Origin of the sequence: Bacillus infantis (assembly GCF_008180445.1) — a bacterium.
In the GTDB taxonomy this organism is placed as follows: domain Bacteria; phylum Bacillota; class Bacilli; order Bacillales; family Cytobacillaceae; genus Bacillus_AB; species Bacillus_AB infantis_B.
In genome coordinates, this window is record NZ_VTER01000009.1 from 111,683 (window position 1) to 195,572 (window position 83,890).

Below are 83,890 nucleotides of genomic sequence, written 5' to 3' on the forward strand. Positions count from 1 at the left end.
ACTGATGCAGTGTCAGCAAATCCAGCAGTTTATATCCGGTAAACTGATCGTCAGTACCTACAGAAAGATAACTCAACAGATTCCCATAAACCTGATAATCACCAAATAACTCACCTGGAATTTCTTCAATCTCATGAGTCTGCCGGTTCAAAGCATAACCTTTGACCTGGGTGTCCCACACTAGCCAATCTCCATTCACCGCAAATTCATACAAACCTGCCCCCTCTTCCGGCTTGACCAGCGTCTCGGTTGTTTTCGTTTCCTTATTGAAGGAATAGAACCCTTTTCCGTCTGTGTAGACCAGTTCTTTCGTTTCCTCTACATATTGGGAGTTGACTAAAGAAGGATAGTTTGCATCTGGAACCGTCACTTTTTCTAAAGTGTCGTCAAGCTGCTGCCGGACTTCACTTTCTTTCATCTCTTCCTGGACATAGGGAGCGGCAAGTATGCCCGACAGCCCAAGGATAGCGGCAGCACTGACAAGGGGCAGAATGAGTCTGCTGCTGTGGCGGGGCTTGCGCTCGAGGCGTTTTGCTGCCTCTGTTAAAATTTTCTGCTTCTGCCTGCCTGACATGGTGATATGGTCTGGGATACTGTCCTCAAGCTCCTGCTTAATATTCTTTGGCATCTTCAATCTCCTCCTCTCCCATTGTCAGCCGAGCCATTTTCCTTCCCCTGGCCAGCCTGGTTTTCACCGTATTGGCCGGGCACTTCAAAATATCCCCGATCTCCTTTACAGAAAGCTCTGCATAATAATGGAGCCAAAGGACTTCCTTATATTTGACCGGCAGCCTGTCAATCAGCCGGAAAGTCCAGCTTTCCTCCTCCCGCCTCAGCACTTCCTCTTCAGGGGTAAAATGGGATGAAGGCATCACACTTTTTCTATTAAAAAAATCTATTTTTCGGAAGGACCAGCTTTTCAGGTAGTTTTTGCATTCATTCACGGTCATTCTGTATAAATAGGTTTTAACGCTGGACCGGCCTTCGAATTGTTCCAGTTTCAGATAATAGCGGATATAGACCTCCTGGATGATATCCTCGGTTTTCGCTTCGTCTTTTACAAAAGCATAAGCGAGCCGGGTCAGGTAATGCCCATATTCATCCATGGCTTCTGTCAGCAATTGGTCTCTTTCTCTTTTCTCCAATTCCTTCCCCCCTTCTTCCTGGCAGTTAGACAATTCCAAACATGTTCTGGTTTCAAAAATAGTCTCTCTTATTTCATTTTTATCCTCTGAATGCAGCAAAAAACCGCCTATCCAGGACAGGCGGCTTGCTGATTAGTATACTTTATCTCCATTAAAGATGGAGTTCTTGACAATCACATAGTCCACATTCTTGATGGCGGACAGCTTGTTTCCTCCCGCATAGGAGATGGAGGACTGAAGATCCTGCTCCATTTCGACCAGCGTATCCTCTAAAGCACCTTTGTATTCAACGTGCATTTTCTTGCCTTCCACGTTCTTCTTTTCGCCTTTTTGGAACTCGGAAGCAGATCCGAAGTATTCTTTGTACAGCTTCCCGTTAACTTCGACTGTTTCTCCAGGAGATTCTTCATGACCCGCAAAAAGGGAACCGATCATGACCATGGAAGCGCCGAAACGGACTGATTTGGCGATATCGCCATGTGTGCGGATGCCCCCATCCGCAATGATCGGCTTGCTTGCTGCCTTGGCGCACCATCTTAATGCCGCCAGCTGCCAGCCGCCGGTTCCAAAGCCGGTTTTGATTTTCGTAATGCAGACCTTCCCTGGCCCGATTCCAACTTTCGTTGCATCAGCACCCGCATTCTCCAGCTCACGGACTGCTTCAGGCGTGCCGACATTTCCTGCGATGACAAAGCTTCCCGGAAGGAGCTGCTTGATATGCTGAATCATTTTGATCACTGCATTGGAATGGCCATGGGCGATGTCGATTGTAATATATTCAGGAACCAGATTTTCCTCAGCCAGCTGCTGAACGAAAGTGTATTCTTCCTCTTTAACACCGACGCTGATTGACGCATATAATCCGCGTGATTTCATATCCCTTACAAATGCAAGGCGCTTCTCAGGCTGGAAGCGGTGCATGATGTAAAAATAATTCTTTTCTGCTAATTGAATGGAAATGCGCTCATCAATAATGGTCTGCATATTGGCAGGCACAACCGGCAGCTTAAAGGTGCGTCCTCCAAACTCAACCGTTGTATCACACTCAGTCCTGCTGTTCACAATTGATTTTGCCGGAATTAATTGAATATCCTCGTAATCAAATACATTATCCATGAGTAACACTCCTTATATGTGTATAAAATCAAGTCCTGCTTCCTCGGAAGCATCCAGAGTCAACTATTATTATTATTCGGCGGGCATTTACTGTCCCAGCCCATTAAAGAGTTTAATACACGAACGATAAAAAGTCAACTTATATTAATGTTCGTATTTTACAAGTAAAAGATCTTTTGAAAACAGATACATTCCATTATTCGTGTTAAACAGGCTGCAAAATAGAAATCTCCCTCTTATCCGCAAAATTAAATGAATCTTTATGATAACCTTCGACGTAAGTAACATTAGGACTTAATGTTTCTATTAAATTGTTTTCAGGAGTGGTATTTTTGGAATCGCGGATTGCACCGCCTCAAAACAGATTATCAAAAAACGCGGTAAAAGTTTGGATTACGGCCGATATGATCGGCGACATTATTGCCTTCGCCGTTCTCGGCCTGTTATTTTATCTGGACCATTATTTTGCATGGAAAGAGTGGATCGGCTGGATTCTGATGGGATTAGTGGTGATTACAGTTCTCTCTATTCCCTGGTCTATCATCAGGCCGATGCTGCTTTATAAAAATTGGCGGTATGGAGTGGACGAGGAATTCCTGAAGCTGAAATTCGGGGCGATCACTGAGAAGCACCAGCTGGTCCCTATGACAAAAATCCAATCTGTATCTGCCAGCCAGGGACCATTGATGAGGAGATATGGCCTCTATTCCATCTCGATTGAAACGATGGGCTCTTCCCACACTATTCCTGCATTGCCTGAGGAAGTGGCTATGCAACTGCGGGATACGATTGCCCGTTTCGCCAAAATAAAGGAAGTGGAACAATGATTGAGGAAAAACGCCATCACCCGCTCATCATGCTGATGAATCTCTATCAGCTGGTGAAGGGTTCCATATTCATCGTTTTCTTTCTGTTTGTCATCAAATTTGGCTCTGATGCTGCGTATGTTAAATACGGAAGGCTGGCATTCTTCCTTTTCATGCTAGTTTCCGCTGTTTCAATTGTCCTGAAGTGGCTGACAAGCACCTATAAGCTTGATGGCACTTCCTTTCATTTAAAAGAAGGGATTTTTACCAAATCGAATCAGACCATCCCTTTTTCAAAGGTACAGAATGTGAATTACCGCACCTCCCTTTTTCACCGGATATTCGGTCTGACTTCAATCCGGTTTGAAACAGGAATGACAGGCGCAGATTCAGCGATTGAATTCAAGGTCATCCGAAAGGAAGAAGCTGAAAAGCTGGAAGAATATGTTTCCCGTCCGCAGGAGGAAGGCATTTCACTTGTGGATCCGGCGGACGCTCCTCCGGCTGGCCACGAAGCCGGAAATGAGCAAAATGCACAGCCTGTGCTTCCTGCCGGGAGGATCGTCCATTTTACCCCTGGAAAAAAGGACATCCTCAAAGCATCATTCACTTCCTTCAGCTTCCTTGTCCTGTTTTCCGCCATTGTGTCCATTTATTTTAAAATCGATGAAGTATTTGACCTGGATGAGCAGGCCCAGGGTCTTTTTGCCGCATTGATGGGTTCAAGTCTTCTTCTTGCAGGCATCCTAATCCTTCTGCTCCTCGTTTCGACCGGGATCGGTGTGGCAAGGACTTATCTTAAATACGGGAAATATGAAATTTCCTCAGATCAGGAACGGATCTATATTGTCCAGGGAGTGCTTGATGAATCCAGATTCTCCATTTTAAAAGAGAGGGTGCAGGCTATTGAGGTAAAACAGCCTCCCATCAAAAGGCTGCTGGGACTTGCAGAAGTAAAGCTGACAAGCGCCGGCGGTGTAAGCCTCGGTGAGGATTCTCCTGAAATCAGCACTTTGTATCCTTTCCTTCCTGTTAAAAGGGCCTATGAAATGATTTCTGAAATCCTGCCGCAATACGAGGTCACCAGGGAAATGAAGCGGCTGCCAGGGAAGTCTTTCTGGATCCGCCTGTTAAAGCCAAGCTGGGTGTGGATTCTGGCCACTGCAGGACTGGCATGGTTCAAGCCTGAAATCCTTGATACAGAGAGAGCCTGGCTGTTCGTTTCCGCTGGCCTCCTAATCATCATAGGCCTGTTGAGAATCCTGGATTACTGGAATACAAGATACACCCTGAACAGCCAGTTCATCCAGATGAAATCCGGAAGCCTGTCCACTTCACTGTTCATTTCTAAGCGGGAAAAGGTGATCGAGATCAGCGTAACAAGCAATCTTTTTCAAAAGTGGCTCGGCCTTGCTTCAATTGAAACCGTCAACAGAGCCAAGCCGGTCCTCCATTCCAGCCTTGATGATGTACCGAAAGAAATGGCTGCAGATTTCTATGAATGGTATGTGGGAAGAGGAACGGAAATACGGTATCAAGAATACTAAAAAAGGCAGGCGCCCAAATCAGGGTACCTGCCTTTATCTCTATTATTTAATCATCTGCTGGACAATTTTGCGGTTGCGCTGCTTGAACACATCATTATGGGACGAGACCATCGCGGCCCTGCCGGCGTCCGGCTGGATGAATTGCTTTGCTTTGTTCACCGCATTGGCAGCATCCTGGAACGCGCCTGCAATCAGATTGAGCTTGCCTTCATGCTGAAGGATGTCTCCTGCTGCATAGAGCCCCTCAATAGAAGATTCGCTGCAGCTGTTCCCGGAAATATAGAAATCCTGGGCAATATCAATCTTCAATCCGCTATTCTTCAATAATGAAGCATCCTGTTCATAGCCATGGTTGATGATGACTTCGTCCACATCCAGATATGAAACTTCTCCTGTTTCACAATTGGTCAGCTCGACCTTTTCAATCATCTCATGGCTTTCACCTGCAATCAGCTTTGTGATTGACGTGCAGCCAAGGCAGATGGCCGAGCTCCCAAGAAGCTGGGACACCTGCGCCTCATGCCCGGAAAGGTTCTCTTTCCGGAAAGCGATATACACCTGGCGTGCGACCGGCTCCAGCTCATTCGCCCAATCAATCGCAGAATTGCCGCCGCCTGAAATGATGACCGTTTTATCCTTGAAATGCTGCAGAGATTTTACCGTATAATTCAGATTGGAAACCTCAAACCGTTCAGCGCCCTCTATGTTCAGCTTCTGGGGATTCAGAATTCCGCTGCCTACAGCGACAATGATTGTCCTTGAATAATGCAGCCTGCCCGAAGACCCGGAAAGGACAAAAATCCCATCCTCCCCGCGGGAGATCGCTTCTACCTTCTCATTAAGCACAACCTCCGGATCAAAGGTCAGCCCCTGCTCTACCAGCTGTGTAATCAGCTTTGCACCGGGAGTTGGCGTCAGGCCGCCGACGTCCCAAATCATCTTTTCAGGATAAACATGTATCTTTCCGCCAAGCTGCGGCTGAAATTCAATCAGTTTTGTTTTCATTTCCCTGAGGCCGCTGTAAAAGGCTGAATAAAGGCCTGCTGGCCCCCCGCCAATAATGGTGACATCAAAAATCTCCTGCTGATTCATTCCGCTCACTCCTCATAACCAATAGAATTGATTATCATTCTCATTTAAATATACTCCTTTTTATCCATCAGCACAACAATAAACTTATCCGAAATGTCATTGTTTCTCTTTTTTCTGTCTCACCAGGCTGGTGCATAATTGATAGGGCTGTTAAAGTTCAATGTTGAGATAAAAAAAATGGAACTTCCTGATTTGTGGAAGTTCCATTTTGTAATAATTGCTTGGTGGACTAAAGCACCCTATAGTTTAAGTGTAATGTTTCACAATCTTGATTTAAGAAGAAAGAATGGTTACCTTCAACGTACAATCGCCTGTTAATTAAAGAATTAGAAGCTATATCATAATTTTTTAGCTGAGACCTTCTTATTAAATTCTTTTGAACCTTCCTTTGGAATGCTTAAAATAGTCCAATCTTTATCCTTAATCTGTTTTCCAATATATAGGATTTGACCTAGGTGATAACTAATATGTGCCACTTCAGTTTGAATTGCTTGAAGAACACTTAAAGGTTGCTGTCTCAGAGTAACAGTTCTATTTAAGTCTTCTGCTTTAAGATTTTCAATCGTATTAAAAAGTAGCTTCCATCCTTCTTCCCAAATTTGCATAAGATGTTCCTTGGATTCATTATTATCAACAAATTCCAAATCTCTATCTCTATATGATTTTTCCCCATCAGCAGTCAAAAAATCTACCCATCGAGAGTGCATATTCCCACTTAAATGCTGGAGTATAATTGCAATGTTATTGGAATCTTCACTTGGCTTCCAATGTAATTCGTCTTCTGACAATTGTTGTATACCCTTTTCAGCACGTTCTTTAAAGTGCTTAAATTGCTCATTTACAATTGTAAGGTATTCTTGTTCAAAACTCTTCAAAGTATCCCCCCTAATTGATTACTAAATATATTGAACCTTTATTTAAACAACCAATACGGCTAAATAAAAATGCTAAACACTCTTTTTAATATAATAAGCGAGTACAAAAGGAATTAGGGGGAAAAGAACCAACAGTCTGACCCAATTCTCTCCACCAACAAAATAAAGCGATGGTAAAATAAGTGATATTCCACTATATATTAAAAATCTCCAAGATTTTTTCAGCAAACCTAATATTAATAACAAGAACGAGGCAATTATTAAAGTCCAAAAGATAAGACCCATCCAATAGAAATCCATTTGTACCCCCCCTTTATATCTCTAAATATGTATATTCTGGGACCAAGTACCAAATCCCTTCTTTAACTAACCTGCCCCTACTCTACAAGAAAGGCTCTAAAGAATATGGCATAATTCCTCAAGACCAATATACAGATTTACGCACCAGAATTTATAAAAATTGAAGTCAGCCTTATAGCCCAGTTTGACTAAAAAGTGCTTCACCAAATGTTACTTATTAAGCGAATTATTAATCTCGGTATAAACATTAAGAAGTTCCAAACGACTTCACCAATTAGTTCAATTAGGGTATCCTTAAAAAAGCCGCCTCTATTCCTTTTTTTATTTTTCATCTTCCAGCTCCCTATTACATCAATCTTAACTTAACTATAATCATTAAAGATAACAAAATTCCCCTTCTTTTAAATATTACCTATTTATTCAATTTATTTTTTCGCTAACCTGCCCCGTTCATACCATAAGTGATTCCATAACAAAGGACATTAGTCCTTCTAGAATCAAAGCCCCCTTTTCTTTAAATACATTTGTTCACAAACTAAAAATACTAAGGCGAAAAATGAGTTATTTTTCTATATACAAATTTATATATTGTAATTAGTCTGGTATTGAGGTGAATATTTTGCACAAGACATTTCAGTTAGTCAAAAAAGTCATAGGCTTGGTTTTATTAATACTAGTTACAATTTCGCTAATGATGGGAAAGTCTAATATTGCTTTAATCTGTTGTTATATAATTATCTCTATATACAATGGGATACTTGGTTATGAATACTTTAGAGCTAACTCTTACAAAAAGGCATCTTTACACTCAGTACTCTCAGCAGGTTTTCTTTATATTTTCTTTTCTAATCTTTCATTGGTTTAAATACCCGGCTTAATATTTATTTAACGTTCAAGTCCTTATTACGCTAACCTATCCCGCTGTCCATTAAGCTAATTGTTGAGTCACCCAAAAAATCCTTTTACGAGCAAATTTTTACCCTGCCCAGCCAGCGAACCTTCCCTTCCCTGACCTGAATGAGGGAATCAGTGACCGGCTGAAAAATAAGCGGAGAAATTCCCCCTAATTTCAAAAAACCTCTAAAATCAGCTCAAATAGACGGAGAAATTCCGCCTATCAACTTAAAAAACAGGAAAATGGGCAACTTTGTTCCGCTTACCCGGAAATTCTCCGCTTATTTACACCCACTCATGCCATATTTAGAAAGCTTAACCGGAAAATTTCCGCTTATTTTAAAGCTTGCTGGCCACTTAAATAAGGACACGATTTACAGTTTTTATTTTTCCATTTAATCACACTATGTACTACAGACTTTAACAGTGCCTCAAAAAAAGAAAAACACCCGGCAGCCCAGGCGCTATGTATTAGTCTTCATCCTTTATATCCCAATCTTCCGGAATTGGTTCATTCAGTACTTCCTCGACCAGCCTTTTATACTTCTCCATCTGTTCCAAATGAGTCTTGAATTGCTCTTTATAGATGAGATACTGTTCTCCGTCAAAAATGGCGCGGATTTTTTTCTGCTGCACAAGCTTTTCGACAGCATCAGCTGGCAATGACAGATATTCTGCCGTTTCTTCAATGGTTAAATACATGGACTCAGCCCTTCTGTTCTTATGATCTTATTTACAGAATAGCATGTTTTGTTGGAAATGAGGAGGCTACCGCGCCTTCTCCAGAGCAAGCTTGACACCAAATCCGATGAGAATGGTCCCGGTCAATCCCTCGATTGCCTTCTGAGTCTTCGGTTTCTTCATAAAAGAACTGATCTGCTGGATTAAGAGAACATATAAGAAAAACCACGCTGCAGTCAAAACAGTATATACCGCTCCCATAATGAGGAAAGGAACAAATGGTGCGATCCCCTCTTCAACAAACTGTGGCAGAAAGGTCAGGAAAAATACAGCGACCTTTGGATTCAGCAGGTTCGTCAAGAAGCCCTGCCTGAAGAACGTTTTCCCTTTTATCAATTGCCCGCTGCTATTATCATTTTCCTGTTTGCCATTTCTGATTGTCAGCAGGCTTTTGACTCCCAGATAGACCAGGTAGAGGGCACCGGCATATTTCAATACAGAAAAAAGCATAGCCGACTTGACAATGAGGGCGGAAATTCCGGCAACCGCCGCAAGTGTGTGGATGGCCAGGGCAGAGCAGGTGCCTGCAATTGTCTTGAGCCCGCCCACCCTGCCAGCAGAGAGCGTATTTCTTGTAGCAACCGCTGTATCAGGACCTGGCAGGATGATCAGAAAAATGCACATCAAAGCAAATAAATAGAAGTTCGTCATACGCTTTCCCGCTTTCTTTTATATACCAATTTATACCACCTGCATGTATTTGTAAATATAATTATGAACAGAAAAAACAGCCAGCATAGGGCTGGCTGTTTAGTCGTTATTCGGATTAGAAGCGGCCGCGATCGTCCATACGGTCTGCCAGGCTGTCGTCCTGATCCCTGCCCAGATAGGCTGTGCCGGAATCACGGTCATCTTCATCGTAATCATCCGCCCCATCCACGTGGGCTTCTTCACGCTTGACTGTATCCCGCACAGTTTCGGTATCCTCAACCTTCCGCTTGCCGACAACAAGCTCCTCAGTCACGACAGGTTTCTTCGTAACTTCCAGGCGTTCTTCAGTAATTGGGATCCTTATATCGTCATTGTCATCGACAATCGGTCCTGTATCTCCGTCAACGGCCTGCCCATCGACTTTGCGCCGTTCTACGTATACTTCATCATGGCTGACATTGACATCGACTGAACGCTCTTCTTCTACAACGTCTTTTTCAACATGAACCTCACCGGTCTGTACACGTTCTTTGTCAACCTGCAGACGTTCCTCACGCAGGCGCAGGCGCTGTTGGTCTGTCAAGTCATCTTCATCATCAGCAAAGCCGTTCACTTTATCTGCCTTGACACCCTCTACATCAGCAGATCTGGTCACTTCATCTGCCTTCACACCCTCTACATAGCCGTCCGGCTCGTCCGTCAGTCTGCCTGTACGCATTCCTGCAGTGTTTGCCATGCCGGCTGTACCTGCTGTACTATTCGGCCCGGTTACTGCACCGTAGCCTGTAGCATCAAGGGTCGGAGCAGCAGGGCTGGTAGGGTTAGCTTCATTAGCAAGTGTCCGGTCACCATAGAATTGATCATAATCCTTATCAACGTACAGCAGGATTTTCCCTGCCTGAATATCACTGTAATAGCGGTCAGACTCTTCATCCGTCAAGCCCATATTCTGCATTCCTCCGCGGACTTCATCCTCTCCCGTCAGGAATGACATGAACTTGTCCAGCCATGTACTGCTGTCCGCATCAGTTCCTTCCACTTCTGCCCCGGTGCGGCCTCTTACCATAGAGATATCATCGGCATCCTTTGCAACGGCATAAATATCCGATTCTCCGTAGCCCTGGAGCTTCAAGTCGTCAATCTTCTTAATTGCTTCTTCCTGCGTATCAAATACTCCAATGAACTTTTTGTTGTCATTCATCATGATTACCTCCTGTATTTTTTAAATTTCAGCTTCGTTTTTCAATTACCCGATAGAGTCTGCTGGAAACATATAAAAAGTTCTCCGTGATCCAGCTTTTTTTCCAAGATGTTCTACCATTGGTGTCTAGTTATTATCTACCCGCACGGCCTGCCCAATAATTTATGGAAATAGAGGAGTATTAAACAGAATTTTCCATCTCCGGTTCCCGCCGAGCCGATTTCATGAATTAAAAAATGGATTATGGTAATTTTAATGAGAGAAAAATAGAAGGAGTTGACGAGATGAGCAATAAAGAAGAATTAAAGCAGGAGATTCTGGACGCTTACCATTTCCGCCACGCAACAAAGGAATTTGATCCAGATAAAAAAATCCCGGAGGATGACTTCCGCTTCATCATGGAAACCGGCCGCCTCTCTCCAAGCTCATTCGGATTTGAGCCTTGGCGCTTTGCTGTCATTGAAAGCCCGGAGCTTCGGGAAAAAATTAAAAACGCTTCCTGGGGTGCTTACAGCAAGCTTCCTGATGCGAGCCATTTCGTCGTCATTCTAGCACGGACCAAAATGGATACGAAGTATGATTCTGATTATTTAAAAGACCAATTTACCAATGTTCTTAATATGCCTTCTGATATACTCGAAAAGTACCTTGGCCGGGTTGAGGAATTCCAGAAAGATGATTTCAAGCTTCTGGAAGGAGATCGTCCGCTGTATGACTGGGCTTCCAAGCAGACCTACATCGCCCTTGCTAATATGATGACCGCTGCTGCCCAGATTGGCATCGACTCCTGTCCGATCGAAGGCTTTAATATTGAAAAAATGAATGAACTGCTCCAGGAGGAAGGCATCCTTGAAGACGGCCGCTTCGGCATATCCGTCATGGCTGCATTCGGCTACCGCACAAAAGATCCGCGTCCGAAATCAAGAAGGGCTTTCGATGATGTGGTAAAAACATATTAAAAGGGAAAAGGAAGATTCTGCTCTTCCTTTTTTTAATGTAAAAAGGAGAATGCCCCTTGGACATTCTCCTTTTCTCTATTAGTTTTCAGCCAGCTTTGGTGCAGTCTTTTCCTGTGCAGATTTTGCTTCAGCTGGTTCTTCGGCCGGCCTGGCACGCTTGATGAAGAAGGCAAGCACAAGGGCAACACCAGCAATGAAGGTTGCCACAAGGAAAGCATCATTGATGCCTTCAAGCATGGCCTGCATGCCGATCTGCTGCTCCATTTGGGCAAGCGCAGCTTCTGTCGGCTGGACGCCGGCATTTGACCCTGCCGACTGCTGCAATGCATCAGCAGCAATTTCTTCAGCATGGGTTTTGGTCCGCGTTGACATGATTGTCACAAGCAATGCCGTGCCAATCGCGCCAGATACCTGGTTCAATGTGTTATTCATCGCTGTACCATGCGGGTAATACTGGGCTGGCAGCTGATTAAGGCCATTAGTTGATACCGGCATCATAACCATGGACATCCCAAGCATACGGACAGAGTAAAGAATGATCAGATTTGTATAAGTTGTATCAAGAGTAAGCTTTGAGAACAAGTAAGTCGTTACTACAGTGATCGCAAGTCCGATGATCGCAAGCACGCGTCCTCCGAATTTATCGAACAAACGGCCGGTAATAGGCGACATGAATGCCATGATGATGGCTCCAGGCAGAAGCAGAAGACCTGCATCCATAGGCGAGATCCCGCGAAGCGTCTGCACATAAATCGGCAGAAGGATCATCCCGGAGAACAGCGCCATATTAACTACCATCGTAATGGCTGATGATAAAGCAAACATCGGATATTTATAAACCCCAAAGTTCAGCATCGGGCGCTCCTGCTTTGTCTGGCGCAGGATGAAAATAATCAGCGAGATAACACCCACTGTAATCGTTACATACACATGCGGGCTGTCCCAGCCCTTGTCCCCCGCGGAGCTGAACCCGTAAAGGATTCCGCCGAAACCGATGCTGGACAGGATAAGAGACAGCATATCCAGGCGGATATTCACTTTTTCCTTCTTATCCTTCAGCAGGAAGAAACCGATTAGCAGAACTACAGCCGCAATTGGAGTAATGAAGTGGAACAGCATTCTCCAGTCGTAATGCTCAATGATCCATCCTGACAGCGTAGGGCCGATTGCAGGTGCAAACATGAGGATCAGTCCGAATACACCCATCGCCGTTCCCCTTTTTTCAACAGGGAAGCTGATAAGCATAACATTCATCAAGAGCGGCATGAGAATAGCCGACCCTGATGCCTGAAGCATCCTTCCAGCCAGCAATACTGCGAAGATATCCGCAGTTCCTGCCAGTACAGTACCGGCTGTAAATAAAAGCATGGCTGCAAGGAACAGCCTGCGTACAGAATATTTTTGAATAAGGAAAGCAGTTGTCGGGATTAGAATTCCGTTTACGAGCATGAAGCCGGTAGTCAGCCATTGAACGGTTGATGCACCGATTTCAAGCTCCTTCATGATGGAAGGCAGCGCGATATTCAAGAGCGTATTATTCAAGAAAGCAATAAAGGCCCCAATCATCAGAACCGCGATCATACCGTACGGCGGCCTGCCTGTATTATTTATTTTTTGTTCCATTTTTTCCTCCTATACTTTAAGTCCAATATATTGGACTCCTGTTTCACAAAACATATCATATACCATCGGTACAAAGATTGCAATCCCAAAGTATCGTTGAAATAACTGGATTTGTTTTGGCATAATAAATGGTGTACTATAAAATATATACAGGCAGTATACTACTTAAAAAAGGTGATTTTATGAATGACAGGAAACAGCATGTGATCAAAATGGCACACCAGCTGTTTATCGATAAAGGCTTTCAGGCCACCAGCATTCAGGATATCCTGGAGTACAGCGGCATCTCCAAAGGAACCTTCTATAATTATTTTCCATCTAAGAATGAACTCCTGATTGAAATGGTCAGAAGCATCTATTCCCAGCTGGAAAAAGAACGCAATGAACTGCTCATCGGCCAGGATCCTGCCGATATAGATATATTCATCCAGCAGATCGAGCTTCAGCTGATAACGAACCGAGCGAATAAGCTGATCGCCCTTTTCGAAGAAGTCTACATCTTAAATGATGAAGACCTGAAGGAATTCATCAAACGCGGACAGCTCCGCATGCTGCGCTGGCTGTACCAGCGGTTCATCGATCTGTTCGGCGAAAGCAAGAAATACTATCTTCTTGACTGCTCGATCATATTTCTCGGGATCCTTAACCAGAACCTGAAATATCACACAATTGCGAATGAAGTGAATGCCAGCATCCACCAGGTGGTACAGTACAGTGTAAAGAGAATTGTGAAAATGGTTGAAGAGGTATCCAGTACAGAAGACCAGCTGTTTCAGCCTGAGCTTCTGGATAAATGGGCGCCAGACTGCAGACACCCAAATCCCGGCTTCCAAAAGGATCTCCACCACACGGTCCTCACGCTGAAAAAAGCAATCAACAAAGAAGAGCCTAAATATGTGGAGCTTCTTGATTTTATACAGGAAGAACTTCTAAGATCCAAGAATCCGAGAAGGTTTTTGATTGAGAGCACAATGGTCTCTGTTAAAACAAGCGGTCTGTTCAATGCAGAAGATATTGAAAAACTTGAAGAGCTGATCTCATCCTTTTTTGACCAGATCATGGAACCCGCATAAGCCAGAAACCCGCTGAGTTACAGCGGGTTTTTTATTATTGAATTAAAACATGCTTAAACTGTAATTCTTCGACAGCAGTTCCAAAAGCCGGATCCCTGCAATGCTGTTTCCCCTCTCATCAAGGGCCGGCCCGAAGATGCCAATGCCAAAACGGCCAGGAACCGCACCCATGATCCCTCCTGAAACACCGCTTTTCGCCGGGATCCCGATTTTGATCGCAAATTCGCCTGAGGCATTGTACATGCCGCAGGTTACCATAAAGGTTTTGCAGATCCGCGCGATATCCCTTGGCATGATTTCCACGCCTGTCCGCGGATCTTTCCCATCCAGCGCAAAAACGAGGCCGATCCTCGCCAGGTTCAGGCAGTTCATTTCAATTGCACACTGCCTCGTATATAAGTCGAGCAGATCTTCTACATCTTCCTGGATGACATCATGCTGCTTCAGGAAATAGCAAAGCGCCCTGTTCAGATCGGCTGTCCTCAATTCCGACTCTGCCACTTCCCGGCAATAGCCGATCGTTTCATCATCTGCGAGCCGCCGCACAAAACCAAGCAGCCTTTCAAAACGCTCATCCGGAGAACTTCCTTCCACCATATGTGTAACGACGAGCGCCCCTGCATTGATCATTGGATTCAGCGGTTTGGCAGGCGCCATAGTCTCAAGCTTGGCAATCGAGTTGAACGGATCGCCCGTCGGCTCCATCCCGACACGGTCGAACACATAATCAGGGCCCCTTTCCATTAAAACATAGGCCAGGCTGATTACTTTTGACACACTTTGAAGCGTAATCTTTTCCTCAACATCACCGGCAGAGACGCATTCGCCGCCAGGATATTGAATCGCAATGGATAAATCCCCCGGATCCGCCTTACCAAGCGCCGGGATATAATCGGCCACCTTTCCGTGCACCGTCTCCTTACGCGCTTCCTCAACCAGTTTTTTCAATTCATCACTAGAACGGCATGCCATTTTCATCACCCGTTTTAGTATTGGTCAGAGCGTTTGGAAGTATGTGAAAAGGCAGCCTGGTTAGGGCTGCCTTGGTTGTATGGGTTATTGGTCTTTTAGGGTGATTTTGCTACGCTTCACAATGTGTTTAGTGGTTGCGGCAACACATGAGTGCTGGTGAGGTTACTAAATTACATCAACTTTTAAAAGGTTCTCAAGCTGATCACTCAAGGAAACTTCTATAGGTCTTTGTTTAATAAATTTAATATATCCTTGTCCTTCCAATGTCTTTAATTCTTTACGTATGACGTAATCGGTTATCTCCAAACCCATCTCTAATTCCTTTTTAGACATTCCAGTCCCTTCAATCCCAAAGATAATATGCTGGCCCAGGATGTACACTATATTTCTTCCTAGATCACTAACGTCTTCAATATTGTGTATTAGTTCCTGTAACTGCTCCATTTTCTCTTTCTTCTCAGACAAATCTTTCAAGATATCATTTTGGGCGTTGTGGATTATTTGAAAGAAAACTTCACAAAAATAAGTTAATTCTCCTTTGTTTTTTGGATCATTGCATTCGGAGAAAGCATCATAATAAAATTGTTTTGATTTATTTGTTGAGTATGAAAGTGTGAGTGCAGTCAACTTATCCAATTCATCAATTAGATACATACTGCTAATATATCTGGACGTACGTCCATTACCATCATAAAAAGGATGTACGTATCCAAAGTAATAATGAGATATAGCAATTTTGTATAGCATAGGAATAGGTACATTATTAAGGAAATTTATCATAATTAACAGATGTTTTTTTATTGATTCTTCCGGATAATTTCCTCTGTGCACTGTCTTTCCAGTAGAAGTGACAACATCTACTATTTCCTTTCTAAAAAGTACACCATCCAATTTATCTTCAGATTTTACTTCCTCTTTTACTAAGCGATCGTATATGTCTCTAATTTGTTCGACTGATTCAATAACAGTTTTAACTTCGGAGAATAAGTTAAAATAAGTTTTCATTAAACTTAAATGCCTTACTTTTTTCTTAGGATTATCCTTCTTTACTACAATTTCAATTACCGTCTCCATTTCAGCTTTAGTACTATGAACACCTTCAATTTCATTAGTACTTAGCAGTTCATCAACTAACTTTGCCTTAATATATTGATTTATAGCAATTCTAGGCAAGTCATCCATTATAGACTGAATTAATTTACTTTGTTTAAAAATTTGCTCATGTAACAGATCAAGCGCAGGATGGTTTACATAAAAACACGAATACTCTTCTTGAAAGTTATATGGTTTTATTTGAAAAGGTAAATCAATGGTTCCATAACTGTTAATCCTCTTTTGATACTCATTTCTGTATTTTTCTAAATCCTTATAATATAGTTTCGATAATAGTTCGTACATAACTCACCTCTATTTATTAAATTATAGGTTTTTTTGAATTTGTTTTATGTATTATATGTTATAACCAAAAAATATTGCAAATATTAATATCTACAATTAAATTTCACTTTTCTAATTAATAAATTCCTCACCTTTTTCATTTACCTTCCTTAACGCATTGCGATATACAAAAATTCGCAATTAATTATCCATAAAAACCCAACCTTTCTAATAAATGATAGGTCTGGTGAGCTGAGCAGATACAGAAAATTAGGTAGCAATCATTAGGCAAGATCTTTTTTGCTGTTTACGACCGGCTCCTTGCAGTAACTAAGCCCGCATGCTTCATGGAAAGAATCACTGGCCTTTATCAGTCGAAAATTTAGCGAACAACTGTATGCGCGTTTTGAAATCTAAAGACAAGGTGAACAGATTCAGGTAATATACAGCAGCGTCATCAAAGTTTGCAGCTTTATAATAAAGTATGTACGTAATATAACCTCCTCTGTATTTGAATCTTATGATGATTCAAATACAGAGGAGGTACAATTTTCATTTTAGAAGTCAATATATTGTCCTTAAGGATACGCTTAGTGACCTGCTTACCTTACATTTGACACTTCAAATACTAAAATTAATAGTTGAAAATTAACCTGCCATTTAGATGAACAATTCACATCAAATACCTCTTTGTTAATCCATTGTAGGAAACATTAAAAGGCAACACCCATAGGGTTAGTTGCCTTCATTTAATATTAATTTTGCCACGGCTTCACAATGCATCGTCTGCGGGAACATATCAACCGGCTGGACTTCCTCTGTTTTATAACCGCCGTCTTCAAGGATCCGCAAATCGCGGGCAAGTGTGGCCGGGTTGCAGGAAACATAGACCACTTTTTTCGGCTTCATGCTCAGAATCGTCTGCAGCAAGGCTTCATCACAGCCTTTGCGCGGCGGGTCGACAACCAGGACATCCGCCTGGTTTCCTTCCTTATACCAATCAGGAATGACTATTTCCGCTTCTCCTACTGCAAATTCCGCATTTGTTATCCCGTTAAGAGCCGCATTGCGTTTGGCATCCTCAATTGCCTCAGGCACGATTTCCACTCCAAAGACCTTCTTTGCCTTTTGAGCGAGAAAAAGAGAAATAGTGCCGATTCCGCAATAAGCATCTATGACACTTTCTTCGCCTGAAAGGTCCGCATATTCGAGTGCCTTCTCGTAAAGTACCTTCGTCTGCTCCGGATTGACCTGGTAAAAAGAGCGGGCTGAGATGGCGAACTTGATATCGCCAATATAATCGTATATCACTTCTTCACCCCAGATCACGCGGGTGACGTCCCCAAAGATCACATTCGTTTTCTTCGGGTTCACATTATGGACGATCGACTTGATCCCTTTTATGCTCGCTGCAATTTCCTCGGTGATTTTTTTCCGGTTTGGAAGCTCATTGGTCCTTGTAATCAGCACGACCATCACTTCTCCGGTCACAAGCCCATGCCTCGCCATAATGTGGCGGAGCTCACCTTTATGGCGCCCTTCATCATAAGCCCTGACTCCAAACTTGGCGCAGATTTCTTTGACTGCTTGGACAACTTCATCATTCTTTTCCTGCTGGATCAGGCACTCTTTCATATCAATAATCTGGTGAGAGCGCTGCTGATAAAAGCCGCCGATCAGGCCTCCTTCATGCTCGCCGATCGGCACTTGTGCTTTATTCCGGTATCTCCACGGCTCACTCATCCCGAGAACTGGATGAACCTTCACATCCTCAAGCTTCCCGATTCTTGTAAGCACATCACGAACCTGCTTTTCCTTTGCCAGCATCTGGCCCTGATAGCTGAGATGCTGCAGCTGGCAGCCGCCGCACTCCTTATAAATCGGACAGGGAGCAACGACACGGTGCGGGCTCTCTTCATAAATCTCCATCAGGCGTCCAAACCCGTACCCTTTATTCACCTTCGTCACCTTCACCTGGGCCCTCTCGCCAGGCAGTGCGTTCGGCACAAACAGCGGATAGCCGTCCACCTTCGCGACACCAGCCCCGTCATGCGTCAAATCTTCAAACATTACATCTATATAATCATTCTTCTGAACTGGAACAGTACCCTTCATCACGTTCGTCCTTTGCTGTGTTAATTTCCGTGGCTCTATTGACTAGCAAGATTGTACCACAAAGGCTGTGGGAAAGCGAAGGCAGGGAGATTTTTGGGGATGAGGGGTTGGCTGGGGAGCTGGGTTTGGAGGTTGGGCGGAGTGAAGTTGCTAATATATTGAAGAAGTTGCTAATAAAATCGGAAAGTTGCTAGTATATGGGAAAAGTTGCTAATAAAACAGGAAAGTTGCTAATAAACTTGAAAAGTTGCTAATAACCAGAATGTGCGGCCTGCTTGCAGAGTCCCCCGGTCTGAGAACAGTCGCAAATATATGCCGAATGCCGCAAATAAAACTGGAAACTCGCAAATATACCCAAATAGTCGCAAATAAAATTCAAATCCCGCAAATATATCCCAAATCCCGCAAATAACCGCCTCCCCACTCACATTCTCCTCCAGTAGAAACCAAACGCAAGCACATGAAAAACAAACAAAATTTCCCCGCACTTGATACAGCAGTAAAGTAAACCTTTTCATCCCCAAATCGCATCAAAACTGGGGATTTTGTCAAAACTTTTTTGTTTTAAAACATGAACAAAGGCGATATGATGGTAATATTCTATTTGGCGAAGGGGTGTGAGAAGATGAGAAAGGCGAGAGCTGTTTCAGCACTGCTTCTAATGACAATCATGTCATTTTTGTTCGTTCATTATCAGCCAATCCATCAGGATCACCAGCCCGTCCATGAAAGCAAGGCAGCCCTTCTCGGAGAAACCGGGGAATCATTCCAGCTGACTGCGGATGAAAAGCACGAACCTTCCGCATTACCCGGCAGTTCCGCTGTTATCCTGCTGGCAGCTATCATGGTATTCCTGGCTGTCCGCCATCTTGCTTTCGCACTTCATCATTTTTTCCTGAAAAGCGTCTTTTATCAGTCCAACTATGTGGACCGTTCTCCTGCATTGTTCAGCTAAAGCTAAACAAACAATAAGGAGGACAATATTATGTGGATTCGATTCTTAATGATCGGCGCTTTTTCATTAACAGCGTCTACTCTGTTTCTTTACCAGGGAATGGAGATTTACCACGCAATTACTGATTTGATTAAGCATAAAGCATAAATAAATGAGACAAGGCGCGGGGGCTTTTCCGCGCCTTTTATAAAACTAAAACAAAAAAAACAGGGAAGAGACACCAAGTCTCTTCCCTGTTTCTTATTCCTCTGCCGTTTCGTACGGCCGGTCTTCCTTGCGGATTTTATCGATCGGCACAAATACTTCAAGGTGGCGGTAAAGATTGACGAATTCAGCTGGAAGCAATCCGCCGAATTCTCCGTCCAGGTTCAGCTGGACTTTTTCTTTTGAGGTTACTTTTATCCGGTTGGCCTGTGTATAGATGACATGGGGATCATGGATATGCTCTCCTCTTACTGCCATGGATGCAATCCGGATGAAATCGGCGAGGTTCGTCTTTTTCAGGATCAGCAGGGAAAACAGCCCGTCATTGATCGACGCATCCGGGGCCAGGCGTTCAAAGCCCCCCACCGAGTTGGTGAGCCCGACCAAAAAGAGCATGGCTTCACCTTCATACAGTTTTCCATCGTATTCAATGCTGACTTCCGTGGATTTGATCGACGGCAGCATTTCAATGCCCTTCAAATAATAGGCCAGCTGCCCCAGCATGGTTTTCAGCTTGCTCGGCACTTCATACGTAAGCTCGGTCAGCCTTCCGCCGCCGGCTATATTAATGAAATATTTATCATTGAACCGGCCGATATCTACAGGGATCGTATCGCCCTGTATGATGATATCAACTGCAGCCTGTACATCGCGGGGAATATGGACCGCACGGGCAAAGTCATTGGTCGTGCCGCACGGAATGATGCCCAGCTTCGGCCGGTACTCCTGCTCGGCCATCCCATTGACCACTTCATTGATCGTTCCGTCTCCCCCGGCTGCTATGACCAAATCATATTTCCTTTCCACAGCAACACGTGCAGCCTTAGTGGCATCACCCTCGCAGGTTGTAGCATGGCATGAGGTTTCGTAGCCTGCTTCCTCCAGCTTCTGCAGCACCTCAGGCAGATTCTTCTTGAAAATTTCCCGTCCAGAGGTTGGATTATAAATGATTCTTGCTCTTTTCATACCCATCATCCTATTAATAAAATTAACGCTCAATTCAAAACTGTCCATCACTTTTTCCTTAATATAGGAAATAAGCTTCCTTCACAATTTTAACACCATACAGTTTGAAAAGCATAATTTTACCCTTAATTTTTTCGTTTATGCACCTTGGCATTATACCCCTTTTGGCGATAATTATCCTTTCTCTGCACCTGCTGCTGAAAAAATAAAAAACCTGCCGGCGGCAGATTTTCGGGAATATTCCGATGAGGTATTTTTCAGCCTCATCCACTCTTAATATATGACATCATAAACTGCTTAAAGGTCTGAAAAACTTCTTCTGAAGGAAAATCATCAAAGAGGATGCGCTGGATATTCGTTCCGTCAACCACCACCCAGAACATATTGGCGATAAGGCGGGAATCTGTTTCAGCTGCAAACTCTCCCGACTCCTTGCCTTCTTCTACAATCTTGAGGATAAGGTCAATAAAGAATTGATTGCCTCGCTGTTTCAGCACTCTGCTGATCTCCTCATTCCGCGAAGAATGAAGTGTAAATTCATAGTGGACGACGATGTAATCTTTCATGTCTTTATCAGGCCTTGAGCGGCTGTAGCGGTCAAAAAGATAAGAAAGCCTGGCACCGGCGGAATCAAGTGCCTCGATTTCCTTCAGGAGGCGGTCATTGGCTTCCTCCGTCTGCTCCATCATAAGGGTGATATAAATATCATCCTTGCTTTTAAAATAGTTGTAGATGGCACCCTTGCTGATGCCCGATTCTGCAACGATGTCGTCGATGGATGCCGCCTGGAAGCCTTTCCTGGCGAAGCATCTCAGCGCACTGGCCAAAATCTCCTTCTTCTTATTCCGTTTATACTCCTCTGATACAATCGGAGGCACTCAATTCCCCTCCCTGTTTGTGCTCATAGGACGGAACTCATGCCTGAGAATGCCCATGATCAGATTGTCGTAGTAGACTCCATTCCAAAGCAGTTCTCCCCTGAAAGCCCCTTCCTTTACAAATCCCAGTTTTTCATAAGCCCTGATGGCGCGGCTGTTATACTCATACACATTGAGATACACGCGGTAAAGGCTGAGCACTTCAAAGGCATAGTGAAGCAGAAGCGAAATGGCTTCAGTTCCAAGCCCCTTTCCGTAATGCTCTTTTTTATAAAGGGCGATCCGGAGGCTGGCATTTTTGTTGATATAATCAATTTCCGTCAGAGCCAGATCCCCTATAGCAGCTCCTGTCTCTTTGTCTGTTATCACAAGATCGATCCTTGATTTGTCTCCAGCAAAATTCTTATAGGCTTTTTCAAGGCTGTCTTCTGTAAAAAAGGTCTGTGTCCCCGTAAGCTTCCTGAACTCAGGATCCAGGAGGGCCTGATAAATATGGGTGCTGTCTCCTTCTCTAAAAGGCCGCAGACTGACCCGGGTTCCTGTGAAATAGTTTTCCATCATGCAAATTCCTTTCTATCCGCAGCTTTTTGCACGCTTTTCCATCAGCACGGCAAAAAGTTCCCCATGCTCTTTGGTAATAGCAGCATCTTCATCTATCAGCCCCTCTTTTACCAGTTCTGTTCTGATTCTATCTAAGAACAGCTCCTTAATCGCTCCTGACCGGCAAGGCTGGATATGCCCGGAAAGCTCCCATATCCATTCTTCCATATGGATGCTCTTGCTTGTTTTCTTCATCTCACTTGAGATTGTTCTTCTGCTCATCCTTCTCACCCGCTTTTCTAAAAAACCTTATAAGTTACCAAAAATCAATGTGAATTTAAAAATAAACTACTTAGTTTATTTAATTATAAGTAGATATTTTTAAAAATTCAAACATTTTATCTTGGTATCTATTTAGAAGCTTGCAGCGGGAACATCCTGCACACTTGTCTGCTTTTGATTACCCACAGTTTCCAGGACGAAACTTAACTCTCTTTTTAACGTATATAAAGATATACATCAAGGCCGGATGGAGGTTTGTTTATGAAGAAAAAGAAACTGAATCTCAAAAAAAAGATCATACATAAACCACAGTCTGCCTCCGAATGGCTGACCGCCATTTCAGGGGCAGGATGTCTTCTGCTTTTAATAGGTTCGTTCATCCTATGGGGTGCTTCTGAATTAATGGAGGATTTCATATGGTCCCAGGTTCTTGGTTCAATAACAGCTGTATCAATGTGCCTGTGCTTCGGCCTGGCACTTTTGGCGGGCGTTTTGGCTGCAGACAGCTGGCCGTTCAAAATTTTCTTGCTTATTTTTACTGTGGTCTTCCTTTCGACCGGCGTGTACTTTGTAAATGAGGCCCATTTGCTCTACAAGGACAGGGACGCCTACGAAAATAAAGAATTCGAAATTGTGGAAGGCATTCCTGCCGGGGTGGAATACGATGACCCTGAAACTGGAACTGAGTTTGTAATGGAGCTTATTTTTGACGACTTAATTGTGGACGTCTATGCCATGGATATCAGCAGGAGCTATTATGAAGAACGGCTGGAGGGCAGGAAGCTGAAAATCGCCTACCTCCCAAACAGCCATTATGCGGTAAGATGGTGGAATTTAGATGAGTAGGGAGCCTTATTCTCCATACAGCTCTTTGAATCGGCGAACAGCTTCTTCCTGCTCCCTTCTGTTTGAATCGGGGGCGTATTCCCAGCCCTTTTCCTTAATCAGTTCACTGTATCTTTCCTGCATCCCTGTCTGCTGAAGCGCCATCTGTATGTGAATGCGGCGGACATTCGGGGTTTTCATATCAAGTGCCGAGCTGAAATTGGTGCCGGCCATCGACTTAGCCGTGTTTCTCGCTTCCAGGGCCATTTCCTGATCGCTCAACCTGCCCTCCGTATCAGTACATACCATTTCTAATGGTTTCAGTTCCTGAAGGGCGGCTGCAGTCACTCCTTCATTTGTCTCTGGATCTATCAGCCTGATCATCACATTTACATGGTTCTTCATCACCACAGCCTGTTCATACAGTATTTGTTTCAGCTTCTCATCCTCCGCAAGGCAAAAATACATCTCCAGCTTTCCAAGGACACCTTTATGCACCATTAAATGCTCTGACATCAGCCCAAGATCTATCGCTTTTATAATCATTTCAATCCCCCCAATTGTATATATAGTTATATATTGAAAAGATATCCCATTCATGAACAAAAAAGGCAGCCCGCTTTCGAAGCAGGCTGCTGTATGTTATCCAATTATGATTTTTTCCTTCGGATAATGATATCTTTCCTTGTTCGGGGTTCCCCTGATCAGGAACAGGAAAGACAGGATGCCGATCCGCCCAATGAACATCAGCAGGATGATGATGATTTTCCCTGCATCCGTCAGATCCGCTGTAATCCCCATGGAGAGGCCGGTTGTCCCGAATGCAGAAGCCACCTCGAATGCAATCTGCAGAAAGGTGAACTTCGGATCAGTGAAGGTAAGCAGGATGACTGCCGAGCTGCAAATCAGGATGGCGGTTGCGAACACAATGTAAGATTTGATTACATCCTCCTGCAGGATTTCCTTTCTAAACACTTTAATATGCGTATTGCCCTTGGCATATGTGTAGATGCTCAGCACCATGATGGCGAAGGTGGTTGTCCTGATTCCTCCGCCGACACTGCTGGGAGAAGCGCCGATAAACATCAGGATAGAGATAAAGAACAAAGTCGGCTCTGAAAAATCGCTGATATTCATGGTTGCTAGCCCCCCATTCCGGGTTGATACAGATTGGAACAGCGCGTAGAAGAAGGATTCATGCCACGATTTATCAGCAAAGAAATGATTATACTCAAAAAGGCAGATAAACGCAGTACCCAGTACAACCAGCAGAAAGAAGGTCACGGTCGTCACTTTGGTAAAAAGGGTGAACTTATACGGAATTGTACCGCGATGCCGTATAAATTCTCGTATCTCAATCAAAACAGGAAAACCGATGGCCCCGACAATCAGCAGGATGATGTTAATGAGCTGCACAAAATAATCATCAGCAAACGGGATCAGGGATTGCCCTGTAATATCGAAACCCGCATTGGTTGTTGCACTGACAGAGGCAAAGAATCCCTGAAGGAAAGCCTCCTGCCAGGTAGGAAAATACCTCAGGAAATGAAAGCCAAGAATGATGGCGCCAATTAATTCAATGGTGATAAAGATAACAAGAATACGCCTGATGAGCATCACCAGTCCAGCAAGATTATACTGATTCTGATCAGTCATGATCAGCTTCCTTTTTCTTAACCCGATTTTCTTTCCGACAAGCAGCCAGAAAAAAGTGCCAAGCGTCATAATCCCGATTCCGCCGAACTGCAGGATGAAAGCAAAGATAAAAGTGCCTGGCACACTGAGGATCTCGCTGACATTCACAGTGGAGAGGCCCGTGACGCTGATGGCGCTGACTGAAGTAAAAAAAGCATCTATAAAGGACAGTTCAACGCCTTCCTTCAGGGTGATCGGCAGCTCCAGCAGTACAGCAGAAAGAACAACAGCAAATAAGTAGAACAGAACGATCAGCTGCGCGGAAGATAATCGCTCCAGGACTTTTTCAATAAATGTCTTCATATTTCACCAACGTTATGTAAGAGTATTAGTCTCTTCAGTATACCCAATTTTCACCCTGCTGTTAATTCCTGCCTTGTTAAGGTTCCCGTAAGGTTCTGTTCACAGCGCTGAAATTTCCGGCCTGTATACTTGTGAAAAAGACATTATGGGAGGAAATAAGATCATGCACCATTTATTGCTTGCAGCACTCATTATTCTGGCGGCTGCATCCAGCTATATTTTCCGAGATGGGCTGACAGACCGCTCTCTAATGGTTTCCAGCATGCTTGTCATCCTGAATATTGGCATGTACATGCGGGCGAGGGCTAAAAAAGAAGCGATCAAAGGCAGTTCCGCCCCAGAAGTATAAGGACAATAAAAAAGATGCAGGGCCCAATCGGCCTTGCATCTTATTCTGCAGCTGTATTCAAACTCACACTATAGCTGCTGGAAATGCTGATCCGGTGCTCTCCGCTGCCAGACTGGTAGGTTGCATCCTTTCCGCCGCTGCTGGAATCTGCATATCCTTCTTCACCAGAGGGCTTTTCTTCTTTTGTCACCTTCCAGTCTCCCTCACTGCCCTGAAAATCCTTTATATCAAAGGCATTTACCTTCAGGCTGCTTTCTTCCTGGATATACAGGGAGACATGGGATACCTGTTCAACACTCCAGTCGCTCATCAGCTGCCTCGGCTTCATGGTCACTGTGTTGCCGCTTCCTGTGACTTCAAGCTTTACGCCCATAGGAATAAGGAGCGTGGCATCCATGGAGGCATAGCGTTCAAACGGTCCCGCTGTTTCATTCGGAAGCTCTTTGACCGTGATATAGAGCGAGTCGCCATTCCGGTGGGAGCTGACATAATCTGAGGGCTTTGAAACCAGGTTTTCATTTTTGCCAGTCATCGCTCTGTATGTGCCGAACATGGAAACATCTTTTCCGGAAGCACCTTCAATAGTGATCGGGGAATTTCCGGTCTGGACAATGATCCTCTTGATGCTTCCATCCAGCTTTTCGGTGAACTCTGGCAGATCCATCGTCCGCTCTTCCCTGCTCACCACATCATCTAATTTATCCAGTATCCCCGTTGAACTGACTGCCGCAAATCCGATGCCGGCTGTGCCGAGAATGCCGACAAAGAGAATGCTGAGAAAATCATATTTCAAATAAGGCTTTTCCTGTTTGGAAAAAAGCAGGAACAGCAGGATTTCCGCTCCCAGAATCACGAGGATGATCGGCCACCATGACATCATGGCATAGCCGAAATCCATATCAAGCATCCGCGAAAGCAGCAGGAAAACCCCAAGGAAAAGCAGTGCCGCCCCCATGGAAAATGTGCCAACACGCCATGTCCTCATTCCTTCATTCCGCCCTTCGTTTTTCTCATCCGTGCCCAAATTAATCAACCGCCTTTTCTTTTACAGATTTGCTGCCAAGAAGGAGGCGCAGCCCGCCGCCGATCAGCAGGATGCATACAATGCCTGTCTGGAAGTAGCGGTCAAACCAATAGCGGATATCTATATCGATCATGTCGTACAGCATCGGCGAAACCGCAGGAAGGACGATGCTTGTTGTCAGATAGTACAATCCCACAAGGACCAGTCCGATCCCCACCCATTTCTGATGATTGATGAAATATGAAATGATGGGTGTATCCTCCAAAGGCTCATTCCCGTATCTGGAAGACTTCTGCAGTCCGTCGAAGAAGCTGTAGAACCAGATGATCGGGATCAGGAACAAGAAAATCCCCAGCCTGAGCACATCCAGGATATAAATGGAGAACAGGAAGGCAGCCATCAGCTGAATGCCCCGCCGCTGCAGACCGAGATACAGATGGCCTGCTCCCGGAAAGATGGACAGGAAGGTAGCAATAGATTTGCTTTTCTTGCCTTCATCCCGCTTCGACTCGAAATCCTCCATAATCGTACGGTCCACCAGCTCTTCTCCCCGATGCTTCCGGTTCAGCTGCTGCAATGCATCAAAGAAGCCGTAAACCCAAATGACCGGCAGGATCGCCCAGAATACAAGGAATTCACTGCGATGGGTCAGCACTGACACAAACAGCACCATCACCCCCAAACCAAGAAAAGCGGTCAGGAGCGTAAGCCCCCGGTTCATCAGGCCAAGCTGAAAGTGCCCAAGACCTGGCACAAAGGACAGGATGATGGTAAAAAAGCGCTCCGACTCCTGGCTGGCTGCCGGCTTAGCTGATCCAGCAGCCCCGCTGCCATCCGTAAAGGCTGTGCCGCCCTGCTGGTAGAGCTTTGATGCAGTGATGGCTGTATCAACAAAGTTCACAAAATAGATCAGCAGGCCGAACAGCGCAAAAACCAATGGCCCATCCCCGTAAACGTACATGCTGATCAGAGCAACCGTTAGAATCATCAGCCCGAACACAGCCGCTGTATAAAATAAACCTCTAAGGGTCTTTCCCAGATAAAGCAGGCCTCCCCCAGGGAAAAAAGCTAAAAGAAAAGCGATAATCGGATTTTTCTTCATTATTTATTTGCCTCCTTATTCTTCTTCTCGATCGTATCCATCCAGGCAAAGGTTTTATCCACAAGCCCTTCTGTCACAGATGTTTTCTTTTCCTGGAAATCCGGGTCCTGAACAGCTCCAGCATACTGGGTGATCGACTGGAAAACACCGGTCGTCATGAGCAGGATGGTCATTGCCGCTGCAAGGGAATAGTGGAACAGCGGCGACTGGTAGAATGGCCTGCGCTTCTTTTCTTCATGTATCCGGGGCTGGGCAGGCTCTATTGCTTCTGCCTGGATTTGCGCCATCACCAGGTCGGTGAAGCCTGAGCCGCTTTCCATTTGCGGCAGCTCTATTACCGCCACTGCCTCCAGATAGACGTCGAGGCACTCATCACAGCTGTATAGATGATCTTCATAAACTTCCCTTTCCGCCTCTGCCAGTTCATTATTCGCATACCGCTTCCACTCTTCATACGTAAAGTGCTTCATGAGAAATCATCCTCCTTCCAGTGCTTCCTCATCCAAAGACGAGCCCTGTAGAGCTTTGTCTCCACAGTCTTCACCTGGACATTCTGTTCTTCCGCTATTTGCTGATAGCTTTTTTCAGCTATATAAAAGTCATAGATCACATCTCGATAATTATCAGGCAGCTGGTGAAGCTTTTCTCTCACCCGCTTCCGCCTTTCCTTATTCATAACTTCGGCCTCTACAGCCTCTTTTTGGGTGCCGTGAAGCTCATATCCGGCATACTCAAGGGAATCCTCCCTGCGCCGGTCCCTCTTTCTTTTTACATCAATAGCATGATTGACTGCAATTCTGGTGATCCAGGTTTTAAAGCCCTGGTCCTCATATTGGGGGAGAGAGGAATAGATTTTTATAAACACTTCCTGGGCGGCATCTTCCGCTTCCTTCTGGTCCCTTAATACTGCAAAGATTGTCCGGAACAAATCATTGCGGTATTTTTCAACCAGGAGCCGGAAGGCATGCTCATTGCCGCTCTTTGTTTGCTGGATAAGAACTTGGTCGCTAATCTCTCTCTCCCCCTTTCTGGCAGCTTCCAACGTAATAGACGAAACCGGGATAAAAGACCCCTACAGGCTTTTCAAAAAAAAATTAAAAGTCCTTTTCATTCTATCATCCCCCATTCCGGATCCCACTGGAATCAAAAAATCCCGGCTGTTCAGGCCGGGATTTCCTTTAACACTTTTTCAGTTGTACACACTTCCGCAAACTCCCCATGGAGGATGGCAAGCTCTGTTTGATGGATATGCCCGGGAGGGAAGATGGTGCCGTCATGGCCTTTCAGTTCGAAGGATGCACAGGCATCCTCCGGCAGCCAGACCGAAAAGCCGAGATTGGCTGCCATCCGGACAGTGGTTGAAACACAATGGGGTGTGGTCAGCCCGGCAATGACAAGCTCTTTGCTTCTTAGATTTTTAAGCAAATCTTCAAGGGGCGTGCCGATAAACGCACTGTTGACGCTTTTCTGGATAATGCTTTCCCCGGCTGCAGGCTTCACCTCTTCCTTGAATTGATGGCCGATGCTTCCTTTAAAAAATAAAGACTCCCTGCTTTGGGAGGTATGCTGGACGTGAATCACAGGCAGGCTGCAGTTTCTCCAATGCTTTAAAAGCCCTGCAGCTTCTTTTTCCGCACCAGGATTATTCCGCTCGCCCCAGGAAAGATCCTCGAATGCCTTCTGGATATCAACCAGCAGCAGGACAGCCATCAGGCACCCTCCTTCCCTAAAGAACAAAAATCGTATAAATCAAGGCTGACAATCATTTTATGATAGCCATCAAAAAGATTGATGAGTGCCAGCAGCTTCATGATTTCCTTTTCATCATAGGAATTTTTCAGCCATTCCAAATCAGAGTCTTTTAAATGGCGCGGATTGGATCTGTAGGTTTCCAGAAAAACAAACAGCTTCCGGTCCCAATCAGAGAAATCCGAAAAATCGTTATGCTCCACAGCGTAAGCGATGGCGCCATTCTGCTCTATGCCGCTGGTATACGAGAGGCTCATGCATGCCGCACATCCATTTATATTAGCCAGATATAAACGCACCTTCTCTTTTACATCCACGCTGATTTCGTCCTCATTCCACAGCTGCTCATACAGGGCATCATACAGGGAGGCCACTTCAGGCACATAAGCCAGCGCTTTTTGAAAATTGGTCTCACCCTGTTTTTCATTCAATTTGATTCTTGGCATTTGCAACTCCTCCTTCCTCTTTTATAATAGAAGGAATCAGGATCATAGTGAAGAATTTATGATATATGTTTATCCATTTTCTCTTTACAAATGAAATCCGTTTTACATTAGGAGGATTACAAATGATAATCGACGAGACAGACAAGCGTATTTTGCAGGAGCTGGAGAGAAACGGCCGGCAATCAATGAGGGAGCTGGCAAAGAAAGTAAACCTCTCAGCGCCTTCAGTCACAGAACGCGTCAGACGCCTGGAAAGTGAGGAAATCATTAAAGGATACACCATTTCCATTGACTATAAAAAACTCGGATATGGAATTGAATGTTTTGTAGAAGTCACCTTGCGGCAAGGAGATTATCAGAAGTTCAGGGAAAAAATGGCTAAGGTCCCCAACGCGGAATTCTGCTCCCGTATAGCCGGCCAGGCCTGCTATCTCGTCAAGCTGAGACTGAAAAAGCTTGAGGATATTGAAGAATTCATCAATGAAATTACGCCCTATGCAGGAACAGTCACCCATATCGCCCTGTCGGAGGTGCCTGTGAACAGCTTCTTCCTGGAATAGGCGCATAATCCATGGATAGCATCGAATCCTATAAACACAGGAGGTGCTTTTTATGGAAAAACAAGAGAAGGACAAAAAAATCGGGGAAAAAAGTGAATCGATGAATGCGATGGATCAGGGACTCAATATCATTTCACAGGCATTCAACCGTGCAACGGGCGTTGATGAAGGAAATGACGGCAGAGAGGATCAGCAGGATTACAAATAACTGCAGAGGTCTTTATGAAGGAACAAATAAAATAGAGCCAGAAGAATTTCTGGCTCTTATCCCCATCCTTAGTCATTCCCGCCGGAATCCCCGGATTTCCCTTGATTTTTTGTGCCTTTACTTTTATATGGCTTGGCGCTTTTTGCTTTCTTGGCACCCGCCTGCCAGCGGTTCCACCCTTTTTTTCCAGTACCGCTGCCAGTACCGCTTTTTCCTTTTTTTGCTTTGGTCATCAATAATCAGCTCCCATGTAACTGTGAAGCGTTCTTCCTGCCAACACACGTTTCCGCAGCAAGGCTTGCACATGAACATTAGCATACCATATCAGGAGCCTGCTAAGCGAACTACTTCAGCATCTCATTGGCCATTACAGTCAGCTCCTTTTTATGCTGATCTTCCGGAATGGCTTTGTTATTGTACATAATGGTGTACTGAACCTTATCCCTCAGAAAGGACAAGGTGTTTCCCTGATACATGCCCTCTGCCCCTCCTTCAAGGTCCACTGGTTCGGAATTGGGCTGCTCGGAGGACTCGACCGGGTAATCAGCAAAAACCATCAGCAAGTAATCCTCTTCTTTGCTTTTCGGGAAGGCTCTGAATTCCGCCTTGATTTGTTTACCGGTATGGTTCATATCCATAATGCTCGGCGGCTGGAACCCCTCCCCGTCAAATGGCAGCTTTTTCGGTAGCTTCATTTCAAACGGAAGTGCATCGAGCCCCTCTTCAACAGTCTGCGCTTCATATGTAACAGGAATTTTTTTGGCCTGTTCTTTATTCACGTCGGCCATTTCCACTTTTGTCAGGTTATCTGTATCCAGTTTTCCGCTCTGCATATTCTGGCAACCTGCAAGAAGGCTTGCGGCAAGGCCGACCATGAGGAGTCTTTTCATCTATTGTCACTGCTTTCTTGTAAGGATGCTTTTATTATATCACATAAAAAACATATTTTTCCAGATTCTATAAATATGCTCTATGCACTTTTTACAATTAAGCCGACAGGACGGTATACTATAACTAAATTTCATTATAAAGGATGCAGGCTATGAAAAATTATATCGTAATAGGCGCAGGAATATTGGGCGCCTCAGCTGCCTACCACCTGGCAAAATCGGGGAAACGGGTGATTTTGGCGGACCGGAATGAAAAAGGACAGGCAACTGCCGCTGCTGCCGGCATTGTCTGCCCATGGGTATCGCAGAGGCGCAATAAAGATTGGTACCGGCTTGCTAAAGCGGGGGCACGCTATTATCCGGAGCTCGTGAAGGAGCTCGAGGAACGCGGCGAGCCGGATACAGGCTACAGCAGGGTTGGTGCCCTTATCCTGCACAAGGAAACCGATAAGCTTGAAAAAGCGGAAGAGCGGACATTGAAGCGGAGAGAAGAAGCACCGGAAATCGGGGAAGTCACTCTTCTTACCCGGGAACAGACAGCTGAGGCTTTCCCTCCGGCTGATAAAGAGTTTGCAGCAGTACATGTCAGCGGAGCCGCCCGGGTAGACGGCCGGGCACTGAGGGATTCTCTTATCCGTGCGGCAGAAAAGGAAGGGGCAGTCTTTCTCGAGAAGGATGCTTCACTGATCTATGAAGGAAACCGGGTGACAGGCATCCTTGCCGGTCAAGAACAATGGGAGGCAGATGCTGTAATCGTCTGTGCCGGCGCATGGGCAGCAGAAATATTCAAGCCGCTCGGCATTGAAATGGATGTCAGCTATCAGAAGGCCCAGATTGCCCACCTAAAGCTTCCGGATGAAGCAACTGACAGCTGGCCTGTCCTTATGCCCCCCGGTGACCAGTATCTGCTTGCCTTCACCGGCGGACGGATTGTTGCAGGGGCAACCCATGAAAATGATGTATCCGGTTTTGATGCGAGAATCACAGCCGGAGGCATGCAGGAGGTCCTTGCAAAAGCCCTCTCTACAGCTCCCGGCCTGGCGGATGCCAGTCTGATAGAAGCCAGGGTCGGTTTCCGCCCCTTTACTCCCGGCTTCCTTCCGGTCATCGGAGCTGTCCCTGGGTGGGAAGGCCTGTTCACTGCCAACGGGCTCGGTGCGTCCGGCCTGACGATGGGGCCGTTTCTTGGACAGCAGCTTGCAAAACTGGCATTGGGGCATGATACGGACATTGATCTCAATCCTTATCACGTTCAAGGAGCTTTAAAGGATCAAAAAAGCGAGTGACAGGAAAAGAGCCCGGCTAATTAGCAGCCGGGCTCCTTCTTTTATGGTTTCTCAGGATTTCCTATCCGATTGAGCGGGAAGTAGCGGAACTTGGCTTCCCCAACGACAGACTCATCAGAAATGAATCCAAAGCTTCTGCTGTCATTGCTGTTCAAACGGTTATCGCCCATCACAAAATATTGATGCTCCGGCACGACAAGCGGTCCAAAATTTTCTGTCAGATGCTCAATGCCGAACTCTGCCGCTTCCTTGCGGTTTTCAGCCAGATATGGTTCGTCCACTTTTTTCCCATTCACAAAAAGCTGGTCGTCCTTCACAGAAATTTCATCCCCTGGCAGACCGATCACCCTTTTTATATAATCATCCTCGGAATCAGGCGAATGAAATACAACTACATCCAAACGCTCAATCTTGCTGAGCTTGGTCACGATCACTTTATTCTGATTCTGGAAGGTCGGCATCATGGAATCGCCCTGGACAGTCACCGGCGCAAATATAAACTGGCGGCAAATAAACGCAATGACGAGCGCGAGGGCAATCGATTTGGCCCATGAAATCCATTCAGACTTTTTGCTGTTCCCTGCCATGGTCATTCTCCTCTCAATCACTATATGAATCTATTATAAGCGAAAAGAAGGGCATATGCACATTTCGGCTTGAAAAAGCGCTCCGTACTGAATGTCCTCCATCAGTCACTTTACCGGATTCCCTCCTGAAGAATAGCTATAGTGCAGAAATGCGCAATCCCGTGTGAGGCACTGGCCCCATAGTGTGCCTCCAGCTCTTCTTTCAGGCCCTGCAGCAATCCATCTCCTTCCTCTTTTGAGAGGTCCGCCAAATAGGATAAAGAAGCGACTCTGTCCAGCCATTCTTCATTGGTGAAATGGACATCGTATGGAAGCGCATACAAATCCTTCAGCCCGAACCCTGCCTCTTCCCACTCATGGAACCACTCTACAGGAAATCCATTGATTCTTTGGCTTGACTCTGCCTTGCTTCCGGCAGGTTTAGGCTCTACTCCTTCTTTCTTCAAAAAATCAAAAGTGATTTCCACAAGTCTTTGGTCTGTTTTGAATCCTGTATCTGCCACAATCAGGTGACCCTTCGGCTTAAGAATCCTGGTGATTTCCCTGAGGGCCTCTTCCCTGTCAAACCAGTGCCAGGCACGGAGCACCGTCGCCATATCATACTCAGCCCCGTCAAGGCCTGTATTTTCTGCAGTTCCTTTTTTATACGGGATTTCAAGATACTTGTCCCGGCTGATCCCGGCGGCTTCCTGCAGAAGCTTTTCTGAGGGATCGATTCCGACAGCGTCTGCTTTGCGGAAAATCAGCCTCCTTGTCAGCGCTCCTGTCCCGCAGCCCAGATCGGCCACTTTTTTGCCGGTAAAATTAATATTTCTTAGATGAAGGCTATCAAACAGACTATTTGGAACATCGTTCCGGGAACGTGCATATTCACTTGCCCTGTTTCCAAAATCAACAATACCCATTCCGCCACATCCTTTTTCAAAATATTAGGAATTTAAATCGGGGTATGCTCATTATATGGTAGAATGAAAGCAATTACAATTTCTCTCACTTTATTTTTGCTGTAAGGCAGGCAGAAAGGAGGATTTATGAATTTTGCTATTCTTGCAGCCGCCTATTTGATCGGCTCGATTCCAACCGCCCTTCTGATTGGCAGGTGGCTGTTCCAAATCGACATACGCGAGCATGGCAGCAATAATCCAGGGGCGACCAACACCGTCCGTGTCCTTGGAAAGCGGGCCGGGATTGCCGTTCTTCTCATTGATGCCGGTAAAGGCGCGCTTGCAGCAGGTCTGCCCATCCTTCTTCATACTGATCTGGATCCGCTCTACACCGGCCTGATTGCGGTTGCGGGCCACTGCTTCCCTATTTTCGCAGGCTTCCGCGGAGGCAAAGCCATCGCAACAACCGCAGGGGTGCTGCTGGTTGCCAACGCCTGGATGTTCCTGGCAGCTTACCTGGCATTTGTCGGGGTCATCTATGCAACAAAATATGTATTTTTTGGCTCAATATCTGTCGGAATTGCCCTTTTCATTTTCTCTTTATTTCAGCCCGGATGGACCCATGAACTTATATTTTTCTTTTTTACAATCTTTCTGATCATCCTGCACCGTTCCAACATCTCAAACTTCCGCCAAAATAAAGAGCCAAAGATCAATGACAAGAATTTAAAGAATGACCGGATACCTGCGAAAAAAGGGCCGAAGCAGGCTTGAGAGCTGTGATGGCTCTCTTTTTTTATTGGTGTATAAACAAGCCGGGTCCGCCTTTTGAATGGCAGATCCTTTGAGTGAAAAAAATACCTGTTCATTTCCCAATCTGTCATATCCATTCCATTTCGGGTAGAATGGTAGAGGTTCACCCATATCAGATGGGCATCATATCATTTTTTTGCAGAAGGAGTTACCTAAATGAAGGAAAAATTAAAAGCATACCGCTTTCCCATTATCCTGTTTGCTTCAATTATCATTGGAAGCATCATCGGGTTTGTTTTCGGGGAAAAAGCGGAAGTTATCAAACCGCTTGGGGACTTATTCTTAAATCTCTTATTCATGCTAGTAGTACCGCTCGTCTTTTTCACAATCTCATCGGCTATTGCCAATATGAACAGCATGAAGCGGCTCGGAAAAATCATGGGCAGCATGATGGCTGTATTCATTGCTACAGGCATTATTGCCTCCATTGTAATGCTGGTTGCGGTAACAGCCTTCCCGCCGGCCCAGGGGACTGACATCCCTCTGACACAGCCGGAAAATACAGAAGAGCTGAGCCTGCCCGATCAGTTGGTCAAAACCTTTACTGTGCCTGACTTTATCGAGCTCTTCTCCCGCAAGAATATGCTCGCTTTAATAGTCTTTTCAGTCCTGGTTGGGGTGGCTTCAGGGCTTACTGGTGAAAAAGGACGCCCTTTCACAAAGTTTCTGGTCAGCGGTTCAGAAGTCTTTATGAGGCTGATCAATCTTGTCATGTATTATGCACCCATCGGTCTTGGTGCTTACTTCGCGTCATTGATAGGCGTATTCGGACCCGAACTGCTTGGCGATTATGCCCGGGCTGTCATCGTCTATTACCCTGCTGCCATTCTTTATTTCCTGATCGGCTTTACGCTTTATGCCTTTATTGCCGGGGGACGCAGAGGAGTGGCCCGCTTTTGGAAAAATATCTTTTCCCCTGCTGCCACCGCTCTTGCCACTGGAAGCAGCGTTGGCTCACTGCCTGTTAACCTGCAGGCTGCCAAACGAATCGGCGTGCCTAAAGATATTAGGGAAACCGTTCTTCCGCTCGGCGCAACCATTCATATGGATGGCTCCTGCCTGGCGGCCATATTGAAGATATCTTTTGTATTCGGCATTTTCAATATGGATTTCACCGGCCTGGACACCTTTTTAACGGCGATCGGCATCTCGCTGCTTGCAGGGACAGTCATGAGCGGTGTGCCAGGAGGAGGCTTTATTGGCGAGATGATGATCATCACACTTTACGGCCTGCCAATCGAGGCGCTTCCGATCATTTCAGCAATCGGCGTAGTGGTCGATCCGCCAGCCACTGCAGTCAATGTCACCGGAGATACTGTTTCCAGCATGCTTGTCACCAAACAGCTGGAGGGGAAAGACTGGATGGATAAACGCTTTGAAAAAGAAGAGGAAGCTATCATTTAACACCATGCCCCCTGAATGAAGGGGGCATTTCTCATGTTATAATGAACCAAAAAGTATACAGGAGGTATTCAATGGATTCTATCTTGATTGCAAGCACTGCCGTCCTGATGGACGGCCGCCTGCTCATGATTAAGGAACATAAAAATGAGGCTGGACCCACCTGGAATTTCCCCTCCGGCCATGTGGAGCCCGGGGAAGATATAATTGCGGCCGCCCGGCGGGAAACAAAAGAAGAAACAGGGCTGGATATTAAAATTGCGGAATCGGCAGGAATCTTCCAGTTTACCAGCAGGACAGGCCACCCTATTCTCCTTTTTCAATTTCTTGCTGAATTTGCCGGCGGATCTATCAAATTAGAAAATGGGATGCCAGAATATAAATGGTTGACAGCTCAGGAGATTCTCAGCATGGACGATAACGGGCTGCGGGAGCCCGGTGTAATCAAGCAAATAACCCGCTCTATACTGAAACAAAATTATATCCCTCTCTCTTTCTTTCATACTATCTCTTAAGTTTTACTTTTTTTGGAACTTTTTCTTTATTCAATCGTAAAAAAAGAAGCATGGGGGCAAGCCGGCCAACTTTGAAACACACATCCTCACATGCGCCGCTTCCTCTAATAATGGAAAGGAGATGAATTCATGAAACGTTTTGCCATCATCCTTGCTGCTTCCTTCACTATCCAGGCCCTGCTGCTTTTCTCCATTTGGCATTTCTTCTTTTCGGGTTACGGCCTGATTGATTTCTCATTCTTATTTTCCGCTCTGTGGTTTGCTTTCGTCTTGTTTTTTTCCAGCACAGGCGATGCTTGGACCAACAGAGTCATCGCCAGTTCATTCATGAACCACCGGGATACAGGGCACAGGGAAGCCAGAGAAATGTTCCACATCAGAGTCAATCCCCTGCTCGCATCCTCCCTGCTTATGCTTGCTGCTTCCCTTGGAATTTCGTTTTTGTTTTCTTGAAAAGAATACAAATAAAGCTTCCGCTGAAATGCGGAAGCTTTATTTATTTTTTGAGAAGACTGTCAGTGCCTGCTATCAGATCTTCCATCAGTCTGGCTGCAGGCAATTCCTTAGAAAGAGAAACCGCCTGGCCTGCCCATAATGACATATAATCCTTATTGGCGTCTTTTGCTGCTTTCCTGCGGATCGGTCCCGTCAGATCATTTTGAACAGGAAAAGGCAGAAGCTCGGCATCCATGTCTTTCATTTCACTGATAAATCTATTCTCCATTCCCCTGGCCAGTTTTCCGGAAAAAGCTTTTGTAAGGACTGTTTCTTCTCCCTTGCCTTCCAGCACAGCTTCCTTGTAGGCTGGATGGGCACCGCTTTCACTGCAGGGAAGAAAGGCAGTTCCCAGCTGGACCCCCTGGGCGCCCAGCATAAAGGCGGCTGCGATGCCCCTTGCATCCATGATGCCCCCGGCTGCTATGACGGGAATTTTAACCCGGTCTGCAACCTGTGGGATAAGGGCCATCGTTCCAATCAAGCCCCTCTCCTCACTATGAAATGTCCCCCTGTGGCCCCCTGCCTCACTGCCCTGGGCCACTACAAGATCTGCACCAGCCTCTTCCATTTCTTCTGCTTCCAGAACATTTGTAGCAGTTCCGATAATCACAGTGCCATTCCTATGAAGCTCGGAAACAGCTTCTCTCTCAGGAATGCCGAATGTAAAGCTGACAATAGGAACCCTAAGCCGCAGGACCGTTTCCAGCTGTTCGCCAAAGAGCTGCCGGCGATCTTTTTCTTTATAAGCTGCAGCAGTGCTGATTCCCGGCTCCTGTTGCAGCCCCTCCAGCTTCCGGTACATCCTTTGAAGCTTGTTCTCATCAACCAGAGGATCGGCAGGGAGAAACAGATTGACTCCATATGGCTCGGCAGTCAATTCCTTTACTTTTTTGATATCTCTTTCCATGTCTTCAGCAGACATATAGCCGGCTCCCATATTTCCCAGGCCGCCGCTGCCGGATACAGCTGCAATCAGTTCTGGAACAGTAATACCGCCAGCCATGGGTGCCTGGAGAATCGGATATTGGATGCCAAGCCTTTTTGCAGCTCCGCTCTTCGTCCACTCCAAATTCTTCACCTGCTTTGTTAAAGTTTAGCTATAATACTTGCTGCCACATCATGCCAGACCTGTTCATCTTCCTGGTATGCCGCTTTCATCTTTTTGAACATGTTGCCTTGCTTTTCTTTGAAATCTTCACTGTCAGCTGGCGGAAGCTGGGCCCGTTCCTTGTCGACAAAGCTCTGCACTGTTTCTGCCCGCGGCCCCCATACGGCCTTTTCCTGTCCGTCTCCATCGATAAAAATGAAAATAGGGATCGAACGGGCTGTCCCGTTAGTTAAATACTGATCCATCAGCTCAAGATTTTCATCCCGCAGAACGAACCTTGTCTCCATATCCGTCTCTCTTGCTATATGCATAAGGATCGGAATATTAAGCATCGCATCCCCGCACCAGTCTTCTGTCAGGACAATCACTTTCAACCCTTTTTCCTTCACAGGCACCAGCTTGGCCTTTTCCTCTTCTGTAAGAGAAAATTTGCTGTCTATGCTTTCCATCTCCTGCTTATTAACACTCATGCCTTCCACATATTCAGAGAAGGTCAGTCCCTTCGCATACCAGTCCTTCAATTCCATATAAAACACTTCCTTTTTTATCAATATTGATCAATCGGCTATTGCATCTCTTATTTATTCTCTGTGAATACAGTACAATCCTTTTTTTGCCGGACTTTGCCGCATTTCATCCTTTCCTGGGAAATAAAGAGGAAGTTTGTCTAAATGGGCCAGCAAATTTCCCCATAATAAATAGAAACCGCTGGAATTCCCCAGCGGCTTATTTTCTATCGTTTTGTTATTTCCTGCATCAGCAGCTTGTTGATCATCTGTGGATTAGCCTGTCCCTTGGAGGCCTTCATGATCTGCCCGACCAGGAACCCGGTTGCTTTTTGTTTGCCTGCCTTAAAGTCTTCGATCGATTGCGGATTTGCATCAAGTGCATCTGTCACATATTGAAGGAGCGCTCCTTCGTCAGAAATCTGGACGAGACCCTTCTCCTTGACGATGGCTTCCGCGGTCCCGCCATTTTCGATGAGCTCCTTGAAGACCTTTTTAGCGATTTTGCTGGAGATTGTCCCGTTTTCAATCAGCTTGATCATCCCGGCCAGGTTCTTCGGTGTCAGCTTTACATCAGCCAGCTCTTTCTGCTCAGCATTCAAGTAGGCAGACACTTCACCCATCAGCCAGTTTGATGCCTGCTTGGCGTCCGCTCCTGCTTCGACCGCTGCCTCGAAGAAGTCAGCTGTCTCCTTTGTTACCGTCAGGACTGCAGCATCATAAGCAGGGAGGCCCAGCTCTTCTGCATAACGCTTCTGCCTCGCGTCCGGCAGCTCCGGAATCCCGGCGCGGATCCGGTCCTTCCACTCCTGGTCAATGTAAATGTCCGTCAGATCAGGTTCAGGGAAATAGCGGTAATCATCAGAGCCCTCTTTTACACGCATAAGCAGGGTCGTATTAGTAGACTCATCATAGCGGCGGGTTTCCTGCTGGATCGTACCTCCGGCAAGAAGCACCTCCTCCTGGCGCTTTGCTTCATACTCAATCCCTTTTCTGACAAAGTTGAAAGAGTTCAGGTTTTTCAGCTCGGTCTTGGTGCCGAATTCCTCCTGGCCAACTGGCCTGATGGAAATATTCGCATCACATCTGAGCGATCCTTCTTCCATTTTACAATCAGAAACACCCGTATATTGGATGATGCTTTTCAGTTTTTCGAGATAAGCATAGGCTTCATTGGCTGTCCTGATATCAGGCTCTGACACGATTTCGATCAGCGGGGTTCCCTGGCGGTTGTAATCGCAGAGGGAATAGCCTTTTTCATGATTCAGCTTGCCGGCATCCTCCTCCAGATGGATCCGGGTGATGCCAATTTTTTTCTTATATCCGTCCACTTCGATTTCAATCCAGCCATGTTCACCGATCGGCTTATCAAATTGTGAGATCTGATAGGCCTTTGGATTATCCGGATAAAAATAGTTTTTGCGGTCGAATTTCGTTACATCGGCAATTTGGCAGTTCAGCGCCATGCTCGCTTTCATCCCGTAATCGACCACTTTCCGGTTAAGCACCGGCAGCACACCGGGATAGCCGAGTTCCACAACGCTTGTGTTTGTATTGGGTTCCGCCCCGAAATGGTTCGGGCTCGCGGAAAAGATTTTCGAATCTGTTTTTAATTCAACATGGACCTCAAGTCCAATAACCGTTTCATAGTTCATGTCTGTTTCCCCCTTACAATCCCGGCTTTTGCTTATGGAAGTCAGTTGCCTGCTCAAAGGCATGGGCTGTTTTGTAGATCGTGCTCTCGTCGAAATACTTGCCGATGATCTGCAGTCCGAGCGGCATGCCATTCGAATATCCGCACGGAACCGAAATGGCAGGCGTACCGGCCAGGTTAACAGGGATAGTTAATATATCATTGGCATACATAGTCAGCGGATCGTCTATATTCTCCCCGATATTGAATGCCGGAGTCGGCGCTGTAGGCCCGATGATGACATCATAAGATTGAAATACCTCTTCAAAGTCCTTTTTAATCAAAGTGCGGACCTTTTGTGCTTTTTTATAATAAGCATCATAATAGCCTGAGCTTAAGGCGAAGGTTCCGAGCATGATCCTTCTTTTCACCTCATCGCCGAAGCCCTGGGCGCGCGACTTTTTGTAGAGCTCCATCAATGTTTCCGCATCCGGAGAGCGGTAGCCGTATCTGACACCGTCAAAGCGGGCAAGATTGGCGGACGCTTCTGATGATGAAAGCAGATAATAGGCAGCCAGAACATACTTGGAATGCGGGAGGGATACTTCCTCCCATACAGCTCCAAGATTCTCCAGCACCTTAAGCGCATCGAGGACAGACTGGCGGACTTCTTCATCCACACCTTCAGCAAGGTACTCTTTTGGCACAGCGATTCGCAGACCCTTCACATCTCCGGTCAGGGCGCTGGCGTAATGATCGACAGGAACATCTGCTGAGGTAGAATCATTCGGGTCCAGCCCGGAAATCGCCTGAAGAAGGTAAGCATTATCTTCAACATTCCTGGTTATTGGGCCGATCTGATCAAGGGATGAGGCAAACGCAACAAGACCGAACCGGGAAACACGACCATAGGTAGGTTTTAACCCAACCACTCCGCAGTAGGAAGCAGGCTGTCTGATGGATCCCCCTGTATCTGACCCAAGGGCAAAAGGCACTTCTCCTGCTGCGACCGCTGCAGCCGAGCCGCCTGAAGAGCCGCCTGGCACTTTCTCAAGATTCCATGGATTGCGGACATTTCCGAATCCTGAGTTCTCGTTTGAGGAACCCATCGCGAATTCATCCATATTCAGTTTTCCAATCGTGATGGTTTCGGCATTATGTAAATGATTCATAACAGTCGCATTATAGATCGGGTCGAAATCTTCGAGGATCTTGCTGGCACTGGTGGTTCTCAGCCCTTTTGTGACAATATTATCTTTAATTCCGATCGGCATGCCAAAAAGGAGGCCCTTCGACTCTTCCGTGCCCAGCTTTTCGTCTAAGTGCTTTGCCTGCCGCCGTGCTTCTTCTTCATTCAAGGTCAGGAATGCCCCCACCTGGCTGTCTACTTCCCCAATCCGTTTAAAAGACTGCTCAACCAGATCAGTTACGGAAATTTCTTTTTTATGTAAAAGTTCATGGAGCTCTGAAACTTTATGATCAAACAAACTCATTTGTCTTCCCCCTATTCCAGTATGGATGGCACCTTGATTTGCCCATCCTGGTGGTCCGGCGCGTTTTTCAGCACTTCCTCCTGCGGCAGCCCTTTTTTCGCGATATCTTCCCGGAATACATTCTTGATATCCAGTACATGGGAAGTCGGCTCAACCTTCTCTGTATCCAGTTCATTAAGCTGCTCCGCAAAAGAAAGCATTTTTTCAAGCTCTTTTTGCATCCGCGCTGCTTCCTCATCCGATATCTCCAGACGTGCCAGGTGGGCTACATGCCTGACCTGATCTTCTGATATTCTAGACATCTCTGTCACCTCCAAATATTTTAAAAATGCTATAAGTATAGATAGAATCATATCAGACTCCAGCGCTTTAAAGCAATTGCCGAAAGTGGGGGAAAATATGAGGCGGCAGTGAAAAGCTAAGGCGCCTCGATATCCCGGACGCCTTTACCATTGTTCTAATTATTGCATTCGTCCGGTTTTATCCTGTATCTTCCTGTCCGGATGACTTGGACACTCTGCACTGTTCGCATAGCGGCCGGCCATCCATAGGAAAATCAGGACCGGTACAGTAAGCAGACCGGTTGCAAATAATCCGGCCTGGACGGAAATCGAAAACGCGATCCAGCCAACAAGCGGCCCTCCTGCAATCTGTCCGATGGCATCAAGCTGTCCGAAAAGCGAAAGCATGGTGGCCCTTCCCTTCGGCTCCAGCTTTTGATTAAGCCAGATGCTGTAAAGCGGGCTGTTAAGGCCTCTCAGTGTAAAACTGATCCAATAAGAGGCAAGGGCAAGCCAAATCTCCCCGCTAAGCGCAAAAATCAGTGTGCTGGCCGTGAGAGCCCCGTTCACGAAGAGCAGCAGGCGGACATATGTCTGCTCCCCATCCCCATTCAGCCTTCTGCTGATCCACTCGACCACCCCAATGTTCAGGAGCAATGCAATTCCATTGATCAATCCGAACCAGAGAACTGCAGAGCTCCCGGCAAGCTGAATATCACCCAGAAAATGGGCAGCCCACAGCCGGTCGAAACCTTCGCTTGCGAGCCCCCACATAAGGGCAATGCCTGCCATGCCGGCAAGAACCGGATGGCCCTTCACTGTCCTGTATCCTTTGTGTATGGCCCCGGCAAGCTGCCGAAGCTGGGATGATTCTTCACGCTCCAGCTTTTCAAACCGTTCTTCAGGCATCCGGAACCAGAGCCAGACAGCCAATATAATGAAAGAACCGCCCGCAATCAGAATCGCTGCCTGAACAGAAAAGAGCATGGATATAATCACACTTGCCATGATGCCGGCAATTTTGCCGATATTGGCAATCTGAGATCCTTTTAGAAAAAGCTTATCCAGACCTTTCCCTTCCACTTCGTCGGCAATCCACGCTTCTTCAGCACCGCTGAGAAACGTGTAGCCAAGGCCCCAGACAGCATAAGCTGATGCGATTCCCCAGAATGCTGGCACCGACCCTTCCAGAAGATGGGCCAGTCCGAGCAGGATCGTTCCGATGATGACGGATTTCTTCCTGCTGACATGATCGGCTATGACTCCTGTCGGCACCTCAAACAGCACAATGGACAATTCCATAATTGTCCCGATCAGGACAAGCTGGAGCGGGTTCAGCCCAGCATCCACAACAAAATAAATCGCATTTACGGTAAAAATGACTTGAAATAAAAACGCCCGAATTCCCGTGAGCCTATAATATACTTTTTTTGCCTCCATCGCCCTTCCTCCGCTTCTCCTTCTTCATAAAAACTAAGAAAGTCTGAAACGGAGATCCCGTGACAAGCTCCCCGTCCCAGACTAGGAAACAAGCACCTCGATTGTCATATTGAACTCCTCCTTGCATGCTGGCATCTGCTGCCTGATAAAACTATTTTACGGGCTGAATCTATTCAGTCACACCCGTTTTTTTATAATTTATGCTATTCTATTTTTTCAGTTATAATATAAGCTGAATCCATTTAAGGAGAGGTTTTAGATGAAGCTATTTCGATTTGATTCAGCCGGCAAAGAGGTTGCAAAATTTGGCAGCCTGAACAGCTATTATACTCTTTTATCCAGGGAAATCACGGTTACGGTAGGCTGCATGCATCTGAAGGAGGACAGCGTCCTTGGCATGCATCCTGCTGTCTGTCCGAAGCTTTTCCTGATTGTCTCCGGTGAGGGCTGGGTTAGAAGTGCGGATGGGGAACGAATAGCAGTAAATCCAGGAACGGCTATTTTCTGGGAAGATGGGGAAGAACATGAATCCGGCTCTGCTCTTGGAATGACCGCCGTTATTATTGAAGGCCCCGGACTTGAGCCTTCTTCCAAGCTCCAGCCTCTCTGAATAAGAAAGCCCGCTCTGTTATTTTGAGCGGGCTGTTCCTTCGAGCAGAGGCTCGTACATCATAATGGCATGGTTCTCTGTTACATATTCGTCGTCATACAGCTTCCCCTGCCGGTTATAGGACCTGCGGAAGATTTCATTATGGCGGACATATCCGCCCCAGTATGCAGGGGTGATGGCATGGCTCCTTTCATACACCTCATACGTGTATAAAGGCTCTGAAACTGTCCGCCACTCGCCGCATAAATTGGCATCTGTCAGATAAAGGATCAGCTGATAAGGCTCTTCAGTATGATTGGTTATTTGCAGGTCGAGATAATTATAGGCACAGGTCGCCCCGCTCCCAAACGGCTGGGTGCGGTTTGAGTCCGGGAATACATCATAGCTGTGGCGGTGCCTTTCTGTCACTGTCAGCGGGGTATGGAGAGTCATCCAATAAATCAGATTGGAAAGCTGGCAGAGACCTCCCCCCGTTTCCATCTTAAAGCTGCCGCAATGAAGAATCATGCCGGGCTGGTATCCTTTTCTGGCAGTCGGCCTGCCTATAAGCTTCCAGTAGCTGAGTGTTTCCCCGGGATAAATGACGATCGAGTTCAGACGCTCAACCGCAATTTCCAGGTTTTTGATTTTATTATATTGATAGGCCATGTCTACGTCCTTCAGCTTTCTTAGAAGGGGGGTCTGGTGCCTGAATACCGGATACGGCAGAGCAGCTGCTTCTTTTTTGCCGCTGTATGTACGGGCTTCTGCCAGCCAGCGGCCATATCTTTTCCAGGTGTAAAACCAAGTGCCGGCTCTAATTCTTAAATCTGAACGTTTTTTGGGGCGCAAATCGGCAATTTTCATCCATGACACCTCGCTTAAAAATAAATAAGGGAAAAATGGTTTAGTTCGTCAAAAGGACATGCATCCTATTTCATGGAATGGAAACATTCAGATTCTATTTTTCTGTTAATAAGTAAAAGTTCAGGAGCCTCTGTTTATTGGAGTGGAAGGCACGTAGACTCCTGTGGGAAAGTAGCGGCAATGCTGAGACCCCGCAGCGCGCAGCGTGAGGAGGCTCAGCGTCGCCCCGCGGAAAGCGAAGTGCCTGGAACGGAAATGAACAGACCCCATATGAATGCTATCCCAAGGAGGATATAAAATGATCAGAACTGCTTCAAAAGCAATCATTATCCAGAATGGCTGCCTGCTTGCCATCAAGATGCATGACAGCGGGGAGGATTTCTATGTCCTTCCGGGGGGCGGCCAGGAAAACGGTGAAAATCTGCACCAAAATCTGAGGCGCGAATGCCTGGAAGAAATCGGCGTACTTGTCGAGATTGGCAGCCTGCTGTTTGTACGTGATTATATCGGCAGCAATCATGGCTATGAACCTCACGCGGGACAGCATCAAGTAGAATTCTTTTTTGCCTGCAGCATCCAGGACGGAGGCTCTCCGGCATCAGGAAGCATCCCGGATAAAAATCAGGTTGGAATTGCATGGCTTCCCCTAAAAGAATTGGCAGACTGTCCTTTATTTCCTGCCCCCATCAGGGAACTGATCATCAGGCATGCAGATGGGGAAACAGGGCTGCCTGTTTATATGGGGGATGTCAATTGACTGAAGAAATAGAGTTATGGAAAATACATCTTAATTTTAACATAAAATGCTGAGGACCATTGGCCTCAGCATTCTCTAATTGCCTTTGAAAAGTTTCTTCAAAAAACCAGCCACTCCCTTTTTTGCCTTTTTCTCAGGAGCTTCCTTTCCAGCCTTATCACTGCTGATATAAATTTCTTCCTTATCTATCGCATGATCATAAGCAAGGACAAGGCCGATTTCCGTATTATGCTCTTTGTTTGTGACAATGGTGTATTCGACTCCGAATTGTGACGCGAGCTTAATATACTTGGACAGGTAAGAGTAATTCATGTTTCCGTTTAAGTATAGATGGGCAGACGGGTTCTCCTTCAGCGCAACTTCCGCCTCAAGGAGGGTCCCTTCTCTTCTGACCTGGGGCTGGGTGAGTGCAATCACAATCCGCTCCCTGATCGTTCCGAGGAATTTTCTTCGTTCATCCGGTTTTGTCTGCTTCTGCCCATACATTCCCTGCTTCACGTAATCATCCACATTTTGGGGCATCTCCGCACCTCCTCTAGTATCAGCCTACTATTATGTATGTAAATTTGTCTAAGATTGTGATGCTTCTCCTTTTACTATTCCTTTTCCCGGATAAAAAAAACCCTCCTTTGGCCAAGGAGGGAAATCAAAATGCTATTGGGACACCGTAAACTGATCTTCCTCAGTCGAACCCTTTAGCGCAGTGGTGGAGGATGTGCCTCCGGAAACAACCATGGAAACCTGGTCAAAATAGCCTGTGCCCACCTCGCGCTGATGGCGGGTCGCCGTATAGCCAAATTCCTCGCTGGCGAATTCTCTTTGCTGCAGCTCGGAATAGGCAGCCATCCCCCTGTCTTTATAGCCTCGTGCCAGTTCAAACATGCTATGGTTCAAAGCATGGAATCCTGCCAGTGTGACAAACTGGAATTTATAGCCCATCCTGCCGAGCTCTTTCTGGAATTTCGCTATTGTTTCATCATCCAGCTTTTTCTTCCAGTTAAATGAAGGCGAGCAGTTGTAGGCAAGCAATTTTCCCGGGAACCTTTCATGGATGGCTTCTGCAAACCTTCTTGCCTCCTCCAGGTCCGGTTCGGATGTTTCACACCAGATCAAGTCAGCGTAAGGGGCATAAGCTAGCCCGCGTGCGATGGCCTGATCAAGCCCTGCCCTGGTCCTGAAAAAGCCTTCCGGCGTCCTCTCACCCATGATGAACGGATGATCACATGGATCGACATCACTAGTGATCAAATCAGCCGCATTGGCATCTGTCCGTGCTACCAGCACAGTCGGGACATCCATTACATCTGCCGCCAGCCTGGCAGCGATCAGATTTTTTACGGCTGTCTGTGTCGGAAGGAGCACCTTTCCGCCAAGATGGCCGCATTTCTTTTCGGAGGAAAGCTGGTCTTCAAAATGGACACCCGCCGCTCCTGCTTCAATCATCCCTTTCATCAGCTCAAACACATTCAGCTGTCCCCCAAACCCGGCTTCTGCGTCTGCCACAATCGGGGCAAACCAGTCAATGGAATGATCACCTTCGCTGTGAGTGATCTGATCAGCCCGCTGCAGCGCCTGATTGATCCGTTTGACCACCTGAGGAACACTGTTGGCAGGATACAGGCTTTGGTCAGGGTACATATGGCCGGAAAGATTGGCATCTGCCGCCACCTGCCAGCCGCTCAAATAAATCGCCTTCAGCCCGGCCTTTACCTGCTGGACCGCCTGATTGCCTGTCAGTGCTCCCAGTGCATTCACAAAATCTTCCTCATGGACCAGCTTCCACAGCTTATCGGCGCCCCTTCTGGCCAATGTGTGCTCAATTTGAACCGTCCCCCGCAGCTTTAAAACATCCTCTGCAGAATAAGGACGCTCAATTCCCTTCCACCGATCCTCCATTTCCCACTTCTCCTGAATTGCTGATGCTGTGTTAGTAACCATTCCAACTCCTCCTTTATGTTATAATACAGATAATTATTTACATTTTGTATTATATAACAGAGGGGAAAGAATTGAAAAGAGTTTTTATTAAATTTTCTGATATTTTTTTACACAAGAAAAAACTGATGAGAGATCTCACCAGCTTTTTTCATGTTTATTCCCGATCGCTTTCTGCTGCTTCTTCAAATTCCTCCCTGATCACCTTGTCCGGCTGCCTGCCAAGAAGGCTGAAGATCACGATTGCCAAAAGGGCAAGGAAGAAGCCTGGTACGATTTCATACAGCTCAAACGGAATGATTTCTTTATCTGTAAGCCGCTTCCAGACGACCACCGTAATGGCGCCGGTTAGCATTCCTGCAAGCGCCCCGTTGCGGGTCATCCTTTTCCAATACAAGGATAAAAGAACAACCGGGCCGAATGCAGCGCCGAATCCGCCCCATGCATAGCTGACCAGATCGAGGATCGAAGACCCTCCGTTTTTCGGATTGCCTGTATAAGCGAGAAGTATCGCAATCAATGCAATGATGATGACGCCGATGCGCCCGACCCAGACAAGCTCTTTATCACTCGCATTTTTGCGGATGATGCCTTTATAAAAGTCCTCCGCCAAAGCACTCGATGATACAAGCAGCTGGGAATCAATCGTACTCATGATCGCTGAAAGGATTGCAGCCAGCAGGATGCCTGATACCCATGGATTAAACAGGATATCGGCAAAGAAAATAAAGACCTTTTCGCTATTATCCACATCACCTTGAATCAGAGGGTTATCCGTGAATGACGGAATTCCTACAAGACCGACCAAAATGGCGCCGATAATAGAAATGGTCATCCAGGACATCCCATAAAAACGGGCTTTAGGAATTTCCTTAGTAGACCTGATGGCCATAAACCGGGTAATGATATGCGGCTGGCCGAAATAGCCAAGCCCCCAGGCCATCAGAGACACGATTCCGAGGCCTGACATCGTATCAATCGGATCCAGATATGACGGATCGATGGACCGGACTGTATCAATCGTTTCTCCCCATCCGCCAAGCTTCGCGAAAGCGACAATTGGAACAATCACAAGCGCCAGGAACATCAGAAGGCCCTGGAAGAAGTCTGTCCAGCTGACAGCCAGGAAGCCGCCAAGGAACGTATAGGAAATGATGACAATCGCCCCAATCAGCAGGGCTGTATTATACGTCATCCCAAAGGTCTCCTGGAAAAGCAGGGCTCCCCCTACAAGGCCGGATGAAGCATAAAAGGTAAAAAATATTAAAATGACGAGAGCGGATATAACACGGAGAAGCCGTGATCCATCCTTAAAGCGGTTTTCGAAAAAGTCGGGGACTGTGATGGAATCATTCGCAACCTCCGTATAGGCGCGCAGCCGGGAAGCAACAAATTTCCAGTTCAGATAGGCTCCAATAATCAAGCCGATGCACATCCATATGGAATCAAGTCCTGTCGCATAGGCAAGGCCCGGGAGTCCAAGCAGCAGCCAGGAGCTCATATCAGAAGCGCCGGCACTAAGAGCTGTCACTCCAGGCCCGAGGCTTCTCCCTCCGAGAACATAGTCAGACAGATTGCTTGTCAGTTTATAAGAAATAAGTCCAATTGCAAGCATTCCAATTAAATACACAATAAAAGTAATTAACGTAGCAGTTTCCATTGTATTAAAGCATTCTCCTTTCCTTAACTAATTGAAATTTTTAAATACGAGCATTGTTTTCTATACAGTTTTTCTGCAACCTTATGCAGACATCATCATTTTAAAAAACACTGAAAGAAAACAACCCTCACTCCCGCCGTTTAACAGCCGTTAATAAGCGTAACACAGATACATAATCAGAACAGGGAGAAAATTCAGTATTCTAAAATGCCATTTATATTTATTCACCAGATTTGCATATATATTTAAGAAAACGGTTATACGCGAGTATCTATTCATCTAAATTTATAAAATTAAGTCAGGGTTTTCTCCGGAATATAAAAAAGCAGGCCTTAATAGCCTGCCATTCGATAGATTAGATTTTCAATTAAAAAGAGGATGCCTTTGCCTTCTCAAACTCTTCCTCGATTTCTTTATTCGGAGAAGAAGATGCCAGGCTGAAAATAATAATGGCTGCAGTACATACCAGAAAGCCAGGAACAATTTCATATAAATCAAAGATGCCGCCCTTCAATTTTTCCCAAATGACAACAGTGGCAGCCCCGGAGATAAGCCCTGCGAGTGCCCCATTCCTTGTCATTCGCTTCCAGAAAAGCGACAGGATGATCACTGGACCGAATGCTGCGCCAAATCCGCCCCACGCATAGCTCACAAGGTCAAGGACAGAGCTTTCCGGGTTCATGGCAAGAATGATGGCAATCAGGGCAATCACGATGACCGAGAACCTGCCGACCCATACAAGCTCCTTTTCCCCGGCCCCTTTCCTGAAGACGGCCTTATAGAAATCCTCAGCCACTGCACTAGAGGAAACAAGCAGCTGAGAGTCGATCGTACTCATAATCGCTGAAAGGATGGCAGCAAGAAGAATGCCGGAGATCCACGGATTGAACAGCAAAGAGCTAAAATCCATAAAGACGGTTTCCGAATCCTTTAACGGCGCATCCGCAAAATAAGCAATGCCAGCAAAACCAGTAAATATAGCACCAAACAGCCCTGCAATCATCCATACCATTCCGATCAGCCTTGCCATCGGCACATCCCTGGTTGATCTCAATGCCATAAAACGGGTGATGATATGCGGCTGCCCAAAGTAACCGAGGCCCCAGGCCATTGAAGATATGATCCCGATTGCAGTAGTGCCGGCAAAAACATCAAGGCCGTCCGGCTTGATGCTTCCCACCTTATCAACAGCCTCACTCCATCCGCCGACTTCGCTGATGGCCGCTATCGGGACAATGAGAAGGGCAATGAACATCAGGATTCCCTGTACAAAGTCAGTCCAGCTTACTGCGAGAAAGCCGCCAAGGAAAGTATAGGAAATGATGACAATGGCTCCGATCCACAATGCCGCTTCATACTGCAGCCCAAAGGAATTTTCAAACAGCTTGCCTCCTGCCACCATTCCTGATGAAGCATAAAAGGTAAAAAATAATAAAATAACAAATGCAGAAATCACCCTCAGCACTTTTGAATGGTCCCTGAAGCGATTCTCAAGATAATCAGGAATCGTAATGGAATTTCGTGAAACCTCTGTATAGGCCCTCAGCCTTCTTGCAACAAACTGCCAGTTCAAATAAGCGCCTGCAGAAAGGCCGATGCAGATCCAGACAGCAGAAAATCCTGAAACATAGGCCGCACCCGGCAATCCCAGGAGAAGCCAGCCGCTCATGTCAGAGGCCCCGGCGCTTAGCGCTGCTACACCCGGCCCCAGGCTCCTCCCGCCTAAAACATAATCAGACAGATTGCTGGTCATCCGGTAAAAAAACAGGCCAATTGCCAGCATCCCGGCCAGATAGACAATAAAAGTAACCAATGTAGCCGTAGACATCATCTTTCCATTCTCCTCTCCGTAAAATACGTGATGATAGAAAGCAGAATCAATGCCGGCATCGGCACCAGCAGCCAGAAAATCGTCATCCCGCTCAAGCCCATCTCCCGCCACCTCCATTTTTTTTAGTAAAAGCCTCTTCATCAAACGATTGATTAATTCCTGTTCCACCCTCCTGCCAAGCGGCTTTAAGAGGGTAAAACTAATAAGATTATACACAATTAATTTAATAGTATAAATATTAAGATAAAAATATGACTATCCTACTAGAAGTGCCCAGCACAAAAAGCCCGCATCCCATATTGGGATGCGGGCATGTCCGGCAGTCCGGATTAGTACATTTCAGAAGTTGTCTTCGCCTGCATATGCAGAAGGATATAATCAGGTCCTCCAGCTTTTGAATCTGTACCAGACATGTTGAAGCCGCCGAATGGCTGGTATCCAACGATTGCTCCTGTACAGCCGCGGTTGAAATACAGATTCCCGACATGGAAATCTTCGCGTGCCTTCTGGATGTTTTCACGGTTCGTAGTGATGACCGCACCTGTTAAGCCGTACTCTGTGTTATTGGCAATTTCCAATGCATGGTCAAAGTCTTTAGCCTTTGTGAAGCCTACAACCGGACCAAAGATTTCTTCCTGCATCAAACGTGCATCAGGGGCAAGGTCAGCGAACACAGTCGGTTTGATGAAGTAGCCTTTAGAGCTGTCCCCTTCTCCGCCTGTCATCAGCTTGCCTTCTTCTTTGCCGATTTCAACATAGCTCATGATTTTGTCAAATGCATTCTGGTCGATAACAGGGCCCATGAAATTGCTCTTGTCTTCCGGGTTACCCTGTGTCAGATCATTTGTCAGCTCAACCACGCGGTTAAGCACTTGATCGTACACATCCTCTACCACCACTGCACGTGAGCAGGCAGAGCATTTCTGTCCGGAGAAACCGAATGCAGAAGCAACGATTGACTGTGCAGCAAGCTCAAGATCTGCCTCTTTGTCAACAACGATGGTATCTTTTCCGCCCATTTCCGCGATCACTCGCTTCAGCCAGATCTGGCCATCATTCAATTTAGAAGCACGCTCATTGATGCGCAGACCGACGTCACGTGATCCAGTGAATGAAATAAAGCGGGTGTCCTTATGGTCAACCAGATAGTCGCCCACTTCTGCGCCGCTTCCAGGTACAAAGTTCAAGACGCCCTTCGGAAGGCCTGCCTGTTCCATAACCTCAACGAATTTCGCCGCTACCACAGGAGTAGTTGAAGCCGGCTTCAGCAGCACAGTGTTTCCGGCAACAATCGCAGCCACAGTCGTACCAGCCATGATTGCAAGCGGGAAGTTCCACGGAGAAATAACGATGCCTACGCCCAATGGAATATAATCATAGCGGTTATATTCATTCGGACGGCTGTTCACTGGCATGCCGTCTTTCACTTTCAGAGCCTGGCGTGCATAGTACTCAAGGAAGTCGATTGCTTCCGCAGTATCTGCATCAGCCTCATTCCAAGGCTTGCCCGCTTCCTTTGTCAGCAAAGCAGAGAACTCATGCTTGCGGCGGCGGATAATCGCTGCTGCCTTGAAAAGCACATCCGCGCGCGTCTCAGGCTTCACCTTCCTCCACGTCTTGAAAGCCTCGACAGCCGCCTGCATTGCCTGCTCAGCATGCTCCTGCGTTGCCTTTGATACACGGCCGATCACTTCTTCTTTATTAGAAGGATTATAAGAAACTATTTTATCTTCAGTCGAAACGCGCTCTCCGCCAATCAGCAGATCATAATCCTGGCCAAGATAGCCCTCAACAGTCTTTAAGCCCTGCAGGTAGCCATCGCGCTCTTCTTCAACAGAAAAATTAGTAAAAGGTTCATGCTTGTAAGGTTGTACCATTTATAACGCCTCCTATGTACTAAAACGTTTACATCCAGGTTCCATTTTAACATGACTTTATATTTATCTCCAACATTCTGATAAATGTTTATTTTTCCAAAAGTTTTTCAGGTTGTTATTTTAATATATAGATCCTTCCCTTTGTTTTTCCATCTGGCTGTACATGATAGAGCAGCCGCCCTGCCAGCTGCAGGGACGAAATCTGCAAAAAATGCCTTGCCTCTCCGTTTGTAATTGCCGGCCCTATTAATAAGCGATAATCATCCAGAGCAGGCAAATGGCAATCCGCAGCTTTGAAATGGCATTGCGGACACAACCATGTTCCATGTGACCTTCCCATCGGAAGAGCTTGGCAGGACGGGCAGAATACACCCGTAATGAGCTCAGCTTTCCTAATATCATATTGTTCAAGGATATCTGCATTTAGAGGGGTATGTTTCTTGAGGATCAGGCGGCTGAGCTTCTTCCATTGTTTATCATCCAGGCAGCTCTCTCTGTGGTTTAATTCAAGCTTCTTTATTTTAGCCGGAAGTGCTTCACTATGAAGAATGATATTGGAAATCGATTCGTTTTTGGGGCTTGTTTTCAATAGAGTGTATGGGCTGCTTATGGCTATGAGGGATTCAATCGGGATGGGGGGATAGCCGTGCGTGCTAAGCCAATTGGCCATGAGGGAGTTGTGGCGCTGTATTTGGATAAGCGGATCAGGAAATGCCTCTTCCTTCTCATTTTGAGTCCGGATCAGCTGCTGGAAAACGGGATCGAAATACAAGGTGCCAGCCATATTCTTCACTTCAAGAGTGACGATGAACTCTTTGGATAAGAGGAGAAAGTCCATTTGAAAAAAATGCTCCTGTTCCTGCAGACGGATATCGTGGAAAATTAAATACTTATCTACCGGAAGAAAACCGAGCTGGTAATCTACCGCAAGCTCCCCCCTGTAACCGGCAAGCCCCTTTGCCAGTTTTTCCTGGATAAGCTGGTATTTGGGGTGGCTTTGCGGCAGTCGCCGGTGAAGGGCCTGCAGCTTTTGCAGTTTTAAAGGCATTTCTATTTTTTTTAGAATCATAGGAAGCTCCTTTCTTGTTTTCTAGTATTTATATACTTGGCTCGCGGGTGCAAATCCTGTATTTTTGGGGGAGAATTTTTTGTTTATTTTTTGGAAGGGGCAGGCGGCCGGAGGAGGGAGCGGCATATGAGCGATTTTGGGCAGTGACTGGGCAGTTTGGCGGGGGAAGTTTGAATAATTGGGGCTGTTTTTGAGCTTATTAACTATTATTGCCCATTTTTCAGGCGAGTTTCATATAAAAGGACTATCGCAGACCTGCGCTGTTTTCTCTTTCAGTTAAAAAGCCCGTTTCAATGAGAGGTCGGGGAGGCCCTTTTTATCATTCTGGGGCTTTTCTACCGACTGGGGGCTTTTTTCTACCGATTCGATCAATCGTTTTACTGATTCAGCTAATTTTTCTACCAAGTCCACGCGTTTTTCTACCAGCTCCCTCCCAGCGGCCATCTCAGCGGGCTGAATCCTCTCAAAATGCTTCAACTTTCCCTGAAAAGCTCTCTGATAGCCTATTTTTGAGGTGAGACCCGGCGCTTTTTCACCATCCCGCAGCTTATTCTACCGACTGGGGGCTTTTTTCTACCGATTCGATCAGTCGTTTTACCGATTCAGCTAACTTTTCTACCAAATCCACTCGTTTTTCTACCAGCTCCCTCCCAGCGGCCATCTCAGCGGGCTGATTCCTCTCAAAAAGCTTCAACTCGCCCTGAAAAGCTCTCTGATAGTCCATTTTTGAGGTGAGACCCGGCGCTTATTCACCATCCCGCAGCTTATTCTACCGACTGGCGCCATTATTCTACCGAACTGTCCTATCATTTTACCGATTCAGCTAACTTTTCTACCAAGTCCACTCGTTTTTCTACCAGCTCCTTCTTAGCGGCCATCTCAGCGGGCTGATTCCTCTCAAAAAGCTTCAACTCGCCCTGAAAAGCTCTCTGATAGTCCATTTTTGAGGTGAGACCCGGCGCTTATTCACCATCCCGCAGCTTATTCTACCGACTGGCGCCATTATTCTACCGAACTGTCCTATCATTTTACCGATTCAGCTAACTTTTCTACCAAGTCCACGCGTTTTTCTACCAGCTACCTCCTAGCGGCCATCTCAGCGGGCTGAATCCTCTAATAAAGCTTCAACTCGCCCTGAAAAGCTCTCTGATAGCCTATTTTGGAGGTGAGACCCGGCGCCTTTTCATCATCCCGCAGCTTTTTCTACCGACTGGCGCCATTATTCTACCGAACCGCCCTTTCATTTTACCGATTCAGCTAACTTTTCTACCAAATCCACACGTTCTTCTACCAGCTCCGTCCCCCACGCACACCGCCCACACCACAAAAAAAACAAGCAGCCCTCCAAAGCGGCTGCTTGTCTCTTCTACTGCTGATAAATATGCACAAATGGTTCCTGGTCCCCAGCTTTCCGGACGATGAGTGCTTCCGGGCCGTTGACGGAGGTGACGCTGACCTGGACGGATATATAGTCAGGGAAATGCTTCATGACGAGTCCGGTCACATATTGGGTAAAGCCTATGCCTTCTGCTTTCCCGTAGAATTGAATCGGGATTTCAATGTTCAGCTCCTGGAGCTGGTCTTGGGCATAAAAGGCTTTCCCGATGACTCCGTTGAAGTTAGGGAAGTATTTTTCGACGTCCTGCTTGAAGTTAAGGAATGAGGTGACGTCTTCCCTGTGATCTTCGGTGGCTCCAGGGGATGGGAAGAGCACGTATTCTTCATCAACGTTTTCCCAGCCGCCAAGCTTGCTGCTTCCTTTGTCCGCCTGGGCATAGGCAAAGAAAGTGCCAGGCACGACTGATTTATTGCTTTCCTGCTCGAAAAGGGCGATGGTGATTGGTACATTTTTAAGCTCGTCCATGCTGCGGAGTCTGCTTAATACCTGATCGGCGATCTGCTTTCCTTCTTTTTCAAGGGTGGCGTGGTCGATTTTTTTCTCAAAAACGTCCCCATATTCCACTGTTCTATAGTAGTGAACAGAGTTCAATGCAAGACCGATGACGACTCCTCCGAGATAGGCTTTGCCATCTTCATTTTTCAGGAGGTAGTTATGCTCAAGGATATGGGCCAGGTAAATCGGGTTTCTTTCTTCCCTCGATTTGATGTCGCCTTTCCCGTCATCCACCGGATTCAGGCCAAGGTTGTCTTCTTCCTCGAGGTTCTTTTCCTTCAGCTGCGCGGCCGTATACTTGCGGCTCAGCCATTTGCTGACCATATCTCTTTTCAGATACTGGCCTTCCTGGAAAAAGAATTTATCAGGATCGAATGAGTTTTGGGCCACTCTCATGAGGCCTGTCTCAAATTCATTCAAGTCATATCTCGTATTGATATTATTGACGACCAATCCGCGTGCTTCCCCGGGCTTAAAAGGCAGGATCGTACGATAGTACTGATCCGAGATCTTATAGTTTGGAATAATCGCATTTTCCTTTGAGTCATCCTGCTCCTGCACCACTTCCTCCTGCTTCTGGAAGTTAGGGGCGCAGCCTGTCAGCAAAAAGGCAAGGGACAAGGCGATTATTGATGTTCTTCTCACTGCTTTTACACCTCTTAATTATTTAATTCTTCAACCAGCTGCTCCTCATTCCATATATCAATTCCCAGGTCCTGGGCTTTCGCCAGCTTGGAGCCGGCATCCTCCCCTGCAATCAGGAGGTCCGTTTTCTTGCTGACGCTTCCGGAAACATTTCCGCCCAGTACTTCGATCTTTTCTTTTGCTTCATTTCGGCTCAATATGGAAAGCTTGCCTGTCAGCACGATCGTCTTTCCTGCAAAGAACGAGTCAGAGTCCGCTGCCGCAACCGGCTTCGGTCCTTTATACTCCATGTTTACGCCATATTCTTTTAATTCGCGGATAAGCTCCTTCGCTTCTTCCTGTTCAAAGAATGCGACAATGGCACCAGCCATTTTACCGCCGATTTCATTGATCGCCGTCAGATCTTCTTCAGATGCATCCATCAGGTTATCAACTGTGCCAAAATGCTGGGCAAGCGTTTTGGCTGCCTTTGCGCCTACATGCCTGATTCCTAATCCAAACAGCAGCTTTTCAAGGGAGTTCTGCTTGGATGCCTCAATGGCCTGCAGCAGATTATTGACCGATTTTTCGCCCATGCGCTCCATTCCGATCAATGCTTCATGTGTGAGCTTGTAAAGGTCAGCGACATCCTTGATCAGTTCTTTTGCAAACAGCTGGCTGACCACTTTTTCGCCAAGTCCGTCAATATTCATCGCATTCCGGGAGACAAAATGGATCAGCCCCTCGCGGATCTGGGCCGGGCATTTCGGATTGATGCAGCGCAGGGCCACTTCGCCCTCAAGGCGGACCAATTCGCTTCCGCACTCCGGACAATGTGTCGGCATTACAAATTCGCGTTCTTCCCCTGTCCTTTGCTCAGCAAGCACATTGACAACCTCCGGAATGATGTCTCCGGCTTTCTTGACGACTACCTTGTCGCCGATCTTGATATCCTTTTCGCGAATCAGGTCTTCATTATGAAGCGATGCACGCTGGACAGTTGTCCCGGCGACACGGACCGGTTCAAGCAGGGCTGTAGGAGTGACAACGCCGGTACGGCCGACGCTCAGCTCGATATCCCTCAAAGTGGTGACCACTTCTTCAGCAGGGAACTTATAGGCAATCGCCCAGCGCGGGCTTTTCGCTGTTGCTCCCAGCTCCTCCTGAAGGGCAAGCGAATCGACCTTGATGACGATTCCGTCTATATCGTAATCCAGGTTAGGCCGTTTCTCGGTCCAGCTGCTGACATATTCAATAACTTCTTCTATGCTGGCACATTTTCTGCGCTCTTTGTTCGTCTTGAATCCGAGTGTTTCCAGATAATCCAGTCCGGCACTGTGTGATTCTACACCCGTATCGCCAGTGTTTGATATCCCGTATAAAAAGATATCTAGATTGCGGGAAGCGGCGATGCGGGGATCGAGCTGGCGAAGGGAGCCTGCAGCCGCATTGCGCGGATTTGCAAACGGCTCCTCGCCCCGCTCTTCTTTCCCTTTATTCAATGCTTCAAAGGATCGGCCAGGCATGAATGCTTCCCCGCGCACCTCGATGGATACAGGCTCTGAAAGACGGAGGGGAATGGAGCGGATTGTCCGCAGGTTTACGGTGATATCCTCCCCGATCGTTCCGTCTCCCCTTGTCGCACCCTGGATGAACAGGCCATCCTCATATTTCAGGGCGACGGCCAGGCCATCAATTTTCAGCTCGCACACATAAGAAAGAGTTTCTCCTGCAGTCTGCCGCACCCGGCGGTCAAAGCTGCGCAGGTCTTCTTCGTTGAAGGCATTGCCAAGGCTCAGCATCGGTGTTTGATGCTCGACCTTTTCAAACATATCGAGTATTTCGCCGCCGACCCGCTGGGTAGGAGAATCAGCGGTTTTCAGCTGGGGATGCTCATTTTCAAGCTCCACCAGCTCTTTCAGGAGCCGGTCATATTCAGCGTCCGGCACTGACGGCTGATCAAGGACATAATATTCATAGCCATATTGATTCAGCAGATTATGCAATTCTTTTACTTTTGCTTCGGCATTTTGAAGGTCCATATTTTCCAGCCCTTTCATAAAAAACTCGGCCGCTGCCCGCCTCCAAAAAGGCCCGGCAGCTCCGCAGCAATTATGCTTTCTATCCTATATTTCTGTACTGTATCATCCTTTTGTAATCGGAGCGAATTTTGCCAGCAGGCGTTTGATGCCGGTCGGGCTCGGGAAGGCGATATCGAGCTCTGTTCCTTCTCCCTGGCCTTTTACGCTGACAACTGTTCCGGTGCCCCATTTCCCATGGACGGCTTTGTCTCCGACCTGCCAGCCAAGTGCATCCCCGCCGGTCGAGGCCGCAGCCGGCTTGACCACAGCCTTGCGCATAGCCTGCCGCGGTGCTGAGGATGATAGTGGCCGTCCACCTGCAGGGCTGCCAAATGGAGAAGGTGATGCCTTCTTCGGCTCGATCCCTTCGATAAGGTCTGCCGGGATCTCCTGGATGAAGCGTGATGGAGGATTCATATTCGTCCGTCCGAATAATGTCCGCATCTGCGCATTGGTTATATATAATTCTTCCTCTGCACGGGTGATTCCCACATAGGCGAGGCGGCGCTCTTCTTCCATTTCTGCCTCTTCCATGAGGGAGCGGCTGTGAGGGAAGACGCCTTCCTCAAGCCCGATCAGGAATACGACCGGGAATTCCAGCCCCTTTGCAGAGTGAAGCGTCATCAGGACGACGCTATCGGTCTTTGTGCCATCGTCTTCCAGCTTGTCAATGTCTGCAACAAGGGCAAGGTCAGTCAGGAAGGCGACGAGTGTTTTATCTTCGCTGCCGTCCTCGAAGTTTTTCGTCACAGACAGGAACTCGTCGATGTTTTCCAGGCGGCTTTGGGCTTCAATTGACTTCTCTGCCTTCAGCATATCCCTGTAGCCGGACTTTTCCAGCACTTCTTCAACAAGCTCTGTCACAGACAGGTATTCCTGCATCTGTTCATAGCTTCTGATCAGCTCGCGGAACTCGGCTGCCGCCTTTGTGATTTTCGGGCTCAAGCCGATAAGGTCAAGGGCATCAAGTGCCTGGTACATCGTCATATCATGCATCTGTGCAAAATTGGCGATTTTGTCAACGGATCCTGAGCCTATCCCCCGTTTTGGCACGTTGATCACGCGCTGCAGGCTGATGTCATCATCAGGATTGGCAATCAGCCTCAGGTAGGCTAGGATATCCTTGATTTCTTTTCTGTCATAGAACTTGATGCCGCCGACAATGGAGTACTCAATGTTTGATTTAAGCAGCACTTCCTCCATTACACGTGACTGGGCATTGGTCCGGTAAAGGATGGCAATCTCGGAGTACTTCCGCTTGCCGCTGTCGACCATTTCTTTGATTTTCCCTGCGACAAACTGCCCTTCGCCCTGCTCGCTGTCAGCTCGGTAATGAAACAGCTTATTGCCTTCTGCATTTTCTGTCCAGAGATTCTTGGCCTTCCTGTTGAGGTTTTTGGCAATCACCTCATTGGCTGCGAGCAGAATCCGCTTTGTTGAACGGTAATTCTGCTCCAGGAGGATCGTCCTGGCATTTTTGTAGTCTTTTTCAAATGAAAGGATATTGGCTATATCCGCTCCGCGCCAGCGGTAGATCGACTGGTCGGAGTCTCCGACTACGCAAAGATTCTTGAATCTGTCTGCCATCAGCTTTACAAGCATATATTGTGCTCTGTTTGTATCCTGATACTCATCAACATGGATATATTGGAATTTGCGCTGATAATATTCCAGCACCTCAGGCACCCGCTGGAATAGCTGGATCGTTGTCATGATCAGGTCATCAAAGTCCAGCGCCTGATTTTTGCGGAGGCGTCTTTGATATTCTGTGTATACGTCGCTTGCGATCTGCTCAAAGTAGCCGCCGGCCGCCTTTGCATATTCCTCCGGGTCGATCAGTTCGTTTTTCGCCGAGCTGATGCTGCCCAGGATCGCACGCGGGTCGTATTTCTTTGGATCCAGATTCTTGTCCTTTAGGATCGCCTTGATGACAGACTGCTGGTCTGTTGTATCAAGGATCGTGAAATTACGGCTAAAGCCGATTCTGTCTATATCTCTCCTGAGGATCCGCACACACATGGAGTGGAACGTCGAAATCCAAATATCATCGGCTGCTCCGCCCATCATGTTCTGGATCCTCTCGCGCATTTCCCGTGCCGCCTTGTTAGTGAAGGTGATGGCAAGGATGTTATACGGGTTTACCCCTTTTTCAACCATCAGGTATCCAATCCTGTGGGTCAGCACCCTCGTCTTTCCGCTTCCCGCACCGGCCATGATGAGCAGCGGCCCGTCCGTTGCCTTTACAGCATTCTGCTGCTGGGCATTCAATCCGTTTAATAGTTTATCCGTTAAATATTGCATCTTTTTATTCACCGCCAAACAAACATATGTTCTTTATAGTAAGTGTATCCTTAAGTCCTTCTGCAAGCAACTTTATTTAGGCAAAACTGTCTTTAGAGCTTCATCTAGATTTTCATATATTATATTGCCGACAACAATGACGTCCGCTGCTTCAGCCATTTCCCTTGCCTGTGCTTCAGAGGAGATTCCTCCGCCGTAGAAAAAGGTTGTTTCCTCCAGTGTGCGCTTCACTTCAGCCGCAAGCCCGGGATCGCCATATGTCCCGCTGTATTCGAGATAGAAGATTGGGAGATGGAACATTTTCTCCGCCATCATCGCGTAGGCCACAACATCCTCTGCATCCAGATCCGTCTTCGCACCTGTCAGCTTTGCCGCCTTGCATTCGCTGTTCAGGATGCAATAGCCCTGGACAAGGATTTCCTCCCAGCTCATAATCTCGCCGTATTCCTTGACCGCCTGATGATGAAGCCCGGTGATCCATTTGCTGTCCCCGCTGTTCAGGACAGACGGGATAAAATACAAATCAAAGCCCGGAGTAACAGACTCAATCGTCGAAACTTCGAGCACGCAGGGCACCGTATAGCGGCGTATTCTCGCCATGAGGTCCAGCACCTTTTCAAGTGTAATGCCGTCTGTTCCTCCGACTATTACAGCATCCGTCCCTGATTCGCAGATCCGCTCCAGGTCCCGGTCAGAAATTTCTTTATTGGGATCGAGTTTAAAGGCGTGGCGCCACTCGCGAACATCATACATGCATACTTGCCTCCATTCTATCATTCCATTACAACATTATAGCATTAGACACTGGAATCAAAAAGGAAAGCAGGGAGGACTTTTCCTGCATATTGATGGAAGAAGGCAAGTCATCCATGCAGGATGCGGGGACGGCAGCGAAAACAAAAAGCGCAGTGGCCGGAATGCAGCTTTTCCTAAAGAAAAAGCCGCGGGATCTTCATCCTGCGGCTTTTCATCAATTATTCTGCAGCGGCCTGTGCTTCTTCGTCCTTGATGCGCTCAAGGGCCATTTCATAGGCGTCATTGCCATAATTCAGGCAGCGTTTTACACGGGAAATCGTTGCCGTGCTTGCTCCTGTTTCTGTTTCGATCTTATGATAGGTCTTTCCTTCGCGCAGCATCCGGGCAACCTCAAGGCGCTGTGCAAGAGATTGGATTTCATTTACCGTGCAAAGATCGTCGAAGAATCGATAGCATTCTTCCAGGTCTTTTAGGGACAGGACCGATTTGAACAGTTGATCCAGTTCTTTGCCTCTCAGTTTTTCAATTTGCATATGGGGTCTCCTTTATTTAAACCAAATTTTTTAAGATTTAATTAGCTTGATTCAAGCTGACTGCCTGGCCGAGGCCAGGGTCTGATGGAACAACATTGATCCATGTTTTTCCGCGGACCAGCGGTGCTTCCTTTCCATCAATATAAGGAAGCAGCCTTCCTTTTTCATTTTTCCACTCAACTTCCCTGAGGAAGCCTTTTTGAAGAAGATAGCCTCTTCCCCCAGATGTTAAGTTAATCTCACGCCTGCCTGCACTGTCAACAATTTTGTGGGAGGCTTCTATGATGAATATATTGTCAATCAGGACGGGGGCGCCGCTGTCATAATCAGCGGTCAGTTCGCCATTGGAATATCTTTTGTATTTATCTAGATTCCTGTCGTATTCATAGGTGCTCGAGAATGTTTCGTTTGAAAGATACGAAACCTTCGCACTCTCTGCTTCTTCGCCTGTGAGCTGCCCTGCTTCTTCAGCTGTCATGAAGCTGAGGGGACCGGGGGCTTCTTCCATTTCATAGTCCTTTTCCGATGCCCCCTCCAGAATATTTTCATAAGAGGTATACGAGTTATGCGGCGCCTTGCGGTAACCGGCCCTTTGAAAGAGAGTCCCGTCATAATAAAGACCATTCAGATGGTCGATATAGCCGTTGTCCATAAGCTCCTTCGCGTCCGGACTGTTTCCGTGGCAGACATAAAGCCCATCATATGCTTTGGCAAGCTCGATGTAATAATCGCGGGCACTCCTGACCGGACCGATCTTCTCCGGCTGTTCACTTTGGTAGATGGCCAGGAACCTGGTCACATCTCCTTCCGCTAAAAGTTCATAAACGATATCAGCTTCCGGAAGTCCGGATTGCGGTCTTGCAGCCGGATGGTTATTGATCATCACTGCAACGGCGCGGCCCGCGGCTTCCTTCTCTGTGCCAATCCCTGTCAGCGGAAAGGCATACGGCGATTCTGCCGCTGTTTCCTGTCCTTCATTTTCTTTGGAAGGTTGTTCAACCGGAGCCTGATTATTCCCTTTCCCAGGCTCTGCCTCATCATTTGACTTGCTGCACCCTGAAACAAGCATCAGCACTGCTGCTGAAAGCATCATCCATTTCTTTATCTTTTTCACCCCTGTTGATCCCTATCTATCTTTATAGTCTATTCTTTTATATTTTAACGCATTATCGTTGGAAAGAGTACCGTTTTATTCATGACATCATACATTCCATGCTGAGTGATCCGGATGTACGGAAGATGGGTTGATGAGAAAAAGAGGAGCGAATAGATCGGGTCCTCGAATCTGTACCCTTTTTCTTCGAGCAGCCTCAGCAGCTTCTTTTCATCCTCTATCAGGTCTGGAACGGCCTTTGCGGACATCCCTCCATTCAGCGGAAGTTCGACCTCGCATTCAATCGTTCCATTTCCGGCAATCGCAATCCCTCCGCCGAGCATTTTGATCCGTTCAAAGGCTGTCAGCATATCCTGTTTGTTCTTCCCGATCAGGATGATATCCCCGGTATTGGAGAACGAGCTCGCCATGCCCCCAATCCTGCTGGCAAAACCCTTCAGCATGGTGTTGATCCGCCATTTCCCCTTCCTGTCAACAAGCATGAAGAAGCATTCATCATGGTCTTCTGACAGCTCTTCATAGGAAACATCAATGGAAATGGAATATGGCTTTGTGATGACTGCATTTTCCATTTTAATGCCAAACGGCATGGAAAATTGCATATCATCACCCGTCAGGCTCCAGTCAATGTCCAGCTTTTCAAAGCCATGTTCCCCCCAGGTATTCCAGCCGTAAGCACCTTCCACTTCTTTGCCGTCCTTTTTGACCCATTTGCCTTTCGCCAGGACAGAAACCGGTGTGGGGTTTCTTTCATCCTCAAGGAAGTTGATGTTGGCAATTCTGCCTGTCGTAATATTGCCATGAAGATAGTCGATATTATAATGGCGGGCGGGATTGATCGTCCCCATATTATAAGCGTCTATTACAGGCACCCCTTTTTCAATGGCAATCCTGATCATATGATCGATCATGCCCTGCTCATAAAAGGAAGCAGACGAACCATCCGTCGTAAAAATAAACCGGTCATACACATTGATTCCCAGCTCATGAATTTCTTCCAGCAGCTTAGGCAGGTCCGGCCTGATGGAGGAATGGCGAAGGGATACCGTATATCCATGCATGAGCCGGTCATACGCTTCTTTTCCTGTCATCGCTTCATGGTCGCAGTCTGCCCCAAAGAGCATCATCTTCGCCAGCGTTTTTTCCGATGCCCCCGGGAAATGCCCTTCAATCTGCTTGCGCATCCGTTTGGCTTCCTGTATCCAGTGAAGCATCATATCATCGCCATCCAGAAGCCGCGGCCACCCTGTGAGTTCCCCGCCCTGCAGGACGGCGTCGTGCTCCAGCCAGGATTTGATGTTTCCATGGGAAAAGGCCTGTTCTTCGTCTTGGATCTCTGTCTGTGCATCAAACCGGCACCACCAATACATGGTAGAAGGAATATTGCGCATCTCCCTCAAAAAAGAAAACGCTTTCTTTTTATCCATCTGCAAAACAAGCGACATATTATCATTGATGAGTGTCGTTGTGCCGAATTGCGATGCATAAGCCGCCAGAGAATGGGGATTATAAAGTTGAAATGGATGGGCGTGGGGCTCAATATAGCCTGGAACAAGCCATTCGCCCTGACAGTCCCTGATTTCACAGCCGTCTGTCCTTGCCGGAAGCTTCTCTCCGACATAGACGATCCGGTCATCATAGATCCAGATATTGGCGGTAATCCATTTATTCAGTATTTGATTCAAGTATGTGGCATTTTGCAAAAGTATAGTCGGGGCAAGCTTTCCATCCAGAACGGAGACCTGTTCCCTTATTTGTTTGTTTTTCCACCGATACCGCTGTTCGAGCAACAATGTCCCCTCCGTTTACTTACCGCTAAGCGGCTTTGATATATTTTTTAAGATCTAAGCGATCATATTGTAAAAAAGAAAGCCCTTTCAGAGCTGTTCTATCTATACTAGCATATTTCGCTGTTTAACGCATTAAAGAATTGTAAAGAAATTGAAAATTTTGTGAAGGAGTGCAAAAGTCATGAAGATCAAGCAGAACATCGGCATCTTGAATGCTCTTATCCGCATCACCATCGGTCTTACCGTCCTTTCCTGGAGCACAGCCAAGCTGGTGAAAATGCCTTGGCGCGATTCTTATCTGGTCATGGCGATGCTTGGGGCCATGAAGGTGGCAGAAGGGATTGTCCGCTATTGTCCGGTGACAGCCATGCTTGACCGCGGGCAGGATATGATGAATGAGAGCGGCAGCCGCAAAGACCATTCTGAACAGAAGCATAAGGAGCCCCATGCTGGCGGGGATAAACAGGACCTGAACGATCAGGACCTGGCGATGCTTGAAAAGACCCTGATGCAGAATAACACGCTTAAATGAGAAAAAAGAAAGCGGCGGACACCTGTATAAAGGTGCCTGCCGCTTTTGAATCTTAAGGAGATGATAGGAATGTTTCTTGAATATGTTACCGATATGTCGTTTGTCCTGATCATCCTGATCGGCAGCATCGTCGCAATTCTTTACGCTTTTATAAGGAAGTCCGGGAAGAAAGGCGCGCGATAGCCCTGCCGCCTATATCCCTGCGGTAGAAAACACCGTCGCACTGAAGCTTTTCAAGCCCGGCATAGACCTTTTCCTGCGCCTCGGAAAGGCTTTCGGCCTTAGCGCCGGCGAGAAGCACCCTCCCGCCGTCAGTGATAAACTCATCGTCTTCATTTTGTTTTGTGCCGGCATGGAAGACAAACAAGGAGGGTTCCATCTCGCTGAGCCCCTTCAGCACGGCTCCCTTTCCGTATGATCCCGGATAGCCTTTGGAAGCAGCCACAACCCCAAGCACAAAATGGGAATCCCACTCTATTTCCGGCTTCCCGCCATCAATGACAGCCAGCATAGTTTCAGCGAGATCCGATTTCATCCTCGGAAGCACTGCCTGGGTCTCCGGATCACCGAAGCGCGCGTTGAATTCGATGACCTTTGGGCCCTGCTCTGTGTTGATCAGGCCTGCATACAGCACGCCGCAGAAGCTTCGGCCTTCGAGCTCCATCGCCTTTGCCGCCGGCTCCAGGATTGTCCGCACGGCTTCCTGGATCACAGAATCACTGATGTGAGGGACTGGAGAATACGCACCCATCCCGCCTGTATTTGGCCCCTGGTCTCCGTCATATGCCCGCTTATGGTCCTGGGCAATTTCAAGCGGCACCACCGTGCTTCCGCTGACAAAAGCCATCAGGGAGAACTCCTCCCCTTCCAGGAACTCTTCAATGACTACCTTGGCGGAAGCTTCCCCGAACCGCTCACCAACCATCATTTCTTCCAGCGCCTGCTGGGCTTCATCCAGAGTCATGGCGACCGTGACCCCTTTTCCTGCCGCAAGCCCGTCAGCTTTAATGACAATGGGAGCCCCTTTTTCATTAAGATAGCCCCTGGCTTTTTCATAATCAGTGAATGCCCTGTACTCTGCAGTGGGAATATCGTATTTCTCCATCAGCTCTTTGGCGAAAGACTTGCTTCCTTCAATGACTGCTGCCTCTTTTTTCGGGCCGAATACCTTCATCCCCAAGCTGCCCAGAAAATCTGCCAGCCCGGCCTGAAGCGGTGCCTCCGGGCCGATGACTGTCAGCCCGACTTCATTTTCCTTTGCAAAGGCTGCTATCTCCGGAAAATTCATTTCATCTATCGGAACCTGAATGGCACAATCGGCCATCCCGTGATTCCCTGGTGCGGCATACACTTGATCCACAGACGGGCTTTCGCTCATTTTCCGGCAGATGCTGTGCTCCCTGCCGCCGCGCCCGATGACTAATACGTTCACCATCCATCAGCTCCCTGATTAATGTTTAAAATGCCTAACTCCTGTTAATACCATCGCAATCCCGTATTCGTCTGCCTTTTTCACAGAATCCTGGTCCTTGATGGACCCGCCAGGCTGGATGATCGCAGTGATGCCTGCCTTGGCTGCCGCTTCGACAGTATCATCCATCGGGAAGAATGCATCAGAAGCGAGCACTGCCCCTTCTGCACGGTTGCCTGCTTGCTCCAGAGCGATTTTGGCCGCTCCGACACGGTTCATCTGTCCGGCGCCGACCCCTAAAGTCATTTCACTGTTATTCACGACAATCGCATTGGATTTCACATGCTTAACTACCTTCCAGCCAAGCTTAAGCGCCGCCCATTCTTCTTCTGTCGGCTCTCTCCTGGTTGCAACAGAAACGGTCGCGTCCTCAAGGGAATAGCGGTCATATTCCTGGACGAGCAGTCCCCCTTCAATGCTTGTCAGCCTTGCCTCTTCCTTCTTTTCTACATCAAAAGGAATGGTCAGGAGGCGGATATTTTTCTTGCCTGTCAATATTGCAAGCGCCTCTTCCGAATAGGAAGGAGCAATGACGATTTCAAGGAAAATTTCATGCAGCTTCCTTGCTGTTTCAGCATCCACTTCCCGGTTGAGCGCAATGATTCCCCCAAAGATGGAAACAGGGTCTGCTTCGAAAGCTTTTGTAAAAGCATCATAAGTATCTTTGCCGGTTCCAACGCCGCAAGGATTCATATGCTTCACAGCAACAGCAGCCGGGTCCTTGAATTCCTTGACGATCTGCAGGGCAGCTTCTGCATCATTGATATTGTTGTAGGAAAGCTCTTTCCCATGAAGCTGCTCGGCATTGGCAATCGAAAACTCAGAGCCAAGCGGCTTCCGGTAAAAAGCAGCCTTCTGATGAGGATTTTCGCCATAGCGCAGCGTTTGTTTCAATTCGTATGTAACAGTCATTTTTTCCGGATTCTCTTCACCTGCAAGCTTAGTCATATATTCGGCAATCAAGCTGTCATAGGAAGCTGTATGCCGGAAGACCTTCGCTGCAAGCCTGCGGCGTGTCGCGGCCTGGGTTTCGCCATTTTCAGTGAGTTCTGAAAGGACGGTACCATAGTCTGCAGGATCGATGACCACTGTGACATATTGATGGTTTTTTGCTGACGCGCGCAGCATTGCTGGTCCGCCGATATCAATATTTTCAATCGCATCCTCGACTGATGCATCGCTCTTGGCGATGGTCTGCTGGAAAGGATACAGATTGACACAGACGATGCTGATTGGATCAATTCCATGCTCTTCCATCTGGGCACTATGCCCGGACTGATCGAACTTTGCCAAAAGGCCCCCATGAATCATCGGATTCAATGTCTTTACGCGGCCTTCGAGAATTTCCGGGAAACCGGTGACATCGCTCACGCCGATTACATCAACGCCGCTTTCCTGGAGTGTTTTCTTGGTGCCGCCCGTTGATATGATCTCGTAGCCAAGACTGGCGAGCTCCTTGGCAAAATCGACAATTCCGTTTTTGTCTGACACACTGATTAATGCTCGCTTTTTCATTTTGAATTCCTCCTGTTGACTGTCCTTATTTACTGCTGCTGACTCTTGCTGCATCTTCTGCAAATATCCTGTTCAAAGTAGCAGGGTACAATTTGTGCTCAATCTGATGGATCTTCTCCTGCAGGCTCTCTCTCGTTTCTTCTTCATCAAGCTTCACAGACTGCTGGGCAATGATCGGCCCTGTGTCCATGCCGGCATCCACATAATGAACCGTCACGCCGCTGATCGGCACCCTAGCTTCCAAAGCCTGGCCGATGGCATCTTTTCCCGGAAAGGAGGGCAGAAGCGAAGGATGGATATTGACGATCCTTCCCTCATATTCAGCAAGGAGAACCTCACCGATCAGCCTCATATAGCCTGCCAGAATGATGAACTCAGCTCCGCACTCCCTGAGCCTGATGAGAATTTCCTCTTCATATGCCTGCTTGCTTTCAAACTCTTTTGCACGGAAGGCAAAGCTTGGGATTCCATTGGCCTCAGCCCTCTCCAGGCAATAAGCTCCCGGCCTGTCAGAAACCAAAAGCCGGATGTCCGCATCCAGATCGCCGCCTTTTACAGCATCGATTATAGCTTGAAAGTTGGTTCCGCTTCCGGAAGCAAATACTGCTATCTTTTTCATGGGAACCTCCGAAATCCGTTTTACACGGTAATTTGAATTCCTTCTTTCCTTGTAACCGTCCCGAGCCTGTAGGCTTTTTCCCCTGAAGCATTCAGGTGGCTGATGAGCATGTCGGCCTGTTCGGGGCTGACAGCCGCAGCCATTCCCGTGCCCATATTGAAAATATTGTACATTTCCATGCGATCCAGATTTCCCAGCTTTTCCATGAGAGCGAATACCGGCGGGATTTCCCTTTCGCTTTCATCAATTTCAGCCCCCAGTCCCTCTGGAAGCATTCTTGGCAGGTTTTCAATGAAACCGCCGCCTGTAATATGGGCCAATCCCTTGATGTCGAATGTTTTCATCGCTTCAAGCAACGGCTTCACATAAATCCTCGTCGGCTTCAGAAGCTCCTCGCCCAATGTGCAGCCAAGTTCCTCCTGATAACTGTCCAGCATCAGGCCGGCATCCTCCAGCAGGATCTTTCTGACAAGAGAATACCCATTGCTGTGGATTCCGTTCGATGCAAGGCCGACAAGTACATCGCCTTCCTTGATAGTGCAGCCGTCAATCAGCGCTGATTTCTCACAGGCCCCTGCTGCAAAACCGGCCAGGTCATATTCTTCCTCTTTGTACATGCCGGGCATTTCGGCTGTTTCTCCGCCGACTAGCGCACAGCCGGCCTGCTCGCAGCCGTCTGCAATGCCTTTGACGATTGCCTCAATCCTTGCTGGATCCGCTTTTCCGCATGCGATATAATCAAGGAAATACAGCGGTTCAGCACCCTGAACGACAATATCATTCACGCACATGGCAACAGCATCCACTCCGATTGTATCATGCCGGTCCATCATGAACGCGAGCATGAGCTTTGTGCCGACCCCGTCTGTCCCTGAAACCAGCACCGGCTCCTTCAGGTTCAGGACTGACAGATCAAACATGCCGCCGAATCCGCCCAGGCCTCCCATTACGCCAGCCCTTTGTGTCCTCTGCACATGCTTCTTCATCCTGGATACCGCCTCATATCCTGCTTCTATATCCACGCCAGCCTGCTTATAGGCATTAGCCATTACAGTTCCCCCTCTATCATATTTATTTGAAAAGAAAAGCAGCATTGCTGAATGCCGCTTCTTAGACTTTTTCGTAAGGATGAATGGTAGAAGGATAGATTTCAGTCGGATAGTTCCCGGTAAAGCATGCCAGGCACTGGCCTTTCAATGCTCCTGAATCTGTCCTGCCGATTGCTTCGATCATCCCTTCCGCGCTTAAAAAGGAAAGGGTGTCTGCCCCGATGATTTCCCGGATCTCTTCAACAGAATGCTCGGAGGCAATCAATTCCTCCCGTGTCGATGTATCGATCCCGTAGAAACAAGGGTTCTTGATCGGCGGTGAACTGATTACGACATGAACCTCAGTCGCGCCTGCTTCGCGGAGCATGGTGACGATCCTTCTGCTTGTTGTGCCGCGGACAATGGAATCATCGACCATGATGACCCTTTTGCCCTCGACAACGCCGCGCACAGGGGAGAGCTTCATCTTGACGCCCTGCTCCCTCAATGATTGGGACGGCTGGATGAATGTCCTGCCGACATATCTATTCTTGATCAGCCCCATTTCATAAGGAATCCCGGAAGCTTCCGCATAGCCGATGGCAGCTGAAATGCTTGAATCAGGCACTCCTGTGACCACATCTGCTTCAAAAGGAAACTCTTCAGCCAGCTTCTTTCCAAGACTTTTACGGGCCGTGTGGACATTGATGCCGTTGATATTGCTGTCAGGCCTCGAAAAATAAACATATTCCATCGTGCACATGGCTGTCGTTGAGGCAACCGCAAACATCTCGGAACGGAAGCCTTCATCATTAATGATCAAGAGCTCTCCAGGAAGAACATCCCTGATGAATTCTGCCCCGACCACATCAAAAGCACAGGTTTCGGAAGCTACCACATAGGCATCGCCAAGCTTCGCGAGCGACAGCGGCCGCATGCCATTCGGATCAAGCGCCACCATCAATTCGGTTTCTGTCATGATCAGAAATGCATACGCGCCTTTTACCATGGAAAGGGCCGTTTTAACCCGGTCCTTCAAGGCTGAAAAACCGCCGCGCTTGATCAGATGCGCCAGCACCTCTGTATCTGAGCTGGTCTGGAAGATGCTTCCCTGTCCTTCAAGCTGATTTTTCAATGCAGTGGCATTTACCAGATTGCCATTATGAGCAAGTGCCAGGCCGCCGTTTTGTGAGTTGAACAGCAGAGGCTGGACATTTTCATATCCGCCGCCGCCTGCTGTTGCATAGCGGACATGGCCGATGGCCGACTTTCCGTCCATTGCCTCCATGGCATCCTCGGTGAAAATTTCCGCGACAAGCCCTTCACCTTTCAGACCCTTCAGCTTTTTCCCGTCTGTCACGACCATCCCTGTACCTTCCTGGCCGCGGTGCTGCAGGCTGTGAAGGCCGTAATAGGTGATCTGGGCGGCATTTTCATGCCCCCAGACACCAAAGATGCCGCATTCTTCGTTCAGGCCTCTTATTTCAGCAAGCATGGGATTGCTCCTTTCCAGGCTGATTTCAGAACTTCTGTTTGTTCTTTCATAACCAGGCCGCTGTCAGAGTGGATTTCAAGCACAGGCTCTCCTGTTACCTCGCCGATCAGAACCGCATCAGTCATGCTTTCAAATGCCTGCTGATCTTCCTTTTTAACAGTAAGGAGGAAGCGGGACTGCGATTCACTGAATAGTGCGCTGGTCTCGTCTCCTGAAATGCGGATGGAAGCGCCAAGCCCCTCAGAGCCAATCACACTTTCAGCAGCTGCCACTGCAAGTCCGCCTTCTGCCAGGTCATGAGCGGAAGAGACAAGCCCCGCACGGATGGCTTTTAGCACCTGCTCCTGATTCCGTGCTTCTTTTTCCAGATCAAGCTCCGGCGCTTTCCCGAAAATCCTGCCATGTATAAGCTTTTGCAGCTCACTGCCGCCGAACTCGGCCTTTGTTTCTCCGAGAAGATAAATCAGATCGCCAGCCTGCTTGAAGCGCTGGGTTGTAATATGGTCAACATCCTCTACAAGTCCGACCATCCCGACTACTGGTGTAGGATAGACGGCTGTACCGTTGGTTTCGTTATATAGTGACACGTTTCCGCCGATAACCGGCGTATTCAGGGCAAGGCAGGCGCTGCTCATGCCATCGGCCGCTTTTTCCAGCTGCCAGAAGATTTCCGGCTTTTCCGGGTTGCCGAAGTTCAGGCAGTCTGTAATGGCAAGCGGCTCGGCACCGGATGCAATGATATTCCTTGCTGCTTCAGCCACGGCAATTTTCCCGCCTGTTTCAGGATCAAGATACAAATAGCGTGAATTGCAGTCCGTTGTCATGGCAAGCGCCTTGCGTGTTCCGCGGATCCTTACGACCGCCGCATCAGAACCTGGAGAAACAACTGTGCTTGTGCGAACCATATAGTCATATTGGTCATAGACCCATTCCTTGCTTGCAATGGTAGGCTGCTGCAGCAGGCGTATCAGAGTTTCCCCTGCATTCCCTGCTGCCGGAATTTCCGTCTCCATAGCTTGGAATTCACGGAAATACTCAGGCTCGCGTGAAGGCTTGTGGTACACAGGAGCTTCCTCGGCAAGAGCATCAGCCGGTACGTCTGCCACCACTTCCCCTTTATGGAGAAGGCGCAGCATTTTATCATCTGTCACCCGTCCGATCGCCACGGCTTCAAGTTCATATTTTGAAAAAAGATCAACGATTTCCTGCTCACGCCCTTTTTGGACGACAATCAGCATGCGTTCCTGTGATTCAGACAGCATCATTTCATAGGCAGTCATGCCCGTTTCCCTCTGCGGGACAAGATCGAGATTCATCTCGATGCCGGATCCTGCTTTACTGGCCATTTCGGCAGATGAGCTTGTCAGCCCGGCTGCTCCCATGTCCTGGATGCCGACAAGCGCGTCGTTCTTAACCAGCTCAAGGCATGCTTCAAGCAGCAGCTTCTCCATGAACGGATCGCCGACCTGGACGGCAGGGCGCTTTTCTTCAGACTGCTCTGTCAGTTCCTCTGAGGCAAAGGTCGCGCCGTGGATGCCGTCGCGTCCTGTTTTTGCGCCTACATACATAACCGTGTTGCCGACGCCGTGCGCCTGGCCTTTTTTAATATCTTTATGGTCGATCAGACCGACACACATGGCATTGACGAGAGGGTTGCCTTCATAGGAAGCATCGAACTGCACCTCGCCCCCGACAGTCGGAATGCCGATGCAGTTTCCGTACCCGGCAATGCCTGCCACTACTTCTTTAAAAAGGTACCGAACGCGAGGAGAATCCAGCTCTCCAAAGCGAAGAGAGTTAAGGAGAGCGATCGGTCTTGCTCCCATTGAAAATACATCCCGGATAATGCCGCCCACACCCGTTGCCGCTCCCTGGTAAGGCTCGATCGCAGATGGGTGGTTATGGCTTTCGATTTTAAATACAACTGCCTGGCCGTCTCCGATGTCAACGATGCCAGCTCCTTCCCCAGGGCCCTGCAGGACGCGTTCGCCTTTGACCGGGAATTTTTTCAGGACCGGCTTGGAATTTTTATAGCTGCAATGCTCTGACCACATGACGGAAAACAATCCGAGCTCTGTGTAATTCGGCAATCTGCCAAGGATGTCCTCAACCATTGCAAATTCCTGATCCGTCAATCCCATCTCTTTGTAGACTTTTTCTGTAACAATCTGCTGCGGGCTTGGCTCAAGCATTAACGGCATAAGATTCCCTCCATTGTTTGACGATTGATTGGAAAAGCTTCAGTCCATCGGCACCGCCCAACAGCTGGTCGACGGCCCTTTCAGGGTGCGGCATCATGCCAAGGACATTTCCTTTTTCATTGATGATTCCGGCGATGTCGCTGAGACTTCCATTCGGATTCTCGCCGCTGTATGTGAATACGATCCTATTATTCTCTTTAAGTGATTCTAGTGTGGCTTCATCACAGTAATAATTTCCTTCTCCATGTGCGATCGGGATAGTGATCTCTTCGCCCTGTTCATAAGCGGAAGAGAAGATCGTCTGATTATTTGCTACCTGCAGCTGAACGGGCCTGCACATAAATTTCAGGCTTTCATTCCTCCGCATCGCGCCTGGCAGCAGGCCTGTTTCAAGCAGGATCTGGAAGCCATTGCAGACACCAAGGACCGGCTTTCCTTCCTCTGCTGCCTTGATAACAGCCTTCATCACCTTGCTGAAGCGGGCAATCGCGCCGGAACGGAGATAATCTCCATAAGAGAAGCCGCCCGGCAGGAGGATCGCATCATATTCATCAAGGCTTTCTGTATCATGCCACACGTATTCTGCCTGCTCCCCAAGCTCATCCTGGATCGCATGGAACATATCAATATCACAATTGGAGCCCGGAAAAACGATGACTGCAAACTTCACAGTGCAACACACTCCTCAATTTCGTAGCGGTAATCCTCAATCACCACATTAGCCAGCAGGCGCTCACACATTTCTTTTACAGCCGCATCGATATCACGATCTGTCTTATCGATTGTCAGCTCCATATATTTACCAATCCGGACGTCCTGAACTTCATTGAAGTTTAAGGAGTGCAGAGACCCTTTCACAACCGTTCCCTGCGGATCCAATACACTTTCTCTTAATGTGATATACACCTTTACTTTATACATGCTGGCGTCCTCCCAATCTTGTTAAAATATTTTCATAGGCATCTGTTAAGCTTCCCAGATCACGGCGGAATACATCCTTATCAAGCTTCGCATTTGTCTCCATATCCCAAAGGCGGCAAGTATCAGGAGAGATTTCATCTGCCAGCAGAATATCGCCGGCAGCATTTTTTCCGAACTCAAGCTTAAAGTCAATGAGACGAATGCCCATTTCCTTAAAGAAGCTTGATAAAAATGCATTAACCTCAAGCGCTTTGCTCTTCAGCAGGGCAGCTTCATCAGGAGAAGCAAGCTCAAGCTCAAACACATGATCATCGGTCATGATCGGATCGCCCAGACTGTCATCCTTCAAATAAAACTCCACAAGCGTTTTTTTCAGAAGAGCCCCTTCTTCCATCCCAAGCCTTTTTGCCATGCTTCCAGCAGCCACATTCCTTACAACCACTTCAATAGGAATAATCTCGACTTTTTGTACAAGCTGCTCAGTTTCTGAAACTTTCTCAATGAAATGAGAGCGGATGCCCTTTTTATGAAGCTCTGAAAACAGCAGACTTGTAATCTCGTTATTCAAACGGCCTTTGCCGGCAATCTCTGCTTTTTTCTCCCCGTTGAATGCAGTTGCAGAATCTTTATATTCAAGCCAGACAATATTTTCATCATCGGTCAGATATACCTTTTTCGCCTTGCCTTCATATAGTTGCTCTCTCTTTTCCATGGCAGAGCCTCCTTGGTAAGAATATTGGGAATCTTCCTGATAAAAGGGGACCGAAGCCCCCGGGTTTTATAAGCCTAAGCGGTCAAAAATGGTGTCCACATGCTTGATGTGGTAGTTATAATCGAAGCAGTCTTCAATTTCCTCTGCAGACAGCCTGGCAGAAATCGTTTCATCAGCTTCCACCAGCGATTTGAACGCTACCTGCTTCTCCCATGCCTCCATCGCCCTCGGCTGGACAACGTCATATGCCTCTTCACGGGCCATGCCTTTATCAATTAGAGCAAGCAGCACGCGCTGGGAATAGATGAGGCCAAGGGTGCGGTCCATATTTCTCTTCATGTTCTCCGGGAACACGGTGAGATTCTTAACGATATTCCCAAATCGGTTCAGCATATAATTCAGGGCAATCGTTGCATCCGGAAGAATGATCCTTTCTGCTGAAGAGTGCGAAATATCGCGCTCATGCCATAATGGCACATTTTCATAGGCAGTCAGCATATGGCCGCGGATCACACGTGCAAGGCCTGTCATATTCTCAGATCCGATAGGATTGCGCTTATGCGGCATGGCAGAAGACCCTTTCTGTCCTTTCGCAAAAAACTCCTCAACTTCACGTGTTTCACTCTTTTGCAGTCCGCGGATCTCAACAGCAAACTTCTCGATGGAAGTTGCAATCAGCGAGATGGCGGCCATATAGTGGGCATGGCGGTCGCGCTGAAGTGTCTGTGTCGAAATCGGCGCCGGCTGGAGGCCCAGTTTTTCGCATACATAGCTTTCCACGAATGGGTTGATGTTGGCGTAGGTCCCGACAGCACCTGACATCTTACCGAACTCAACGCCGGAAGCAGCCTGCTTGAAGCGCTCCAGGTTCCGCTTCATTTCCTCATACCATAGAGCCAGCTTCAGCCCGAAGGTTGTCGGCTCGGCATGAACACCGTGCGTGCGCCCCATCATGACTGTGTATTTATGTTCTTTTGCTTTATTCTTCAAGATTTCAACGAAGTTCTCCAGGTCCTGAAGAAGGATGCTGTTAGCCTGCTTGATCAGGTAGGAAAGAGCCGTGTCCACTACATCCGTGGAAGTAAGGCCGTAATGCACCCATTTTCTCTCTTCACCGAGCGTTTCTGAAACCGCGCGGGTGAATGCCACCACATCATGGCGGGTTTCCTGCTCGATTTCATTGATGCGTTCGATATCAAATGAAGCATTCTCACGGATTTTCTGCACATCTTCTTTTGGGATGTCCCCGAGCTCCGCCCATGCTTCACAAGCAAGGATTTCTACTTCCAGCCAAGCCTTGAAGCGATTTTCCTCTGTCCATATCGCTCCCATTTCAGGTCTTGTATAACGTCCAATCATCGTAAAACCTCCATACCTTCTTTTGCTTTGCTCCATATTCCGCTGCGGTCTATCTCGGCAAGCGCTTCTGCCGCTGTTGGCCTTAACAGTGTCGCGTGCCCCATCTTCCGCTTATGCTTTGGCTCATCTTTTCCGTACAAATGAATCTTCCAATCCTTCAGGTCTGGAATTGCCTTAATCACATCTGACTGATGCTCTCCTAATATGTTGACCATAACTGCCGGATTTAATAGCCTCGTGCTTGCAAGCGGCCAATTGCACACAGCCCTGATATGCTGCTCAAACTGCGACGTTTCACAGGCCTCGATCGTATAGTGGCCTGAGTTGTGCGGCCTTGGTGCCAATTCATTTATGTAAATCTCATCGCCGTCAGAGAGAAACATCTCCACTGCAAGCGTACCAACCAGCCCTAGCGCTTCGGCGATCTTTATGGCCAAGTCTTCAGCCTTGCGTGCGGCACTCTCGCTGATATCAGCCGGCACAATGGTTTCATGCAGGATATTATCTTTATGAATATTCTCACCTACTGGAAAAACAGCTGTCTCCCCATCAGGGTTTCTTGCAATGATCACAGAGATTTCCTTTTGAAAAGAGATCCACTTTTCCAGGACACAGATGCCTTTTTCAAGCAGCTCTGCAGCCTCAGGAATATCGTCTTTTGACCGGATCACATATTGCCCTTTGCCATCATAGCCGCCGCGTGCCGTCTTTAATACCGCAGGAAAATCAAGCTTCTCTATATTATCATAAATATCAGCCGTCTTTTCGATGCGGGCGTAAGGCGCCACCTTTGCCCCTGCCCGTTCGATTGCTTCCTTCTCCGTCAGGCGGTCCTGCGTTGTGCGGAGCAGTTCAGACCCCTGTGGAACATAGGCATGGCTTGTCAGCCAGTCAAGCGCCTCGGCATTGATATTTTCAAATTCATAAGTGATCACATCGCTCGCCTCAGCAAGCTCCTTTATACAAAGCAGGTTATCGTAGCCGCCGACAATCTGCCGGTCGGCAACCTGGCCGCAGGGAGAATCCGGTGCCGGATCAAGGACGGCAATCCTGAACCCCTGTGCCTTCGCTGCCAATGCCATCATTCTCCCCAGCTGTCCGCCCCCGATGATTCCTATCGTCTGTCCTGGCAAAATGGTATGTTTAGACAAGTTCATCACTGCTCTCCATTACTTCCTGCTTTGTCTGCAGCCTCAAGTCCTCAATCCTGCCGGCAATGTCTTGGTCAAAAGCTCCCAGCATCTGTGCAGCAAGGAGAGCCGCGTTGACTGCACCTGCCTTTCCGATAGCCACTGTCGCTACAGGAACACCTCCTGGCATCTGAACAATCGACAGCAGCGAGTCGAGTCCATTAAGCGCCTTGGATTGGACTGGCACGCCAATGACCGGCAATGTCGTTTTCGCTGCCACCATCCCTGGCAAGTGAGCTGCTCCCCCAGCTCCCGCAATGATCACTTTTATCCCGCGGTCCCTTGCTTCTTCTGCAAACCGGAACATCAAATCCGGGGTTCGATGGGCAGAAACGACCTGCTTTTCATAAGAAATCTCAAGCTTATCCAACATGCCGCATGTGTGCTTCATCGAATCCCAGTCAGATTTGCTTCCCATAATAACAGCCACTTGCATATGCCTCTCCCCCAATTCTAATCTTCCACAAAAAATAAAAAGCCCGGACAGTTACTTTTCACTATTCACTAATAGAGAAAGTAATCTGTCCGGGCTCGGATAATAAAGGACACTTCCTAATTAATACACACAAGGAAGCAGACCCTTGAACCGGTCATATCAGCTTTCCCTTATAGTCCGGCCATTTACGGCAGCCAGGTAGAAACTTATGGGCCATATCCCCATTATTATATAAGGGTAAATCTTTATATAAATATAATTTTAATTGTAATCTTATCTAACAACATCTTACCAACTATCCTATCGGGGTGTCAACCACTATTCGAACAATAAAGATTGAAAATAGGATAATGTTCGTGTTTCACTCTTCCTTTTTTGCTTCAAAGACTATTTGCCGTCCTGCCGGCTCATAAGAGACCGAACCGCCGGTCTTCACTTCTTTAAATATCGGCTTCTCTGTTCTCCTCACCGGCACATAGCCTTCCTTTGCTATGCGGTCCAGGCATTGGCCAATCGTCTCATTTTCAAGGACTTCAAACTGCTTCTTTTTCTTTTCCTTGCTCATGAATACAATTTTCCTTTCCTGACAGATTTCACCCAGAAGCCGCCATGGATCGTCTTAGGCTCATAGGCAATAATGAATGCTTTAGGATCCAGCTCCTTGATCGTCTGGTAAAGCTTAAGCTCATATTTCCTCGGCGTCAGGATCTGCATGGCCATCCGGTCGCCCTCCAGCCCATTGGCAGCCCAGTTCGTTACGCCATACCCTTTTTCCCTCAGCACCCTGGGAACATCCTTATCATATTCTTTTGTTATTACATTAACCGTTATATATCCAAGAGCAAGCTTCTCCTCGATCTTCATGCCGACAACAACGCCGATTCCGTAGCCCACAGCATATGCAACCAAGTTCTGGATCTGGTCCAGATTATCGAGTACAAGCCCCAGTCCGATTACATAAATGACCACTTCGATCATGCTGATAAAAGCCGCCAAATAACGCTGTCCTTTCAGCGTAAGGATCATCCTGATCGTAAAAAAGGAGACGTATACAATATTGATGACAAGTATGATGGCAACCATCACTAAACTATTTTCAAGCAAAAAATAAACCTCCTCCAAGCCTCTGCCTTAATTCAACGTAAATCCCTATTGTACAAGAGAAATCTGCATTTGCGAACCATTTAGAAAAAAATAAAAGGATCTTTTTGTTATGTTAACCTATTTGGCTCATGATAAAACCGCTCCTGCGGATAGCGTGGGCAGGGAAATGAAGGGAAGCTGGAAAAAGGACGCGGAGTTTTTTTCTGGGGGGATTAGAAGTCAGGGACTGCAGGATGGTTCGATTATTAAGTAAGCTGGCGGCTTTGCTGGGGCTTTGCTGTGGCTATGGCTGAGTTGGGCGGCGGTTTAAGTGCAGTTGGTGAATTGATGTTTTTAAGCCAAATGGTAAATTACAATTGGAATTCGGTAAATTACTCAGCCAATTCGGTAAATAAATAATAAATTCGGTAGATTATTGGGCAATTTAATTAAATTCGCGATTAAAGCGCCTATTTTCCCCTTCAAAAACCCTTCTCATTCGCCCACCCGACCACTCATTTCCGCCTAAGAGCACTTTTCTTATTAAAAATCTCTCCATTTCACTAAAAAAGCACAAAAAAAGAACAGTCTCACAGACTGTTCTTCGTTTCGCCCGGCAGCGTCCTACTCTCACAGGAGGAGAACCTCCAACTACCATCGGCGCTGAGAAGCTTAACTTCCGTGTTCGGTATGGGAACGGGTGTGACCTTCTCGCTATCGCCACCAGACTATTTAGATGAGGTTTTGTTCCCTCAAAACTAGATAATGCAGAAGAAGAATTACTAAGCAATCAATTGTGGTTAAGTCCTCGATCTATTAGTATCTGTCAGCTCCACGTGTCACCACGCTTCCACCTCAGACCTATCAACCTGATCATCTTTCAGGGATCTTACTAGCTTGACGCTATGGGAAATCTCATCTCGAGGGGGGCTTCATGCTTAGATGCTTTCAGCACTTATCCCTTCCGCACATAGCTACCCAGCGATGCCTTTGGCAAGACAACTGGTACACCAGCGGTGCGTCCATCCCGGTCCTCTCGTACTAAGGACAGCTCCTCTCAAATTTCCTGCGCCCACGACGGATAGGGACCGAACTGTCTCACGACGTTCTGAACCCAGCTCGCGTACCGCTTTAATGGGCGAACAGCCCAACCCTTGGGACCGACTACAGCCCCAGGATGCGATGAGCCGACATCGAGGTGCCAAACCTCCCCGTCGATGTGGACTCTTGGGGGAGATAAGCCTGTTATCCCCGGGGTAGCTTTTATCCGTTGAGCGATGGCCCTTCCATGCGGAACCACCGGATCACTAAGCCCGACTTTCGTCCCTGCTCGACTTGTAGGTCTCGCAGTCAAGCTCCCTTGTGCCTTTACACTCTGCGAATGATTTCCAACCATTCTGAGGGAACCTTTGGGCGCCTCCGTTACTTTTTAGGAGGCGACCGCCCCAGTCAAACTGCCCGCCTGACACTGTCTCCCGCCCCGATCAGGGGCGCGGGTTAGAATTTCAATACAGCCAGGGTAGTATCCCACCAATGCCTCCACCGAAGCTGGCGCTCCGGCTTCAAAGGCTCCTACCTATCCTGTACAAGCTGTACCAAAATTCAATATCAGGCTGCAGTAAAGCTCCACGGGGTCTTTCCGTCCTGTCGCGGGTAACCTGCATCTTCACAGGTACTATAATTTCACCGAGTCTCTCGTTGAGACAGTGCCCAGATCGTTACGCCTTTCGTGCGGGTCGGAACTTACCCGACAAGGAATTTCGCTACCTTAGGACCGTTATAGTTACGGCCGCCGTTTACTGGGGCTTCGATTCAGAGCTTCGCTTGCGCTAACCCCTCCTCTTAACCTTCCAGCACCGGGCAGGCGTCAGCCCCTATACTTCGCCTTGCGGCTTCGCAGAGACCTGTGTTTTTGCTAAACAGTCGCCTGGGCCTATTCACTGCGGCTTTTCCGGGCTATTCACCCTAAAAAGCACCCCTTCTCCCGAAGTTACGGGGTCATTTTGCCGAGTTCCTTAACGAGAGTTCTCTCGCTCACCTTAGGATTCTCTCCTCGCCTACCTGTGTCGGTTTGCGGTACGGGCACCTTTTCCCTCGCTAGAGGCTTTTCTTGGCAGTGTGGAATCAGGAACTTCGGTACTAAATTTCCCTCGCCGTCACAGCTCAGCCTKATGCAAACGGGATTTGCCTCGTTTGCAGCCTAACTGCTTGGACGCGCATATCCAACAGCGCGCTTRCCCTATCCTCCTGCGTCCCCCCATTGCTCAAACGGTAAAGAGGTGGTACAGGAATATCAACCTGTTGTCCATCGCCTACGCCTTTCGGCCTCGGCTTAGGTCCCGACTAACCCTGAGCGGACGAGCCTTCCTCAGGAAACCTTAGGCATTCGGTGGATGGGATTCTCACCCATCTTTCGCTACTCATACCGGCATTCTCACTTCTAAGCGCTCCACCAGTCCTTGCGGTCTGACTTCGATGCACTTAGAACGCTCTCCTACCGCGGACACCTGATGGTGTCCACCCACAGCTTCGGTGATACGTTTAGCCCCGGTACATTTTCGGCGCGGAGTCACTCGACCAGTGAGCTATTACGCACTCTTTAAATGGTGGCTGCTTCTAAGCCAACATCCTGGTTGTCTAAGCAACTCCACATCCTTTTCCACTTAACGTATACTTTGGGACCTTAGCTGGTGGTCTGGGCTGTTTCCCTTTTGACTACGGATCTTATCACTCGCAGTCTGACTCCCATGGATAAGTCTTTGGCATTCGGAGTTTGTCTGAATTCGGTAACCCGATGGGGGCCCCTAGTCCAAACAGTGCTCTACCTCCAAGACTCTTACAACATGAGGCTAGCCCTAAAGCTATTTCGGAGAGAACCAGCTATCTCCAGGTTCGATTGGAATTTCTCCGCTACCCACACCTCATCCCCGCACTTTTCAACGTGCGTGGGTTCGGGCCTCCATCCAGTGTTACCTGGACTTCACCCTGGACATGGGTAGATCACCTGGTTTCGGGTCTACGACCACATACTCATTCGCCCTATTCAGACTCGCTTTCGCTGCGGCTCCGTCTGTTCAACTTAACCTCGCATGTAATCGTAACTCGCCGGTTCATTCTACAAAAGGCACGCCATTACCCTGACCCGAAGGTCATAGGGCTTTGACTACTTGTAGGCACACGGTTTCAGGATCTGTTTCACTCCCCTTCCGGGGTGCTTTTCACCTTTCCCTCACGGTACTGGTTCACTATCGGTCACTAGGGAGTATTTAGCCTTGGGAGATGGTCCTCCCTGCTTCCGACGGGATTTCTCGTGTCCCGCCGTACTCAGGATCCACTCTGGAGGGAACGAAGTTTCAACTACGGGGCTGTTACCCTCTATGGCCGGCCTTTCCATGCCTGTTCATTTACTCCGTTCCTTTGTAACTCCGTGTAGAGTGTCCTACAACCCCAGGAGGCAAGCCTCCTGGTTTGGGCTAATCCCGTTTCGCTCGCCGCTACTCAGGGAATCGCGTTTGCTTTCTCTTCCTCCGGGTACTTAGATGTTTCAGTTCCCCGGGTCTGCCTCCAATGCCCTATGTATTCAGGCAAGGGTTCCATCCCATTACGGATGGAGGGTTTCCCCATTCGGAAATCTCCGGATCAAAGCTTACTTACAGCTCCCCGAAGCATATCGGTGTTAGTACCGTCCTTCATCGGCTCCTAGTGCCAAGGCATCCACCGTGCGCCCTTTCTAACTTAACCT

The 83,890-nt window shown here is 47.4% G+C and carries 81 protein-coding genes, 2 rRNA genes and 1 riboswitch (1 of these 84 only partly in view); of the genes, 18 read left to right on the plus strand and 65 right to left on the minus strand.

What is annotated here, in order from left to right; translation table 11 throughout:
- The 3 genes from FZD51_RS18095 to guaC all read right to left on the minus strand — a co-directional run.
- Positions 1 to 628, minus strand: partial view of a hypothetical protein gene (locus tag FZD51_RS18095; protein ID WP_148976046.1) — the 5' portion only. It extends 536 nt beyond the left edge of the window; the window shows 628 of its 1,164 coding nt (coding positions 1–628); it begins with the start codon at positions 626 to 628; the stop codon falls past the left edge of the window.
- A complete protein-coding gene (locus tag FZD51_RS18100) occupies positions 612 to 1,145 on the minus strand; it encodes a sigma-70 family RNA polymerase sigma factor (RefSeq protein WP_187445813.1) in 534 nt (177 codons plus the stop codon). Before FZD51_RS18100 ends, FZD51_RS18095 begins: the two co-directional genes overlap by 17 nt.
- A 132-nt stretch (positions 1,146 to 1,277) precedes the next feature.
- Entirely contained in the window at positions 1,278 to 2,261 is a 984-nt protein-coding gene (guaC, locus tag FZD51_RS18105) for a GMP reductase (RefSeq protein WP_148976047.1), read from the minus strand.
- A 332-nt stretch (positions 2,262 to 2,593) separates the two neighbouring features.
- On the opposite strand from guaC, the gene FZD51_RS18110 reads away from it, so the two are divergent.
- On the plus strand, positions 2,594 to 3,088 hold the full coding sequence (locus tag FZD51_RS18110; RefSeq protein WP_148976048.1) for a PH domain-containing protein: 495 nt from the start codon (positions 2,594 to 2,596) through the stop codon (positions 3,086 to 3,088).
- Positions 3,085 to 4,614, plus strand: coding sequence for a PH domain-containing protein (locus FZD51_RS18115; RefSeq protein ID WP_148976049.1), 1,530 nt, complete (start codon positions 3,085 to 3,087; stop codon positions 4,612 to 4,614). The genes FZD51_RS18110 and FZD51_RS18115 overlap by 4 nt, the downstream gene beginning before the upstream one ends.
- A 42-nt stretch (positions 4,615 to 4,656) precedes the next feature.
- On the opposite strand, the gene FZD51_RS18120 is transcribed toward FZD51_RS18115, so the two are convergent.
- The 6 genes from FZD51_RS18120 to FZD51_RS18145 form a co-directional block, all read right to left on the minus strand.
- A complete protein-coding gene (locus FZD51_RS18120; RefSeq protein ID WP_148976050.1) occupies positions 4,657 to 5,706 on the minus strand; it encodes an NAD(P)/FAD-dependent oxidoreductase in 1,050 nt (349 codons plus the stop codon).
- A 338-nt stretch (positions 5,707 to 6,044) separates the two neighbouring features.
- Positions 6,045 to 6,581 carry a DUF1572 family protein gene (locus FZD51_RS18125; RefSeq protein WP_148976051.1) on the minus strand — a complete coding sequence of 179 codons (537 nt, stop codon included), beginning with the start codon at positions 6,579 to 6,581 and terminating at the stop codon, positions 6,045 to 6,047.
- Positions 6,582 to 6,653: 72 nt separating this feature from the next.
- Positions 6,654 to 6,881 (minus strand): hypothetical protein, encoded by a 228-nt coding sequence (locus FZD51_RS18130; RefSeq protein WP_148976052.1) that lies wholly within the window; start codon positions 6,879 to 6,881, stop codon positions 6,654 to 6,656.
- Between the two features lie 1,365 nt (positions 6,882 to 8,246).
- Positions 8,247 to 8,477 (minus strand): excisionase family DNA-binding protein, encoded by a 231-nt coding sequence (locus FZD51_RS18135; RefSeq protein WP_148976053.1) that lies wholly within the window; start codon positions 8,475 to 8,477, stop codon positions 8,247 to 8,249.
- Between the two features lie 66 nt (positions 8,478 to 8,543).
- Positions 8,544 to 9,167 carry a LysE family translocator gene (locus FZD51_RS18140; RefSeq protein WP_148976054.1) on the minus strand — a complete coding sequence of 208 codons (624 nt, stop codon included), beginning with the start codon at positions 9,165 to 9,167 and terminating at the stop codon, positions 8,544 to 8,546.
- 115 nt (positions 9,168 to 9,282) lie between these two features.
- On the minus strand, positions 9,283 to 10,371 hold the full coding sequence (locus FZD51_RS18145; protein WP_262380980.1) for a YsnF/AvaK domain-containing protein: 1,089 nt from the start codon (positions 10,369 to 10,371) through the stop codon (positions 9,283 to 9,285).
- A gap of 281 nt (positions 10,372 to 10,652) precedes the next feature.
- Between FZD51_RS18145 and FZD51_RS18150 the strand changes: the two genes are divergently transcribed.
- Positions 10,653 to 11,327: an NAD(P)H-dependent oxidoreductase gene (locus FZD51_RS18150; RefSeq protein ID WP_148976055.1), complete on the plus strand. Its 675-nt coding sequence runs from the start codon at positions 10,653 to 10,655 to the stop codon at positions 11,325 to 11,327.
- Positions 11,328 to 11,405: 78 nt separating this feature from the next.
- Here FZD51_RS18150 and FZD51_RS18155 read toward each other — a convergent pair whose 3' ends face one another.
- Positions 11,406 to 12,950: a DHA2 family efflux MFS transporter permease subunit gene (locus tag FZD51_RS18155; protein WP_148976056.1), complete on the minus strand. Its 1,545-nt coding sequence runs from the start codon at positions 12,948 to 12,950 to the stop codon at positions 11,406 to 11,408.
- A gap of 182 nt (positions 12,951 to 13,132) precedes the next feature.
- Here FZD51_RS18155 and FZD51_RS18160 point away from each other — a divergent pair, with 182 nt between their 5' ends.
- Entirely contained in the window at positions 13,133 to 14,023 is an 891-nt protein-coding gene (locus tag FZD51_RS18160) for a TetR/AcrR family transcriptional regulator (RefSeq protein WP_148976057.1), read from the plus strand.
- Positions 14,024 to 14,065: 42 nt separating this feature from the next.
- Here the strand turns inward: FZD51_RS18160 and glsA are convergent, their stop codons facing one another.
- The 3 genes from glsA to rlmD form a co-directional block, all read right to left on the minus strand.
- A complete protein-coding gene (gene glsA / locus FZD51_RS18165) occupies positions 14,066 to 14,995 on the minus strand; it encodes a glutaminase A (RefSeq protein ID WP_148976058.1) in 930 nt (309 codons plus the stop codon).
- A 165-nt stretch (positions 14,996 to 15,160) separates the two neighbouring features.
- A complete protein-coding gene (locus FZD51_RS18170) occupies positions 15,161 to 16,393 on the minus strand; it encodes a Fic family protein (protein ID WP_148976059.1) in 1,233 nt (410 codons plus the stop codon).
- Between the two features lie 714 nt (positions 16,394 to 17,107).
- Positions 17,108 to 18,487 (minus strand): 23S rRNA (uracil(1939)-C(5))-methyltransferase RlmD, encoded by a 1,380-nt coding sequence (gene rlmD, locus FZD51_RS18175; protein WP_148976060.1) that lies wholly within the window; start codon positions 18,485 to 18,487, stop codon positions 17,108 to 17,110.
- A 625-nt stretch (positions 18,488 to 19,112) separates the two neighbouring features.
- On the opposite strand from rlmD, the gene FZD51_RS18180 reads away from it, so the two are divergent.
- Entirely contained in the window at positions 19,113 to 19,442 is a 330-nt protein-coding gene (locus tag FZD51_RS18180; RefSeq protein WP_148976061.1) for a hypothetical protein, read from the plus strand.
- 240 nt (positions 19,443 to 19,682) lie between these two features.
- On the opposite strand, the gene FZD51_RS18185 is transcribed toward FZD51_RS18180, so the two are convergent.
- The 4 genes from FZD51_RS18185 to FZD51_RS18200 form a co-directional block, all read right to left on the minus strand.
- Entirely contained in the window at positions 19,683 to 20,612 is a 930-nt protein-coding gene (locus FZD51_RS18185) for a diacylglycerol kinase (RefSeq protein WP_148976062.1), read from the minus strand.
- A 263-nt stretch (positions 20,613 to 20,875) separates the two neighbouring features.
- Entirely contained in the window at positions 20,876 to 21,490 is a 615-nt protein-coding gene (locus tag FZD51_RS18190) for a TetR/AcrR family transcriptional regulator (RefSeq protein WP_148976063.1), read from the minus strand.
- Positions 21,491 to 22,051, minus strand: coding sequence for a GNAT family N-acetyltransferase (locus FZD51_RS18195; protein WP_262380981.1), 561 nt, complete (start codon positions 22,049 to 22,051; stop codon positions 21,491 to 21,493).
- A 12-nt stretch (positions 22,052 to 22,063) separates the two neighbouring features.
- Complete coding sequence (locus FZD51_RS18200) at positions 22,064 to 22,312, minus strand: hypothetical protein (protein ID WP_148976064.1); 249 nt, start codon at positions 22,310 to 22,312, stop codon at positions 22,064 to 22,066.
- A gap of 261 nt (positions 22,313 to 22,573) precedes the next feature.
- Between FZD51_RS18200 and FZD51_RS18205 the strand changes: the two genes are divergently transcribed.
- A complete protein-coding gene (locus tag FZD51_RS18205; protein ID WP_148976065.1) occupies positions 22,574 to 23,158 on the plus strand; it encodes a hypothetical protein in 585 nt (194 codons plus the stop codon).
- A 6-nt stretch (positions 23,159 to 23,164) separates the two neighbouring features.
- Here the strand turns inward: FZD51_RS18205 and FZD51_RS18210 are convergent, their stop codons facing one another.
- A complete protein-coding gene (locus tag FZD51_RS18210; RefSeq protein ID WP_187445814.1) occupies positions 23,165 to 23,683 on the minus strand; it encodes a spore coat protein in 519 nt (172 codons plus the stop codon).
- A 96-nt stretch (positions 23,684 to 23,779) separates the two neighbouring features.
- Complete coding sequence (locus FZD51_RS18215) at positions 23,780 to 25,135, minus strand: TrkH family potassium uptake protein (RefSeq protein WP_148976067.1); 1,356 nt, start codon at positions 25,133 to 25,135, stop codon at positions 23,780 to 23,782.
- A 163-nt stretch (positions 25,136 to 25,298) separates the two neighbouring features.
- Between FZD51_RS18215 and FZD51_RS18220 the strand changes: the two genes are divergently transcribed.
- Positions 25,299 to 25,484, plus strand: coding sequence for a hypothetical protein (locus FZD51_RS18220; RefSeq protein WP_148976068.1), 186 nt, complete (start codon positions 25,299 to 25,301; stop codon positions 25,482 to 25,484).
- 40 nt (positions 25,485 to 25,524) lie between these two features.
- Here FZD51_RS18220 and FZD51_RS18225 read toward each other — a convergent pair whose 3' ends face one another.
- From FZD51_RS18225 to FZD51_RS18250, 6 genes are all read right to left on the minus strand, one after another.
- Positions 25,525 to 26,469 carry a LiaI-LiaF-like domain-containing protein gene (locus FZD51_RS18225; RefSeq protein WP_262380982.1) on the minus strand — a complete coding sequence of 315 codons (945 nt, stop codon included), beginning with the start codon at positions 26,467 to 26,469 and terminating at the stop codon, positions 25,525 to 25,527.
- A 40-nt stretch (positions 26,470 to 26,509) separates the two neighbouring features.
- Positions 26,510 to 27,610 (minus strand): hypothetical protein, encoded by a 1,101-nt coding sequence (locus FZD51_RS18230; RefSeq protein ID WP_148976070.1) that lies wholly within the window; start codon positions 27,608 to 27,610, stop codon positions 26,510 to 26,512.
- Positions 27,610 to 28,080: a hypothetical protein gene (locus tag FZD51_RS18235; protein ID WP_148976071.1), complete on the minus strand. Its 471-nt coding sequence runs from the start codon at positions 28,078 to 28,080 to the stop codon at positions 27,610 to 27,612. Before FZD51_RS18235 ends, FZD51_RS18230 begins: the two co-directional genes overlap by 1 nt.
- Complete coding sequence (locus tag FZD51_RS18240; RefSeq protein WP_148976072.1) at positions 28,077 to 28,652, minus strand: RNA polymerase sigma factor; 576 nt, start codon at positions 28,650 to 28,652, stop codon at positions 28,077 to 28,079. The genes FZD51_RS18235 and FZD51_RS18240 overlap by 4 nt, the downstream gene beginning before the upstream one ends.
- A 119-nt stretch (positions 28,653 to 28,771) precedes the next feature.
- Positions 28,772 to 29,320 (minus strand): cysteine hydrolase family protein, encoded by a 549-nt coding sequence (locus FZD51_RS18245; protein WP_148976073.1) that lies wholly within the window; start codon positions 29,318 to 29,320, stop codon positions 28,772 to 28,774.
- On the minus strand, positions 29,320 to 29,805 hold the full coding sequence (locus FZD51_RS18250; protein WP_148976074.1) for a carboxymuconolactone decarboxylase family protein: 486 nt from the start codon (positions 29,803 to 29,805) through the stop codon (positions 29,320 to 29,322). Before FZD51_RS18250 ends, FZD51_RS18245 begins: the two co-directional genes overlap by 1 nt.
- A 122-nt stretch (positions 29,806 to 29,927) precedes the next feature.
- On the opposite strand from FZD51_RS18250, the gene FZD51_RS18255 reads away from it, so the two are divergent.
- Together FZD51_RS18255 and FZD51_RS26265 are read left to right on the plus strand one after the other, a co-directional pair.
- Complete coding sequence (locus FZD51_RS18255) at positions 29,928 to 30,365, plus strand: Lrp/AsnC family transcriptional regulator (RefSeq protein ID WP_148976075.1); 438 nt, start codon at positions 29,928 to 29,930, stop codon at positions 30,363 to 30,365.
- Positions 30,366 to 30,417: 52 nt separating this feature from the next.
- Positions 30,418 to 30,573, plus strand: a complete 156-nt coding sequence (locus FZD51_RS26265; RefSeq protein WP_187445815.1) for a hypothetical protein — start codon at positions 30,418 to 30,420, stop codon at positions 30,571 to 30,573.
- A 68-nt stretch (positions 30,574 to 30,641) separates the two neighbouring features.
- On the opposite strand, the gene FZD51_RS18260 is transcribed toward FZD51_RS26265, so the two are convergent.
- The gene (locus FZD51_RS18260) at positions 30,642 to 30,806 is read right to left on the minus strand and encodes a DUF3934 family protein (protein ID WP_009792524.1); all 165 of its coding nucleotides are present in this window, start codon (positions 30,804 to 30,806) and stop codon (positions 30,642 to 30,644) included.
- 111 nt (positions 30,807 to 30,917) lie between these two features.
- Positions 30,918 to 31,463, minus strand: coding sequence for a hypothetical protein (locus FZD51_RS18265; RefSeq protein WP_148976076.1), 546 nt, complete (start codon positions 31,461 to 31,463; stop codon positions 30,918 to 30,920).
- A gap of 152 nt (positions 31,464 to 31,615) precedes the next feature.
- Between FZD51_RS18265 and FZD51_RS18270 the strand changes: the two genes are divergently transcribed.
- On the plus strand, positions 31,616 to 32,749 hold the full coding sequence (locus tag FZD51_RS18270) for an NAD(P)/FAD-dependent oxidoreductase (protein ID WP_148976077.1): 1,134 nt from the start codon (positions 31,616 to 31,618) through the stop codon (positions 32,747 to 32,749).
- Between the two features lie 41 nt (positions 32,750 to 32,790).
- On the opposite strand, the gene lepB is transcribed toward FZD51_RS18270, so the two are convergent.
- A complete protein-coding gene (lepB, locus tag FZD51_RS18275; RefSeq protein ID WP_009792527.1) occupies positions 32,791 to 33,342 on the minus strand; it encodes a signal peptidase I in 552 nt (183 codons plus the stop codon).
- 104 nt (positions 33,343 to 33,446) lie between these two features.
- Entirely contained in the window at positions 33,447 to 34,241 is a 795-nt protein-coding gene (locus FZD51_RS18280; protein WP_148976078.1) for a class I SAM-dependent methyltransferase, read from the minus strand.
- A gap of 126 nt (positions 34,242 to 34,367) precedes the next feature.
- Here FZD51_RS18280 and plsY point away from each other — a divergent pair, with 126 nt between their 5' ends.
- From plsY to FZD51_RS18300, 4 genes are all read left to right on the plus strand, one after another.
- Entirely contained in the window at positions 34,368 to 34,994 is a 627-nt protein-coding gene (plsY, locus tag FZD51_RS18285) for a glycerol-3-phosphate 1-O-acyltransferase PlsY (protein ID WP_148976079.1), read from the plus strand.
- A gap of 195 nt (positions 34,995 to 35,189) precedes the next feature.
- Positions 35,190 to 36,437 (plus strand): dicarboxylate/amino acid:cation symporter, encoded by a 1,248-nt coding sequence (locus FZD51_RS18290; RefSeq protein WP_148976080.1) that lies wholly within the window; start codon positions 35,190 to 35,192, stop codon positions 36,435 to 36,437.
- A 71-nt stretch (positions 36,438 to 36,508) separates the two neighbouring features.
- Positions 36,509 to 36,949, plus strand: coding sequence for an NUDIX hydrolase (locus FZD51_RS18295; RefSeq protein WP_187445816.1), 441 nt, complete (start codon positions 36,509 to 36,511; stop codon positions 36,947 to 36,949).
- Positions 36,950 to 37,078: 129 nt separating this feature from the next.
- Complete coding sequence (locus FZD51_RS18300; RefSeq protein ID WP_148976082.1) at positions 37,079 to 37,402, plus strand: hypothetical protein; 324 nt, start codon at positions 37,079 to 37,081, stop codon at positions 37,400 to 37,402.
- 43 nt (positions 37,403 to 37,445) lie between these two features.
- Here the strand turns inward: FZD51_RS18300 and FZD51_RS18305 are convergent, their stop codons facing one another.
- From FZD51_RS18305 to FZD51_RS18330, 6 genes are all read right to left on the minus strand, one after another.
- A complete protein-coding gene (locus FZD51_RS18305) occupies positions 37,446 to 38,516 on the minus strand; it encodes an NAD(P)H-dependent flavin oxidoreductase (protein ID WP_148976083.1) in 1,071 nt (356 codons plus the stop codon).
- A 17-nt stretch (positions 38,517 to 38,533) separates the two neighbouring features.
- Positions 38,534 to 39,082: a thioredoxin family protein gene (locus tag FZD51_RS18310; RefSeq protein ID WP_148976084.1), complete on the minus strand. Its 549-nt coding sequence runs from the start codon at positions 39,080 to 39,082 to the stop codon at positions 38,534 to 38,536.
- A 206-nt stretch (positions 39,083 to 39,288) separates the two neighbouring features.
- Positions 39,289 to 40,716, minus strand: coding sequence for an Asp-tRNA(Asn)/Glu-tRNA(Gln) amidotransferase subunit GatB (gene gatB, locus FZD51_RS18315; RefSeq protein WP_148976085.1), 1,428 nt, complete (start codon positions 40,714 to 40,716; stop codon positions 39,289 to 39,291).
- Positions 40,717 to 40,729: 13 nt separating this feature from the next.
- On the minus strand, positions 40,730 to 42,187 hold the full coding sequence (gatA, locus tag FZD51_RS18320; protein ID WP_148976086.1) for an Asp-tRNA(Asn)/Glu-tRNA(Gln) amidotransferase subunit GatA: 1,458 nt from the start codon (positions 42,185 to 42,187) through the stop codon (positions 40,730 to 40,732).
- An 11-nt stretch (positions 42,188 to 42,198) separates the two neighbouring features.
- Complete coding sequence (gatC, locus tag FZD51_RS18325; protein WP_148976087.1) at positions 42,199 to 42,489, minus strand: Asp-tRNA(Asn)/Glu-tRNA(Gln) amidotransferase subunit GatC; 291 nt, start codon at positions 42,487 to 42,489, stop codon at positions 42,199 to 42,201.
- Positions 42,490 to 42,648: 159 nt separating this feature from the next.
- Complete coding sequence (locus FZD51_RS18330) at positions 42,649 to 43,908, minus strand: MFS transporter (RefSeq protein WP_148976088.1); 1,260 nt, start codon at positions 43,906 to 43,908, stop codon at positions 42,649 to 42,651.
- A gap of 259 nt (positions 43,909 to 44,167) precedes the next feature.
- Here FZD51_RS18330 and FZD51_RS18335 point away from each other — a divergent pair, with 259 nt between their 5' ends.
- On the plus strand, positions 44,168 to 44,518 hold the full coding sequence (locus FZD51_RS18335; protein WP_148976089.1) for a cupin domain-containing protein: 351 nt from the start codon (positions 44,168 to 44,170) through the stop codon (positions 44,516 to 44,518).
- An 18-nt stretch (positions 44,519 to 44,536) separates the two neighbouring features.
- On the opposite strand, the gene FZD51_RS18340 is transcribed toward FZD51_RS18335, so the two are convergent.
- Positions 44,537 to 45,364 (minus strand): VanW family protein, encoded by an 828-nt coding sequence (locus FZD51_RS18340; RefSeq protein ID WP_148976090.1) that lies wholly within the window; start codon positions 45,362 to 45,364, stop codon positions 44,537 to 44,539.
- A 298-nt stretch (positions 45,365 to 45,662) separates the two neighbouring features.
- On the opposite strand from FZD51_RS18340, the gene FZD51_RS18345 reads away from it, so the two are divergent.
- Positions 45,663 to 46,121: an NUDIX domain-containing protein gene (locus FZD51_RS18345; RefSeq protein WP_187445817.1), complete on the plus strand. Its 459-nt coding sequence runs from the start codon at positions 45,663 to 45,665 to the stop codon at positions 46,119 to 46,121.
- Between the two features lie 75 nt (positions 46,122 to 46,196).
- On the opposite strand, the gene FZD51_RS18350 is transcribed toward FZD51_RS18345, so the two are convergent.
- From FZD51_RS18350 to FZD51_RS18415, 13 genes are all read right to left on the minus strand, one after another.
- The gene (locus FZD51_RS18350) at positions 46,197 to 46,643 is read right to left on the minus strand and encodes a YueI family protein (RefSeq protein WP_148976092.1); all 447 of its coding nucleotides are present in this window, start codon (positions 46,641 to 46,643) and stop codon (positions 46,197 to 46,199) included.
- A gap of 132 nt (positions 46,644 to 46,775) precedes the next feature.
- Entirely contained in the window at positions 46,776 to 48,059 is a 1,284-nt protein-coding gene (gene aceA / locus FZD51_RS18355) for an isocitrate lyase (protein ID WP_148976093.1), read from the minus strand.
- Positions 48,060 to 48,213: 154 nt separating this feature from the next.
- On the minus strand, positions 48,214 to 49,716 hold the full coding sequence (putP, locus tag FZD51_RS18360; RefSeq protein WP_148976094.1) for a sodium/proline symporter PutP: 1,503 nt from the start codon (positions 49,714 to 49,716) through the stop codon (positions 48,214 to 48,216).
- A 367-nt stretch (positions 49,717 to 50,083) separates the two neighbouring features.
- Positions 50,084 to 51,544 carry a sodium/proline symporter PutP gene (gene putP, locus FZD51_RS18365; protein ID WP_148976124.1) on the minus strand — a complete coding sequence of 487 codons (1,461 nt, stop codon included), beginning with the start codon at positions 51,542 to 51,544 and terminating at the stop codon, positions 50,084 to 50,086.
- Between the two features lie 332 nt (positions 51,545 to 51,876).
- Positions 51,877 to 53,424, minus strand: a complete 1,548-nt coding sequence (pruA, locus tag FZD51_RS18370) for an L-glutamate gamma-semialdehyde dehydrogenase (protein ID WP_148976095.1) — start codon at positions 53,422 to 53,424, stop codon at positions 51,877 to 51,879.
- Between the two features lie 115 nt (positions 53,425 to 53,539).
- On the minus strand, positions 53,540 to 54,493 hold the full coding sequence (locus tag FZD51_RS18375) for a nuclease-related domain-containing protein (RefSeq protein ID WP_148976096.1): 954 nt from the start codon (positions 54,491 to 54,493) through the stop codon (positions 53,540 to 53,542).
- 1,366 nt (positions 54,494 to 55,859) lie between these two features.
- Entirely contained in the window at positions 55,860 to 57,032 is a 1,173-nt protein-coding gene (locus tag FZD51_RS18385; RefSeq protein ID WP_148976098.1) for a CamS family sex pheromone protein, read from the minus strand.
- A 14-nt stretch (positions 57,033 to 57,046) separates the two neighbouring features.
- The gene (ligA, locus tag FZD51_RS18390; protein WP_148976099.1) at positions 57,047 to 59,053 is read right to left on the minus strand and encodes an NAD-dependent DNA ligase LigA; all 2,007 of its coding nucleotides are present in this window, start codon (positions 59,051 to 59,053) and stop codon (positions 57,047 to 57,049) included.
- A 102-nt stretch (positions 59,054 to 59,155) separates the two neighbouring features.
- Complete coding sequence (gene pcrA / locus FZD51_RS18395; protein ID WP_148976100.1) at positions 59,156 to 61,393, minus strand: DNA helicase PcrA; 2,238 nt, start codon at positions 61,391 to 61,393, stop codon at positions 59,156 to 59,158.
- A gap of 72 nt (positions 61,394 to 61,465) precedes the next feature.
- Positions 61,466 to 62,146 (minus strand): heptaprenylglyceryl phosphate synthase, encoded by a 681-nt coding sequence (pcrB, locus tag FZD51_RS18400; RefSeq protein WP_009792551.1) that lies wholly within the window; start codon positions 62,144 to 62,146, stop codon positions 61,466 to 61,468.
- Between the two features lie 221 nt (positions 62,147 to 62,367).
- On the minus strand, positions 62,368 to 62,682 hold the full coding sequence (locus FZD51_RS18405; protein WP_009792553.1) for a YerC/YecD family TrpR-related protein: 315 nt from the start codon (positions 62,680 to 62,682) through the stop codon (positions 62,368 to 62,370).
- 37 nt (positions 62,683 to 62,719) lie between these two features.
- Positions 62,720 to 63,775 carry a DUF3048 domain-containing protein gene (locus FZD51_RS18410; protein ID WP_148976125.1) on the minus strand — a complete coding sequence of 352 codons (1,056 nt, stop codon included), beginning with the start codon at positions 63,773 to 63,775 and terminating at the stop codon, positions 62,720 to 62,722.
- Between the two features lie 65 nt (positions 63,776 to 63,840).
- Entirely contained in the window at positions 63,841 to 65,586 is a 1,746-nt protein-coding gene (locus FZD51_RS18415) for an adenine deaminase C-terminal domain-containing protein (protein ID WP_187445818.1), read from the minus strand.
- A 181-nt stretch (positions 65,587 to 65,767) separates the two neighbouring features.
- Here FZD51_RS18415 and FZD51_RS18420 point away from each other — a divergent pair, with 181 nt between their 5' ends.
- Together FZD51_RS18420 and FZD51_RS26790 are read left to right on the plus strand one after the other, a co-directional pair.
- Entirely contained in the window at positions 65,768 to 66,118 is a 351-nt protein-coding gene (locus FZD51_RS18420; protein WP_148976102.1) for a YgaP family membrane protein, read from the plus strand.
- A 69-nt stretch (positions 66,119 to 66,187) separates the two neighbouring features.
- Positions 66,188 to 66,301 (plus strand): EYxxD motif small membrane protein, encoded by a 114-nt coding sequence (locus FZD51_RS26790; RefSeq protein ID WP_323131897.1) that lies wholly within the window; start codon positions 66,188 to 66,190, stop codon positions 66,299 to 66,301.
- On the opposite strand, the gene purD is transcribed toward FZD51_RS26790, so the two are convergent.
- The 16 genes from purD to FZD51_RS18500 all read right to left on the minus strand — a co-directional run bounded on the left by purD (position 66,267) and on the right by FZD51_RS18500 (position 83,889).
- Positions 66,267 to 67,550, minus strand: coding sequence for a phosphoribosylamine--glycine ligase (purD, locus tag FZD51_RS18425; RefSeq protein WP_148976126.1), 1,284 nt, complete (start codon positions 67,548 to 67,550; stop codon positions 66,267 to 66,269). The genes FZD51_RS26790 and purD overlap by 35 nt on opposite strands.
- Positions 67,551 to 67,568: 18 nt before the next feature.
- Complete coding sequence (purH, locus tag FZD51_RS18430; RefSeq protein WP_148976103.1) at positions 67,569 to 69,104, minus strand: bifunctional phosphoribosylaminoimidazolecarboxamide formyltransferase/IMP cyclohydrolase; 1,536 nt, start codon at positions 69,102 to 69,104, stop codon at positions 67,569 to 67,571.
- A 25-nt stretch (positions 69,105 to 69,129) separates the two neighbouring features.
- Positions 69,130 to 69,723: a phosphoribosylglycinamide formyltransferase gene (gene purN / locus FZD51_RS18435; protein ID WP_148976104.1), complete on the minus strand. Its 594-nt coding sequence runs from the start codon at positions 69,721 to 69,723 to the stop codon at positions 69,130 to 69,132.
- Positions 69,724 to 69,743: 20 nt separating this feature from the next.
- On the minus strand, positions 69,744 to 70,772 hold the full coding sequence (purM, locus tag FZD51_RS18440; protein ID WP_148976105.1) for a phosphoribosylformylglycinamidine cyclo-ligase: 1,029 nt from the start codon (positions 70,770 to 70,772) through the stop codon (positions 69,744 to 69,746).
- A 61-nt stretch (positions 70,773 to 70,833) separates the two neighbouring features.
- Entirely contained in the window at positions 70,834 to 72,246 is a 1,413-nt protein-coding gene (gene purF / locus FZD51_RS18445) for an amidophosphoribosyltransferase (protein ID WP_148976106.1), read from the minus strand.
- On the minus strand, positions 72,231 to 74,447 hold the full coding sequence (gene purL, locus FZD51_RS18450; protein ID WP_148976107.1) for a phosphoribosylformylglycinamidine synthase subunit PurL: 2,217 nt from the start codon (positions 74,445 to 74,447) through the stop codon (positions 72,231 to 72,233). The genes purF and purL overlap by 16 nt, the downstream gene beginning before the upstream one ends.
- On the minus strand, positions 74,431 to 75,117 hold the full coding sequence (purQ, locus tag FZD51_RS18455; RefSeq protein WP_148976108.1) for a phosphoribosylformylglycinamidine synthase subunit PurQ: 687 nt from the start codon (positions 75,115 to 75,117) through the stop codon (positions 74,431 to 74,433). The genes purL and purQ overlap by 17 nt, the downstream gene beginning before the upstream one ends.
- Positions 75,114 to 75,368: a phosphoribosylformylglycinamidine synthase subunit PurS gene (gene purS / locus FZD51_RS18460; protein WP_148976109.1), complete on the minus strand. Its 255-nt coding sequence runs from the start codon at positions 75,366 to 75,368 to the stop codon at positions 75,114 to 75,116. The genes purQ and purS overlap by 4 nt, the downstream gene beginning before the upstream one ends.
- Positions 75,361 to 76,080, minus strand: coding sequence for a phosphoribosylaminoimidazolesuccinocarboxamide synthase (gene purC, locus FZD51_RS18465; protein WP_148976110.1), 720 nt, complete (start codon positions 76,078 to 76,080; stop codon positions 75,361 to 75,363). The genes purS and purC overlap by 8 nt, the downstream gene beginning before the upstream one ends.
- Positions 76,081 to 76,146: 66 nt before the next feature.
- A complete protein-coding gene (gene purB / locus FZD51_RS18470) occupies positions 76,147 to 77,439 on the minus strand; it encodes an adenylosuccinate lyase (protein ID WP_148976111.1) in 1,293 nt (430 codons plus the stop codon).
- On the minus strand, positions 77,436 to 78,596 hold the full coding sequence (gene purK / locus FZD51_RS18475) for a 5-(carboxyamino)imidazole ribonucleotide synthase (RefSeq protein ID WP_187445819.1): 1,161 nt from the start codon (positions 78,594 to 78,596) through the stop codon (positions 77,436 to 77,438). Before purK ends, purB begins: the two co-directional genes overlap by 4 nt.
- Positions 78,583 to 79,065, minus strand: coding sequence for a 5-(carboxyamino)imidazole ribonucleotide mutase (gene purE, locus FZD51_RS18480; RefSeq protein ID WP_148976112.1), 483 nt, complete (start codon positions 79,063 to 79,065; stop codon positions 78,583 to 78,585). The genes purK and purE overlap by 14 nt, the downstream gene beginning before the upstream one ends.
- Before the next feature lie 153 nt (positions 79,066 to 79,218).
- Positions 79,219 to 79,320, minus strand: a riboswitch (purine riboswitch).
- Positions 79,321 to 79,426: 106 nt separating this feature from the next.
- Positions 79,427 to 79,630 (minus strand): NETI motif-containing protein, encoded by a 204-nt coding sequence (locus tag FZD51_RS18485; RefSeq protein WP_148976113.1) that lies wholly within the window; start codon positions 79,628 to 79,630, stop codon positions 79,427 to 79,429.
- The gene (locus FZD51_RS18490; RefSeq protein WP_187445823.1) at positions 79,627 to 80,148 is read right to left on the minus strand and encodes a DUF2179 domain-containing protein; all 522 of its coding nucleotides are present in this window, start codon (positions 80,146 to 80,148) and stop codon (positions 79,627 to 79,629) included. Before FZD51_RS18490 ends, FZD51_RS18485 begins: the two co-directional genes overlap by 4 nt.
- A 611-nt stretch (positions 80,149 to 80,759) precedes the next feature.
- Positions 80,760 to 80,876 (minus strand): 5S ribosomal RNA (rrf, locus tag FZD51_RS18495).
- A gap of 68 nt (positions 80,877 to 80,944) precedes the next feature.
- Positions 80,945 to 83,889: ribosomal RNA gene (locus tag FZD51_RS18500) — 23S ribosomal RNA — on the minus strand.
- Position 83,890: the final 1 nt, after the last annotated feature.

Coding starts and splice junctions, on each gene's coding strand:
- purC (WP_148976110.1), bottom strand. CDS start 76,080: ATGGAAAAGAGAGAGCAACTATATGAAGGCAAGGCGAAAAAGGTATAT.
- FZD51_RS18205 (WP_148976065.1), top strand. CDS start 22,574: ATGAAGAAAAAGAAACTGAATCTCAAAAAAAAGATCATACATAAACCA.
- pruA (WP_148976095.1), bottom strand. CDS start 53,424: ATGGTACAACCTTACAAGCATGAACCTTTTACTAATTTTTCTGTTGAA.
- putP (WP_148976094.1), bottom strand. CDS start 49,716: ATGGAAACTGCTACGTTAATTACTTTTATTGTGTATTTAATTGGAATG.
- glsA (WP_148976058.1), bottom strand. CDS start 14,995: ATGGCATGCCGTTCTAGTGATGAATTGAAAAAACTGGTTGAGGAAGCG.
- FZD51_RS18145 (WP_262380980.1), bottom strand. CDS start 10,371: ATGATGAATGACAACAAAAAGTTCATTGGAGTATTTGATACGCAGGAA.
- FZD51_RS18405 (WP_009792553.1), bottom strand. CDS start 62,682: ATGCAAATTGAAAAACTGAGAGGCAAAGAACTGGATCAACTGTTCAAA.
- FZD51_RS18300 (WP_148976082.1), top strand. CDS start 37,079: ATGAAACGTTTTGCCATCATCCTTGCTGCTTCCTTCACTATCCAGGCC.
- FZD51_RS26265 (WP_187445815.1), top strand. CDS start 30,418: ATGGAAAAACAAGAGAAGGACAAAAAAATCGGGGAAAAAAGTGAATCG.
- FZD51_RS18310 (WP_148976084.1), bottom strand. CDS start 39,082: ATGGAATTGAAGGACTGGTATGCGAAGGGACTGACCTTCTCTGAATAT.
- FZD51_RS18245 (WP_148976073.1), bottom strand. CDS start 29,320: ATGGCTGTCCTGCTGCTGGTTGATATCCAGAAGGCATTCGAGGATCTT.
- FZD51_RS18375 (WP_148976096.1), bottom strand. CDS start 54,493: ATGATTCTAAAAAAAATAGAAATGCCTTTAAAACTGCAAAAGCTGCAG.
- rlmD (WP_148976060.1), bottom strand. CDS start 18,487: ATGAAGGGTACTGTTCCAGTTCAGAAGAATGATTATATAGATGTAATG.
- pcrA (WP_148976100.1), bottom strand. CDS start 61,393: ATGCAATATTTAACGGATAAACTATTAAACGGATTGAATGCCCAGCAG.
- FZD51_RS18135 (WP_148976053.1), bottom strand. CDS start 8,477: ATGTATTTAACCATTGAAGAAACGGCAGAATATCTGTCATTGCCAGCT.
- lepB (WP_009792527.1), bottom strand. CDS start 33,342: ATGACCATGGCAGGGAACAGCAAAAAGTCTGAATGGATTTCATGGGCC.
- purM (WP_148976105.1), bottom strand. CDS start 70,772: ATGGCTAATGCCTATAAGCAGGCTGGCGTGGATATAGAAGCAGGATAT.
- FZD51_RS18255 (WP_148976075.1), top strand. CDS start 29,928: ATGATAATCGACGAGACAGACAAGCGTATTTTGCAGGAGCTGGAGAGA.
- purS (WP_148976109.1), bottom strand. CDS start 75,368: ATGTATAAAGTAAAGGTGTATATCACATTAAGAGAAAGTGTATTGGAT.
- purK (WP_187445819.1), bottom strand. CDS start 78,596: ATGAACTTGTCTAAACATACCATTTTGCCAGGACAGACGATAGGAATC.
- purL (WP_148976107.1), bottom strand. CDS start 74,447: ATGCCGTTAATGCTTGAGCCAAGCCCGCAGCAGATTGTTACAGAAAAA.
- FZD51_RS18290 (WP_148976080.1), top strand. CDS start 35,190: ATGAAGGAAAAATTAAAAGCATACCGCTTTCCCATTATCCTGTTTGCT.
- gatC (WP_148976087.1), bottom strand. CDS start 42,489: ATGTCTAGAATATCAGAAGATCAGGTCAGGCATGTAGCCCACCTGGCA.
- FZD51_RS18330 (WP_148976088.1), bottom strand. CDS start 43,908: ATGGAGGCAAAAAAAGTATATTATAGGCTCACGGGAATTCGGGCGTTT.
- FZD51_RS18130 (WP_148976052.1), bottom strand. CDS start 6,881: ATGGATTTCTATTGGATGGGTCTTATCTTTTGGACTTTAATAATTGCC.
- gatA (WP_148976086.1), bottom strand. CDS start 42,187: ATGAGTTTGTTTGATCATAAAGTTTCAGAGCTCCATGAACTTTTACAT.
- FZD51_RS18280 (WP_148976078.1), bottom strand. CDS start 34,241: ATGGGTATTGTTGATTTTGGAAACAGGGCAAGTGAATATGCACGTTCC.
- FZD51_RS18220 (WP_148976068.1), top strand. CDS start 25,299: ATGCACCATTTATTGCTTGCAGCACTCATTATTCTGGCGGCTGCATCC.
- FZD51_RS18225 (WP_262380982.1), bottom strand. CDS start 26,469: ATGAGGACATGGCGTGTTGGCACATTTTCCATGGGGGCGGCACTGCTT.
- FZD51_RS18485 (WP_148976113.1), bottom strand. CDS start 79,630: ATGAGCAAGGAAAAGAAAAAGAAGCAGTTTGAAGTCCTTGAAAATGAG.
- FZD51_RS18200 (WP_148976064.1), bottom strand. CDS start 22,312: ATGAGCAGAAGAACAATCTCAAGTGAGATGAAGAAAACAAGCAAGAGC.
- FZD51_RS18335 (WP_148976089.1), top strand. CDS start 44,168: ATGAAGCTATTTCGATTTGATTCAGCCGGCAAAGAGGTTGCAAAATTT.
- FZD51_RS18350 (WP_148976092.1), bottom strand. CDS start 46,643: ATGCCCCAAAATGTGGATGATTACGTGAAGCAGGGAATGTATGGGCAG.
- FZD51_RS18185 (WP_148976062.1), bottom strand. CDS start 20,612: ATGAAAAGAGCAAGAATCATTTATAATCCAACCTCTGGACGGGAAATT.
- FZD51_RS18230 (WP_148976070.1), bottom strand. CDS start 27,610: ATGAAGAAAAATCCGATTATCGCTTTTCTTTTAGCTTTTTTCCCTGGG.
- purE (WP_148976112.1), bottom strand. CDS start 79,065: ATGCAAGTGGCTGTTATTATGGGAAGCAAATCTGACTGGGATTCGATG.
- FZD51_RS18120 (WP_148976050.1), bottom strand. CDS start 5,706: ATGAATCAGCAGGAGATTTTTGATGTCACCATTATTGGCGGGGGGCCA.
- FZD51_RS18420 (WP_148976102.1), top strand. CDS start 65,768: ATGAAGATCAAGCAGAACATCGGCATCTTGAATGCTCTTATCCGCATC.
- FZD51_RS18150 (WP_148976055.1), top strand. CDS start 10,653: ATGAGCAATAAAGAAGAATTAAAGCAGGAGATTCTGGACGCTTACCAT.
- FZD51_RS26790 (WP_323131897.1), top strand. CDS start 66,188: ATGTTTCTTGAATATGTTACCGATATGTCGTTTGTCCTGATCATCCTG.
- ligA (WP_148976099.1), bottom strand. CDS start 59,053: ATGGACCTTCAAAATGCCGAAGCAAAAGTAAAAGAATTGCATAATCTG.
- FZD51_RS18410 (WP_148976125.1), bottom strand. CDS start 63,775: ATGATGCTTTCAGCAGCAGTGCTGATGCTTGTTTCAGGGTGCAGCAAG.
- purH (WP_148976103.1), bottom strand. CDS start 69,104: ATGAAAAAGCGAGCATTAATCAGTGTGTCAGACAAAAACGGAATTGTC.
- FZD51_RS18260 (WP_009792524.1), bottom strand. CDS start 30,806: ATGACCAAAGCAAAAAAAGGAAAAAGCGGTACTGGCAGCGGTACTGGA.
- pcrB (WP_009792551.1), bottom strand. CDS start 62,146: ATGTATGATGTTCGCGAGTGGCGCCACGCCTTTAAACTCGATCCCAAT.
- FZD51_RS18215 (WP_148976067.1), bottom strand. CDS start 25,135: ATGAAGACATTTATTGAAAAAGTCCTGGAGCGATTATCTTCCGCGCAG.
- FZD51_RS18250 (WP_148976074.1), bottom strand. CDS start 29,805: ATGCCAAGAATCAAATTGAATGAAAAACAGGGTGAGACCAATTTTCAA.
- purF (WP_148976106.1), bottom strand. CDS start 72,246: ATGCTTGCTGAAATAAGAGGCCTGAACGAAGAATGCGGCATCTTTGGT.
- FZD51_RS18210 (WP_187445814.1), bottom strand. CDS start 23,683: ATGATTATAAAAGCGATAGATCTTGGGCTGATGTCAGAGCATTTAATG.
- FZD51_RS18155 (WP_148976056.1), bottom strand. CDS start 12,950: ATGGAACAAAAAATAAATAATACAGGCAGGCCGCCGTACGGTATGATC.
- FZD51_RS18160 (WP_148976057.1), top strand. CDS start 13,133: ATGAATGACAGGAAACAGCATGTGATCAAAATGGCACACCAGCTGTTT.
- FZD51_RS18115 (WP_148976049.1), top strand. CDS start 3,085: ATGATTGAGGAAAAACGCCATCACCCGCTCATCATGCTGATGAATCTC.
- FZD51_RS18340 (WP_148976090.1), bottom strand. CDS start 45,364: ATGAAAATTGCCGATTTGCGCCCCAAAAAACGTTCAGATTTAAGAATT.
- plsY (WP_148976079.1), top strand. CDS start 34,368: ATGAATTTTGCTATTCTTGCAGCCGCCTATTTGATCGGCTCGATTCCA.
- FZD51_RS18235 (WP_148976071.1), bottom strand. CDS start 28,080: ATGAAGCACTTTACGTATGAAGAGTGGAAGCGGTATGCGAATAATGAA.
- aceA (WP_148976093.1), bottom strand. CDS start 48,059: ATGGTTACTAACACAGCATCAGCAATTCAGGAGAAGTGGGAAATGGAG.
- FZD51_RS18345 (WP_187445817.1), top strand. CDS start 45,663: ATGATCAGAACTGCTTCAAAAGCAATCATTATCCAGAATGGCTGCCTG.
- gatB (WP_148976085.1), bottom strand. CDS start 40,716: ATGAACTATGAAACGGTTATTGGACTTGAGGTCCATGTTGAATTAAAA.
- FZD51_RS18140 (WP_148976054.1), bottom strand. CDS start 9,167: ATGACGAACTTCTATTTATTTGCTTTGATGTGCATTTTTCTGATCATC.
- putP (WP_148976124.1), bottom strand. CDS start 51,544: ATGTCTACGGCTACATTGGTTACTTTTATTGTCTATCTGGCCGGGATG.
- FZD51_RS18270 (WP_148976077.1), top strand. CDS start 31,616: ATGAAAAATTATATCGTAATAGGCGCAGGAATATTGGGCGCCTCAGCT.
- FZD51_RS18295 (WP_187445816.1), top strand. CDS start 36,509: ATGGATTCTATCTTGATTGCAAGCACTGCCGTCCTGATGGACGGCCGC.
- purN (WP_148976104.1), bottom strand. CDS start 69,723: ATGAAAAAGATAGCAGTATTTGCTTCCGGAAGCGGAACCAACTTTCAA.
- FZD51_RS18180 (WP_148976061.1), top strand. CDS start 19,113: ATGAGAAAGGCGAGAGCTGTTTCAGCACTGCTTCTAATGACAATCATG.
- FZD51_RS18265 (WP_148976076.1), bottom strand. CDS start 31,463: ATGAAAAGACTCCTCATGGTCGGCCTTGCCGCAAGCCTTCTTGCAGGT.
- FZD51_RS18490 (WP_187445823.1), bottom strand. CDS start 80,148: ATGGTTGCCATCATACTTGTCATCAATATTGTATACGTCTCCTTTTTT.
- FZD51_RS18170 (WP_148976059.1), bottom strand. CDS start 16,393: ATGTACGAACTATTATCGAAACTATATTATAAGGATTTAGAAAAATAC.
- guaC (WP_148976047.1), bottom strand. CDS start 2,261: ATGGATAATGTATTTGATTACGAGGATATTCAATTAATTCCGGCAAAA.
- purB (WP_148976111.1), bottom strand. CDS start 77,439: ATGATTGGACGTTATACAAGACCTGAAATGGGAGCGATATGGACAGAG.
- FZD51_RS18195 (WP_262380981.1), bottom strand. CDS start 22,051: ATGATGGAAAACTATTTCACAGGAACCCGGGTCAGTCTGCGGCCTTTT.